Consider the following 115,343-nt stretch of genomic DNA (forward strand, 5'->3'; position numbering starts at 1 on the left):
CCCCACCACCGTGCCGACCGCCGGTGACGGTCAGCTCGTGGTCCGCAACGTGGTCATGTCGGTCGACCCGTACATGCGGGGGCGGATGAACGACGTGAAGTCCTACGTCCCGCCGTTCCGGCTCGACGCTCCGCTCGACGGCGGCGCGGTCGGCGAGGTGGTGCAGAGCAAGGCCGCGGGGTTCGCCCCGGGCGACCTGGTGCTGCACAACCTCGGGTGGCGGGAGTACGCCCTGCTCGACGCCGGCTCGGCCCGCCCGGTCGACCCGACGCTCGCGCCGGTCAACGCGTACCTGAGCGTGCTCGGGATGACCGGGCTGACCGCGTACGCCGGCCTGCTGGAGGTCGCCGGGCTGCGCGAGGGCGAGACGGTCTTCGTCTCCGCCGCCGCCGGTGCCGTGGGCAGCCTGGTGGGCCAGATCGCGAAGCTGCGGGGCGCGGCGCGGGTGGTCGGCAGCGCCGGCTCGCCCGCCAAGGTCGAACGCCTGCGCGCGCTCGGCTTCGACGCCGCCTTCGACTACCACGACGGCCCGGTACGCGAGCAGCTCCGCGCCGCCGCCCCGGACGGGATCGACGTGTACTTCGACAACGTCGGCGGTGACCATCTGGAGGCGGCGATCAGCGCGCTGCGTCCGCACGGCCGGGCGGCGATCTGCGGCATGATCGCCCAGTACAACGCCACCGAACCGCCGGCCGCCCCGCGCAACCTGGCCCTGGTGATCGGCAAGCAGCTCACCCTGCGCGGGTTCCTGGTCAACTCCTACGGCCACCTGCGCGAGCAGTTCGTCCGGGAGGTGTCCGGTTGGCTGCGCGAGGGCCGGCTGCACCAGGACGAGACCGTCGTCGACGGCATCGAGAACGCCCCGGAGGCCTTCCTCGCCCTGCTGCGGGGCGAGAACCTCGGCAAGATGCTCGTGCGGCTGTGACGCCCACCACCCCGCCCTGCTGGTGGCCGGGGTCCCTTGTCGCGGCCTCCCGCCGAGCAGGGGACCCCGCAGGCCGTCCGGCCCGGCCCCGGCGCGCCCACCCGAGGAGGGTGGGCGAGGCGGTGGGAGGGGGCCGGACGGGCGGTAGGCTCGCGGCATGACGGTGGCGGTACGGGTCATTCCCTGTCTGGACGTGGACGCCGGACGGGTGGTCAAGGGCGTCAACTTCGTCGACCTGCGGGACGCCGGGGACCCGGTTGAACTGGCCGCGGCGTACGACCGGGCCGGCGCGGACGAGCTGACCTTCCTCGACGTGACCGCCTCATCCGACGACCGGGGCACCATGCTCGACGTGGTGCGTCGGACCGCCGAGTCGGTGTTCATCCCGCTCACCGTCGGCGGGGGCGTGCGCCGCGTCAGCGACGTCGACGTGCTGCTGCGGGCGGGCGCGGACAAGGTCGGCGTGAACACCGCCGCCATCGCCCGCCCCGACCTGATCGCCGAGATCGCCGAGCGGTTCGGCCGGCAGGTGCTCGTGCTCTCCCTCGACGTGCGGCGGGCGCCCGCCGGCACCACCGGCAGCGGATTCGAGGTGACCACCCACGGCGGCCGGCGGGGCACCGGCCTGGACGCGGTGGAGTGGGCGCACCGGGTGGGTGTGCTCGGTGCGGGCGAGATCCTGCTCAACTCGATGGACGCCGACGGTACGAAGGCCGGCTTCGACCTGGAGCTGATCCGCGCGGTGCGGGCGGTCGTCGACGTACCGGTGATCGCCTCGGGCGGGGCCGGGGCGGTGGCCCACTTCCCGCCGGCCGTGGCGGCGGGCGCCGACGCGGTGCTGGCGGCGAGCGTCTTCCACTTCGGCGAGCTGAGTATCGGCGACGTCAAGGACGCGCTGCACGCCGCCGGGCATCCGGTCCGGCTGCCCGGGGCGGCGCCAGCCGTGCCGCAGCCCACCGGCGCCTGACGCCCGGCGCCGGCACCCGGTCAGGCCCGGCCGCGGTCCGGGCCGCCGCCCTCCGGGGAGCGACGCGGGGTCGGAATGGACCGCTTGACGTACTCGTGCACCGCGGCGGCGTGTTCCTCCTCCGGCAGCACCCAGTCGGCCTGCCCCGGCGCGTGCCGCCGGCTCAGTGCGGTCTGCACCGTGTCGACGGCGGTGGAGAGCCCGGCCGCCGGCCGGGTGCGCCAGAGCTGCTCACCGGCGGGCGTGATCCGGAACCAGCCGTCGGTGACGCTGACCAGACCCGCGCCGGCCAGCCGGCGCACCGCCGTCTCCACCTCGTGCCGCTGCGGAATCGCCTGGTTGAGGTGGTCGGCGGTGGAGAGCACGTCGGTGAGGCGGACCCCCTCCGGCCGTCGGCTCGACGGGGCTCGGCGGTGCCGTCCGGCTCCGCTGGCGATCACCAGTGCCACGAAGATCCAGGCGTCCGACCAACGCCATCCCTCAGCCCCCATGGGGAAATGATGCCGGCTGAGTGGCCCGGAGTAAAACATCCGGTTCGGTGCCGGGGGGACGCCCAGCTCAGACCGGTTCGGCCAGTGGTCGTGTCGGCGAGTCGGCCGGGGCGACGGTGACCAGTGGCAGGAACGCCTGGGTCAGCGGGCCGATGCCCAGCGCGTAGGCGACCGTCCCGATACCGACCGTGCCGCCCAGCAGCCAGCCCAGCCCGAGCGCGCTGACCTCGATGACCGTGCGGACCAGGCGGACCGAGTGACCGGGGTGCCGGGCGACGTACCCGGTCATCAGCCCGTCCCGAGGCCCCGGGCCGAGCCGCGCGCCCAGGTAGAGCGCGGTGGCCAGACCGTTGAGCAGGACGCCGGCGACGAGCAGCGCGCCCCGGGCGGTGACCGCGCGGACGTCGGGCAGCACTGCCAGGCCGGCGTCGATGACCAGGCCGACGACCAGGACGTTGCTCACCGTGCCGAGGCCGGGACGTTGCCGCAGCGGCACCCAGAGCAGCAGCACCAGGATTCCGGCGAGGATGGTGGCGATGCCGAAGGAGAGCCCGGTACGCCGGGACAGGCCGTGGTGGAGGACGTTCCAGGGGTCCAGGCCGAGATGCGACTCGATCATGAACGCCATGCTGGCGCCGTAGAGCGCCAGCCCGGCGTAGAGCTGGACCAGGCGGCGGGGCAGCCGGTCGCGGAGGTTGCCAGTCAGGGCCATGCATGCCAACCTAAGGGCCAATCACGGGGGTGTGAGAGAGCCAATCGGGAGGGAGTGGCCATGACCAGCCAGGTTCGCGGAGGGCAACTGGCCCGTCTGCTCGGCCAGTGGCATGCCCTGCCGGGCCGCCGCCGGTCGCCGGACTACGCCGCTCTCGCCGCTGCCGTCCGGGGTCTGCTCGCCGACGGCCGGCTGCCCCTGGGGGTACGCCTGCCGGCCGAGCGGGAACTCGCCGAGGCGCTGCGGATCAGCCGGACCACGGTCACCGCCGCCTACCGGGAGCTGCGCGAGAGCGGACACCTGACCAGTCGGCGCGGAGCGGGGAGTTGGACCATGCTGCCCGGCGGGCACCGGGTGGCCAGTTCGGGCCTGTGGACCCCGCAGGACGACCTCGACATGATCGACCTGGGCATCGCCGCGCTGGCCGCCCCACCGGAACTCATCCCGGCCACCCGGGCCGCCACCGAGGATCTGCCTCACTACCTGGGCAGCGCCGGCTACCACCCGACCGGGATCATCGAGCTGCGGGAGACGATCGCCCAGTCGTACGCCGAGCGCGGCCTGCCCACCAGCCCCGAGCAGATCATGGTCACCAACGGCACCCAGCACGCGCTGGACCTGGTGCTGAGGCTGGCGCTCGCCCCGGCCGGCAGTGTGCTCGTGGAGTCGCCGACCTATCCCAACGCGCTGGCCGCCCTCGCCGCCCGGCGGGCCCGGATCGCCACTCACGGCCTGGCGGTCGACGCCGGCTGGGACGCGGACCTGCTGTTGGCCAGCATCCGTCAGACCCGCCCCCGGCTGGCCTACCTGATCCCCGACTTCCAGAACCCGACCGGCCACCTGATGCCGGTCGAGCTGCGCGAACGGGTGGTCGGGGCGGCCCACGCGGCCGGCACCGACCTGGTGGTCGACGAGTCCTTCGTCGACCTGCCGCTGGACGGCACCCCGGTGCCCCCGCCCACCGCCACCTTCGACCGGCACTCGCGGGTGATCACGATCGGGGGGATGAGCAAACCGTACTGGGGTGGCCTGCGCATCGGCTGGGTCCGCGCCTCCGCCCCGCAGGTGCAGCGGCTGGCCGCCGCCCGGATCGGGGTGGACATGTCCAGCCCGGTGCTGGAACAGCTCGTCGCGGTGCACCTGCTCGCCGAGGCGTCGACCATCGTGACCGCCCGGCGGGCGCAACTGGCCCGCCAGCGGGACGCGTTGCTGGCCGCGCTGGCCGAGCGGTTGCCGCAGTGGCGGGTCACCGTGCCGCGCGGCGGGGTGACCCTCTGGGCGGAACTGGACGGGCCGGTCTCCAGCGCCCTGGCTCGGGCCGCCGAGGAGGTCGGCGTACGTCTCGCGCCCGGCCCCCGGTTCGGGCTGGACGGCACGCTGGAGCGTTTCCTGCGGCTGCCGTTCACCCTGCCCGCCGCCGACCTGGTCGACGCGGTGCACCGGATCGCCGCGGTCCGGTACGACCTGGACCGGGCCGGCCGCCCGCAGTGGCGGGAGCCGTCCGTCATCGCCTGAGCGCCGCCGCCCCGGGATCCCCGCGAGGGGGGAGCCCGGGGCGGCGGGTGGGTCAGATCTCGGCGAGCGAGCCGTCGTACATCTTCTCGATCTCGGCGGCGAAGTTGCTCTCCACGCCCCGCCGCTTGATCTTCAGCGACGGGGTGATCTCGCCGTCCTCGATGGTCAGGTCGCGCGGCAGGATGAGGACCTTCTTGATGGTCTCCCAGCGGTTGAGCTTGCTGTTCAGCTCCGCGACGTACCCGTCGACCATCGCCTTCGCCTGCGGCGAGGTGACGATCGCGGTGTAGTCGCGGCCCTCCAGCGGACCGCCCGCCGCCCAGCCCTTGATCGCGTCCGGGTCGAGGGTGACCACCATCGTGCAGAAGTTGCGGGCCTGACCGATCACCAGCGCCTGCGAGGTGTACGGGCAGATCGCCTTGAACATGCCCTCGATGTGCGACGGCGCGACGTACTTGCCGCCGGAGGTCTTGAACAGATCCTTCTTCCGGTCGGTGATCTTCAGGTAGCCGTCGGCGTCCAGGGCGCCGATGTCGCCGGTACGGAAGAAACCGTCCTCGGTGAAGGCGGCGGCGGTCTCCTCGGGCAGGTTGTGGTAGCCGCGCATCACCGGACGGCCCCGGAGCAGGATCTCCCCGTCGGTGTCGATCCGGCACTCCAGGTCGCCCATGGCCTGCCCGACGGTGCCGATCCGCAGCCCGTCCGGGCGGTTGACGAAGTTGCCGGCGCTGCTCTCGGTGAGCCCGTACCCCTCGGAGATCGGCAGGTTCGCCGCCGCGAAGAAGGTGGCGATCTCGGGGCTCAGCGGCGCGGAGCCGGAGACCAGCACCCGGATCCGGCCGCCGAGCCGGTCCTGGATCTTGCTGAAGACCAGCTTCTCGGCTAGCCGGTGGCGCAGCCGGAGCCCGCCCGGGACCGGCTTGCCGGCCTGCTCCAGGGCGACCTTCTCCTTGCCGACCCGCACCGCCCAGGCGAAGATCTTCGCCTTCGCGCCACCGGCGTCCCGCGCGGTGGTGACCGACTTGTTGTAGACCTTCTCGAACACCCGGGGCGCGCCGCACATCAGCGTCGGGCGGACCACGGAGAGCAGTTCGACCAGCTTGTCCACCCGGCCGTCGACGTAGGTCGGGAGCCCGACGTGGGTCGCCCCGCAGAGCAGGGTCTTGCCGAACGAGTGGGACAGCGGGAGCCAGAGGTACTGGAGGTCGTCGCTACGCAGCAGCCCGACGTCGGCCTGCGCCACGCCCTCCCAGCACCAGCCGCCGTGCAGCAGCTCGACGCCCTTGGGGCGGCCGGTCGTGCCCGAGGTGTAGATCAGCGTGGCCAGGTGCTCGGGGCCGAGCTGCGCGACGATCCCGTCGACCAGGCCCGGCTCGGCGGCCAGCGCCCGTGCCCCCCGCTCCTCCAGGTCGGCGAGGGTGAGCTGGGGGACGGCCGCGTCCGGATCGGCGGTGCCGTCGAAGAGGACCACGTGGGTCAGCGCCGGCAGCTCCGCCCCGGCCACCTTGGCGGCCTGGGTGGGGTTCTCCGCGAAGAGCACCCGGGAGCCGGAGTCGGCGACGATGTAGCAGGTGTCCTCCGGCTCGGTGGTGGGGTAGACCGTGGTGGTCGCCCCGCCCGCGCACATCACGCCGAGGTCGGCGACGACCCACTCCAGCCGGGTGTTGGCCAGGATCGCCACCCGGTCCTCGAGTCCGATGCCCAGACCGTGCAGGCCGGCGGCGACCGCCCTGGCCCGGTGCCCCACCTGTTCCCAGGTCAGCCAGACCGGTCCCGAGTCGTCGGGGGCGGGGTGGGCGAAGGCGGGTCGGTCCGGGGTGGCCGCCACGCGCTTGAGGAACATGTCCGGGATCGAACGGTACGGTACATCGAGAGCCATCGCTGCGGGCCGCCTTCAGGGGTGGTCGACGTGATCGTGGTCACGCTGGGTCTGCGGTTACCGAAGGGTATTGCGTACACCCGGTCATCGGCTAGCCCCGCCCCTCGGAGCCGCCGTGTTTCTCGGGCGATCAGGTGTATCGGGCGGCGTTGAGCGACCAGTCCCAGGTGGCCCGGATCCAGCCCCGCCGGGCGGCCACGAACCGGTGGGTGGCCGGGTCGGCGGTGCGCAGCAGTACGCTCTCCCGCTCCGTGTACGCCGTCAGGGTCCGGTTGAACAGTTCCGCCGCGGCCAGCAGGGCGGCCTGCTCGGGGCGCTGCTCCTCTCCGGCGATGGCGGCGACCAGGTTGTGTCCGTCTCCGGTCAGCCGGTACTCCTTGCCGTAGGAGAAGACGTCGTTGCACCAGCACACCAGGTCCGCGGCGAGGGTCTCCAGAGCGACCAGGTCGGGGTGGGTCCGCTCGTCCGGCGACGGTCCGTCGCAGGCCAGGTCGGTGAGGGTGAAACTCGGGTGGACCGCACCGGTGTGCCGGCGCATCTGCACGTACTCGGCGACCCCGGGCACCCGCTGGTGCTCCCGGTTGGCCGCCTCCCAGAGCAACGCCAGCAGGTACTCCCGCAGCTGCCCGGTGAAGGCGAGCAGCACCGACGGGCGGGAGTCGGCGCGGACCCGCCGGCAGAGGTCGTGCAGCGCGGCCCCGCGCGGGCCGGTGGTGCCGAGCAGCGCCGGAAGCGCCGGGTCGCCGCAGAGGTCGAGGACGTCGAGCAGACCCGCGACGGTGGGGGCCAGCCGGGTCGGCGTGTCCCCCAGCCCGTCCTCGTCGCAGGCGTCGTCCACCGCGAAGAGCCAGGTGATCAGATCGGTCAGCAGGCGGAGCCGCTCCACCGGTGCCTCCGGGCAGGCCCGTCCGGCCAGGTCGGCGGCGGCGGCCCGGGCCAGCCGGCGGCGGCTCTCGGCGGACCAGGTCAGGCCGAGCCGCTCCGCCCAGTCGGCACTGTCCCGGGCGACCTGGGTGACCGCCGGGTGGCACCGCCCCGGGAACGGTGGTTCCCGTAGCGTAGAAAGCGCGAAATCCCGCATGCCACCCCCTGCCACACCGTCCCGGGCGGGGCGGACCGACAAATCCGTGCGGGGGCAAGATATCGGACTTGTTCTCTCCGTTGGCCTCCGCCCCGGTCGGCGGCCGTCCCGTCCCTGCCCGGCGGCCCTGCCGGCGGTGGCGGTCCGCCGAGAGGTCGGATCAGAGGCCCAGCTTGGCGGTACGCAGCCGCTCCACGGCCGCCGCCGCCCCGTCGAGTTGCACCCGGGCGGCACGCTGCCGGCCGGACAGGAAGAGGGTCAGCTCGCCCGGCGTCCCGACCAGCCGGAGCGCCTCGCCACCACGTCCGCAGCGCACCTCCCCGTGCTCCGGAGCCTGGACGAGCAGGCTCGCCGGGAACCGGCGCAGGGCGAGCCGGGCCATCGGCGCGGCCCGCTTCCAGAGCGCGGCGTGCAGTCCGGCCGGCAGGTTGCGGGGCTGCCAGTCCGGGGCGGCCCGCCGGACGTCCTCGTGGTGGATGAAGAACTCCATGGTGTTGACCAGCTCGTCGGTCAGCGGGTTGCTCAGCGGGCTCCACACCGGCGGCTGACGCACCTGCGCCACCAGTTCGGCCCAGGGCCGCGCCGCGATCCGCAGTCGCACCCGCTCGGCGTACCCGCGCAGCGGCGGCAGCAGGATCCCGCCCGCCGCGTCCGGCCGGCGTTCGCGGACCACCAGGTGAGCGGCGAGGTCCCGGGCCACCCAGCCCTCGTTCAGGGTCGGCGCGTCGGGCCCGAGGGCCAGCATGAGGTCGGCGAGCGCCTGGCGCTCCGATCGGGCGTACCGCGGCATGCCCCGATGGTAGGCCGCGCCCGGCCGGACGGCCCGTCGAGACGCGATACGTCACTCCTGCCACAGCGGACAAAACCGAACCCGGGTCGCCGCGCCGGGCGCCGACCGGTAAGGATGAGGGAGATAATTGCGGCTTACGGCGGGGGAAGTAGAGCGTGTCGAGCAGGACGAGTACGGCCGTGCTCGCCCGGGGCCTCCGGGTCCTCGGGCGGGCCGTCCGGGAACAACCACGGATCTTCACGGTCGCGGTCACCGGCAGCGTGCTCTTCGGCGCGATGGTGATCGGCAGCGCGTACGTGATCGGCGCGGTGGTGGGGGACGTGGTGATGCCCTCGATCGCCCGTGGCGCGGTGGAGGTCGGCGTGCTGGCCCTGACCGCCGCCGCCCTCTTCGGGATCAGCCTGCTGCGGGTGGTCGGCATCTTCGGACGCCGCCTCGGCGCCGGCTACATGCAGTACCGCCTCCAGGCGAGCTACCGCCGCCGGGTGACCCGCCGCTACCTGGAACTACCGCTGTCCTGGCACCAGCGGCACGCCACCGGCACCCTGCTCTCCAACGCCAACTCGGACGTGGAGGCCGCCTGGTACCCGATCGCGCCGCTGCCCTTCGCGGTCGGCACGCTGGTGATGGTGGCGGGGGCGATCATCGCGCTCTTCGCCACCGACTGGACGTTCGCGCTGGTCGGGCTGGCCGTCTTCCCCGCCCTGTTCACGCTCAACGTGGTCTACTCCCGCCGGATGGCTCCCCGCCAGGCCCGCGCCCAGCAGTTGCGGGCCGAGGTCAGCGGCATCGCCCACGAGAGCTTCGACGGCGCGCTGGTGGTCAAGACCATGGGCCGGGAGGCGCAGGAGACCCGCCGGTTCGCCGCCCGCGCGGCGGAACTGCGCGACGCGCTGATCGCCGTCGGCCGGCTGCGCGGCCTGTTCGACCCGCTGCTGGAGACCCTGCCCAGCATCGGCACCCTCGCCGTACTGGTGGTCGGCGCGATCCGGCTGCGCCAGGACGCGATCACGGTCGCCGAACTGGTCAGCGTCGCGTTCCTGTTCACCGTGCTGGCCGTACCGGTACGGGCCATCGGCTGGGTCCTCGCCGAACTGCCGCGCAGCGTGGCCGGCTGGGACCGGGTGCAGCAGGTACTCCGCGCCACCGGCGAGATGGCCTACGGGAACCGGGACCTCGACCCCACCGGCGGCGGCCCGGCCACCCTCGCCTTCGCCGACGTCTCCTTCCGGTACGAGCCGGCCGAGGCGCACCTGCCCGGCGCCGAGGTGATCGGCGCGGTCACCTTCACCGTGCCCGCCGGGCGCACCGTCGCCCTGGTCGGCCCGACCGGGGCCGGCAAGTCCACCATCGCCGCCCTGGCGGCGCGTCTGGTCGACCCGGACGCGGGCACCGTCACCGTCGACGGCGTCGACGTCCGGGAGTTGACCGCCGCGTCGCTGGCCGGCAACGTCGCGCTGGTCGCCCAGGTGCCGTTCGTCTTCGACGACACGGTGCGCGGGAACGTCGCCCTGGACCGCCCCGGCATCAGCGACGACGACGTCTGGGCGGCGCTGCGGCTGGCCGAGGCGGACGGTTTCGTCGCGGCCCTGCCCGAGGGGCTGGACACCCGGGTCGGTGAGCGGGGCACCTCGCTCTCCGGTGGGCAGCGGCAGCGCCTCACCCTGGCCCGCGCGCTCGCCGGCCGCCCCCGGCTGCTGGTGCTCGACGACGCGACCAGCGCGGTCGACCCCCGGGTCGAGGCGGCCATCCTGGCCGGGCTGCGCTCCTCGGCGACCGAGGGAACGGGCGCCGGCACCTCGATCCTGGTGGTGGCGTACCGCCGCGCCACGATCGCCATGGCCGACGAGGTCGTCTACGTCGAGCAGGGCCGGGTGGTGGCCCGGGGCACGCACGCCGAACTGCTCGCCACCGTGCCGGGCTACGTGGACCTGGTCACCGCGTACGAGCAGGCGGAGACCGAACGCGAGCAGGCCCGTACGTACCAGGACCCGGCGGTGGTCCCGGTGGCCACCGGCCTCGAAGTGGAGATGGACCGGTGAGCAGTCGCGAACGAGAGGCTGACCCGGTGAGCGCGAGGAGTGAGCTTGCGAGCCCCGCAGTCGCGAACGGAGGGCGAGTTCGGTGAGCGCGAGGAGTGAGCTTGCGAGCCCCGCAGTCGCGAACGAGAGGCTGACCCGGTGAGCGCCGTGGTGGAGGAGAAGGTGGAGCCGGTGGGCGGGTCGGGGCAGCCGCCGGAGGGAGTCGAGACGGCCTGGCGCACGCTGCGCCGGGGCCTGTCCCTCTCCCCGGAACTGCGGGTCGGGCTGGCCGGCACGCTGGCGCTGGCGCTGGTCTTCATGGTGGGCCGGGCCGCCGTACCGGTGGCGGTACAGCAGGGCATCGACCGGGGTCTGATCGGCGGGGTCGACCTCGGCACCGTCGGGACGGTGGTCGCCCTGACCGCCGCGACCCTGGTGGTGACCACGATCTGCGGCTACCTGATGATGCGCCGGCTGTTCACGGTGAGCGAGACGGCGTTGGCCAACGTCCGGACCCGGGCGTTCCGGCACGTGCACGACCTGTCGATGCTGCACCAGCAGTCCGAGCGGCGCGGTTCGCTGGTGTCCCGGGTGACCAGTGACGTCGACCAGATCACCCAGTTCCTCCAGTGGGGCGGGGTGATCCTCCTCATCAACATCGGTCAGCTCGTGGTCACCACGATCGTCATGCTCTTCTACTCCTGGCAGCTGACCCTGGTGGTCTTCGCCGCCTTCCTGCCGGCCGTCCTGGTGATCCGGGCTCTCCAGCGCCGTCTCGGCGCGGCGTACGGGGTGGTCCGGCAGCGGCTGGGCGCGCTGCTCGGCGCGGTCGCGGAGAGCGTGGTCGGCGCGCCGGTCATCCGGGCGTACGGGATCGCGGGGCGGACCTCCCGGCGGCTGGACGAGGCGATCGACGGCCACCGGGAGGCCCAGCAGCGGGCCATCCGGTTCAGCATCCTGGGCAGCTCGGTCGGGGAACTGGCCGCCGGTCTCGCCCTGGCCGGCGTGGTCGTGGTCGGGGTGAGCCTCGGCGCGGACCGCACGCTCTCGGTCGGTCAGATCACCGCGTTCCTGTTCCTGGTGACCCTGTTCATCCAGCCCGTGCAGATCGCCACCGAGGTGCTCAACGAGGCGCAGAACGCGATCGCCGGCTGGCGGCGGGTGCTGGACGTGCTGGACCTGCGCCCGGACGTGGCCGACCCGGGGGAGCAGGGGCGCCAGCTGCCGCCGGGGCCGCTGGACGTGCGGTTCGCGCAGGTGGGCTTCGCGTACCCCGGGGGGCCGCCGGTGCTGCACGACATCGACCTGGAGATCCCGGCGAAGACCCGGGTGGCGGTGGTCGGCGAGACCGGCAGCGGCAAGACGACCTTCGCCAAGCTGCTCACCCGGCTGATGGATCCGACCAACGGCACCGTGTTGCTCTCCGGCACGCCGCTGGAGCAGGTGCGGTTCGACTCGCTGCGCAGTCGGGTGGTCATGGTGCCGCAGGACGGCTTCCTCTTCGACGCGACGGTGGGGGAGAACGTCCGCTTCGCCCGGCCGGAACTCACCGACGAGCAGCTCGTCGCGGCCTTCACCGAGCTGGGGCTGGTCGACTGGTTGGAGGGGCTGCCGTCCGGGCTGGACACCCCGGTCGGGGAGCGTGGCGAGGCGCTCAGCGTGGGGGAGCGGCAGTTGGTCGCCCTCGCCCGGGCGTACGTCGCCGACCCGGACCTGCTGGTGCTGGACGAGGCGACCAGCGCGGTCGACCCGGCCACCGAGGTGCGTCTACAGAAGACCCTGGACGCGGTGACCCGGGGTCGGACCACCCTCGCCATCGCGCACCGGCTCTCCACCGCCCAGGCCGCCGACGAGGTGATCGTGGTGGACCGGGGCCGGGTCGTGCAGCGCGGTCCGCACGACGAGCTGATCCGGGAACCGGACTCGGTCTACGGGTTGCTCTACGCCTCCTGGTTGGAGCAGACCCGGTGATCCGGCGTTTGGGGGATCTGCTGGACGCCCGTGGTCGGGTGCTCTAATCTCCTGGGTTAGGTTAGCCTAACCTATGGAAAGGGGCGGTCATGCGACCGAGCAGCGCCGAGACGGTCCGGACCCTGGTGGCCGGCCGCCTTCCCGGGCTGGTGCACCTGGCGCACCGCCCGGGGCCGTACCAGGTCCGGCACGTCACGGATCCGGACGGGCGGGTGCTGATGCTCGTACCGGTGGTCAGCGACCTGGCCGCCGCGCTGCGCCCCACCGGGGCGGTCCGGGACGACGTCGCGGTGGTGCTCGACGTGCTGGACCTGCCCCCGGCGGCGGGTGCGCCGTCACTCGGCCGCGCCTGGGTCTCCGGCTGGGCGGCCCCGCTGGACGGGGCGGACGCCCGCGCCGCCGCGGTCGACTTCGCCACCATGGAGCCGACCGGCGATCTGCTCGACGTCGGCACCCGGTTCCGGCTGTACCGCTTCGAGGTGGCCGAGGCCCGGCTGGACGTCGCCGGAGAGGTGCGGCGCGTCCCGCGCGACGAGTACGCCGCAGCCGACCCGGATCCGCTGCATCCGGTCGAGGGCGCCCTCCTGACCGACCTCGCCGAGCACCACGGCGACCAGGTCGCCGCCTACCTACGCCGGCAGCTCGGCCGGCTCGGCGAGCGGGCCGGCGCGCCGCCCCGGATCGTCCGCGTCGACCGGTACGGCCTGGTGGTGTCCCTGGGTGGGCCCGGTGCCCGGCAACGGGCCCGGCTGTCCTTCCCTCGGCCGGTCGCCGACCACGCCGACCTGGCCCGGCTGCTGCACCCGGTGCTCTGCCGGCATCGGGCGTCGGCCCGTCCCGCCTGACCCGGACCGTCGGCGCGGTCCGGCCCGATCCGGACCCGTCGACCCGGACCCGCCGACCCGTCCCGCCTGCTCGGGGCCCCTCGGCGCGGTCCCGGCGTCGTCGCGCGTCCGCGTCACCGGGGGTCGGTGAACGCGGATCCCCGCAGACCGGTCGGTCAGCGGGGGACGACCCCGTCCAGCGGCCCGGTCAGCCGGGGACGACCCCGTCCAGCGGCCCGGTCAGGTAGCGCTGCACGACGGGGCCGACCGCGGCGACCAGGGTCTCCGGCGGCGCGGAGGCCAGCGGCTCCAGCCGGACGACGTACCGCATCAGCACCAGCCCACCCATCTGGGCGGCGGCCAGGGAGCCGCGCAGCGGCAGCTCGGCCGGGTCGGCGTCGAGGTGCTGGAGCACCCGGCGCAGCACCTGGGTGACCAGGAACTCCCGCAGCAGCCGGGCGGTCCACTCGGTGCTCACCGCCGAGCGCAGCAGCGCCACCCCGGCCGTCCCGGCCGGTGAGTCCCAGATCGCGAGCAGGCCCCGGACCAGCCGTTCGCCGATGCCCGCCGGATCGCCGTCGAGCACCCCGGGCAGCAGCCGTCCCGGGTCGACCGGCGCGTTCATGGCGGCCAGGAAGAGCTTGTCCTTGCTGCCGAAGTAGTGGTGGACCAGGGCCGGATCCACCCCGGCCGCCCCGGCGATCGCCCGGATCGAGGCCGCGTCGAAACCCCGTGCGGCGAACGCCGTCCGGGCCGCCACGAGGATCGCCTCCCGGGTGTCCGGGTTGCCCGGTCGTCGTCCGGTCCGTCTGTTCATCGCCGCCCCTCGCTCGCCCGGTCTGCCCGCTCGCCCGGTCTGCCCGCTCGCCCGGTCTGCCCGCTCGCCCGGTCTGCCCGCTCGCCCGGTCTGCCCGTCCACCCGGTCTGCCGGCCGCCGGTCGGTGTTGGACCGAAACCGTCAGCCGCTGCGCCGACGCAGCGTGGCCGCGGCGAGCACCAGGGCGAGCAGCGTCGACCCGGCCACCACCGTCAGGCCCCGCCACATCGTGACGGTGGGCTCGGCGTGCGCGCCGACCTCCCGCAACGCCTCGACCGCGTACGACAGGGGTAGCGCGTCGCTGACCGCCCGGAGCCAGCCGGCCATCTGCTCCCGCGCGACGAAGAGTCCGCAGAGCAGGAGTTGCGGGGCCACCACGACCGGCATGAACTGTACGGCCTGGAACTCGGTGCGGGCGAAGGCGCTGCACAGCAGTCCCAGCGCCATGCCGAGCAGGGCGGTGACCACGGCGATGACGACGACCAGCCAGCCGCTGCCGGCGGTGTCCAGGTCGAGCAGCGCGTAGGCCACCGCGCCACTGACCACCGCCTGCACCGTGGCGGCCAGCCCGAAGGCCAGGGCGTACCCGAGGAGCAGGTCCAGCTTGCCCAGCGGGGTGGTGAGCAGCCGTTCCAGCGTGCCGGTGGTGCGTTCGCGCAGCATCGCGATGCTGGTCACCAGGAACATGACCGTGAAGGGGAAGAACCCGAGCATGACCAGGGCGACCCGGTCGAACGTGGCCGGTTGCCCGGGTGGGGTGGGTTGCCCGGCGTACATGAAGTGAACCAGGGTGAGCAGCGCGCCGGGCACCACGATCAGCAGGGCGATGGTCCGTGGGTCGTGCCGGAGCTGGCGCAGCACCCGACCGGCGGTGGCCGCCACGATGCGGGGGTTCACGACTCCTCCTCTCCGGCGTGCCGCGCCTCGGCGGCCCGGATCAGGCGCAGGAAGGCCTCGTCCAGGTCGGTCACGCCGGCTGCGGCGCGCACCCCGTCCGGGGTGTCGTCGGCGAGCAGCCGCCCCTGCCGGATCAGCAGCAGCCGGTCGCAGCGGGCGGCCTCGTCCATCACGTGACTGGAGACCAGCAGGGTGGTCCCGGTGGCGGCCAGCTCGTGGAAGCGGGCCCAGAGGTCGGCCCGGAGCACCGGGTCCTGGCCGACGGTGGGTTCGTCGAGCACGACCAGCTCCGGTCGGGCGACCAGCACGCAGGCCAGGGAGACCCGGCTGCGCTGCCCGCCGGAGAGGGTCCGGACCAGTTGCCCGACCGCCCCGGTGAGCCCGACCTCGGCCACCGCGCGGTCGGCGTCGGCCCGCTCGCGCCCGTGGATAGCGGCGAAGTACCGCACGTTCTCCCGGACCGTCAGGTCGGCGTAGACGCTCGGCGCCTGGGTGAGGTACCCGACCCGTCGGCGCAGGGCCGGCGTCCCGGCCGGTCGGCCGAGCACGGTCACCGCCCCGGAGCTGACCGTCTGCACTCCGACCACGGCGCGCATCAGGGTGGTCTTGCCGCTGCCGCTCGGGCCGAGCAGCCCGGTCACCGTGCCGCGCGGCACGGCGCAGCTCACGCCGTCCAGTATCCGGCGTCCGCCCCGGTCGACCACCAGGTCGGCCAGGGTGATCGCACTGTCCATGCCACCCCTCCTCGAATTCAGCATCCGTTGAACTCAACGATAGATGAGTTTCTGTCCGGGCACAACGGTGCCCCGTCCTCCGCCGCCGTGGGGGACCGTTTCCGATCAGCCATCGCCCGACCGTCGGGCGGGCTGCGGGCCGGTGGCGTCCCCGAACCGGGACGGGGCTGGGAGGTCCCCGCCGCGTACGGGACAATGGGTGACTGTGCCCGTACCTGACGCGCCGCCGACCGGCGCTCCCGCCAGCCCGACCCACCCGGCCCTCCCGGGGCCGGTCCGTCCGTCCCGGCTCGATCCGGCCATCGCGGCCCGCCTGCGTCGGGGCGTCGACGGTCTGGTCGCCGCCGTGGTCCGCCAGCACGACACCGGCGAGGTGCTGATGGTCGCCTGGATGGACGACGAGGCGTTGCACCGCACGCTGACCACCGGCCGGGCCACCTACTGGTCGCGCAGCCGGCAGGAGTACTGGGTCAAGGGCGCCACCTCCGGCCACCACCAGTACGTCCGCTCGGTCGCCCTGGACTGCGACGGCGACGCGCTGCTGGTCAGCGTCGACCAGGTGGGCCCGGCCTGCCACACCGGCCGGCGCAGCTGCTTCTCCGAGGAGCTGCCGGTCGGGACCGCCGGTCCCGGGGAGCCGTCGGTCGCCGACGGCGGGGCGGGTGCGGCATGACCGACGGCGTGGTGAGCCCCGACCTGGCCGCCTTCACCGAGCTGGCGGCCCGCTGGCGGGTCGTCCCGGTCACCCGGCGGCTGCTGGCCGACGGCGAGACCCCGGTCGGGGTCTACCGCAAACTCGCCGGGGGCCCGGGGACCTTCCTGCTCGAATCCGCCGAGCAGGGGGTCGGCTCGGCCGGGCTGGCCTGGTCCCGGTACAGCTTCATCGGCGTCCGCAGCAGCGCCACCCTGGTCGAACGCGGCGGCGCGGCGACCTGGCTCGGGCGGCCCCCCGCCGGCCTGCCCACCGAAGGCGACCCGGCGCGGGTGCTGCGCGACACGGTGGCCGCGCTGGCCGGGCCGTCGTTCGACCCGACCAGCGGCATGCCCCCGCTGACCGGCGGCATGGTCGGCTACCTCGGGTACGACCTGGTCCGCCGGATCGAGCGGCTGCCCAGCCTCAGCGAGGACGACCTCGGCGTACCCGAACTGGGCATGATGCTCGCCACCGACCTGGTGGTCCTGGACCACTACGAGGGTTCGGCGATCCTCATCGCCAACGCGGTCCTGCCGCCGCCGGACGAGCCCGGCCGCGCCGCCGAGGTGACCGCCGCCTACCACCACGCGATCGGCCGGCTCGACGCGATGACCTCGGCGCTCTCCCGGCCGAACCCGCCGATGATCTCCACGGTCGACCGCCCGCCGGTCGGTGCGGTGACCTCGCGGACGGCCGAGGGGAACTACCCGAAGGCGGTGGAGGCGGCGAAGGAGGCGATCCGGGCCGGGGAGTGCTTCCAGATCGTGTTGGCGCAGCGCTTCGAGCGGCGTACCGACGCCGACCCGCTGGACGTCTACCGGGTGCTGCGCACCACCAACCCCAGCCCGTACATGTACCTGCTCCGCTTCGACGACTTCGACATCGTCGGCTCCTCGCCGGAGGCGCACCTGAAGGTCACCGGCGCCGACGACGGGCAGCGCCGGGCGTTGTTGCACCCGATCGCCGGCACCCGGCCCCGGGGCGCCGATCCCGAGCACGACGCCCGGCTCGCCACCGAGCTGCTGGCCGACCCGAAGGAACGCGCCGAGCACGTCATGCTCGTCGACCTGGGCCGCAACGACCTGGGCCGGGTGTGTCGACCGGGCACTGTCGAGGTGCCCGAGTTCGCCACCATCGAGCGGTACAGCCACGTCATGCACATCGTCTCCACCGTGGTCGGCACGCTCCGCTCCGACGCCACCGCGTTCGACGCGCTCGCCGCCACCTTCCCCGCCGGGACCCTCTCCGGTGCGCCGAAGGTCCGGGCGATGGAGATCATCGAGGAGTTGGAGCCGGTCCGCCGGGGCCTCTACGGCGGCACGGTCGGCTACTTCGGCTTCGGCGGCGACCTGGACATGGCGATCGCGATCCGCACCGCCCTGATCCGGGACGGCTGGGCGTACGTGCAGGCCGGCGCGGGGGTGGTGGCCGATTCCGATCCCGCCGCCGAGGACCGGGAAACCCGGGCCAAGGCCGCTGCGGTGCTCGCCGCCATCGCCGCCGCCGAAACCCTCCGGCCGGCCCGGTGAGCGCGAGGAGTGCAGCGCAGCGGAGCCCCGCAGTCGCAATCGGAGGGTGGGCGTGGTGAGCGCGAGGAGTGCAGCGCAGCGGAGCCCCGCAGTCGCGATCGGAGGGTGGGCGTGGTGAGCGCGAGGAGTGCGGCGCAGCGGAGCCCCGCAGTCGCGATCGGAGGGTGGACCCGATGAGCGCGGCGGGGGAAGGGAGCGCGTCGCGGGCCGGGCGGCGTGAACTGACGTTCGCGGTGCTGCTCTGCCTGGCCGGAGCGGGCCTGGCGGTCTGGGCGGCGACCCGGCCCTGGGCGGTCGAGGTGACCCCCCGACCGGTGCCGCTGCCGGCCCTACGGGAGGAGCGGTCCGGGGCCACCCTGCTGCCCTGGCTGCCGGCGCTGGCAGTGGTCGCGCTGGCCGGCGCGGGAGCCGTGCTCGCCACCCGGGGCGGGCTTCGGCGTGCGGTCGGGCTGGTGATCCTGGTGCTCGGGGCGGCCGTGGCGGTGGGCGGCGGGTACGCCCTGACCGCCGGGTTCGGCGGTGCCGTCAGTCGGCAGTGGCCGGCGCTCTGCCTGCTCGGGGGCCTGCTGGCGGCGGCCGGTGGGGCGTGGACGGCCCTGCGGGGGGCGGCCTGGCCGGCGATGGGCGCCCGCTACGAGCGTCCGGACCACGGCGGCGGCGCGACCAGCCCGGACGCCCCGGAGGCCACCGGAGCGGCGGCGCCGACGCGGGGTACCGCCGCCGCGTGGGACGCGCTGGACCGGGGTGAGGACCCGACGGTCAGCTGACCGGTTGCCGCTCGTCGGCGCGGGCGGCGGCGAGTTCCGTCACCAGACGGTGCAGTTCGGCGCGACGGTCGGCACGGGCCCGGTCCGCGCAGACCGCCTCCCAGGCGTTGCCCCGGGCGGTGCGCACCCGCTCCTCGCCGACGACCGCCCGTTCCAGGGTGTGCACCATGCCGACGGCGAGCGAGGCGACCGTCCGGGAGATGGTGGTGAGTCCGATGGTCGATGCCGGCTGGTCAGTACTCATGATCACTCCGCAACGAATCCGTTCGGTCGGTGGGGCGGACCCGTTTCCGAGTCTGCACGATGCTGATGCTGCCGGCTTCACGTTTCGACGTGATGACCGCCGCATCAACACTGGCGTGGGCATGAACGCCGTGGTCAGGGCCGTTCGTCCTTGACCTTCGTCACACCGGACGCCGCGGGGCCGACAGCCACCGGGGCGGGACGCCTCGCGCGGACAACGGACGGCGGGAGTGTCATGATGATGAGGATGATCGATGACCCGGTGGCGGTGGGCGGTGGGGACGATCGCGGTGGTCGACCCGACCGGTTGCGCTGTGTCGCTTTCCGCTCACCGGAAGTCGGTCATTATGCCCCAGCCCATCTCGTGAGGCGCGCCATACCCCCCCACCTGGGGTTCAGCGCCGCCACCTAGCATCGGCCCATGACACCCGGAGAGGGGAGTCCGTTGGTGACTGCTGAGTATGCGCACGCGGAGGGGGACGAGGCCGGTTCGTCGGCGCCCGCCAGCGTGCTCGACGAGATCCTGGCCGGCGTACGCGAGGACGTCGCCCGTCGGCAGGAGCAGATCCCGCTGGAGCGGATCCGTGAACTCGCCGCCGCCGCCCCACCACCGCTGGACGCGTACGCGGCCCTGCGGCGGCCGGGCGTGGCGGTGATCGCCGAGGTGAAGCGTTCGTCGCCGTCGCGCGGACAACTCGCCGAGATCGCCAATCCCGCCGACCTGGCCGGTGAGTACGCCGCCGGCGGTGCCCGGGCGATCAGCGTGCTGACCGAGGGCCGCTGGTTCGGCGGGTCGCTGGACGACCTGGCCGCCGTCCGGGCTGCCGTGAAGGTCCCGGTGCTGCGGAAGGACTTCGTGGTCTCCAGCTACCAGGTGCACGAGGCGCGGGCGCACGGGGCCGACCTGGTCCTGCTGATCGTCGCGGCACTGGAGCAGAACGCCCTGGTCGGGCTCCTGGAGCGGATCGAGTCGCTCGGGATGACCGCGCTGGTCGAGGTGCACGACGAGGAGGAGGCCGACCGGGCCCTGGAGGCCGGTGCCCAGGTGATCGGCGTCAACGCCCGTGACCTGCGTACCCTCCAGGTCGACCGGTCGGTGTTCGAGCGGATCGCGCCCGGCCTGCCGAGCAGCGTGGTCAAGATCGCCGAATCCGGTGTGCGCGGCCCGCACGACCTCATCCGGTACGCCTCGGCCGGGGCGGACGCCGTCCTGGTCGGCGAGGGCCTGGTTACCCAGAAGAGCCCCCGCGAGGCGGTGTCGGAGCTGGTCAACGCCGGCAACCACCCGGCCACCCCGCGTCCGGTGCGCTGAGGCCCACCGGATCCGCCCGCTCAAGTCAGCACCGAGAGGACCACGATGAGCGCCAACGCGCGGGCCGGCGCGGCCGGTCTGCTCCCCGACCCGGCCGGCCACTTCGGCCGGTACGGTGGCCGGTTCGTCCCCGAGGCGCTCGTCGCCGCGCTGGACGAGCTGGAGGCGGCGTACCGGTACGCGATGACCGACGAGAGCTTTCTCGCCGAGTTCGACGCGTTGCTGCGCGACTACGCCGGTGCGCCGTCCCGGCTCTACGCGGCGAACCGCTTCTCCACCCGGATCGGCGCGCGGGTGCTGCTCAAGCGGGAGGACCTGAACCACACCGGCGCGCACAAGGTGCGCAACGTGCTCGGTCAGGCCCTGCTCACCCGGCGGATGGGCAAGACCCGGGTGATCGCCGAGACGGGGGCCGGGCAGCACGGCGTGGCCACCGCCACCGCCGCCGCCCTGTTCGACCTGGAGTGCGTCGTCTACATGGGCGAGGTCGACACCGAGCGGCAGGCGCTGAACGTGGCCCGGATGCGGATGCTCGGCGCCACCGTCGTCCCGGTCACCAACGGCTCGCGCACCCTCAAGGACGCGATGAACGAGGCGATGCGTGACTGGGTCGCCCACGTCGACGACACGCACTACCTGATCGGGACGGCCGCCGGGCCGCACCCGTTCCCGGCGATGGTCCGGGACTTCGTCAAGGGCATCGGCGAGGAGGCCCGGCAGCAGTGCCTGGACCTCACCGGCGCGCTGCCCGACGCGGTCGCCGCCTGTGTCGGCGGTGGTTCCAACGCCATCGGCGTCTTCCACGCCTTCGTCGGTGACGCCGACGTCCGGCTCTACGGCTTCGAGGCCGGCGGGGCGGGCGTCGAGACCGGCCGGCACGCGGCCAGCATCACCGGCGGGTCGTCCGGCGTGCTGCACGGCACCCGCACCTACGTCCTCCAGGACGACGACGGGCAGACCATCGAGTCCCACTCGATCTCCGCCGGCCTGGACTATCCGGGCGTCGGGCCGGAGCACGCCTGGCTGCACGACAGCGGCCGGGCGACGTACGAGCCGGTCACCGACGACGAGGCGATGGCCGCGTTCGAGCTGCTCTGCCGTACCGAGGGGATCATCCCGGCGATCGAGAGCGCGCACGCCCTGGCCGGCGCGATCAAGATCGCCCCCCGCCTCGCCGACGAGCTGGGCCGGGAACCGCTCATCGTGGTCAACCTCTCCGGTCGGGGCGACAAGGACGTCCACACCGCCGGCGGGTACTTCGGCATCCTCGACAGGGAGTGACATGAGCCGGATCGGGGTCGCCTTCGACAAGGCCCGCGCCGAGGGCAGGGCGCTGCTGGTCGGCTGCATGCCGGCCGGCTTCCCCACCGTCGAGGGGAGCATCGCCGCGATGACCGCCATGGTCGAGGCGGGCGTCGACGTCATCGAGGTGGAGATTCCGTACTCCGATCCGGTGATGGACGGGCCGGTGATCCAGAAGGCCAGCGACATCGCTCTCGCCGGTGGTGTCCGCACCCGGGACACGCTGCGCATCATCGAGGCGGTCGCGGCCACCGGCGCGCCGGTGGTGACGATGACCTACTGGAACCCGATCGAGCAGTACGGCGTCGACGCCTTCGCCCGGGACCTCGCCGCCGCCGGCGGCACCGGCCTGGTCACGCCGGACCTGATCCCGGACGAGGCCGACGAGTGGCTCGCCGCCTCGGACGCGCACGACCTGGACCGCACGTTCCTGGTCTCGCCCTCCTCCACCGACGCGCGGCTGGCGATGACCGTGGCCCACTGCCGGGGCTTCGTCTACGCCACCGCCGTCATGGGGGTCACCGGCGCGCGGGCCCAGACCTCCGACGCCGCCCCGACCCTGGTCGCCCGGGTCCGCGCGGTCACCGACCTGCCGGTCGGGGTGGGGCTCGGCGTGGGCAACGGGGCGCAGGCCGGCACCGTGGGCGGGTACGCCGACGGTGTGATCGTCGGCAGCGCACTGATCCGGTGCCTGCTCGACGCCCCCGACCAGGCCACCGGCCTGACCGCGCTGCGGGCCCTCTCCGCCGAACTGGCCGAGGGCGTCCGGACCCGTTGACCGGCCGGGCGGCGTCTCGCACCCCGTTGACCGGCCGGCCGGCCTTCTGGACCCGTGCCCGCCGGCTTTCCGGACCCGTCCCCGGGCGGCCCCGTGGAGCCGTGCCCGCCGGCTTTTCGGACCCGTGTCCGGTCGGGCGGCCTTCTGGATCCGCTGACCGTTCTCCCGGGCCCGTTGCCCGGCCGGGCGTGGCCGACCAAGGCCGTGGGCCGCTGCTCTGCGGGACCGAGGTGTTACCCCGAGGACGCTGTGGAGCTGCCCCGTCTGTGCGCCCACCCACCCGCGCCGTTCGGTCCGGTTCCGTCAGTGGCCCCCGAACGCGCCGGTAGGCGGCTCCCGCAATGACGACCGGCCGGCGACCTGGAGCTGGCTTTTGCTCCGAGCGACCGGGCCGGCAATCCGGGCCGGCAATCCGGGCCGGCCGTTCCGGCAGGGAGAGTCGCCGGCCAGAACATGCACCAGCCCCCGCTGCCCCGTCTGTGCGGGCAGCTCTACAGCGTGCGTCCGGCGATACCCCCACACCGCCAGCCTGACGGAGCGTGACGGTGGCCACCAGCCACCCAACCGGCGGCCGGCGGCAACCGGCGGCCACCGGGCGAACCGTAGAACGAAGGGCGAACCGGAGCACGGAGCAGGCAGGGTGAACCGTAGCGGGGAGGACGCCTCGAACCTGGCCGCTCCTGCCGTTGGCGATACGCGGGTGCGGAAGTCCGGAGGTGTCAGACCGCGAGCAGCGGAGTCTCAGACGGCATCGGCTGGGCCTGCGGTGTCACCGGGCATCGGGGCCGTTGCGGCCGGCCGGGCTGGCCGGACTCCGTGGGCGGTCCGCGGTATCCCTGGGGCGGTCCGCGGATTTTCCGGGGCGGGCGGCAGGCAGTCCGGGGTGCGCCGTGGGTGGCCCGGTCCCGGCGTGTGCTCGTACCTCGCGCAGCACGCCGGAGCGGCCGGCCGTCGCGTCGGCCACGGCCCACCGGGTGACCGGGGTGAGCGGCTCCGGCAACCGGCAGGGGTCGTGCCAGGACAACCGGCAACCTCCACCCGGTACGCCGGCCGGGGAGCTGCCCCGGACCCGGGCCCGGAGCACGTGTACCAGGACGTCCGGCGGTGGGCCGGCCCGTCCGGCCGGTGGCGCGTCCGGTGCCGCCGGCAGGTGGTAGATCCCGACGAGGTCCACGACCTCGACGGTCAGGCCGGTCTCGGCGTGCACGTCACGTACCACCGCCTGGTCGGGGCTCTCGCCCGGCCGGGACCGACCGCCCGGCAGCGCCCACCGTGCCGTCCGCCGGCCCTGCCGGCAGAGCAGCACCCGTCCGGTGTCGTCGACGACGACCGCGGCGACCGCCCCGGTGAGCGACCTCATGGACAAACAGCCTACGGCCCCCCAAACCAGAAGTCAGTACGTGGCGACCGGCACCGACCGGGATGTCACCGACCCGGGTCACAGCGGTAGCGTGTGCACCCGTGACTCTCGCCTCGCTGACGCCCCTGGCGGCTCTGCCCAGCCCCAGCACCGCCGTCTGGCAGCTCGGCCCGGTCCCGATCCGGGCGTACGCGCTGTGCATCGTCGCCGGGATCGTGGTGGCCTGCCTGGTCACCGAGTACCGGCTGCGCCGCCGGGGGGTCGCCCCGGGGGCGGTGCTGGACATCGCGGTGTGGGCCGTGCCGGCCGGCATCATCGGCGCGCGGATCTACCACGTGATCACCTCCCCCCAGAAGTACTTCGGCACCGGCGGTGACCCGCTGGCGGCCTTCGCCATCTGGGAGGGCGGCCTCGGCATCTGGGGCGCCGTCGCCGGTGGCGCGGTCGGCGCGTGGCTCGCCGCCCGTCAGCTCGGCATCCCGTTCGCCGTGGTGGCCGACGCCCTCGCCCCCGGGCTGCCGCTGGCCCAGGCCGTGGGTCGGCTCGGCAACTGGTTCAACAACGAGCTCTACGGCGGCCGGACCACCCTGCCCTGGGGGCTGGAGATTCACCGGATGGACCCGGACAACCCCGGCCAGGCGCTCAGCGACGAGGCCGGCCAGCCGATCCTCGAACCGGGCCTCTACCACCCCACCTTCGCCTACGAGGCGCTCTGGAACGTCGGTGTCGCCCTGCTGGTCCTCGCCGTCGACCGGCGGTTCCGACTGGGCCGGGGCCGGGCCTTCGCGCTGTACGTGATGGGCTACACCGTCGGCCGGTTCTGGATCGAGCTGATGCGGACCGACGACGCCACCGAGATCCTCGGCCTCCGGCTCAACGTCTGGACGTCGGCGCTGGTCTTCCTGGGTGCCCTGGTCTACTTCCTCCGGGTCCGGGGGCCCCGCGAGTACGTGGTGCCGATCCCGGCCGACGCGCCGGTGGCCGCCACCGGCGGCGGGAACGTCTCCCAGCTCGACCTGTCCCGCACCGACACCAGCCCCGACCTGGCCGCCCCGCGCGGTTACCGGACGGTCGACGAGGAGCAGTTCCGGGCGTACCGGGAGACCGGCGAGGTGCCCGACGCCCCCGCCGGCAAGGACGGTCCCGCGCCGGAGCGGGCCGCCGATCGTGCGAATTCCGACGGCTCCCGGGACACCGACGACCCCGGCGACGCGGACGGCTCCCGGGGTGCGGACGCCGACGCCGGTCCGCGCCCCACCGACCGCGACAGCTGAGGCGACCATGGCAGTGCGGACCGCCGTGGTGGTGGGCGCCGGGATCGGCGGCCTGGCGTGCGCCGGTGCGCTGGCCCGCTCCGGCTGGCAGGTCACCCTCCTGGAGCAGGCCGACCGGGTACGTCCCGAGCCGACCGCGGTGGTGCTCTGGCCCAACGGGGTCCGGGCGCTGCGTGCCCTCGGCCTCGGTGCCGGTCTCGACGTCGTCGCCACCCCGCTACCCGACGGGGGCATCCGCCGGCCGGACGGTCACTGGCTGGTGCAACCCCGCCCCACCGCGCCGGAGCGGGCGCCGGTCGTGGTGCACCAGGAGGACCTGCACGACGCCCTCGTCGCCGGGCTCGGTGACCGGGTGGACCTGCGGACCGGAGTGACCGTCCGTACCGTGCGGACCGGTGGCAACGGCCGTCCCTCGGTCGGCGACGGTCACCACCAGCACGAGGCGGACCTGATCGTCGCGGCGGACGGCGTGGAGAGCGTGATCCGCCGCCAGCTCGCTCCCGAGGCCGGGGTGGTCGCCTCGGGCAGCGCCACCTGGCGGGCGGTGATCCCCTGGTACCGCGCGCCCCGGCTCCCCGCCGACCAACCCCTGGGAGGGGAGATCCTCGGGGCGGGCTACCGGTTCGTCTCGGCGTCCCTGGGCGACCGGGACTCGGCCGGGGGGACCGCCCGGGGCGGCGTGTACTGGATGGCCACCGCGGCCGGCGCACCCCGCCCGGAGTCGGCGGAGACCCAGCTCGCCCTGCTCCGCCGCTGGTTCGCCGGCTGGCCGGCCCCGGTGGACGCGCTGCTCGCCGCGACCGAGCCCGCCGACCTGGTGCAGCAGGAGGTCCGGGAACTGCGCCCGCTGCCGCGTCAGTACGCCTTCCGGTCGGGCCCCGGCGGGGTGGTGCTGCTCGGCGACGCCGCGCACGCCATGCCGCCACACCTCGGGCAGGGCGCCTGCCTGGCCTTCGAGGACGCGGCGACCCTCCAGTCGCTGCTCCGCGAGACCCGGCTGCCGGACGCCGTCACCGGGTACGACCGCACCCGTCGGCCGCGCGTGGCCGGCGTGGTCCGGCAGACCCGCCGGATGTCGGCGGTGCTACAGACCCGGGGGCGGCTCGCCCTGCGCGCGCGGGACGCCGCGCTCGGCCCGATCACCACCCGCCTGCTGGGCCGGGCCGCCTCGTCGGCCGCCCAGTGGCGTCCCCCGCCCTCCTCGTCGGGCTGACCGCCCGACACCTACGGCGGGGCGGGTCCGCGCCCACCCCGTAAGGGCGTGCCGCACCGGGCTCAGGGCAGTACGGCCGTGGGCTCGGCGATGCAGGCGGTGCCGATCCGGCGGAAGCCGACCCGGACGTAGACCCGGGCGATCTCCTCGCTGCCGGCGGAGAGGAAGACCAGGTCGGTGCCGGCGTCCCGCAGTGCGCGGGCCAGGGCGGCGGTCACCGCCGCGCCGAGGCCCCGGCCCCGGGCCGCCGGCAGGGTGGCCACCCCGGCGATCTCGGCCACGTCGTCGACGCGCATCGCCATCCCGGAGGCCAGCGCTCCCTCGACGGGGGTGCCGGCCAGCGCCGAGACGCGCCGACCGGCCGCGGTCCGGGACGCCTCCTCCTCCACCGCGGCGAGGTCCAGTTCGCCCACGGCGGCGTTCCGCTCGGCCGGGCCGGCGGCACCCGGGGCGGTGCCGGGTGCGCTGAAGCCGACCGCGGCCACCGCCCGACGCGTGGCGACCTGCGTGGCGAAGTCCGGCGCCGCCGGATCCAGCAGCCAGACCGGTACGTCGGTGAACCCGGCCGGGTCGGGGGTCGCCGCCGGGTCGAGGACCAGCAGCGGGGCCTCCAGCACGGCCAGTCCCGCCGAGCGGGCCACCGCCAGCAGTTCCGGGGTCGTCTCGTGGACCCACTCGAAGGCCTCCGGCAGGCCCAGTTCCCGCTGCCGGGCCCGGACGGCGTCGATGTCGGCGACCGACGGGGGCCGGGAGGCGTCCAACCGGGGACGTGCGTAGAACGGCCAACCGGCGCCTTCCCGGACGAACAGCACCAGTGAGCCGAACTCCTCCGGACGGGCTCCGTCCCGGGGGACCGCATCGTAGAAGCGTTCCAACCGGTCGAACAACTCAGCGGGTACGTGATCCACCGCGCGAGACTACACGTCCCAGATGTTGGAAGTGTGATCAATCCTTACTGGTCTTGCGTGTCGCGCCCTAACGTAGACTCAATAGACCCTTGAGGGCCGACGTCGTCCCGACCTGATCCACACCTGAGCGACGACAGGAGGCCCGGTGGCCTTTCCGTACCCTCCCCACCCCCAGTCCCCCCCGTCCGCCGGCCCGCGCCCGAGCGCCGGCCTGGCTCCCGCCCAGGGCCTCTACGACCCGGCGAACGAGCACGACGCCTGCGGTGTGGCCTTCGTGGCGGACCTGTACGGGCGACGCTCCCACGAGGTCGTCGCGAACGGCCTCGGCGCGCTGTGCCGGCTCGACCACCGGGGCGCCCGGGGCGCGGAACCGAACACCGGCGACGGCGCGGGCATCATGATCCAGGTGCCGGACGCGTTCCTCCGCGCCGTGGTGGACTTCCCGCTCCCGCCCGCCGGCCAGTACGCCACCGGTCTGGTCTTCCTTCCGGACGACGACGCCGGTGAGGCCCGCGCCCGTCGGGTGCTGGAGAAGTACGCCCTGGTCGAGGGGGCCGACGTACTCGGCTGGCGGGAGGTGCCGGTCGACCCGGGCGACCTCGGCGAGACCGCCCTGGCGGCGATGCCCCGGGTCCGGCAGCTCTTCCTCGCCGCGAACCGGCTCACCGGCTCGCCGGACGGTCCGGCCGGCACCCCGCTGACCGGTCTCGACCTGGACCGGGTGGCGTTCTGCGTGCGCAAGCAGACCGAGCGGGAGAGCGCCGAGCGGGGCGTACCGGCGTACTTCCCGTCGCTGTCCGGCCGGACCATGGTGTACAAGGGGATGCTCACCCCCGACCAGCTCCCGGCGTACTTCCCGGACCTGCGGGACACCCGGGTGACCAGCGCGATCGCCCTGGTGCACTCCCGGTTCTCCACGAACACCTTCCCGTCCTGGCCGCTGGCGCACCCGTACCGGTTCATCGCCCACAACGGCGAGATCAACACGATCCGGGGGAACCGGAACTGGATGCAGGCCCGCGAGGCGTTGCTGCGGACGGCGAACCTGCCGGGCAACATCCGCCGACTCTTCCCGGTCTGCACCCCGGCCGCCTCCGACTCGGCCAACTTCGACGAGGTGCTGGAGCTGCTGCACCTGGCCGGGCGGAGCCTGCCGCACGCGGTGCTGATGATGATCCCGGAGGCCTGGGAGAACGACCCGGACATGGCCGCCGACAAGCGCGCCTTCTACCGGTTCCACGCCAGTCTGATGGAACCCTGGGACGGTCCGGCCTCGGTCGCCTTCACCGACGGCGCGGTCGTCGGCGCGGTCCTGGACCGCAACGGGCTGCGCCCGGGGCGCTGGTGGCGTACCGCCGACGGCCTCGTGGTGCTGGGCAGCGAGGCGGGCGTGCTCGACCTCGACCCGGCCCGGGTGGTCGCCAAGGGGCGGCTCCAGCCGGGCCGGATGTTCCTGGTCGACACCGTCGCCGGCCGGATCGTGCACGACGACGAGATCAAGACCGAGCTGGCCGCCGCCCAGCCGTACGGCGACTGGCTGCACGCCGGGCTGATCGAGCTGAACGAGCTGCCCGCCCGCGAGCACACCGTCTACACCCACGACTCGGTGCGCCGCCGGCAGCAGACCTTCGGCTACACCGAGGAGGAGTTGAAGATCCTCCTCGCGCCGATGGCACGGCTCGGCGCCGAGCCGATCGGCTCGATGGGCACCGACACCCCGATCTCCCCGCTCTCCACCCGGCCACGGCTGCTCTACGACTACTTCCACCAGCTCTTCGCGCAGGTCACCAATCCGCCGCTGGACGCCATCCGGGAGGAACTGGTCACCAGCCTCCAGATGACCATCGGCCCGGAGGGGAACCTGCTCGACCCGGGGCCGGCGAGCTGCCGGCAGATCGTCCTGCCGTACCCGGTGATCGACAACGACGAGCTGGCCAAGCTCCTCTCCGTCGACGACGACGGCGACCTGCCCGGCTTCAAGGCGGTCCGGGTCTCCGGGCTGTACCGGCTCCGCGACGGCGGCGCGGGCATCAAGGCCCGGTTGACCGAGATCTGTCGGCACGTCTCCGAGGCGATCGAGGACGGCGTCCGGATCCTGGTCCTCTCCGACCGGGACTCCAACGCCGACCTGGCCCCGATCCCGTCGCTGCTGCTCACCGCCGCCGTGCACCAGCACCTCGTCCGGGAGCAGACCCGTACCCAGGTGGCGCTGGTGGTGGAGTCCGGCGACTGCCGGGAGGTGCACCACGCGGCCGTGCTGATCGGGTACGGCGCGGCGGCGGTCAACCCGTACCTCGCCTTCGAGTCCGTCGAGGACATGATCGCCACCGGGACGCTGCCCGGCGTCACTCCAGCCAAGGCGGTCCGGAACTACGTCAAGGCGCTCGGCAAGGGCGTCCTGAAGATCATGTCGAAGATGGGCATCTCCACCGTCTCGTCGTACTGCGGGGCCCAGGTCTTCGAGGCGGTCGGGCTGCACACCCAGCTCGTCCAGCGCTACTTCCGGGGCACCCCGAGCACGATCAGCGGCATCGGGCTGGACGGCATCCACGCCGAGGTCGCCGCCCGGCACGCCCTGGCCTGGCCCGCCCCGGGTGCCCCCGCCTCGCCCCGGCTGGAGGTCGGCGGCGAGTACCAGTGGCGGCGCGAGGGCGAGCTGCACCTGTTCAACCCGGAGACGGTCTTCCTGCTCCAGCACGCCACCCGCAGCCGGCAGTACGACATCTTCCGCGAGTACACCGGCAAGGTCGACGCGCTCGCCGCGCGGGCCGGCTCGCTGCGCGGCCTGTTCACCCTCCGTACCGGCGTACGGCCCCCGGTGCCGATCGACGAGGTCGAGCCGGCCAGCGAGATCGTCAAGCGCTTCGCCACCGGCGCGATGTCGTACGGGTCGATCTCGGCGGAGGCGCACGAAACCCTCGCGGTGGCGATGAACCGCCTCGGCGGCAAGTCCAACACCGGCGAGGGCGGCGAGGACGCCGACCGGCTCCACGACCCGGCGCGCCGCTCGGCGGTCAAGCAGATCGCCAGCGGGCGGTTCGGCGTGACCAGCGAGTACCTCGTCAACGCCGACGACCTCCAGATCAAGATGGCGCAGGGCGCCAAGCCCGGCGAGGGCGGCCAACTCCCCGGCAACAAGGTGTGGCCGTGGATCGCCCGGACCCGGCACGCCACCCCGGGCGTCGGCCTGATCTCCCCGCCGCCGCACCACGACATCTACTCGATCGAGGACCTCGCCCAGCTCGTGCACGACCTGAAGTGCGTCAACCCGGCCGCCCGGGTGCACGTCAAGCTGGTCAGCGAGGTCGGCGTCGGCACCGTGGCGGCCGGCGTCGCCAAGCTCAAGGCCGACGTCATCCTGATCTCCGGCCACGACGGCGGCACCGGGGCGTCCCCGCTGAACTCGCTCAAGCACGCCGGCACCCCCTGGGAGCTGGGCCTGGCCGAGGCGCAGCAGACGCTGCTGATCAACAAGCTCCGCGACCGGGTCACCGTGCAGGTCGACGGCCAGCTCAAGACCGGCCGGGACGTGCTGGTCGCGGCGCTGCTCGGCGCGGAGGAGTTCGGCTTCGCCACCGCCCCGCTGATCGTCGCCGGCTGCGTGATGATGCGCGTCTGTCACCTGGACACCTGTCCGGTCGGTATCGCCACCCAGAACCCGGTGCTGCGCGAGCGCTTCACCGGCAGCCCGGAGTTCGTGGAGAACTTCTTCCTCTTCCTCGCCGAGGAGGTCCGGGGCTACCTCGCCGAGCTGGGCCTGCGCAGCATCGAGGAGGCGATCGGGCAGGTCGAGCTGCTCGACGTCGCCCCGGCGGTGCAGCACTGGAAGGCCAAGGGGCTCGACCTCAGCCGCGTCCTGCACCTGCCGGAGCTGCCCGCCGGCGCGGCGCGGCGCGGCGTCCGGGCCCAGGATCACGGCCTGGAGCTGGCCCTGGACAACGAGTTGATCCGGCTGGCCGGGCCGGCGCTGCGCGACGGCACCCCGGTCCGGGTCGAGGTGGCGGTGCGCAACGAGCACCGCAGCGTCGGCGCGATGCTCGGCGGCGAGGTGACCCGCCGGCACGGGGGTGCCGGGCTGCCCGACGACACGATCGAGTTCGTGCTGCGCGGCACCGCCGGCCAGTCGTTCGGCGCGTTCCTGCCGTCCGGGGTGACCCTGCGGCTGCACGGCGACGCCAACGACTACGTCGGCAAGGGGCTCTCCGGTGGGCGGATCGCCGTCGCCCCGGACCAGTCCGCCCCGTTCGTCGCCGCTGGCGTCGCGCCCGGCGCGCGCGCCGAGGACCAGATCATCGCCGGCAACACCATCCTCTACGGCGCGACCGCCGGTGAGGTGTTCCTGCGCGGCCGGGTGGGGGAGCGGTTCGCGGTCCGCAACTCCGGCGCGACCGCCGTCGTCGAGGGCGTCGGCGACCACGGCTGCGAGTACATGACCGGCGGTACGGTTGTCGTCCTCGGCCCGACCGGCCGCAACTTCGCCGCCGGCATGTCCGGTGGTCTCGCCTTCGTGCACGACCTGGACCGCCGTCGGGTCAACACCGAACTGGTGGACCTCGCCCCGCTGCGCGACGAGGAACGGGAACTGCTGCACGACCTGGTCCGCCGGCACGTCGCGGAGACCGGCTCGACGGTCGCCGAGGAGCTGCTCAAGCGCTGGCCGGAGGCGGTGGAGGAGTTCACCGCGGTGGTTCCCCGGGACTACCGGCGGGTGCTGGACATCATGCGGGCCGCCGAAGCCGCCGGCCGCGACGTCGACGATGCGGTGATGACCGCACTGTCCGCGCCGGCCGTGCCGGTGGTCCGGACGGTGGCGGCCCAGGAGGTGGCTCGTGCCTGACCCGAACGGTTTCCTGCGCTACCCGCGGCGGTTGCCGGAGCGCCGCCCGGTGCCGGTGCGGATCAGCGACTGGCGGGAGGTGTACCCGCCCGCCGCCGACGACCTGGTGCGCGAGCAGGCCACCCGCTGCATGGACTGCGGCGTCCCGTTCTGCCACGACGGCTGCCCGCTGGGCAACCGCATCCCGGACTGGAACGACCTGGTCCGCACCGGGGACTGGGCGGCGGCGGTGGAGTCGCTGCACGCCACGAACAACTTTCCCGAGTTCACCGGCCGGCTCTGCCCGGCGCCCTGCGAGGCGGCCTGCGTGCTCGGCATCGGCGACGACCCGGTGACCATCAAGCAGGTCGAGGTGGAGATCGCCAACGCGGCCTTCGACCGGGGTCTGGTCACCCCGGCGGCACCGGCCGCGCCGACCGGCCGCCGGGTCGCCGTGGTCGGCTCCGGCCCGGCCGGGCTGGCCGCCGCCCAGCAGCTGGTCCGCGCCGGTCACGCGGTCACCGTGTACGAGCGCGACGACGCCGTGGGTGGCCTGCTCCGGTACGGCATCCCCGACTTCAAGCTGGAGAAGGAGCACGTCGACCGGCGGCTGGCCCAGCTCACCGCCGAGGGCGTGGAGTTCCGTACCGGTGTGGACGTCGGCGTGGACGTCACCGCCGCGCAGCTCCGCGCCGAGTACGACGCCGTCCTGCTGGCCTGCGGCGCGCTCGCCGGCCGGGACACCCCGCAGACCCCCGGTCGCGGTCTGCGCGGCGTCCACCAGGCGATGGAGCACCTGGTCGCGGCGAACCGGGTGGTCGCCGGCCGGGACGCCGCGACACCGATCGACGCGGCCGGGAGGCACGTGGTGATCATCGGTGGTGGCGACACCGCCGCCGACTGTCTCGGCGTGGCGCACCGGCAGGGCGCGCTCGGCGTCCACCAGCTCGACCTGTACCCGGAACCGCCGCACACCCGCGACGCCGCGCGCGACCCGTGGCCGACCTGGCCGTGGCTGCTGCGCGACTACCCGGCGCACGAGGAGGGCGGCGAGCGGGTCTTCGCGGTCGCCGTGCAGGAGTTCGTCGACGACGGCACCGGGCAGGTGCGGGCGGTCCGGATCGCCGAGGTGACCGTGACCAAGCGCGACGGCCAGCGGATCGTCACGCCGGTGCCCGGTTCGGAGCGGGAACTCCCGGCCGACCTGGTGCTGCTGGCGATCGGTTTCGAGGGCACCGAGGAACAGCCGCTGCTCGCCCAGTTCGGGGTGGAGCGCACCGCCCGGGGCGCGGTCGACGCCCGCCCCGACTGGCAGACCGACGTGGACGGGGTCTTCGTCGCCGGTGACATGCACCGGGGCGCGTCGCTCATCGTCTGGGCGATCGCCGAGGGCCGGGCCGCCGCCGCCGCGATCCACACCTACCTGGGCGGCACGGGCAGCCTGCCCGCGCCGGTGACCTCCGCCACCCGGCCGCTCGCCGCACGCTGAACCACCCACGGGAACGGCCGGCCGCACCACCCGGTGCCGCCGGCCGTTCCCGTTCCTGCCGGTCACCGGAAGCACACTTGCCACGCTGGGCGACACTGGGTGCCCTGGTGTTCACGCACGGCCACGTCGGAGGTGTCGGGTGCGGGAGTCGGCGACTCACGAACAGCAGCCCGCCCCGGGCCGGGACCGGCTCCCCGTCGGCGGCCTCGACGTCCTCGCGCTGCTCGCCCGGCTGCTGCGCCGACCGCGTCGCGGCGACCGGCGACTGCCGGTGTTCTGGCTGGTCAGGGCGCCCGACGCCGCCGACCTGATGGCCGTCCTGCGGCGCTTCCTCGGCCAGAGCCCGCAGCGGCGGGTGCCGCACGCCGTGCTCGACGCCGAGGCGCTGCCCGAGGGCGCGACCCTGCCGGGCGTGCCGGCCGTGCTGCGGGAGCTGCACCGGCAGCTCTGCGTCGAGGCGTTCGGGGGCGAGCGGATCCGGTTCCGTCACTACCCGCTCGCCGACTGGCTGATGCAGCAGAGCCTGACCTTCGGCGTCGAGGCCGAGGACAGTCGCGCGGCCCTGGTGCGCCGGCTGCGCGACCGGCGCGGTCAGGGCACCACGGGCGAGCCGGTGGCCGCTGGCGGGGACACCGCCACGATCGTCTCGCAGGTGCTGTTCTGGCTGGTCCGGCGGGCCGTGCCCAGCGTGGTGTTCCGGGCGGCCGTCTCCGGCCGGATCCCGGTGCTCGGCCGGCCCTACTCGTGGTTCATGCGCCAGCAGTACCTCGCCCCCCAGCAGTCGGTCACCTTTCTCGGCTTCGCCGAGCGGCTCACCACCGGCTGGCGGGACGGGGAACAGCCGGACCAGGTGGACAAGCTCCTCCTGCACGCCTTCCTGGAAGACCTGCGGCAGGCGTACCGGCGGCGGTGGTGGCGGCCGTCCGACTGGCGGCGGACCACCTCGGTGGCCCTGCTGCTCGACCACGTGGCCCCGGGCAACCAGGGCCACACGCTGATCCGCCTGCTCAACGACGTCCGCAACGAGACCGGGCGCAACGACCCGCTGCTGGTGCTCGCGGCCGGGGCGGAGCCGCCGCCGGAGCTGCCCACCGCGCAGCCGCTCGCCGACGCCGAGGAGGCGTACGACGACTGGGTCGAGGCGGTGCCGGAGGCCCGGCGGCTGCGTCGTCCGGCGGCCTGGCTGGTCCCGCTGGAGGTCGGCGCGCCGGTCGTCGGCGGCCAGACGCGCGGTGCCCCGCGCGGCTTCGCCGCACCGGATCCGCCCTGGTGGTCACGACGGTTCCTGCCCGCCGCACTCTGCCTGGTGCTGCTCGTCGGCGTCGGCGCGTGGGTCGGTACCCGATGGGGGCCGGGCTGCCTGCCGTCGATCTCCGGGCAGGTGAAGGTCGAGCTGGTCGGGTCGGAGTGCATCGGCTACAGCGACCGCGAGGCCCAGGTCTTCAACGACGACCCGGGGCAGGAGCGGCTGCGCGTCATCCAGCGCAGGATCTTCGCCCAGAACCGGGCCGCCGAGCGGGCCTGGGAACGCAGCGGCAAGCGCCGGCCCTTCCTCACCCTGGTCTACCTCGGCACCCTGACCGGCAACCCGACCCGCGAGGACGAGGAGTCGTACGTCTCCGAGCGGGAGGAACTGGAGGGGATGGCGACCGCCCAGTACGCGCTGTTGCAGATCTCCGCCGGAGCGCACGGTGCCGCCCTGCTGCGGATCGTGGTCGCCAACGGCGGCCGGCAGATGCGGCATGCCGGCCGGGCCGTGCGGATGCTCGCCGAGCTGGCCCGCGAGGACCGGACACTGCTCGGCGTGGTCGGTCTGGTGGAGAGCCGGCAGAACACCGCCGAGGCGATCGGCGAGCTGAACCGGGTCGGCCTGCCGGTGATCGCGCCGAACATCTCCGGCGACGGGATCGGCAGCCGCTCCCGGCTCTACATCCAGGTCTCGGCGCCGAACACCGAACAGGCCCACCTGTTCCACGAGTACGCCCGCCAGCGCCGGCTGACCGACGCCCACGTCTACTACACGACGGGGGAGGGCAGCTCGTTGCCCGAGGACATCTACGTCAGCACCCTGGTGGCGGGCCTCGAACAGCGGTTCGGCGACCGGCTCGCCCGGCCGGTGCCGTGGCAGCCCGGCACCTCGATGACCCGGGAGTGCGGTTACGCCGGCATGCTGGTCTTCGCCGGCCGGTGGTCGGAGTTCGACGGGTTCCTGCGGGCGTTGCAACGGGACTGCGCCAACAACCCGCCGCGCAACCTGGTCGGCAACGACTCGGTCAACCGGTACATGGCCAACCCGCAGCTGCGCCGCAGCGCGCCGGGCAACCTGCCGGTGACGTACGTGTCGAAGGCCTCGCTGGCCACCTGCACGGTGCTGCGGGCCGCCGCGACGAGCGGCCGGGACGAACCCCGGGCCACCTTCCTGCGCTGGATCTCCAGCGACGACCTGCTCGACCGGCCGCGCTGCACCCCCGGTGGCGACCAGGTCGGCGAGCGCGTCAGCCTCGCCTACGACGCGACGACGATGGTGGTCCGCGCGGTGGAGAGCCTCGCCACCCGCCTGCACCACGGGGACGACAGTCCACGGTGGCGGCCCGAGGCGATCAACCCGGTCGGCGTGCACGCCGAGGTGCTCCGACAGATCGACGGGAACGGCTACCGGGGGATCTCGGGGCTGATCCGGGTGGACGTCGACACGGGTGTGCCCGTGCAGAAGCGGCTGGCGATGATGCGGGTGGAGCGGGTGCCCGACGTCGCGGACGAGCCGGTGGAGGTCTTCCACTGCGGGGTGGCCGACTCGTGGCAGCCGGACCCGCCCTGCGCGGCGTCCCGCCCGGCCGCCCGCTGAACCACCCACGGAGACGGCCGGCCGCACCGGATGGGGCCGCCTGCCGTTTCCGTTCGCGGGCCCCGGCCCCTCTTCTGGCGCGGCAGGTCGCGGCGTCTCCGGCCGTGACGGCTTCGAGGCCGGCGGTTCAGGAGCCGCCGGGTGGCCGTGCGCGTCGACAATGGACCGGTGAGGCTACGTGGGAAGCGGTGGCTGGCGGGTGCGGTGGTCGGGCTGGCGGTCTGTGCCCTGGGTGCGGTGTTGCTGGTGCGGGCGGGGTTGGAGAACGCCGACCGCTGGGCCAGCGTGGTCGGGGTGTTCCTGAACCTTGCCGGGGTGGTCGTGGCTGCCTACAGCACGGTGCAGGCCCGCCGCCTCGCCAGCACACCCACTACGCCCACCACACCCGCCACGTCTCCTGCTGTCGGCGGGAACGTGGACAACCGGATCGGCGGGGGGCAGTTCACCGGTCCGGTGGTGATGTGCCGGGACATGCAGGGCATCGTCCTGTCGCCGCCCGGCGGCACCCGGCCCGACGACACGGATGGACCGGCCCGGTGAACGGGGTGCCGGCCGACGAGGCGGACGTGTCGAACCGGATCACCGGTGGGGTGTTCTTCCACGCGGTGGTCATGGGCCGCGATATCCAGGTGACCCTGCCGGCGGAGATCCGTCCCGCGTTGACCGGGCTGCCCCGCCCGGCTGCGGTGTTCACCGGCCGGGACGAGCAGGTCGAGGTCCTGCTGGCGGGCCTGTCTCCGGACGGTGCGGACGGCCCGCTGCTGGTGTCGGCGGTGGCCGGGATGGCCGGGGTCGGCAAGACCGAACTCGTGGTCCAGACCGCGTACCGGGCACTACGCGAGCCGGGCTGGTTCCCGGGTGGAGTGCTGTTCGTGGACATGTTCGGCTACGACCAGGACCGGCGGTTGCCCGCCGCCGACGCGCTGCTGAGCTGGTTGCAGGCCATCGGGATCCCCGGCGAACACATCCCCGCCGGTGTGCAGGACCGGGCCCGGCTGTGGCGCAGCGTCCTGGACGCCTACACCAGCCAGGACAGCCGGCTGCTGCTGATCATTGACAACGCCGCCAGCGAGGACCAGGTCACCCCGCTGCTGCCCGCCGACCCGGCGATCGCGGTGCTGGTCACCTCCCGGCACACCCTGGACATCGACGCCCGCCTGCACGACCTCCACGTCCTCGACCCGGACGCGGCCGTCACCCTGATCCGCGAGGTCGTCGCCCAGCGGCGCGGGCATGAGGATCCGCGCCTGCACGCACCGGACCAGCACCGGGCGATGACCGACCTGGCCGACCTGTGCGCGGGTCTGCCCCTGGCGTTGCGGGTCGTCGCCGCTCTGCTGGCCGACCGTGACCACCTGCAACCCGCTGCCCTGGCCGACCGGCTCCGCGACGGTCAGGCCCGCCTCGACGGGCTGTCCCGGCAACAGGTCGCCGTGCGGGCGGCGTTCGACCTGTCCTACCGGCACCTCACCGACGACCAGGCCCTGCTGTACCGGCTGCTGCCGGTCAACCCCGGCCCCGACATCGCCACCGACGGCACCGCCGCCCTGACCGACCTACCCACCGACCGGGTCGCGGTGCTGCTGGAAGACCTGCACCGCGCACACCTGGTCGACGAACCCGCCGCCGACCGGTGGCGCATGCACGACCTCATCCGGCTGCACGCCGCCGATCAACCCCCCGCCAGCCCCGACGAGATCCCCACCGCCCGACACCGACTGTTCTCTCAGTACCTGCACACCACCCAAGCCGCAGACACCCACCTCGTACCGACCGGCCCGACCGCCACCACCCGGTTCGCCAGCCGCCAGGACGCCCTGCGCTGGCTCGACGCCGAACACGACAACCTCGTCAGCGTCTGCACCAGCGCGCCCAGCTACGGCCTGCCACACATCACCATCGACCTCGCATTCGCGCTCGGCAACTTCCTGCACTTCCGCCGCCACTTCACCGACTGGATCACCATCGGCACCGTCACCCGGGACATCTGCCGGCAGAGCGGCGACCGGCACGGTGAAGGCGCGGCGTGGAACAACCTCGGCTCCGCTCTGCGGCAGGTGCGTCGGTTCGACGAGGCCCTAGCCGCCTACACCACGGCCCGCGACATCTTCCGTGAGCTCGGCGACCGGCACGGCGAAGGTACGGCGTGGAACAACCTCGGTAACGCCCTGCAGCAGGTGCGCCGGTTCGACGGTGCCATCGATGCCCACGCCACGGCCCGCGACGTCTTCCGTGAGCTCGGTGACCGTTGCGGCGAAGGTACGGCGTGGAACAACCTCGGCAACGTCCTCCGGCAGGTGCGCCGGTTCGACGAGGCCATCACCGCCCACACCAACGACCTGGAGATCTGTCACCAGCTCGGTAACCGCCACGGCGAAGGCCAAGCGTGGAACAACCTCGGCCTCGCCTTGGCCGAGGTGCGCCGGTTCGACGGGGCCGTCGTCGCCCACACCACGGCCCTCGACATCTTCCGTCAGCTCGGTGACCGTTACGGCGAAGGGCAGGCGTGGGGGAATCTCGGTATCGCCCTCTTCCACGTGCGCCGGTTCGGTGAGGCCATCACTGCCCACACCAACTGCCTGGAGATCTGTCACCATCTCGGTGACCGGGACGGCGAAGGTACGGCGTGGAACAACCTCGGTAACGCCCTGCAGCAGGTGCGCCGGTTCGACGAGGCCATCGATGCCCACAACACGGCCCGCGACGTCCACCGCCAGCTCGGTGACCGGCACGGCGAAGCCCGGGCGTGGAACAACCTCGGCACTACCCTCGTTCGAGTGCGCCGGTTCGGTGAGGCCATCACCGCCCACGCCACGGCCCGCGACATCTACCGTCAGCTCGGTGACCGGCACGGCGAAGCCCAGGCGTGGAACAACCTCGGTAACGCCCTGCAGCAGGTGCGCCGGTTCGACGAGGCCATCGATGCCCATACCGCGGCCCGCGACATCTGCCGCGAGATCGGTGACCGGCACGGCGAAGCCCAGGCGTGGAACAACCTCGGCAACGCCCTGCAGCAGGTGCGCCGGTTCGACGAAGCCGCCATTGCCCACACCACGGCCCGCGACGTCTACCGTCAGTTCGGTGACCGGCACGGTGAAGCCGGGGCGTGGAACAACCTCGGCAATGCCCTGCAGCAGGTGCGCCGGTTCGATGGTGCCATCGATGCCTACACCACGGCCCGCGACATCTGCCGTGAGATCGGTGACCGCCACGGCGAAGGCCAGGCGTGGTACAACCTCGGAATCGTCCTGGCCGAGGTGCGCCGGATCGATGAGACACGTACCTGCTGGGAGCAGGCGGTCGATGCCTTCACCGAGACCGGCGACGCTGAAACCGCCACACTGGCCCGCGCGTTCCTCGACCAACTGAGATCGTGAGGTCCGAGTGCCTGGATGTGGTCGGTCAGCGGCTCAGATCTGACGGCACGCCTGCCACCGACCCGGACAACTCAACACACTTCCATGTGTCTATATGTTTCGGTAACATTACCGCCTGGTAACTCCCCTGGACCCAGGCCACGCGCGCGGCTGAAGGTTCCACCACCTCGCCATGTGGAGGACCGTCCATGCCCCACCGCCCGTTGGCCCGTGCCGTCACCGCGTTGGCCGCGCTGGTCGCCACCACCCTCGCCGTCCTGCTCGTCCCCGGTGCCGCCCAGGCCGCCGCGATCCACTACGTCGCCCTCGGCGACTCCTACTCCTCCGGGGTCGGTGCCGGGTCGTACGACCCGAACACCTGCCTGCGCAGCTCCAAGTCGTACACGTCGCTCTGGGCCCAGCAGCACGCCGTGGCCAGCTACACGTTCCCCGCCTGCGGCGGCGCGAAGACCGACGACGTGCTGAACGAGCAGATCGGATCGTTGGACGCCGGCACCACCCTGGTCACCATCACCATCGGCGGCAACGACGCCGGCTTCTCCAGCATCCTGGAGAACTGCCGGTTCGGCAGCGAGTCGGACTGCACCAACCGGGTGAACGAGGCGAAGACCTTCGCCACCACCGTGCTGCCCGGCCGGCTCGACACCACCTACGCGGCGATCCGCGACCGGGCCCCGAACGCCCGGCTGATCGTGCTCGGCTACCCGCGCCTGTTCGAGACCGGCTCGTGCGGCCTGCTCGGGATGAGCAAGTCCAAGCGGATCATCCTCAACGAGGCCGCCGACCTGCTCGCCCAGGTCACCGCAGGCCGGGCGGCGGCGGCCGGAGCGACCTTCGCCGACACCCGCTCCTACTTCGCCGGCCACGGCGTCTGCGCCAGCACCCCCTGGCTGAAGGACGTCACCGGCCTGATCGAGGCGTACCACCCGAACGCCGACGGCTACCGCCTCGGCTACCTGCCCGCCCTCAACGCTGTCACCGGCTGACCCCGAGACTTTCCACCACCACCAATCCGACAGCCGGCAGTCCACAGCGGACTGTCGGCTGTCGGGCGTCTCCGCTACCGTTGCGCGATACGACGGACGGTGATCAGGGGGTGACGGATGGCGGGGATCACGTCGGCGTACCGGCAGGCGGTCACGGCCCACCGGGCAGCCCGGGAGCGGCTCGGCCGGCTCACCCGGGCCCTCGCCGAGCGTTCCGCCCCGGCCGGCGGGGAGACCGCCGACCTGGTTGCCCGGCTCGCCCGGGTGGGCGCCACCCTGTCCACCCCGACCCCCGGCGCGACCCCGCTCACCGCCGGGCCGGTCCCGGTCCGGGTCGGCCAGGCCTCCACCGTGGACGGCGGCTTCCCCGTGGTCGTACCGCTCGGCAGTGGCCGGCACCTGGCGGTCGAAGCCGACGCCCGCGACCCCCGGGTCGCCGCCCTGCTGCGCGCCCTGGTGCTCCGGCTGATCGCCACCGCACCGCCGGGCGCCGTCCGGGTCGCCGCCCTCGACCCTGCCACGTTCGGGGCGGCCTTCCTGCCGCTGCGACCACTGGTCGACGCCGGGGTGCTCGACCCGCCCGCCACCACCGAACCCGAGATCGCCGCCCTCCTCGACACGGTCGAACGGCACGCCCGCCTCGCCCAGCAGGCCGGCCCGGACGCCGACCTGCCCACCCTGGTCGTGGTCGGCGCGGCACCACCCCCGTCCCGGGAACTCGCCCGGCTCACTGCCCTCACCCACGCCGGCCCGACCGCCGGGGTCTGTGTGCTGCTCGCCGGGCATCCACCCCGGGACGCCGGGCCGCCACCACCACCGCTGGCCGCCGCCACCCGGATCACCCTCACCGACCGGTACGCCCACGTCGGCGACCCGCCGGGCCTGCCGTACAGCCCGGACGGGACCGGGCTGGCCGCCCCGGTGCTGCTCGACGGCGACCCGGCACCGGCCACCGTCGCGGCGCTCGCCGAACACCTCGGCACCGCCACCCGTCAGGACGCCGAACTCCGCTTCGCCGACCTGCTCCCCACGCAACACTGGGCCGAGTCGGCCCGCGCCGGCCTACGTACCGTGATCGGTCGGGCCGGGCGTACCCCGGCCACCGTGGCCTTCGACGACGCCACCCCGCACTGGCTGGTCGGCGGACGTACCGGGGCCGGCAAGACGGTCTTCCTCCTCGACGTGCTCTACGGCCTTGCCACCCGCTACTCCCCGGCGGAACTGCACCTGTACCTCCTCGACTTCAAGGAGGGGGTCAGCTTCACCGAGTTCGTCCCCACCGGGCGGGACCCGTCCTGGCTGCCGCACGCCCGCGCGGTCGGCATCGAGTCCGACCGCGAGTACGGCGTCGCCGTACTCCGGGAACTCCGCCGGGAGTTGGGGCGCCGGGCCGGTGCACTGAAACGGTACGGCGTCACCAAACTCGCCGACCTGCCCCGGGACACGCCGGCACCCCGGGTCGTGGCGGTGGTCGACGAGTTCCACGTCCTGCTGGCCGGCAACGACAGCCTCGCCCGGGAGGCGGTCACCCTGCTGGAGGAGTTGGCCCGCAAGGGCCGCTCGTACGGGGTGCACCTGGTGCTGGCCAGCCAGAGCACCGCCGGCATCGAGGCCCTCTACGGCAAGGCCGACGCGATCTTCGGGCAGTTCCCGCTCCGGGTTGCCCTGCCCGGTGGCGCCGGGGTGCTCGACCCGCTCAACCCGGCCGCCGACGCGCTGACCATCGGCACGGCGGTGTTGAACACCGCCGCCGGGGCAGCCGGCCCGGACACCGTCGTCCGCTTCCCTGACGCGCACGCCGACGCCGCCGACCTGGCCCGACTGCGCCACCAGCTCTGGCAGGCCCGGCCTGCCGGGAACGATTCGCCGGCCGTGTTCCGCGGCTACGAGGCCGCGTACGTCGAGGACGATCCGGTCTTCGCCGGGCTACGCCCCGGCGGTCGGCGCCCGGCCGCCCTGGTTGGTCGCGCGGTCGACGTGACCGGCAGCACTGCCGCTGTCCCCCTGGACGCCACCCCCGGCCGGCACCTGGCCGTGGTGGGCACCTCGGCTGCCGGCGCCCACGTCCTCCGGGCCGCCGCGTGGAGCCTCGCCCGTCAGCACGCGCCGGGCACCGCCCGGTTCCTGCTCGCGCCGCTGGTCGCCGCCGCCGACCCGGTCGCCGACGACCTCGCCGCCGCGCTGACCGACGCCGGGCACCCGGTCGACCAGCTTGACGCCACCGGGCTGCGGGGGCACGTCGGCCAGCTCGCCACCGCACCGGCCGCCTCGCCGACCGGGCGGACGTACCTGGTGGTGTTCGGGGTGGACGCGGCCGGCGCGGTGCTCGGCCTGTCCGACCCGGCCACCTTCCGCACCGGGTACGACGACCTGCGCGCCCTGCTGCGACACGCCCCCGGGTACGGGGTGCACCTGCTCGGCTGGTGGCGTGGGCTGCGCCGGCTCGCCGACGACCTCGGCGGTACGCAGAACCGGGACGACGTGGCCTGTCTGGTGGCGCTGAACGTGCCTGGAGCGGAGCTGGGGCTGCACCTCGGGGTGACCGACCTGGCGTACACCCCCCGGGCAAACCGGGCCCTGCTGGTCGACCGGCACGAACACCGCACCCAGTTGATCGTGCCGTTCGTCGGGGCGGGACACGAACCCGAGGAGGAGGGGCTGAGATGAGCAGCCTGGAGGATTACGCGGCCCTGGCCCGGCACCTCGCCGAGCAGCGCCGGGCCGCCGACCGGCGTGCCGACGCCGAGACCGGACGGCGACGGCGCTGGCAGGCCGACGTGGACCAGCTCGACCAGCGGCTCACCGCCCAGCAGGAGTGGCTGGCCGGGCTCGGCGCGGCAATCGGTGCACCGTTTCCCACCGTCGACCACCCGGACGGACAGCCGGACCGCGCGCCGACGACGTACCGGGAACTGCCGGTCGGTCCGCCCCGCCCGGCCCTGCCGACCAGCGATCCCGCTCGGGTCGACGGTCCGACGTCCGGGGCCCTCCGTACCGTCGACCCGGATTCGCCACCTCCGCCCGGTCCGGCCGCCCCGTCGCCCCCGCTCGACCCGGCCGAGGAACTGGCCCAGATCCGATCCCGCGCCGACGAGGCCGACGGGTACGGCCGGCAGGTCGAGGCGCGGGCCGGGCAGCCCCGACTCCTGCCCGGCTGGTCACCGCTGTCCCGGGCGATCGTCGTCTACCTCGGTAGCGCCGTGGTCGGAGCGCTCGCGGTGGCTGTCCTGGTGCTCGTCGCCAACGCCGGCTGGATCGACTCGGCCACCCTCGCCATCTGGACCGTCGCCGGCATCCCCGCGCTCGCCTTCTTCGCCGGGTTCCTGCTGCTCGGCCGGTACGGTCGACCGGCTGTTGGCGGCGCATCCCCGCCCCGGCACCTCAACACCGGTTTCGTGATCTGCTTCCTGCTGCTGCCCGCCGTCTCCTGCGGCTACCTGCTCCTCGCCCGGGGCGACTGACCGCATCGGGCGACCCGTGGCGTCCGGCGCGCCGCCGGTCGTCGGCTCGGCGGTGGCGGCCGGCTCGCCTTCGGCGCATGTCCAGGCGGCGGTGAGTAGGTCGTCCAGGTCGGCCGGGGCCATTCCCTCGTCCTCCAGGAGCCCGAGCAGCAGCAGCGTACGGGCGGTCAGGGTGGCCGCGTCGTCCGGCGGGGCCGGGCACTCGCCGAGCGCCGCCCGGATCAGCGCCTCGGCCACCGTCGGGTCCACGTCCAGGCCGGTCACGTCGTACCGCTCCCGGGCCGAGGCGACGAACCGGATCACCGCCGCCCGGTCCGCACCGGGCGCGAACCGCCGCCGGGCGGCCACCAGCAACGCCCCGGCCAGCAGGTCCGCGTACCGCCGCCACTCCGTCTCGGCGAAACCGCGTACCCGCCGGTCGTGTCGGTCCACCCGTCCGTGGACCAGACTCCGCAGGGCCGTCCGCACGTTCTCCGTCACCGTCGCCACTCCCTGATCACCTCGTTGCGTAACGTCGTCCAGCGGCCGGGGCGCTCCCGGCGACGCCGGTTCCGTATCAGGTGGATTGCTGCGTGGACCCCGGCGGCGATCTCCGCCGGGTCGGCGCCCGTGCTGTTCCTTGTCGGTGGGGCCGGCTCCGGTACGCCGGCCAGGCGTGCGGTGTACCGGTCGATGGTCCGTGCGCCCACCGCCAGCCGCGCGGTGACCAGGTCGAGCCGCGCGGACGCCGCCGCGAACCGCCGGGCCGCGACCAGGCCGTCCGCCCGCCCGGTACGCCGCAACCGGGCCTCGGCCGCGCCGAGCCGGTGCCGCACCCGGGCGGCGAGCGCGGCGGCCCGGTCCGCGTCGGCGCGGGCCAACCGCAGCCCGGCCAGCAGACTGGTGGAACCGGCCGGCGTGTCCGGATCGGCCCGTGCCTCGGCCAGTCCCGCGTAGACCAGCCCGAGCGCCCGCCAGCACTCGGTCACGGCCTCCCGCCACGGCTGCCGCTGGGTGGGCGATCCGGCCCCGTGCAAGTGCGCGCCGGCCCGGTCGTTCGCCGCGATCAGCGCCAGCCAGGCGGTCCGCAGGTCGTCGACCAGGTCGTCGGTGAGCCGCACGCTGGCATAGTGGGCGAGCCGGCCCTGCGCGGCCCGCCACTCGTCGCACGGGCCGGGCCGCCCGCACGCCCGACACACCCCGGTGTACGCGACGGTTCGATGCGCGGCGAGCACCCGGCGCGCGTCGGTGACCCGCTCGTGCGCGTACGTGGTGAAGTGACCCCGGTTCACCGGGTGCCGCCGCTCGTCGTGTCCCTGCCCGGGCCCTTGATCATCAGGGCGAAGCGGACCTCCGGGCAGGGGTGGTCTGCGCCGCAGGCACAGACCAGGCGGGGCACGGTCCGGGTGGGATGGGCGAAGAGGATGTCGTCGGCGTCCTCGACGTCCTGCGCGGACGCGAAGTCGGACAGGTGCTTCACGGGTACGTCTCCCGTCTGCTCCTTGCGCGATGGGTTGGATCGGTCTTGGTGTTGGTCTCGATGGCCGGGGCCGCGTGCGGGCAGGCTCCGGCACGCCCAGCCGGCCAGGGGGAGTGGCCGACCGGGCGCTTACTGCGGTGGGGAAGGACCAACTCCACGGGTGCTGACCAGGGAGCCGGTCGATTGGGACCCTACGATAGCAAGCTATCGCAGTCAAGCTATCACTTGCGATAACAAGGTGAGAGGTGGTCGAATAGCGATGCTGACCAGGGAGTATCGCTATGCCACCGAGCCCCAAATGGGCTGAGCTTGCCGAGCACATCCGCAAGCAGATCGCCTCGGGCGAGTTGTCGCCCGGTGAGAAGCTGCCGTCGACCGCGCAGCTCTGTCAGATCCACGGCATCTCGTCGATCGTGGTTCGTAACGCCATGCTGACCTTGAAGGCCGAAGGTCTCGTCGTCGGCGTGCCCGGGGTGGGCGTATACGTCGCGGAGGGCGCAGCCAGCGGGGCTGACTGACTTCGCGGAGCCTGCTGACCCTCGTGATCATGGTGGCTTCCGGTCCCTATGTGGGCCGTTTCCCGCCACCATTCACCACGCCCCTCCGCAGGGCAGTCGCCCCTCACCTTTCTTGGTCCACTCCATATCGCCGATGCCGCGGTATCGGCGACTGGGGGATGCCGCCTGACCGGCGAAACGGAGTGGATCAGTGGGGCTGGTGCGTCGTGGATCTGTCTCGGGGTGGCTCTGTCCGTGGTTGATCTCATACGCTGCGTGTTGGTTCGCGCCGGTGCGGTGGCGTGGCCGCTGAACTCCAGGTGACCCAAAGGGAGGGCGTGTGAGTAGCGCTGCGGAGATGATCGCGAAGCTGAGCGCGGCGTCTCAGAAGTTGGAGGAGGCGCGTGCCAAGACGGCCGGTGCCGCCCAGGATGTCGCCGAGGCGCGGACTCTCGTGGCCAGTGCGTTGGAGGGCGTGGGTGCCGGTCCGTTGGTTGGTGTTATCGATGCCTACCGGCAGGCGTTGATGCAGGCCGCGCAGGGTGGCGAGCCGGCCCGGCAGCAGGTCCAGGAGACGATCGCGAAGATCCACGCGCTGGGAAACTGACCGGGGGTGGTGGCAGCCCAACCCGCCAACCACCCCAGCGTGTCTCTGTCCGACAGCGCACTCGACCCGGCAGGCTTCGGCGGCGGCGGGAGGACGTCGGCGATGAATCACCGCCACAGCCACGGGAGCGGATCAGCGCCGAATCGGTGAGCTTCTGGGCAGCCACAGGTGCCGCCAGTTGGGCGACGGTTTCCGAGTTCATGCCGACGGTGGTCAAGGCGGTGGCGGGTTCCATCCTTGCGGGCGCAGCAGCAGTCGGAGCAGGTAAAAGCTGGTTGAAGAAACGACGAGAGGACCGGGCCGATGAGAATCGATGACCGTGCTGAGCCGCTGGTCAGGGCGGCCATCCACGCGGCAGTCAAGCAAGACTTTGGCAAGCTCGACCAGAGCATGAGGGCCTTTACGGACGACGAGCTTGCCCGCAACGGCGTGGAGCTGACGCTTGCAGTGATCCTTTTTGTGCTCCAGGACATCCACGGAGGTAGGCCGGACAACGCCGCGATTCGTGAGGTCGCGAACGAGATCGCCGAGGACGAGTCCTGGTCGAAGGCCTCCGCTGGGGAGGCGACTGCTTTCCTCTCTCGCCTAGTCGCCGGTGAGCCAATGGTCGACGTCTTTTCCGCTGAGGAGACCGTCGTGCTGGCGTACGTGTGTGCTGGGCACCTGTTGTCCTCGAATCGTCAGGACGGCGAGAAGTGGTGGAACTACCTGGATCGTGCCGAGGCTGCGATCGAGGCTGCGGGGTAGCCCGGCTTTCTCCACGGACCCGGCTTGGCGGTAGGGCGTTGACCCCCGAAAGGGGGACAGCGAATCCGAAGTTGACTCTCTATTCTGGAGCGTTCATCGTTCACAGTGGACGTGGAGAGTCGTGGATCCTCGGAAGGTACGGCGTCTGGCGGAGCAGTCCGCCAACTTCGGGTTCTTGAAGGCGCACCCCCTGCTGGTCTGGTACGGCACAGGTGCTGAGCTGCTGGTCTACGTCGACGCTCAGTCGTCGATGTTCAAGGCACGGGCGTTCGGCGACGTGCTCGCCAGCGATCTGGTCCGGCGAACATCCGCCAAGCCGCAGAGCCAGTCCTTCTTCCACCGGGTGGAGGCGCTCTACGCGGAGGGCACCCTCACACCGGACGTCTACGCCGCCTTCGACCGCCTCCGCGACACCGGCAACCAGGCCGTACACGATCACCTTGGCGAGGTGCGGCACGCGCTGGAGCTGCTGCGTACCTGCTTCGAGCTGGGGGAGTGGTTCCACCGGGCGCTGACCGGAGACCGTACCCCGAACGGTTTCGTGCCGCCCACGCCACCAGCCCGGCAGGTGCCGGCGAGCGTGGCCGCCGCTCTTCAGGAGGAGATCGACCGCTACCAGCAGGAGCTTGCCGAGACCAAGTTGCTGCTCGCCGGCAAGGCTTCCCTCGATGAGGCGCGGGCGGACGCGACAGTGGCCGCTGAGCGGGCCGTCCAGGACTCGGAGGCGCGGCGGGACGAGACGGTGGCGCTGGTCGCGAGCCTCAAGCCGGACGCCGAGGCCGCGCGGGAGGCGTTCGACGCCCAGCCGGCGACGAAGGTCTCTGCCGCCAAGCGCGAGGAGTTCATCGCCAACGCCCGTCGGGCGTCCCGCGCCCCGCTGAACGAAGCGCAGACCCGCGAGGAGATCGACCGCCAGCTCGGTGCCGCCGGTTGGGTCGTCCAGGACGAGCGGGACATCAACCTGTATGCGGGGAGCGGCGTCGCGGTCCGCGAGGTCCGATTGGCCACCGGCCGCGCCGACTACCTGCTCTACGTCAACCAGCGCCTCGTGGGCGTGATCGAGGCGAAGCGGGAGGGCACCGCGCCGCGCGGGGCGGAGGCGCAGCTCGACCGGTACCGCAGTGGGCTCACCGCCGCGCAGAAGCTCAACGCCTGGCCGCGGGAGAAGCCCCTGCCGTTCGGCTACGTGGCCACCGGCACCGAGACGACGTTCGTCAACGGGCTCGACCCGTTCCCGCGTACCCGGGAGGTCTTTGCCTTCCACCAGCCGGAGACGCTGGCCCGCTGGATGCGGGAGGCGGAGAGCGAGCCGGCCGCGCCGACGCTGCGGGCCCGGCTGCGGCAGCTTCCGGAGCTGGACCGGCTCGGCCTGCGCCCGGCCCAGATCGAGGCGGTCCAGGGCTTGGAGAAGTCGCTCGCGGAGGACCGGCCGCGCGCTCTCGTCCAGATGGCCACCGGCGCGGGAAAGACCTTCACCGCCGTCACCGCCAGCTATCGGCTGCTCAAGTACGCGCGAACCGGCCGGGTCCTCTTCCTGGTCGACCGGAACAACCTCGGCAAGCAGACGCTCCGGGAGTACGCCGGCTACCAGACCCCGGACGACGGGCGGAAGTTCACCGACCTGTTCAACGTCGACCGGCTCACCGAGGCCGGCATGCTCGACTCCTCCAAGGTGGTGATCTCCACGATCCAGCGTCTGTATGCGGCGCTGCGCGGGGACGAGCTGCCCGACGCCGACGTGGAGGACCAGGATCTCGACAGTTACGACCGGGACGAGCCGGCCGAGGTCAGCTACAGCCGGCGCATTCCGCCGGAGGCGTTCGACCTGATCGTGGTGGACGAGTGCCATCGGTCGATCTACGGCAAGTGGCGGGCGGTGATCGAGTACTTCGACGCCTTCGTGGTCGGGCTGACCGCCACGCCGGTCAAGCAGACCCTCGGCTTCTTCCAGCAGAACCTCGTCTCGGAGTACACCTACGAGCAGGCGGTCGCGGACGGGGTGAACGTCAGCTTCGACGTCTACCGGATCAAGACCGCCATCACCGAGGCGGGCGAGAAGATCGACGCCGGCACGGTCGTGCCGTTGCGTGACCGGCGCACCCGGGCCGAGCGCTACGAGGAACTGGAGGACGACTTCACCTACGGCGGCGGACAGGTCGGCCGGTCGGTCATCTCCAAGGGGCAACTCAAGCTGGTGCTGGAGACCTTCCGGGACCGGCTGTTCACCGAGATCTTCCCGGGCCGGACGACGGTGCCCAAGACGCTGATCTTCGCCTGCGACGACAACCACGCGGAAGAGATCGTCAAGATGGTCCGGCTGATCTTCGGCCGGGGCAACGACTTCGCCCGGAAGATTACCTACTCGTCGCGCCGGGAGGGAGCCGACCCGGAGACGCTCATCCAGGCGTTCCGCAACAGCCCCGAGCTGCGGATCGCGGTCACCGTCGACATGATCGCCACCGGCACTGACGTCCGGCCCCTGGAGTGCCTGCTCTTCCTCCGTCCGGTGCGCAGCGCCACCTACTTCGAGCAGATGAAGGGGCGCGGGGCCCGCACCATCGACCCGGCGGACTTCCAGGCGGTCACGCCGGACGCGAAGATCAAGGACCGGTTCGTCATCGTCGACGCGGTCGGCGTCACCGAAGCCGACCTGGACGAGGCCGTCCCGCTCAACCGGCACACCGACAAGCAGATCTCCCTGCGGGACCTGCTCCGCAAGGCCGGCACGCTGACCGCCTCGGCCGACGAGGTGGCGACCCTCGCGGCCCGGCTCGCCCGGCTCAACCAGCAGCTCACCCCCGCCGAACGGCAGGAGCTGGCCGAGCTGGGCGGGCAGCCGCTCACCGGCATCGTGGGCGGCCTGGTCGACGCGGTCGCGCCGGAGCAGTTGAACCCGGCGAAGGCCGCCGGCCGGGATGCCGTCCGGGACCTGCTGGCGGGCGCGCTGCGTCCGCTCGCAGCGAATCCGGACCTACGGGAACGCATCCTGGAGATCCGGCGCTCCTACGACATCACGTACGACGAAGGAAACGTCGACACCCTGCTGTCGGCGACCGGGGTGTCTCCTGCGGAACGGGCGACGGCGACCTGCCGCAGTTGGCGCGATTACCTGGAGGAGCACCGGGACGAGATCGCCGTGTTCCAGGTCTTCTTCGAGGGCAAGGGCCGGATCAGCTACGACCAGCTCCGCGAGCTGGCCACCCGCATCGCCCGGCCCCCACAGGCATGGACGCCGGACACGCTGTGGGACGCTTACGTCCAGCTTGGACGAGCGTCGGCGCAGCCCGGTACGCGGAGCGTGGCCGACCTGGTTTCCCTTGTGCGGTACGAGTTGGGCCTTGACCAGGAACTTCGTCCATATCGGAGCCAGGTCGAGGAGCGCTTTCGTGCTTGGCTGCACCGGCAGGAGCAGTCAGGGGCCACCTTCACCGCCGACCAGGTGTGGTGGCTGGAGAGGATCAGGAACGTGATAGCGGTCAGCGTGGAGATCACGCCGGACGACCTGGACGGCGCACCGTTCACCGAACGCGGCGGCATCGACGGCTACGCCAACACCTTCGGCGACCGCGCCGAACCCCTCTTGAACGAACTCAACCAGGAGCTTTCCGCGTGAGCGACTTGCCAGACGGCTGGGAATGGGCACGCCTTGACGAGTTGGTTGGTGGCAACGGAGTCTTCACAGACGGCGACTGGGTTGAAAGTAAGGACCAAGACCCCAATGGCGAAGTGCGGCTAACGCAGCTAGCGGACGTTGGTGAGGGTGAATTTCGAGATCGAAGCAGTCGATCGCTCACCCTTTCCAAGGCGCGTGAGCTGAGGTGTACATTCCTGGAAGCAGGCGATGTCCTCGTGGCGCGTATGCCCGAACCTTTAGGGCGGGCATGTATTTATCCGGAGGCCGATCGACTGGCCGTGACTGTCGTTGATGTATGCATAATCCGGTGTCGGCATGTTGACGCACGATGGTTGATGTGGTGGCTCAACTCGCCCTTGGTGCGTCGACAGGTGTACGGTTATCAGGCTGGAACTACTCGCAAGCGAATCTCTCGAAATAATCTTGCGAAGGTTGTCGTTCCTGTTCCTCCTTTCAACGAGCAGAACCGAATTGTTGCCGTCCTCGAAGGATATCTGTCGCGGCTCGATGTAGCTGCTCGACAGTTGCGCCAGACAACCGCGCGTGCTGATCGCCTGCGCGAGGCGTGGCGGCAGCGTGTGGAGAACGACTGCCAGGGCGATGAGGTAGTACGTCTAGGGGATCTGCTGGCCGCTCCACTGAGAAACGGTCATTCGGCCCCAGCTGCACCGGACGGAGTCGTGCGCACTCTGACCTTGACCGCAGTCACCCGCTCCGAGTTCGTGGATGACTTCACCAAGATGACATCCGCTGATCCTCGGCGGGTTAGCGGCCTCTGGTTGGAGCCAGGAGACATCCTGATACAACGTTCGAATACCCCAGACTTGGTGGGTACCGCCGCGCTTTACAAGGGGCCTGAGAACTGGGCGATTTTCCCGGACCTGTTAATCAGAGTCAGGCTACGGAACGACGTTCTCCCCGAGTTCGTTACCCTTTTGCTGCAAGCCCCTAGCGCCCGCAGATACTTCCGTTCACGTGCCAAAGGTTTGGCGGGGTCCATGCCGAAGATCGACCAGCAGGCCATTCATGATTTTGAGGTAAGGTTGCCGACTCTCGACCGTCAAGCTGAGCTGGTGCGTCGGTTCGATGAAGTTGCCACCCTTAGTGGAAAGGTTTGGAAGATCTGTCAGCGCTCTGTCGACCGGGTTGGTCAGTTGCGTGCCTCCCTCTTTAACGAGGCGCTCTCGGGGCGGTTGGTGCCGCAGGATCCGAACGATGAGCCGGCCTCCGAGTTGTTGGCGCGGATCAGGGCTGAGCGGGCGGTCAGCGTGCCGAAGCAGCGGACGCGCGCTCGGCGTACCCCGAAAGAGCTGCCGGCACCACCGACCAGGGTGACCGGCGACGACTACCAGCAGGAGGCACTGCCGCTGTGAGCACTGTGGATTCGCGCCGGCTGGTGCAGAAGCTCTGGAACTACTGCGACGTGCTCCGCGACGACGGGGTCTCGACGATCGACTACGTCGAGCAGTTGACCTTCCTGCTCTTCCTGAAGATGGCCGATGAGCGGGCCAACCGGAGTTTCCGGCCGGAGCAGATCGTGCCCGACGAGCTGAGCTGGCAGACCCTGCTCGACGCCGAGGGACCGGCCCTGGAGGTGCAGTACAAGCACATCCTCACCGAGTTGGGCAAGCAGGGCGGGACGCTCGGCACGATCTTCCGCAAGGCGCAGAACAAGATCCAGGATCCGGCGAAGCTCAAGCGGCTGATCGTGGACCTGATTGGCAAGGAGAACTGGTCCCAGGCCGGGGTCGACGTCAAGGGCGACGCCTACGAGGAGTTGTTGGCCAAGGGCGCGGAGGATGCCAAGTCGGGTGCGGGGCAGTACTTCACGCCGCGTGCGTTGACCGCCGCGATGGTCGATTGCATGCTGCCCACCCCCGACGACACGATCACCGATCCGGCGTGCGGCACGGGCGGTTTCCTGCTGGCCGCGTTTGAGTACATCCAGCAGCATCACGGCAGCACGCTCACCCCGGACCAGCGCCGCAAGCTGGCGAACGGGGCGATCACCGGCACCGAGCTGGTCGACGGCACGGCCCGGCTGGCGGCGATGAACATGCTGCTACACGGCATCGGCACCCCCGGCGGTGCGTCGCTGATCGCGATCGAGAACGCGCTCGGCCGGGAGCCCAGCCGCCGCTACAGCCTGGTCCTGGCGAACCCGCCGTTCGGGCGTAGTTCCTCGATCAAGATGGTGGGCCAGGACGGGCGGGCCGCCGACCGGGGCGACGGTGCGATCGAGCGCCCCGACTTCTGGACGACCACCGCGAACAAGCAGCTCAACTTCGTCCAGCACATCGCCTCGATGCTGGAGATCGACGGCCGCGCGGCGGTCGTCCTGCCGGACAACGTGCTCTTCGAGGGCGGCGCGGGGGAGACCATCCGCCGCCGGCTGCTCAAGCAGTACGACCTGCACACCATGCTGCGCCTGCCCACCGGGATCTTCTACGCCGGTGGGGTCAAGGCGAACGTGCTGTTCTTCGAGCGGCGGCGTGCCCGCGAGGAGCCGTGGACCACCAAGCTCTGGGTGTACGACTTCCGCACCAACGAGCACTTCACCCTCAAGCAGAACCCGCTGCGCCGGGATCACCTGGACGACTTCGTGAAGTGCTACCGGCCGGGGGAGGACCGCGCCAACCGGCAGGAGACCGAGCGCTTCAAGGCGTTCACCTACGACGAGCTGGTCGCCCGGGACAAGGTGAACCTCGACATCACCTGGCTCAAGGACGCCTCCCTGGAGGACGCCGACGCGCTACTCCCGCCCGAGGTGATCGCCCAGGAGATCGTGGAGGACCTCCAGGCCGCGCTGCGCGAGTTCGCCGCCATCGCCGACGCCCTGGCGTCCACTGGTCCATCGCTTCATGACAACGTTCGCTCTGACGATTGAGTAAGCAGAGGTAGACGCGTGCCGGATTCCCCTATTCGAGGCGACGGATTTACCATTCATTCTCTCTTCGGTCAGTTCCAGTTTCGGCTGGATCCATACCAGCGGGAGTACAGTTGGGGTCGGAAGGACGTCAAGGCGCTCATCGACGATCTGGCTCGGCACTTCACTGAAGATTGGTCTCCTCGTCACGAGCGAAGGGATGTGGCTGACTACCGGCCGTACTTCCTTGGTCCCTTCGTTTACTACCGGGACAAGGAGTACGCGGCCCTTGTTGACGGCCAGCAGCGCATCACGACGCTGCATCTGCTGCTCATGCACCTTCGCCGGCTGGCGCTGAGTGCTGACCGTCCGGAGTACCGCAACGACATTGCCGCTCTCGAACGGCTGATAGCCGGAGTGACATTCGGGGACCGTGCTTACGCCATCCAGGACGACAAACGAACTGTCGTCCTGGACATGATATACGAGGATAAGCCGTTCGCCCTGCCGGCCGACGCCGGGCCTTCCGTGGCCAATCTGTACGAACGAAGCCAGGAGATCGACAGCCTGTTGCCGGAGGCGATTCGTGACGAGGCGCTTCCACTGTTCATCCACTGGCTCCTCAATCGGGTCTGTCTGGTCGGGATCAACGCCAACGACCGGCGGCAGGGTTGGGAGATATTCGAGACGATGAACGACCGGGGCATGCAGCTCGGCCCCGCAGATCTCCTCAAGAGTTTCCTGCTCCGCAAGGCCGGCAATCGGGACAACCTGCCGAGGCTCGGTGACGCCTGGAGCACGATGCTCACCACCCTGGGAACCCGGATACCGCAGGTAGCCACGCGCTTCTTCCAAGCGCTACTCATCGGCCAGTACGCCGAGAATGTCGATGAGGCTGACGATATCATCGTGTCATTCCACGGTTGGGTGCAGGAGCATCACCAACGACGCCTCGGGCTGGCAAACCCGCCTGACTTCGCTCGGTTCATCGAGCGGAATCTCGTACGGCTATCGAGTCGATTCGTCACTCTGCACCATGCGACCCAGGTGCTTGAGCCGGGCTTGGAGGCGATTTTCTACAACTCTCGTAACGAGATCGACCAGATGCCGTTCTTGTTGGCGGTGCTGCGCCCGGATGACAGCGACGCCCAGTTCCGGGACAAAGCGCGCTTGGTCGCGAACTACCTGGACCTGGTTTTCGTCCGGCGGGCAGTCAACAATAAGATGCGTAAGTCGGAAGAACTTTATCTCGATACTTTCCCGCTCATCCCTGAGCTTCGGCGTGCGGCAGACCTCGACGAAATCTCCAAGTCGCTGGGGCGTCGCAGCTTTGAGACCGACGTCGACTTCACCGGCGTGAAGCAATACGGGTTACGGCCGGACAACCACTCACAGGTGCGATACCTGCTGGCCCGGCTGACGTCCTTTGTCGAGGTCGAGAGCGGCCGACCCAATGAGATCTTCCGGTACCTGGACATGAAGGAACCGTTCGAGGTTGAACACGTGTGGGCGGACAAGTTCGACCGTCACCAGCCAGAGGTGAAGACGGAGGCCGTTTTCCGCGTGCAGCGGAACCGGCTCGGTGCTCTGTTGCTGCTGCGCAAGTCGCACAACGCCAGTTATCAGGACGCGCCATTCGAGCAGAAGGTCGAGTGGTACCGGGGCCAGAACCACTTGGCGGCATCCCTGCACGAGGCGACCCATCAGCGCAACAAGCCCTTTACGGATGGCGTGGTCAAGCGGTACCAGCTTGGCAAACTCTTCCATCCGGTACGTCGGTTCGACATGGCCGCGATCGAGCTACGGCAGCAGCTTTATGAGCGCCTGTGCGAGATCATCTGGGACCCCAAGCGGTTGGGCTTCACGCCACCATCGACTACCACCGTTCCAGCACCGCCCGTTCCAGTGGCCACTGCTAGACGGACTCGGGCGCACTACGGTGGGGTGACAGTGGCCAGGCTCCTGAAAATCGGCGCGTTCGGAGTCGCAGAGGAGCTGATCCTGACCTACAAGGGCAACCAGTATCGCGCCTCCATCAACAATGATGGTCAGATCGAGCTCGAAAGCGGTGAAATATTCGATTCGCCGTCTCCGGCAGCTATCACCGTCACGGGTAAGTCGACGATGAACGGCTGGAGTGCCTGGAAGGTGAACAGGGAGGGCAAAGCGGTCCCACTCTTTGACGTGCGCGCAGATGCCCTCGCTCGAGGGCTGTTGGAGGGTACGGCGTAGTCGGTGCGCTGTAGATTCGCACCCCGCCTGCTCGGGTGTTTGCAGGCGGGGTAAGCGGCTGAGCCCGGCGAGGGCCGCCGAGGAGAGCGCGGGTGCTGAATGCCAGATCCCCCGCAGTGGCGGAGGTTCCCGAATCGAACGGAATAGAAGGAAGCGCCCGCATGGCCTCGGCCCCCGCCGATCCTACCCAGGGATCAACTCGCTGAGTCGGTCGAGAGTGTACGTCTCCGACCCGGCCGGCAGGCCCTCCGGTGCCTCGATGCCGACGTAGGTGACCGGCTCGTCCGGCAGCCGTCCGTCGCACACGGTCACCTCCGCCTTCGTGCGCCACCGGTCGACTAGGTAGGCCATCGTGAGGTACCGCCGCTCCACCAGTGCCCGTACCCGGTCGGCCGTGGTGAAGGTGTTGCCCTCCACCCGGTTGAACGACGGCATACCCCGCAGGTAGAGGTGCAGCCAGACGGCCTGCCATCCGTGCGCGTTCCGGGCGAACACCATCGGCAGCGCGACCCGGCCCTGGCCGCGTAGCTGCGAACGCGCCCGCACGGTCCGGGCGTCGAACGGTGCGCCGCGCTGGTCCCGGGTACGCGTCTGGTACCCGAACATCGACTCGGCGACCTCGTCGAACGACTCGCCCGCGTAGATGTTGACCTGCGGAACCACGTACCGCCCACGGACGGTCAGCGGCACGTCGATGAATTCGGTCGCGCCGTTCTTCGCATCGGTGATGTCACCGGAGTGCACCACGCCGTCGTGGCGGTAGTTCGTCCAGGACACCTGGCCCGCACTGTGGAACCCGTCGTCGAGCAGCAGCACCGACAGGTCGTAGTCGGTGCGCCGGCTGCTCTGCCGCCAATATGTGAAGAAGCGCAGCAGCTCGCCCGACACCGACGCCCGCGAACCCCTCGGCAGCACCGCGAAACCGCCCTCGGCCGCCTTGCCGGTCAGCGGCAGGGCGACGTCGAGCACCTCCGGGTCCACCAGCAGCGGTCGCTCCGGTTCCGGCAGCCGGGCGGCGATCTCGGCGTCGAGCAGTGCCGACAGCTCGGCCACCAGCTCGGCCGGCAGCGGCGGCCGTTCGTCGGGCCCGACCCACGAGCTGCGCGACCGGCTGGCGTACATCCGGGCGGACGCGGGCGTCAGCCGGTTGTCGACATGTTCGCGCAGGGAGAGGAGCACCCGGCCCGACGCCGAGCCGAGCGCGCCCGTGACGGCGTCGACCACGGTGGTGCGCTCCGCCGCCGACGCCAGCCGCAGCAGCCGGTCGGCGGACCGCAGGAGCAGGCCCGGGGCGGCCGACAACACCGCCGCGGCCGGGGCGACGGCCCCGGAGCGGATCGCGGCCTCCGCGCGACCGGCGAGGTTGGGTACCCGCCGCTCGCCACGGGCGACCGCGAACACCTGCTGCGCGTGCGGCCACTGGGCGTACTCGTGCGGGTGCAGCCGTTCCCCGAGCCGCTTCCACCGCTCCGCGTAGCGCGCGACGTCACCGAGCTTGGCCGGGCTGGCCGCGACGACCTGGTCCAGCGCGGCCAGCAGCATCCGCCGCTCCGGGCGCCGAAAGGCACGGAACCGGGTGGGAGTCCGGAGCGAGGGGTCCCCGTCGGAGACCTGGCAGGCCAGACGCAGCACGTCGGTCGTGGTGTCCACGGCGACCAGCGGCCGGCCGAGGACGAGCCGGATCCCGTTGAGCACGGCCCGGTTCTCCCGTACCGGGATCTCGGCCGGCTGGGGACCGTCCGCGCAGGCGACCGCGAGTTCGCCGAGGATCGCCAGGTCCGCCTCGCCGTGCGGCGTGACGCTGCCGGCCAGCGCCAGGTAGAGCCGGGTTGCCTCCACCTCGGCGGTGTCGCCGAGCCGCAGCAGGGTCATCCGGTCGCCGGCGGCGGCGACCAGGTCGTCGTGCGCGGCCAGCAGCTCGGCGTAGGTGTGCTGGTAGGTGCCGTAACCCGGCAGGTCGAGCGGGTTCACCCCGCCCGAGGTCACGGCCTCCCGCAGCTGCACCTCGGTCGCCGTGCCCCCACCGGTGAGTACGGCCGCCCGGAGCCGGTCGGTCCAGAACTCGACGGTGTCCGGCACGTCGTCCGGGAACCCGATGAAGTAGGCGTTGTGCTGGACGTGGTCACCCACCAGCTCGCGTACCGCCGCCACGACCGTGGCGGCGAGGTCCATCGCCGGGCCGGGAGCCAGCGCGCCGACGTGCTCCAGCAGGGCCCGCGACGCCGAGAACCCGACATCGAGCAGTGCCGCGTCCAGTTGCCGGGCCACCGGCGTGCCGTCACCGGCCGCGCCGGTGCTGACCGGTACGCGCAGCGTCCTCTGGATGATCAGCTTCTCGAGCACGAGGCCCTCCCCTCACAACGACTCCGGCCGTTGCCCCCGCAGCGGCAGAGTGGGTCGCCGGGGACTCGAACCCCGAACCTTCCGATCCAACAAGGAGAAGGAAGCGCCTCCATGACCGCAGGAGCGGAGAACGGACGCGCTACTCAGTCGGATGCTCTATCCAGTTGAGCTAACGACCCGGGTGTGATCATCACACCGGTCGGGTCTGCCTGGCTATCGGGTAATCGCCGTCCGAGGACATCCGTCGTCCGGGGGCCCCTGGCCCGCCCCGTCCACCATGGCCCGACTGCTGGTCGACCTGCTGGCCGTACGGGGGCGGGCGGACAAGCTGCCAGCCGAGGTGGAGGCCGGCGGCGCCGCTGACCGGTGGCTCGGCCTGCTGGTCCAGCAGGGGCAGCGCGAACGCGGGACCAGGATCCGCCGGTATGGGTGGGATGGCGCCGAGCGCTGAGCGAGCGTCGAGGTCGAAGACAGCCGAGGGCGGTGGCAAGGCACAACTCACGTCGAGCTCGGACAGTCGAGAAGTTAGATCCACTCCATCGATGTAGTGGCATCACCGAGCTTGGGTTCAAGTGGTTGTTGCAACGGAGTGGATCAGGGCGGCGGTCCGGTCGAGAGCAGGCCGGGCGGTGGGGTCACCTGACCGGGGAGCCGCCGTCCACCGGGATGGTGTGGCCGTGGATGAAGGACGCGTCGTCGCTCGCGAGGAAGCAGACCGTCCGGGCCACCTCGTCGGGTTCGCCGTATCGGCCTGCGGGGGCCTGCATCGTCAGGTCGTAGAACGGGAAGTCGCTGGTGATCTCCGCGCCCTCGAACGCGGCGGTCTTGATGACGCCGGGTCCGATCCCCACGGCGCGGATGCCCCGGTGGCCGTAGTCGTAGGCGATCTGTTTCGTCAGCCCGATGACGCCGTGCTTGGCCGTGGTGTACTCCGCCCCGACCTCGCTGGCCACCAGCCCGGATGCCGAGGAAACGTTGATCACGACGCCGCTGCCGCGCTCCAGCATGTGCGGAAGCGTGGCCCTGGTCGCGAGGAACACGCCCTTGAGGTCGACCTCCATGACGCGCTCCCACTGGCTGGTCTCGATGTCGAGCAGCGGAACGTAGGCTCCGAACACCCCGGCGTTGTTCACCAGCACGTCGATGCGGTCGTACGCGTCGAGAGCGGCGCTCACCATGGCGGTGACCGACTCCTCGTCGGTCACGTCGGCCGCCACTCCGATCGCGTCTCCTCCGGCGTCGCGGATCAGTGTGACCGTGGCGTCGGCGCGTTCCAGGGAGAGGTCGGAGACGACGACCTTCGCTCCTTCCCCGGCCAGCTCCACGCACATGGACCGGCCGAGACCGGAGCCAACCTGGTCGGGGCTGTACCCGCCGCCCGTGACGAGAACGACCCTGTCTCTCAGTCCGCGCACGCCCGTGTCCTCCTGTCCCGTCGGGAAACCGTTCCCAGTCGACCGGAACGAACCGTCTCGGCTGGTCAGGGGTCGTTCTGCCGAGGCTGTCGATGCACCGTAACCGTTCCCGCGGTGCCGGCTGGCCGGGACCGTGCGTCGGTACGCCCTTCGGGTGCCATGCGGATCTCCGGCGCGGGGCCGGGTAGTGGGGCGCCCCCGACTCTCGTCAATCTTGGACAATTGCCGATCTCATGGGACGGTAATTGTCCACGATTGGCAGACGCGCGGAGGCGGGCGTGAGCGGATCCAGCGGCGGTGGGCGGTTCGGTGGTGAGTTGGACGGGTTCCGGATCGGTCACGTGCCGGCCGGGGTCGGCGACCTGGTGTCGGACTTCGCCACCGAGTCTGACGACGTACGGTTCACCTCCCGGATGTGGGAGCGGGAGACCGCCGAGGGTGCCCGGGTCGACCTGCGGGTGCACGTCCTGCGCGGGGAACGGCTCGCCACCCTCGACGACCTGCGGGACTTCCTCGCCGAATACCACGAGCGCGCCCCCGCCGGGTGGGGCCTGACCGAGTTCCGCCCCGGCGGCCTGCCCGGCCTGGCCGGCGAGACGGAAGCATTCTGGCTGGTGACCCCCGGTGTCGGGGTCGACGTCCTGATCGACCCGGCCGTCGGCGGCCAGCCGGAGCTGGTGGCTGTCGCCAACGCGGTCACGCCGGCCGGGGCAGACTGACGCCGGAGCGGGGACGCGGCTCGGCTGGAGGGACACCCGCGATGGCCGCCCGGGGCGTGGCCGGTTGAGGATGATCCACTCGGGGTAAGGGGGGCCGGCGCGGTGTCGCCCCTCCGCCGACGGGGACGGGTCGACGCCGCGTGACAGGATCCGCCCTGGACCGGGCGGACGACCCGGCGGTGTTCAGGAAGTCGAGGGTGAGATGGAGTTACTGGCCAGCCCCGAGCTGTGGATCGCGTTCGCGACCCTGCTCCTGCTGGAGATCGTGCTCGGTATCGACAACGTGGTGTTCATTTCGATCCTGTCCGGCCGGCTGCCCGAGCACCAGCAGGCGAAGGCCCGGACGATCGGCCTCTCCCTGGCGCTGATCACCCGGCTGCTCCTACTGGCCTCGCTGTCCTGGGTGATCGGGCTGACCGCCCCGTTGTTCACCGTGCTCGGGCAGGAGATATCCGGACGGGACCTGATCCTGCTGGTCGGTGGTCTGTTCCTGCTCGGCAAGGCGACGTACGAGATCCACGAGCACCTGGAGGGCGCCGACCACGCCCGGTCGGGCAAGGCCGCCTCGTTCGCCTCGGTCATCGCGCAGATCCTCGTCCTGGACATCGTCTTCTCGCTCGACTCGGTGATCACCGCGGTCGGCATGGTCGACGAGCTGGTCGTCATGGTGGCGGCGGTGATCATCGCGATGATCATCATGCTGCTCTCGGCCGGCGCGGTCAGCGGCTTCGTGAACCGGCACCCGACGGTCAAGATGCTGGCCCTGTCGTTCCTGCTGCTGATCGGGGCCAGCCTGATCGCGGAGGGCTTCGACCAGCACATCCCGAAGGGCTACGTGTACGGGCCGATCGCCTTCTCGATCTTCGTCGAGTTCCTCAACCTGCGGGTCCGGTCCAAGCAGAAGCGCGAGGACGGCAAGCCGGTGCACCTGCACCCGACGTACGTCAAGAACGGGCAGGCCGCTGCCGCCCCGGCGGCGGTCCCGCAGGCCCCTGAGGCGACCGACCCGGCCCCGAAGGGCTGACGTGGCCAAGCTGCTCTACTCGGCATCGATGTCGACGGACGGGTTCATCGCCGGGGTGGGCGGTGACATGTCCTGGCTGACCCCGTACCTCGGGCCGAACCCGACGCTGGACGACGTGGCCGCGCGGACCGGCGCGCTGCTCGTCGGCCGGCGCACCTTCGGCGGCGACGACCCGTACCGCGACCAGCCGGGGGAGGGGGAGGCGTTCGGCGGCGGCTGGGACGGGCCGCAGTTCGTGCTCACCCACCGCCCGCCGGCCGACCCCGTGCCCGGCGTCACCTTCGTCACCGACCTGCCGACGGCCGTCGCGCGGGCGCGGACGGCGGCCGGCGACGGGTACGTCAACGTCCTCGGCGCGGACGTCGCCCGGCAGTGCCTCGCCGCCGGCCTGCTGGACGAGGTCCTGGTCTGTGTCGCGCCCGTGCTGCTCGGTGACGGGGTGCGGCTCTTCGACCACCCGGGCGGGTCGACCGTCCGGCTCGAACCGGTCGAGGTCACCCAGGCTCCGCCGGTCACCAACCTCTGGCTGCGGGTGGTGCGCTGAGCGGTTGGCGCCACGGCGAAGGGGCCGCCCCGGATCGGGGCGGCCCCTTCGTGCTGTCCAGAGGAGCCTGCCATTACCCGCCCGTAACTCTTCATTGACGTCCGCGAATTGATGCGGGCAAGATGTGTCCACGATCGATCGGACGTCCCCCGCCAGCCTCCCGTCACCGCCGGGTCCACCCCCACGGAGGGCGCAGCCATGCTGCTCCGAAAGATCCTCGTCACCGCCACGGCCGCCGCCGCGATCCTGGTGCCGGCCACCGCCGCCACCGCCGCCCCCACACCCGCCCCCGACCGTGCCGCCACCACGAGCACAACCGCGACCAGTGGGGTCGGCGCGTCCGCCGCCAACCCCGTGATCGTCGTCGGCGGCCTCTCCGGGGTCGCCATCGCGTACGAGCCGCTCGCCGCCCGGCTGCGCGGCGACGGGCACCGGGTATCGATCTACCAGCTACCCGGCCTCGGCCTCGGCGACATCGCCGCCTCCGCCCGTTCCTTCAGCGGGTACGTCACCCAGGTGCGCGCCGCCACCGGCGCGGCCCGGGTCGACCTCGTCGCCCACTCGGAGGGCGGCCTGGTCTCCCGCTACTACCTGAAGAACCTGGGCGGCACCGGCTCGGTCGGCCGGCTGATCACCCTGGGCAGCCCGCACTACGGCACCTACGTCGCCGACATCGCCACGTTCCTCGGCCTCGGCGACTGCATCGGGATCGTCGCCTGCCAGCAGATGACCATCGGGTCGGCGTTCCTCGACGACCTCAACGCCGGGGACGACACGCCGGGCGCGGTCCGCTACACCACCATCCGTACCCTCCAGGACGAGCTGGTCCGGCCCACCCAGCACGCGACCCTCGCCGACGGCGCGGTCAACGCCCTCGTCCAGACCTGGTGTCCGGTGCGGATCGTCGGGCACCTCGGCCTGGTGCTCGACGGCACCACGTACACGATGGTCCAGGACGCCCTCGCCGACCGGGCGATCACGCCGAACTGCTTCGCGGTCTGAGCCGGTCGTCCTCCCGGCCGCTCACCCGGGACCGTGGTCGCCCCGGGTCGCCGCGGGATCCATAATCATCGACGACAGTCGCCCTCCAGAGAGGACACCCGTGAAGAACAGGATTCTGCGCGCGTCGATGGTGATGGGTCTGGTGCTCGCCGGCTCGGCCGTGGTCGCCGCGCCGGCATCGGCCAGCGAGGTTCCCAGCGACCCCATCTGCACCCTCAACCAGAACACCTGGTTGCGGGACGCGGAGCACGGCAACGTGCTGCTCACGCTGACGGCGGGGCGCGGGTTCCGGTGGCACCGCATCGGCTCCGACACCGGTACGGGCGTGTTGTGGTACTACGGGCACGGGGCGGAGGCGCCGTGGCAGGACGGTTGGGTCCCGAGGGACAACCTCTCCGGCTGCTACTGGCCGTAGGACGCCGGGACGCCGCACGTGGCGTCCCGACCAGGGTGGCCGTGCCGGTCCAGGCCGCACGGCCACCCGTCCTCAGCCGTCCTCACCCGTCGCGGTCAGGCGGCACGGCTGAGCATGTCGAACTCGTCGTCGGTCAGGGTCACCTCGGCGGCGGCCACGTTCTCCTCCAGGTGCGCCACCGAGGACGTACCGGGAATGGGGAGCATGACCGGCGACCGGCGCAGCAGCCAGGCGAGCGCGAGCTGCGCGGGGGTCGCGCGGTGCCCGGCGGCGATCGCGTCCAGCGGACCGCCCGGCTTCGCCAGCTCGCCGGTGGCGATCGGGAACCACGGGATGAACGCCAGGTCGTGCCGCTCGCAGTACTCCAGCACCGGCTCGGCCCGCCGGTCCGCCACGTTGAACAGGTTCTGCACCGAGACGATCGGGGCGATCTCCCGGGCCTGCTCGATCTCCTGCACGGACACCTCGGAGAGCCCGATGTGCCGGATCTTGCCCTCCTGCTTCAGCAGCGCCAGCTCACCGAGCTGGTCGGCGAGCGGCACCGTCGCGTCGATGCGGTGCAGCTGGTAGAGGTCGATCGTCTCCAGACCCAGGTGGCGCAGGCTCAGCTCGCACTGCTGGCGCAGGTACTCCGGCCGCCCCACCGGCCGCCAGTCGTCCGGCCCGGAGCGGGTCAGCCCGGCCTTCGTCGCGATCACCAGGTCGTCGCGGTACGGGTGCAGCGCCTCGCGGATCAGCAGCTCACTGACGAACGGCCCGTACGAGTCGGCGGTGTCGACGAAGGTGACGCCCAGCTCGACCGCCCGGCGCAGCACCCGTACCGCCTCGGCCGGGTCCTTCGGGTCACCCCACACGCCCGGACCGGTGAGCTGCATCGCCCCGTACCCGAGCCGGTCGACGGGCAGGTCCCCGCCGATCCGGTACTGCCCCGACGCCTTCGCCGGCTGACCGCTCGCCCCGACTGCCATGATCCGGATCCTCCCGTACCTCGTCGTCGGCCCGGCGGTCGCCCCGCCACGCCTGCTCGTCGACTATACCCCGCAGGTCGTCCCCGACGCCCGCTCCCGACGGTGTTGCCCGCTCCCGGCGGTGTTGCCCGTTCCCGGCGGTGTGCGCGCCCCGACGGTGTGCCCGGCGCCGTTCCCCGAGGCGGGGTTCAGACGCGGGCGCCCAGGATCACGTCGGCGGCGCGCCAGGCCAGCGCGGCCACCGGGCCGTTGGTGAACCCCGACACCAGGATCGGCAGCACCGAGGCGTCCACCACCCGCAGCCCGTCCACCCCGCGTACCCGCAGGTCCGCGTCGACCACGTCGGCGTCGTCCGGCCCCATCGCGCAGGTGCCAACGGCGTGGTAGCCGCAGTAGCCTCGCGCCAACGCCGCGTCGAGGATCTCCCGCTCGCCCCGGACCGCCGGGCCGGGCACCGTCTCGGTCACGATCCGCCGGGCGATCGGCCCGGTCGCGAAGAGCTCCCGCATCCGGCGGAACGTCGCCACCGCCACCGACCGGTCGTACGGGTCGGTGAGGTAGCGCACCATGATCCGGGGCGGGGTCGACGGGGTCGAGCCGGTGATCTCCAGGCTGCCCTCGCTCTCCGGTCGGGTCACCCCGCCCAGGCACATCAGCCCGGCCTCCCGTTCCAGCTCCAGCGCCCGGCCCGGACGGGCCGGGGCGGCGGAGAACGGGGCCATCAGCAGGTGCGCGTCCGGCCGGTTCCGGTCCGGCGTCGAGTGCAGGTAGGCGGCCACGTCGTGCACCGGCAGGGCGAGCGGCCCCCGCTTGGCGACCAGCCAGCGCATCGCCGCCAGGGACTGCCCGAGGACGTTGTTGAGCAGGGGGTTGTAACCGATCTGACCGGCCAGCCGGTACTGGAGGGCCATCATCCGGTGCTCCCGCATGCCCAGACCCACCCGGGGCCGGTCGGCCAGCACCGCCACCCCGGCGGCCCGCAGCGTGTCGGCCGGTCCGATCCCGGAGAGCTGGAGCAGTTGCGGGCTGGCGATCGCGCCGGCCGCGAGGATCACCTCGGCGCGGGCGTACAGGTCGACACTGCGCCCGGCCCGGTGCACCCGCACCCCGACCGCCCGGCCCGCCGTCACCAGCACCCGCTGGGTCGTGGTGCGCACCAGCACGGTCAGGTTCGGCCGGTCGCGCACCGGATGCAGGAAGGCGTCGGCGGCGCTGACCCGTCGGCCGTCCCGGATGGTCGCCGTGGTGTAGCCGATCCGCTCGTCGTCGCCGTCGTCGAGGTCGTCGGTGCGGCGCAGCCCTTGCCGGACCCCGGCGTCGATCATCTCCTCGCAGAGTTCGTTCGTGCCGACCGCCGTGGACAGGCGCAGCGGCCCGTCGGTGCCCGCCCCCGCCGTGCGGTGGGGGTTGTCCTCGATCCGCTCGAACACCGGGCGCATCGTGTCCCAGCCCCAGCCGGGGTTGCCCCGGTCGGCCAGCGCGTCCCAGTCGGCCGGGGCGCCCCGGGCGTAGATCATGCCGTTGATCGAGCTGGAGCCGCCGACCAGCCGCCCGCGCTGCCACACCTCCCGCTGCCCGGTCGGGGTGGTGGCGGAGTAGTGCCAGGCGGTGCCCTGGTCGTCCATCAGCTTGGAGAAGCCCTTCGGCATCCGGACGAAGAGGCTGCTGTCCCAACCGCCGGCCTCGACCACCAGCACCCGGGTCGCCGGGTCCGCGCTGAGCCGGTGCGCCAGGACGCAGCCCGCCGTGCCCGCGCCGACCACGATGTAGTCGAACTCTTCCACACTGGACCCCCGGTCCTGATCGATGGACCAGACGGTAGTCGGTCGGTCGCTCACCCGGCAGCGGGGGGTTGGTCACCCTCCGTCGCCGGTCCGGCCGGAGGCGCCCCGGCGCGCGGCCACCCCCGGTCGTCCGGCCGGTCACCACGGTCCATCCGCCCGTCGGCGTACGCCGTCAGCAGGTCGGAGCCGTGCGGCCGGCGCGGGGCCCGGCCCGGTCGGGGTGCTGCTCCGGGCTCCGGGCCCGCCGAACCGAGGGACGAGCCAGCGGAGGAGGACGGCGAGGAGTACGATTCCGGCGCGCGGTCGCCGTTGCCCGCCACCTCAACGTCCCGGTGTGGCCTCGCCCACCGGCCGTACGCGCGCCGCGCGTCGTTGGAGAACTGTTCCGCATTCTGCAAGAGGGTCGGCCCCCAGCCCGGCCCGGGGGAGAGACTAGCCTGATGGGCGTGACACGCCGCGCGAAGATCGTCTGTACTCTCGGTCCCGCCACCTCCTCGCCGGAACGCATCCGCGGGCTGGTCGAGGCGGGCATGAACGTGGCGAGGCTGAACTTCAGCCACGGCAGCCACGCCGACCACGAGGCCGTCTACCGGCTGGTCCGCGAGGCCGCCGAGGCCGCCGGTCGCCCGGTCGCCGTCCTGGCCGACCTCCAGGGCCCGAAGATCCGCCTCGGCCGGTTCGCCGACGGGCCGCACGAGTGGCGTACCGGCGACTCGGTGGTGATCACCGGCGACGAGGTGCTCGGCACCAAGGAGCGCGTCTCCTGCACCTACCGGAAGCTGCCGCACGAGGTGAAGCCGGGCGACCGGCTGCTGATCGACGACGGCCGGGTGGCCATCGAGGTCACCGACGTCACCGGCAACGACATTCGCTGCCTGGTCACCGAGGGCGGTCCGGTCTCCAACAACAAGGGCGTCTCGCTGCCGAACGTGGCGGTCAGCGTGCCGGCCCTGTCGGACAAGGACGCCGAGGACCTCCGCTTCGCCCTCGGCCTCGGGGTCGACATGATCGCGCTGTCCTTCGTCCGCTCGGCCGAGGACATCAAGCTCGTCCACGCGATCATGGGCGAGGTCGGCGTGCAACGGCCGGTGCTCGCCAAGGTCGAGAAGCCCGAGGCGGTCGACCACCTCGAGGCGATCGTGCTGGCCTTCGACGGTGTCATGGTCGCCCGGGGCGACCTCGGCGTGGAGCTGCCGCTGGACCAGGTTCCGCTGGTCCAGAAGCGCGCGGTGCAGCTCTGCCGGGAGAACGCCAAGCCGGTCATCGTGGCCACCCAGATGCTCGACTCGATGATCGAGAACTCCCGGCCCACCCGGGCGGAGGCCTCCGACGTGGCCAACGCCGTGCTCGACGGTGCGGACGCGGTGATGCTCTCCGGCGAGACCAGCGTCGGCAAGTACCCGGTGCTGACCGTCAGCACCATGGCGAAGATCGTCACCACCACCGAGGCCGGCTCGTTCGCGGTACCCCGGCTCCAGCACGACCCGCGGACCCACGGCGGCGCGCTGACCTCGGCGGCGTCGTCGATCGCCCGAGCCATCGGGGCGAAGGCGCTGGTCGCCTTCTCGCAGACCGGTGACACCGTGCGGCGGCTCTCCCGGCTGCACTGCGACCTGCCGCTGCTGGCGTTCACCCCGGTCCCCGAGGTCTACCGGCAGCTCGCCCTCTCCTGGGGTGTGCAGACCTTCCTCATGCCGTTCGTGCAGCACACCGACGACATGTTCCGCCAGGTCGACCAGGCGCTGCTCGGCCTCAACCGGGCCAACCCGGGCGACTACGTGGTGATCGTGGCCGGCAGCCCGCCCGGCACGCCCGGTTCCACCAACACGCTGCGGGTGCACCAGCTCGGATCACTCGTGGACGCGGCCTCGGCGCGGGCCCTGCAGTGACCGACGTCCTGACCGGCCAGGCCGCCGTGGACCAGCTGCTGGAGGTCCTCGACCTCGCGCCGACCGGCGCGACGACCTTCCGGGGGATCAGCCCCCCGGTCGGTCCGCAGCGGGTGTACGGCGGCCAGGTCGCCGGTCAGGCCCTGGTGGCCGCCGGCCGCACGGTCGCCCCGGACCGGTTCGTGCACTCGCTGCACGGCTACTTCGTCCGTCCCGGCGACCCGAACGAGCCGATCGACTACCAGGTGGAGAACGTCCGGGACGGCCGCTCCTTCTCGGTCCGCCGGTCGGTGGCCTACCAGCACGAGAAGCCGATCTTCTTCATGTCGGCCTCGTTCCAGCACCGGCAGGAGGGGCTGGACCACCAGGCCCCCACCCCGCCGGACGTGCCCCGCCCCGACGACGTGCCCACGATGAGCGACCGGCTCGCCCGCTATCCCGAGCGGCTCGGTATCTGGGCGATGATCCCCCGCCCGATCGACGTCCGCTACGTCGGCGAACCCGGCTGGGTACGCCCCGGCGACCGGCCCCCGGACCCGCACCAGCGGGTCTGGATGCGCATCGACGGCACGCTCCCCGACGACCCGCTGCTGCACGCCTGCGCGCTGACGTACGCCTCCGACCTGACCCTGCTCGACTCGGTGCTGTCGGTGCACGGTGAGGTCTGGGGGCCCGGCGGTCTGGTCGGGGCCAGCCTCGACCACGCGCTCTGGTTCCACCGCCCGTTCCGCGCCGACGAGTGGTTCCTCTACGACTGCTGGAGCCCCTCGGCCGCCGGTGGCCGGGGGCTGGCCACCGGTCGGATGTTCACCACCGACGGCGGGCACATCGCCAGCGCCGTGCAGGAAGGGCTCCTGCGCCGGGTCGAGGGGTGACCAGCCGGGGCGATCGGCGAGCCGGTCCGACTGGCCGGTAACCTCTCCGACATGCGCCTCTCCGCCCGGGTCGACTACGCCTTGCGCGCGACCGCCGAACTCGCGGCGGTCGCCGGGGACGGCACCGGACGGACCCGCCCGGTCACCGCCGAGCAGATCGCCCGGGCGCAGGACATCCCGCCGAAGTTCCTGGAGAGCATCCTGCTGCAACTGCGCCGGGGCGGCGTCGTGCACGCCCAGCGCGGCCCGGAGGGCGGCTACTGGCTGGCCCGGCCGGCGGCCGAGATCTCCCTCGCCGAGGTGATCCGGGTGATCGACGGGCCGCTGGCGCACGTGCGGGGGCAGCGCCCGGAGCAGGTCGGCTACCACGGCGCGGCACGGTCGTTGCAGGAGGTCTGGATCGCGCTGCGCGCCAGCGAGCGGGAGATCCTCGAACTGGTCACCATCGCCGACGTGGCCACCGGGGCCCTGCCCGACCGGATCAACCAGCTCGCCGCCGACCCCAGCGCCTGGAGCTGATCCGCGCCGAGCCCCGCCGTCCCTGGTCCGCGCCGGTCGCCCGCCGCGCGCGTCGGTCGCGCTGCCGGTCGTCGACCGCGCGCTACCGCCGGCCCCGACCGTCGCCGGGGGAGGGCGCGCTCACCGCGCCGACGGGTCCCCGGCGAGCAGGCTGTCCGCCGTGGCGCGGAGCAACTCCCACGCCTCGTCGACGTGCTCCTCGCGGGTCTGCGGCGAACCGACCGCCAGGCGCAGCGTGTACCGGCCCCGGACCCGGGTGTGTGTCAGGTACACCCGGCCGGTCGCGTTGACCCGCTCCAGCAGCGCGGCGCTCGGCCCGTCCCCGGCGCGCAGCCGGAAACAGACCAGTGAGAACGGGTGCGGTGCGGTCAGCTCGAACCGGTCGTCGGCGCGGATCCGGTCGGCGAAGCGGGCGGCCAGCGCCACCCCGGAACGGACGTGTGCCCGCAGGCCCTCGACGCCGTACCAGCGGAGCACGAACCAGAGCTTCAACGCCCGGAACCGGCGGCCGAGCGGCACCTGCCAGTCCCGGTAGTCGATCACCGCCCCGGACTCGGTGGCCGCGTTGCGCAGGTACTCCGGCAGCACGGTCAGCGCCTCGACCAGCTCCGCCGCGTCGGCCACCCAGAACGCGTCGCAGTCGAAGCCGGTCAGCAGCCACTTGTGCGGGTCGAAACAGTACGAGTCGGCGTACTCCAGCCCGGCGTGCGACCAGCGCAGCTCGGGGCAGACCGCCGCCGCCCCCGCGTACGCGGCGTCGACGTGCAGCCAGACGCCGTACTCGGCGCAGATCGCGCCGATCTCCGGCAGCGGGTCCACGGCGCTGGTGGAGGTGGTCCCGATCGTCGCCACCACGATCGCGGGCACCTCCCCGGCGGCCAGGTCGGCCTCGATCGCGGCGCGCAGCGCCGCCGGGCACAGGGCCTGCGTCTCCGGGTCCACCTCGACCGGGCGCACCCCCTCGTCGCCCAGGCCGGCGATCCGGGCCGCCTTCTCGATGGAGGAGTGGCCCTGGGTGGAGGTGTACGCGCGGTAGCGACGGTCGACGCCGACCGTACGCCACCGGCCCCCGCCGGCCCGGTGCAGCGCGGCCAGGGTGGCGACCAGCGCCGCCGAGGACGCCGAGTCCTGGATCACCCCGCCGCCCCGCCCCGAGGAGTGGAACCGCTCCGGCAGGTCGAGCAGCCCGGCCAGCCAGTCGAGCATCCGGGTCTCCAGCTCGGTGCAGGCCGGCCCGGTCGCCCAGAGCATGCCCTGCACGCCGAGCCCCGAGCTGACCAGGTCACCCAGGACACTCGGACCGCTGGTGTTGGCGGGGAAGTACGCGAAGAACCCGGGATGCTGCCAGTGGGTGAGCCCCGGGGTGACCACCGTGTCGAGGTCGGCGAGCACCGCCTCGATCGGCTCGCCGACGGTGGGCGGTGTGGCGGGCAGCGCGGCGGCGACCGTCCCCGGCGGATCCTGCGAGGTCACCGGTCGGGCGTCGAGGGTCGACCAGTAGTCGGCGATCCAGTCCACCACCGCGTGACCGGCGCGGCGGAACTCCTCGGGGTCCATGTGAGCTGCCACCCGACGAGTCGACCAACAATCCGCACCCGAGGCAAGGGGGTGTGACGTGCCCCCCCGGGCCGCAGGTGTGACGTGCCCCGACGGCAGGCACCGGGCCGCAGCCGCGGAATCCGCACAGCTCCGGCCCGGTGCACCACACCGCAGCACCCCCGACCCGTCCCGACCGGGGATGCCCTACCACCACCGGAACCAACGTTAGGCGACCCCGGCCACCCGTGGGTGAAGGCGGTGTGAAGATCGTGTTTCGGGCAGCTTGCCCCGCCCGGCGGGCGGGTGTTGTGCCGTACGGCGAGTTCTTCTATCGTCCATCATGCGTGGAGCCTTCCCTCCCGGCCGGATTCGTCTCGGGCCGGGACCGCAGGCGCGGCAGGCCCCCGTCGACCGGGCAAGGCGACGGCGAGGCCACCGTGCGCCCCGACCTCCCCTGAGAGGCCCCCGCATGAACCCTTCCCGGACGACCCGCACCGCCCTGCTCGCGGCCACCGCCGCCGGTGCCCTCGCCGCCGGCACCCTGACCACCGTTGTCGCCTCGGCCGCCGCCGTCGGCTGCCGGGTCGACTACCGCGTCACCAACCAGTGGGGCGGCGGATTCGGCGCCGACCTCACCGTCACCAACCTCGGCGACCCGCTCACCGGCTGGACCCTCACCTGGTCCTTCACCGCAGGTCAGCAGGTCAACCAGGCGTGGAACGCCACCGTCACCCAGTCCGCCGACCAGGTCACCGCCCGCGACGCGGGCCACAACGCCACGATCGGCACCGGCGGCACCGCGAACTTCGGCTTCAACGCCTCGTGGAACGACGCCAGCAATCCGGCCCCGGCCGGCTTCGCGCTCAACGGCACGACCTGTACCGGCGCCGCCCCCACCACCCCACCCGGCACCACGCCCCCGCCCACCACGCCGCCACCGACCACGCCCCCACCGACCACTCCGCCACCGACCACGCCGCCCGCCGGGGCCAAGCAGGTGGAGGACCTCGACCGCGGGCTGATCAGCGTCCGCTCCGGCAACGGGAACCTCGTCTCCTGGCGGCTGCTCGGCACCGAGACCTCCGGAGTGTCGTTCAACCTCTACCGGGGCACCACCAAGGTGAACGGCACGCCGATCACGGGCGCGACCAACCACCTCGACAGCGGAGCCGCCGCCGGGGCGACGTACACCGTGCGGGCCGTGGTGGACGGCGTCGAGCAGCCCGCGTCCGCCCCCGCCCTCTCGTTCGCCAACGGTCACCTCGACGTGCCGATCCAGCCCCCGGCCGGCGGCAGCACCCCCAGCGGGGAGGGTTACACGTACGTCGCGAACGACGCCTCCGTCGGTGACCTCGACGGCGACGGCCGCTACGAGATCGTGCTCAAGTGGGACCCCACCAACGCCAAGGACAACGCGCAGAGCGGGTACACCGGCCCGGTCTTCGTCGACGCGTACACCCTCACCGGCACCCGGCTGTGGCGGATCGACCTCGGCCGCAACATCCGCGCCGGCGCCCACTACACCCAGTTCCAGGTGTACGACTACGACGGCGACGGCCGCGCCGAGGTCGCCATGAAGACCGCCGACGGCACCCGCTCCGGCACCGGCCAGACCATCGGGACCGCCTCCGCCGACCACCGCAACTCCAGCGGCTACGTCCTCGCCGGCCCGGAGTACCTGACCATGTTCGACGGCCGCACCGGCGCGGTCCTCTCCACGGTCGCCTACGACCCGCCGCGCGGGAACGTCTCCTCCTGGGGCGACAACTACGGCAACCGGGTCGACCGGTTCCTCGCCGGCACCGCCTACCTCGACGGCCAGCGTCCCTCGCTGATCATGGCCCGGGGCTACTACACCCGCGCGGTCATCGCCGCCTGGGACTTCCGCAACGGCACCCTCACCAAGCGGTGGACGTTCGACTCCAACACCAGTGGCAACGGTGCCGCCCACGGCCAGGGCAACCACAACCTCTCCGTCGCCGACGTCGACGCCGACGGCCGCCAGGAGATCGTCTACGGCGCGGCCACCATCGACGACAACGGCCGCCTGCTCCACTCCACCGGCCACGGCCACGGCGACGCCCTGCACGTCGGTGACCTCGACCCGGCCCGCGCCGGCCTGGAGGTCTTCAAGGTCGACGAGGACGGCAGCAAGCCCAGCTCGTACTTTGCCGACGCCCGTACCGGCCAGATCATCTGGTCCACCCCGGCGTCCGGCGACAACGGCCGGGGCGTCTCCGGCGACATCTGGGCCGGCAGCCCCGGCGCCGAGTCCTGGTCGTCCGCCGCGAGCGGGATCGCCAACACCCGGGGGCAGAACGTCGGCCGCAAGCCCTCCTCGGCGAACTTCCTCGCCTGGTGGGACGGCGACCCGGTCCGCGAACTCCTCGACGGCACCCGGATCGACAAGTACGGCACCGGCGGCGACACCCGACTGCTCACCGGCAGCGGCGTCGCCTCCAACAACGGCACCAAGTCCACCCCGGCGCTCTCCGGCGACATCCTCGGCGACTGGCGCGAGGAGGTCATCTGGCGCACCAGCGACAACACCGCGCTGCGCATCTACAGCACCCCGACGCCGACCGGCACGCGGATCCACACCCTGATGCACGACCCGCAGTACCGCACCGCCGTCGCCTGGCAGAACACCGCCTACAACCAGCCGCCGCACCCGAGCTTCTTCATCGGCGACGGCATGCCCAACCCGCCCGCCCCGAACATCTACCCGCGCTGACCCGCCGGACCACCCTTCCGGTCGTCCCGCCCGCCGCCCGCTGACGCGGGGGACGCCCGGACTGCCCGGTACCGATCAGCACCAGTGGTCTCCCGGTGTCGCGCCCTCCCCGAGGTGGGGAGGGCGGGGCACCGGGGGAGCGGCCGGGTCAGTCCGCGCGGCGCAACCCGCCGGCCACCCGTTCGGCGACCAGCTCGTACGAGCGCACCCGGTCGGCGACGTCGTACACCAGCGTGGTCAGCATCAGCTCGTCGGCCCGGGTCCGCTCCAGCAGCGCGTCGAGCTGCCGGCGTACCGTCTCCGGTGACCCCTGCGCCTGCCCCTCCGCGCGCTGCGCCACGAACTCCCGCTCCATCGGGGTGTACGGGTAGGCCGCCGCCTCCTCCGGGCTGACCAGCGGCTCCGGCCTCCCGGAACGCAGCTTCAGGAACGACAGCGCGGCCGGAGCGGCCAGCCACCGGGCCCGCTCGTCGGTTTCCGCGCAGACCGCGTTCACCGCCACCATCGCGTACGGCTGGTCCAGCCACTGCGACGGCCGGAAGCTGCGCCGGTACAGGGCCAGCGCCGGCTCGGTGTTCGCCGCGCTGAAGTGGTGCGCGAACGAGAACGGCAGGCCGAGCGCCCCGGCCAGCTGCGCGCTGAACCCGCTCGACCCCAGCAGCCAGATCGCCGGCTGCTCGCCCCGACCCGGCGTCGCCACGATCGGCCCCGGCCGCTCCCCGCTGAAGTAGTTCATCAGGTCGGCCAGCTCCCGGGGGAACCCCTCCGCGGACAACCCCTCCATGGTCCGTCGCAAGGCCAGCGCGGTCACCTGGTCGGTGCCCGGCGCCCGGCCGATCCCCAGGTCGATGCGGCCCGGATGCAGCGCCTCCAGGGTGCCGAACTGCTCGGCCACCACCAGCGGCGCGTGGTTGGGCAGCATCACCCCACCCGAGCCCAACCGGATCGTCGAGGTGTGCGCCGCCAGGTGCGCGATCAGCACCGCCGGGGCGGAACTCGCGATCGCCGGCATGTTGTGGTGCTCGGCCACCCAGAACCGGTGGTAGCCCAGCTCCTCGGTCCGCCGGGCCAGCTCGGTGGTGTGTCGCAGCGCCGCCCCGGCGGACGTCCCCGCCGCGACCGGAGCAAGATCAAGAACAGACAACGGTACGTCGATCACACGCCTGACCAACCCGGCCCACCCCCGTCTTGTTCCTGCCCGGACCCCCTGTTACCGCATCTTGACCAGCAGAGGCCCTGCTGTCAGCCGGGCCCGTCGCACCCGGTTCCGGTGCGGTTCGGGCTCAGCCCAGTCCGCGTACCTGTTCGAAGATCAGGCTCGTGTGGGTGTGCTGCACCACCGGATCCACCGCCAGGTGGTCCAGGACGAAGTCCCGCAACGCGTCCCCGGACGCCGCCCGTACGTGCAGGACGTAGTCGTCCGCCCCCGCCACGTGGAACACCGACACCACCCCCGGCAGCCGCACCGACCGGGCCCGGAACGCGTCCACCGCGGCCCGCTCGTGCGCGGTCAACCGGACCGACACCAGCGCCTGCAACGGCAACCCCACCGCCGCCGGATCCACGTCCGCGTGGAATCCCCGGATCGCCCCGCACTCCCGTAGCGTCCGGACCCGGCTCAGGCAGGTCGACGGCGCCACCCCGACCTGCTCGGCGAGCGCGTTGTTCGGGATCCGCCCGTCCCCGGCCAGCACGGCGAGGATCGCCCGGTCGGTGTCGTCGAGGGCGGCGAACCGCCGTACATCATTCGGTGCGACTGGCATCCACCCATGATCCACCGAACATCCGCCGAAAGGCGTGCAGCGACACAGAATCTTCTTCGGACCTATTGCCCCGCAACACCGTGATGTTCGAGGCTTCCGCCATGGCAGCCCTGGACACCCGGGCCGTGCACGCCGGCCGCGACGACCTCGCCGGCCTCGGCGTCCACGTCCCACCCATCGACCTCTCCACCACCAACCCGCTGCCCTCGGTCGACAGCGGCGGCGACGCCTACCAGGGGCTCGCCACCGGCGAACCCCTGCCACCCGGCGGCAACGCCGTCTACCAGCGTCTCTGGAACCCCACCGTCGCCCGCTTCGAGACCGCCCTCGCCGAACTCGAGGGCACCACCGACGCCGTCGCCTTCGCCAGCGGCATGGCCGCCCTCACCGCCGCCCTGCTCGCCGCCACCCGGGACGGGAAACGCCACCTCGTCGCCGTCCGGCCCCTCTACGGCGGCACCGACCACGTGCTCGCCAGTGGCCTGCTCGGTACCGAGGTCACCTGGGCCCGGCCCGACCAGGTCGCCGCCGCCGTCCGCCCGGACACCGCCCTGGTCGTCGTCGAGACCCCCGCCAACCCCACCCTCGACCTCGTCGACATCGCCGCCCTCGCCACCGCCGCCGGCCCCGTCCCGCTGCTGGTGGACAACACCGTCGCCACCCCCGTGCTCCAGCAGCCTGTCCGGCACGGGGCGACCCTCGTCCTGCACAGCGCCACCAAGAGCATCGGCGGACACGGCGACGTCCTGGCCGGCGTCGTCGCCTGCGACGGCGGCTGGGCGCCCCGGCTGCGCCAGGTCCGTGCCCTCACCGGGGCGGTCCTGCACCCGCTCGGCGCGTACCTGCTGCACCGCGGCCTCCAGACCCTCCCGTTGCGGGTCCGCGCCCAGCAGGCCGGCGCGGAGAAGCTCGCGGCCTGGCTCGACGGCCACCCGGACGTCGCCCGGGTGTACCACCCCAGCCTCGCCGACCCCGCCGGGCTCGTCGGCCGGCAACTGCGCGGCACCGGAAGCCTGCTCGCCTTCGAGGTGCGTGGCGACGCGCCCGCCGCGTCCGCCGTCGCCGCGGCCTGCCGGCTGATCACCCACGCCGTCTCCCTCGGCGGCGTGGACACCCTGATCCAGCACCCGGCGTCGCTCACCCACCGCCCGGTCGACGGCCCGGCCAAGCCGCCCGCCGGGCTGCTCCGCCTCTCCGTCGGCCTCGAGGACCCGGAGGACCTGCGCGCCGACCTCGCCCAGGCGCTCGACTCGGTCGACGGCCGAAAATACTGAAGCGGCGGTGGTAGTGGAACGCCCCTCCCGTTCGTCAACCACCTGACGAAGCCTTCGTCGTCCCGGACCGACGAACCCCGTTCGCGGACTCCGCGCCGACGACCACGAGAGGAGCGCGACCATGGAACCGGTCACCACGAGCGCCACCGACACCGCGAGGAGAGCCGCCCGATGAGGTACCTGATGCTGGTCTGCACGGACCCGGACCACCAGCCCGGCCCGGACGACGCTGGTCCGGACGTCGAGGACTGGGTCGCCGAGATGGACGGCAAGGGCGTCCGGCTGATGGGTAGCCGGACCCGGCCGGCCAGCGACGCCACCACCGTCCGGGTCCGCGACCGCAGGGTGCTGCTGACCGACGGCCCGTACGCCGAGACCAAGGACCAGATCGCCGGCTTCGACATCATCGAGTGCGCCGATCTCGACCAGGCCGTCGAGGTGGCGTCCCGGCACCCGATGGCATGGGCAGGGAAGATCGAGCTCCGCCCGTTCTGGGCCGACGACGAGGACTGACCACGGAAACGGACACGCCGGTGCCGGCCGAGGTGACCGAACGCATCGCCGGGATCTACGCCGAGGCGTGGAGCCGGATCGTGGCCACCATGATCCGGCTCACCGGCGGCGACTGGCACCTGGCCGAGGAGTGCGCGCAGGACGCGTTCACCCGGGCCCTGCGGGCATGGCCGGAGTCCGGCGTACCCGACCAGCCACTGGCCTGGCTGACCACCACCGCCCGGCATCGCGCGATCGACCGGATGCGCCGCGCGTCGACCGAGGCCGCGAAACTGCGGGAGATGGCCGCGGCCGGCCCGGAGCCGGCGCACTACCGCAGCGACAGCGACATCCCGGACGACCGCCTGGAACTCGTCTTCACCTGCTGCCACCCGGCGCTGAACCTCGACGCCCAGGTGGCGCTGACCCTGCGCAGCCTGACCGGCATGAGCACCGCCGAGATAGCCCGGGCGTTCCTGGTGCCGGAACGCACCATGGGCCAGCGCCTCTTCCGTGCCAAACAGAAGATCGCCCACGCCCGCGTCCCGTTCCGGGTGCCACCGGCGCACCTGCTGCCGGACCGGCTGCCGGCCGTCCTCCACGTGCTCTACCTGCTGTTCAACGCCGGCTACGGCGACCCGGGGAGGGCCCGGCTGAGTCGGGAGGCCATCCGGCTCGCCCGGGTGCTGACCGCCGCGCTGCCCGACGAACCCGAGGCGCTCGGCGTGCTCGCCCTGATGCTGCTGCACGACGCCCGGCGGGATTCCCGTACCGACCCCGCCGGTGACCTGGTCACCCTGGCCGACCAGGACCGCTCGCGCTGGGACCGGGAACGGATCGCCGAGGGCGCCGCCCTCTGCGAACGCGCGCTGCGCCACCGGCGCGCCGGACCGTTCCAGCTCCAGGCGGCCATCGCGGCGTGCCACGCCACCGCGCCGGTCGCGGCCGACACCGACTGGCCGCAGATCGTCGGGCTGTACGACCACCTCGCCCGCGTCGCCCCGAGCGTGATCGTGGACCTGAACCGGGCTGTCGCGGTCGGTATGGCCGACGGCCCGGAGGTCGCGCTGCCCCTGGTCGACGCGATCGCCGCCACCGGCCAGCTCGACGGTTACCACCTGCTGCACGCCACCCGCGCCGACCTGCTGCGCCGCGCCGGCCGGAGCGGGGAGGCGGCGGACAGTTACCGGGCGGCGCTCGACCTGGCCCCCACCGACGCCGAGCGCCGGTTCCTGCGCGGCCGGCTGGGCCTCCGCTGACAGCTGCGGCTCCGCCGACAGCGACGCGACCAGTCAGGACGTCGAACCAGAGAGCGGGCTACCGCCGGGATGGAGCTACCACGGTCCCGCAGCTCACGGCCCCGTGCTCGCGTGGTCGGTGGATGCACACCCACGTCATCGAACGTGCGTATGACAGAAGTGCCGGGAGCGGGATTCGAACCCGCAAGCCCTTTCGGGCAGAAGTGTTTGAGACTTCCGTGTATGCCGTTCCACCATCCCGGCGGGTGGGCCTAACTGTACCGGACTAGGCTTCTGCGGGAACATGGGTGGTAGCGGTTTGATGATCGACGGTGGGAGTTGGGCTGGTGGCCGAGACGCAGACGGATGCCGAGCGCGGGCGCGTGCTGATCGCCGAGGACGAGGCGCTGATCCGGCTCGATCTGGCCGAGATGCTCGTCGAGGAGGGCTACGAGGTGGTGGGGGAGGCCGGCGACGGCGAGACCGCCGTTCGCCTCGCTGAGGAACTCAAGCCCGACCTGGTCATCCTCGACATCAAGATGCCGATCATGGACGGCCTGGCCGCGGCCGAGCGGATCGCCGGGGCGCGGATCGCACCGGTGATCATCCTGACCGCGTTCAGCCAGCGGGACCTGGTCGAGCGGGCGCGGGCGGCCGGCGCGATGGCGTACCTGGTGAAGCCCTTCCAGAAGAGCGACCTGGTGCCGGCGGTCGAGATCGCCCTCTCCCGCTACTCGGAGATCGCCGCGCTGGAGGCCGAGGTCGCCGGCCTGACCGACCGGCTGGAGATCCGCAAGACGGTGGAGCGTGCCAAGGGCGCGCTGATGACCACGTACAACATGACCGAGCCGCAGGCCTTCAAGTGGATCCAGCGGACGGCGATGGACCACCGGTTGACCATGAAAGAGGTCGCCGAGCGGATCCTCACCGAGACCTCGGGCGGGGAGGCGGCGCCGACGCCGTCGTGACCGCGGCGGTGTCAGGGCGGCCCCGGCGGGGCCCGGACCGATAGCATCTCGTCCATGTCTCACCGGCGCGCGGTGGCGCTGCTCGCTCTGGTCACCGTGCTGCTGTCCGGCTGTGGACGGTCGCCGGGCCGGGACGCCGATCCGACGGTCCGGCCGCTGACCCTGAGCTGGGAGCCGTTGACCCTGCCCGCGCCGCCGGGGCCGCCCGGTCGTCTGCTGGTCCGCGACGCGGTGGCGTGCGCCGGCCGGTGGTACGTGGTGGGTGCGGTCGCCGACGCGGCCGGCGACACCCGACCGGCGGCCTGGTCCAGCATGGACGGTGTCACCTGGGCGGCGATGCGGTTGCTGCCGACGTCGCACTACGGCCGGCAGCACGTGCTGTACTCGGTGGCCTGCCGGGACGGCCGGATCGCGTTGGTGGGATCGAAGAACGGCGGCGCGCACGGCAATCCGCGCACGGCCACCTGGCGGCAGTCGCCGGACGGGGCGCTGACCGAGGTGACCGCCCCGTTCGAGTTGTTCGGTGGGCCCCGGGCGGTGAACGTGGCCCGGATCGTGGCGGGCCCACCGGGCTGGTTGATCGCCGGCAGCCGCCGGGACGGTGCGGCGGTCTGGTCGTCGGCGGACGCCGACCGGTTCGCGCTGCGCGAGGGGGCGGCCGGGTTGGCCGGCGACGGTCGTGGTCGTACCGCCGCCCACGACGCGGTGGCCGGGCCGTCCGCCGGGTGGTTCGTCGCCGGTTCCCTCCTGCCCACCGGTGGGACCGCCCTGCTGCCGGTCGCCTGGACCTCCGGTGACGGTGTGACGTGGCGCCGGTGGATGCTGCCCGCCCCGGCCGGCGGGGGCCAGGCGCAGCGGGTGGCGCGGCTGGGATCGACCGTGGTGGTGGTCGGTTCGCGGGGTGACGGGTTCGGCGCATGGCGGTGGGACGGGGCGGACTGGCGCGCGGCGGGCGCGTTCGGTGCGGCGGAGGGGCCCGGGGTGGCCTGGGTGGACGGGCTGGCCGTGGTCGGGGAACAGATGATCGCGGTGGCCGGGGACGGCGGCGGCCACGGGATGTGGATCTCGCCGGACGCAGGCGGCTCGTGGCGCCCGGTGGGAATGCCGGTGCCGGTGCCCGACGGCGGGGACTCGGCGGTGGCCGTGGCGGGGGCCGGCGACCGACTGGTCCTGGTGGCCGACGACGGTGCGTCGTCCCGACTCTGGTCGGTGCGGATCCGCGCCGCCGGCCGGTAGCGGCAGGTCGGCAGGTTGCCCCGGAACGGGGGCGGACGGCGGCGCGATAGGTGAAACGGCCACTCTTACAGTTATCGTCTTTGATTTACCACAGTCTGTAACGGTTCGGTCAACGACAACTGCCGGGTCTTACGCCACAGCTCAGCGTTGGGATAACGTCCCGCCCCAGACCGGCGACGACGGTCTGGTTCGTCCGCCCCCGCAAGAGCCAGTTTGAAGCGGGTGGTTCGGGCCATGGGACTGAGGAGGGTTCGGGCCTTGAGGCAGAAGCTCGCACGCGTGATCGGCGGCGTGGCCATGATGGCGCTCGTCGCGGGTGGTGCCGCGTGTTCCAGCGGTAGCGACGACACCGCGTCCGGTGGGGACGCGTGCGGTAACAAGATCGCGTTCTTCGGCGCGTTGACCGGTAGCTCCGCCGCACTCGGTATCAACGAGAACAACGGCGTGAAGCTCGCCGTCGAGCAGTACAACAAGGCGAACGCCGACTGCAAGGTCGAGCTGGTTCCGCTCGACTCCCAGGGCAGCCCGGACCAGGCGCCCGGTCTGGCGCAGAAGGCCATCGACGACGAGAAGCTCCTGGGCATCGTCGGCCCCGCCTACTCGGGTGAGTCCGAGGCGGCCGGCCCGCTGTTCAACGAGGCCGGGCTGGTGACCATCACCCCGTCCGCCACCAACCCGACTCTCGCGAAGCAGAACTGGAAGACGTTCTTCCGCGCCGTCGGCAACGACCTGAGCCAGGGTCCGGCGGCCGGCAACTACATCAAGAACGTGATGAAGGCCCAGAAGGTCTACGTCATCGACGACCAGTCCGCCTACGGCGCGGGTCTGGCCGACGAGGTCAAGAAGATCCTCGGCCCGGTTGTCGTCGGCTCGGACAAGGTCCAGGGCGACGGCAAGCAGACCGACTTCTCGGCCGTGGTCACCAAGGTCAAGGCCGCCGGCGTGCAGGCGGTCTTCTACGGTGGCTACTACCAGGAGGCGGGCCTGATCCGTAAGCAGCTCACCGGCGCCGGGGTCACCGCGCCGCTGATCGCCGGTGACGGCGTGAACGACGCCGCCTACATCACCTCGGCCGGTCAGGCCGCCGCCGAGGGCACCATCCTCACCTGCCCGTGCCAGCCGGCCACCGAGGCGCGGGGCAACTTCACCGCGGACTACAAGGCGCTCAACGGCACCGACCCGGGCACCTACAGCGACACCGCGTACGACGCGGCGAACATCCTGCTCGCCGGGATCAAGGCGGGCAAGACCACCCGTCCGGCGCTGCTCGAGTTCGTGAAGGGCTACAGCGGCGAGGGCGTCGCGGCGACCTACAAGTTCGTCGAGGGCGGCGAGCTGGACCCGGCGCAGGTCAAGGTCTGGGCGTTCAAGGTCACCGGCGGCAAGGTCGTTCCGGACCAGGAGATCCCGAAGTCCTGACGGCCGGTCGCTGCTACAGCGGTTGATTCGTGATCGCGGGTGCGGCCGGGAGCTCGCTCCCGGCCGCACCCGAACTGTTTCCAGACCTGATGGAGCGTCCCTCCCTTGGACTTCGACGGCCTGTTCTCCAACTTCGGGGAACTCACCACGACCGGCCTGACGCAGGGCGCGATCTACGCCCTGGTCGCGCTGGGATACACGCTGGTCTACGGCGTGCTCAGACTCATCAACTTCGCCCACTCCGAGGTGTTCATCGCCGGGGCCTTCGCGGCGCTCTGGACGTGGGGCGCGCTCGGCCTCAACCAGGACTCGGTGGTGACCGGGTTCGGTTCGATCGTGTTCTACCTGCTGGTGGCGCTGGTCGCGGCGGCGGCGGCCTCGGCGCTGACCGCGACGGTGATCGAGCGGGTCGCCTACCGGCCGCTACGTCAGCGTAACGCTCCGCCGCTGGCTTTCCTCATCACCGCCATCGGCGCGTCGATCGCGATCGCCGAGGCGTTCGGCGTCTACACCCGCCGACTTCCGCAGGGCATCCCGATCATCGTCAAGAACGACACCGTGTTCTCGATCGCCGGCGTGCCGATCACCAAGGTGCAGATCCTGACCGTCGTCGCCGCGCTGGTGATGATGGTCGCGCTCGACTTCTTCATCAACCGCAGCCGGGTCGGCCGGGGCATCCGGGCGGTGGCCCAGGACCCGAACACGGCCGCCCTGATGGGCGTGAACAAGGACCGGATCATCCTGATGGTCTTCATCGTCGGCGGTGCGATGGCCGGTGTCGCCGGCCTCCTCTACGACGTGCGGATCGGCAACCTGACCTACAGTGTCGGCTTCCTCCTCGGGCTCAAGGCGTTCACCGCCGCGGTGCTCGGCGGAATCGGCAACCTGCGCGGTGCGCTCATCGGTGGCTTGCTGCTGGGAGTGGTGGAGAACTACGCCTCGGGCCTGTTCGGCTCGGAGTGGAAGGACTTCGCGGCCTTCGCCATCCTGGTGGTGCTGCTGATGTTCCGGCCGACCGGCCTGTTGGGTGAATCGCTGGGGAGGGCACGGGCATGACGACCGTACTGGAGCGGGTGCGCTCCGGCCGTCAGGCGGCCGGGGAACGTTGGCGGGACATGCCGCGCTGGGTGCGCTGGATGCTCCTGGCCGCGGTGATCGTGTTCTTCTACGCGCTGCCGAACAAGGAGTTCTACCAGTACCTCGGACCGATCCCCACCACCGGATCGAACTTCACCCAGGTGCTCTTCACCGTCTCGATCTACGTGCTGCTCGCCGTCGGTCTGAACATCGTGGTCGGCTTCGCCGGCCTGCTGGACCTCGGCTACTTCGGCTTCTTCGCCGTCGGGGCGTACACGGTGGCGGTGCTGACCTCGCCGGGCAGCGACCTGAAGACGCTCTGGCCGTGGCTGCTGGCGGTGCCGTTCGCGATCGGCCTGACCATGATCTCCGGGGTCATGCTCGGTACCCCCACCCTGCGGTTGCGGGGCGACTACCTGGCCATCGTGACCCTCGGCTTCGCCGAGATGATCCGGATCTCCGCGGTGAGCTCGGAGTTCCTCAAGGGGCAGCGGGGCTTCAACCAGATCCCGCACCCGCCGGGACAGTACGCCGACGGCCGGCCGTTCTTCGGCGTGCTGGACGCCCGACCGTACTACTGGCTGGTGCTGACCCTGATCATCCTGGTGGTGTTCGGGGTGCGGAACCTGGAGCGCAGCCGGGTCGGCCGGGCCTGGGTGTCGATCCGGGAGGACGAGGACGCCGCCCAGCTGATGGGCGTGCCGACCTTCAAGTTCAAGCTGTGGGCGTTCGCCGCGGGTGCGGCCATCGCGGGGCTTGCCGGGGCGCTCTTCGCCGGTAAGCAGAACTTCGTCAACTCGCAGAACTTCGAACTGCTCAACTCGATCATCATCCTGGCGGCGGTGATCTTCGGCGGCTCGGGGAACATCTTCGGCGCGATCGTCGGTGGTGGCCTGGTCGCGTACATGATCGAGCGGTTCCGTGGCATCGAGCTGCTCGGTGTCGAGCTGTACGAGTACCGGTTCCTCTTCTTCGGCCTGGTCCTCGTCATCATGATGATCTTCCGGCCGGAGGGTCTGATCCCGAACCGACGACGAGCGGCGGAGTTCAAGGATCGCCGCAAGGAGGTGACCGTCGGTGAGTGAGACCGAGCAGAAGCCGGTCGTGCCGGCGCAGGCGACCGCACCGGGCGCCGAGACGCTGCCGAACCGCGAGCCGTTGCTGGAGGTCGACAACGTCACCCTCCGCTTCGGCGGGGTGGTGGCGCTGGACAAGGTGGACTTCACCCTCTACAAGGGCGAGATCCTCGGTCTGATCGGCCCCAACGGCGCCGGCAAGACCACCTGCTTCAACGCGATGACCGGCATCTACCAGCCCAGCGAGGGCCAGATCCGGTTCCGGGGCCAGAAGATCAGCGGCAAGAAGCGGCACCAGATCACCCAGATGGGCATGGCGCGGACGTTCCAGAACATCCGCCTGTTCCCGGAGATGACCGCCCTGGAGAACGTGCAGGTCGGCGCGGACGCGCACCACAAGACCAGCGTGATCTCGGCGCTGTTCCGGCTGCCCCGGCACCGCCGCGAGGAGCGCGAGGGGCGGGAGAAGGCCGAGCGGCTGCTGGAGTTCGTCGGCATCCCGCACCGGCTGCACGAGTACGCCCGCAACCTCTCCTACGGCGAGCAGCGGCGGTTGGAGATCGCCCGCGCACTGGCCACCGACCCGGTGCTGCTCTGCCTGGACGAGCCGGCCGCCGGCTTCAACCCGGCGGAGAAGGAGGAACTGCTCCAGCTCATCCGGCAGGTCCGGGACCGGGGCGTGACCGTGCTGCTGATCGAGCACGACATGCGCCTGGTCATGGGGGTCACCGACCGGATCGTGGTGCTGGAGTTCGGGAAGAAGATCGCCGAGGGGCTCCCCGCCGAGGTGCGGGACAACCCGAAGGTGATCGCGGCGTACCTGGGGGTACCGGACGATGCTGCTTGAGATCGAGGACATGAGCCTGCTCTACGGGCGGATCAAGGCGCTGCACGGCATCAGCCTGACCGTCGACGAGGGCGAGGTCGTCGCGCTGATCGGGGCCAACGGCGCCGGCAAGACGACGACCATGCGGGCCATCTCGGGCATCCGGCCGATCGCCTCCGGGAGCATCCGGTTCAACGGCGAGGACATCTCCAAGCTCCGCGCCGACCTGCGGGTACGACGCGGCCTCTGCCAGGCGCCGGAGGGCCGGGGCATCTTCCCGGGCATGACGGTGCTGGACAACCTGGACATGGGGGCGTACACCCGGCGGGACCGGGCCGGCATCGCGCAGGACCTCAAGCGGGTGCTGGACCTCTTCCCGCGCCTGGCCGAGCGGCGCAAGCAGGCCGGCGGCACGCTCTCCGGCGGTGAGCAGCAGATGCTGGCCGTGGGCCGGGCGCTGATGAGCCGGCCGAAGCTGCTGCTGCTGGACGAGCCGTCGATGGGTCTGGCCCCGATGCTGATCCAGCAGATCTTCACGATCATCACGGAGATCAACGAGCAGGGCACCACCGTCCTCCTCGTGGAGCAGAACGCGCAGCAGGCCCTGGCCCGGGCGCACCGCGCGTACGTGCTGGAAACCGGCCGGATCGTCAAGAGCGGTACCGGCGCCGAACTCCTGCACGACCCGGCCGTCAAAGAGGCCTACCTCGGCGTGGCCTGACCGGCCTGTCACCCCTCATTCCAAGGAGCTACCCATGTTCAGGACCAACGGAGGTCGCCGCGCGCTGCTCGGCGCCGCCGGCGCGGTGCTGCTCACCCTCCCGCTCGCCGCGTGCGGCGAGAAGGAGGAGACCGGGAACGAGCCCGGTTCCGGCCCCTCGGTCAGCGCGTCGGTCGACGCGGCGCTGGCCGCCAAGGTGCCGGACGCGATCAAGGCCGACGGTGTGATCAAGGTCGGCACCGACTCCACCTACGCCCCGGCGGAGTACCTCGACACCGACGGCAAGACGGTGATCGGCTTCGACATCGACCTGTTCAACGCGGTGGCCCAGAAGCTCGGCCTGAAGGCCGAGTACGAGTCCGCCCCGTTCGACGCGATCCTGCCCGCCGTCTCCTCGGGCAAGTACGAGATCGGTGTCTCGTCCTTCACCATCAACGCCGAGCGGGTGAAGAGCGTGCACATGATCAGCTACTACTCAGCGGGTACGCAGTGGCTGGCCAAGGCGGGCGCCACGATCGACATCGAGAACGCCTGCGGCAAGAAGGTCGCCGTGCAGACCGGCGCGGTGCAGGTGGACGACCTCAACGCCCGGTCGAAGAAGTGCACCGACGCGGGCAAGCCGGCGATCACCATCGACCAGTACCAGGGGCAGAGCGACGCGACCGCCGCCGTGGTCAGCGGCAAGAACGACGCGATGCTCGCCGACTCGCCCGCCGTGGCGTACGCGGTGAAGCAGAGCAACGGCCAGCTCCAGCTCGTCGGGGACATCTACGAGTCGGCCCCCTACGGCTACGCGGTGAACAAGACGCAGCAGGCCTTCGCCGAGGTGCTGAAGGAGGCCGTGCAGGCGGTCATCGCCGACGGCACGTACGAGGCGGCCCTGAAGAAGTGGGGCGTCGAGGGCGGCGGTATCACCACCTCCGCGCTGAACCCGACCAGCTGACCATGTCGGTCGGAACGGAACCAACCGAGCGGGCACGGCCGGAACCCATCCGCGCCGTGCCCGTGCGGCGCCCCGGGCGATGGATCGCGGTCTTCGTCATCGGGGTGCTGGTGGCCATGTTCGTCCACCTGCTGGTGACGAACAAGGCGTTCAACTGGTCGTTCATGGTCGACGAGATGTTCCGCCCGCCGATCATGGAGGGGCTGCGGGGGACCATCGCGCTGACCGTGCTGGCCATGCTGATCGGCGTGGGGCTCGGCATCGTCGTCGCGATCATGCGGCTGTCGGAGAACCCGATCCTGCGCGGGGTCTCCTGGGTGTACACCTGGTTCTTCCGGGCGGTGCCCCGGCTGGTGCTGGCGATCCTCTTCGGCAACCTGGGCATCCTCTGGTCGCGGATCGAGGTGGGGCTCCCCTTCGACCGGCAGCTCGGTGCGCTCTTCGGCGTGGACGACTTCGAGGCGCGGCTCTTCGGCTTCTCCGCCGTCGACATCCTCACCGGTTTCGTCGCCGGCATGCTCGCGCTCGGTCTCTCCGAGGCGGCGTACATGGCGGAGATCGTCCGGGCCGGTATCCAGTCCGTCGACGAGGGACAGACCGAGGCCGCCCAGGCGCTCGGCCTGCGCCGGTCGCAGATCCTGCGCCGGATCGTGCTGCCCCAGGCGATGCGGGTGATCATCCCGCCGACCGGCAACGAGACCATCGCGATGCTCAAGGACACCTCCCTGGTGGCCTTCGTGCCGGTCTCCACCGAGCTGTTCTTCCAGCTCAAGGGCGTCGGCACCCGGACCTTCCAGGTCTTCCCGATGTACGTGGCGGCGTGCCTGTGGTACCTGCTGCTCACCAGCGTGCTGCTGGTCGGGCAGTACTACCTGGAGCGGCACTTCTCCCGGGGCGTCGGCCGCAGTGCGCGGGCGAAGACCCGGCTGCGGGGTCTGACCGCTGAGAGCGGAGGGGTGAAGGCGGATGGCTGAGGCGACCGGGACGGCGCCGGCCGGAACGCGGACCGACCCGGGGGCCGGTCCGATGCTCCGCGCCGAGCAGGTGCACAAGTCCTTTGGTTCGGTCGAGGTGCTCAAGGGCATCGACCTGGAGGTGCGGTCGGGCGAGGTGTGCTGCCTGCTCGGGCCGTCCGGCTCCGGGAAGTCGACCTTCCTGCGCTGTATCAACCACCTGGAGAAGATCAACGCCGGACGGATCTGGGTGGACGGCGAGCTGATCGGCTACCGGGAGCGCGGCGGCAAGCTGCACGAGATGCGGGAGAAGGAGGTCGCCGCCCAGCGCCGTGCGATCGGCATGGTGTTCCAGCGGTTCAACCTCTTTCCGCACATGACCGTCCTGGAGAACGTCGTCGAGGCACCGGTGCTGCTCGGCCGGGAGAAGAAGGCGGCGGCCCGGGACCGCGCCGCCGCCCTGCTGGACCGGGTCGGGTTGAGCGACAAGCTCGGCAACTACCCCGGCCAGCTCTCCGGCGGCCAGCAGCAGCGGGTCGCCATCGCCCGGGCGCTGGCCATGCGGCCGAAGCTGATGCTCTTCGACGAGCCGACCAGCGCACTCGACCCGGAGTTGGTCGGTGAGGTGCTGGACGTGATGAAGGACCTGGCCCGGGACGGTATGACGATGATCGTGGTGACCCACGAGATCGGGTTCGCCCGGGAGGTCGGCGACTCGCTGGTCTTCATGGACGACGGTGTGGTGGTCGAGTCCGGCCACCCGCGCGACGTGATCGCGAACCCTCGGCACGACCGCACCCGGGACTTCCTGGCCCGGGTGCTGTGACCCGGGTGCCGCGGCGGAGCCGACCGCCGCGGCACCCCGGGCGTCCGGATCCGGTACGGGCCGGTCGCGCCGGGGGCTGTCGGGGGTACGGGCTAGAGTCGCCTCCGTGACAGCTACGACCCCGCGCCTGCTCCTCGTCGACGGCCACTCGCTGGCCTACCGGGCCTTCTTCGCCCTCCCGGTGGAGAACTTCTCCACCACGACCGGGCAGCCGACAAACGCGGTCTACGGCTTCACGTCGATGCTGATCAACGTGCTCCGCGACGAGCGGCCGACCCACCTCGTGGTCGCCTTCGACGTCTCCCGCCGGTCCTTCCGCACCGACAAGTACGCCGAGTACAAGGCCGGCCGCAGCGAGACCCCGGCCGACTTCGTCGGCCAGGTCAGCCTGGTCAAGGAGGTCCTCGCCGCGCTGCGGGTCCCGGTGGTGGAGAAGGAGGGGTACGAGGCCGACGACGTCATCGCCACCCTCGCCTGCCAGGCCCGCGACCAGGGCATGTCGGTGCTGATCTCCACCGGCGACCGGGACGCCTTCCAGCTCGTCGACGACAAGATCACCGTGCTCTACCCCCGCAAGGGCGTCTCCGACCTGGCCCGGATGGACGGCGACGCGGTCGAGGCGAAGTACGGTGTCCGTCCGGAGCGCTACCGCGACCTCGCCGCGCTGGTCGGTGAGACCAGCGACAACCTCCCCGGTGTGCCCGGGGTCGGGCCGAAGACGGCCGCCAAGTGGATCAACCTGTACGGCGGGGTGGAGGGGGTCGTCGCCCAGGCCGACCAGATCAAGGGCAAGGCCGGCGACAGCCTGCGGGAACGGCTCGCCGACGTGCTCCGCAACTACGACCTGAACCGCCTGGTCGCCGACCTCGACCTGCCGCTGCGCCCGGAGGACGCCCGCTGGACCGGCTGGGACCGGGAGGCCGTGCACCAGGTCTTCGACACGCTCCAGTTCCGGATCCTGCGGGACCGGCTCTACCAGTACCTGGAGGCGGTCGAGCCGGAGGCCGAGGCCGGCTTCGAGCTGACCGGCGAGCTGCTCACCGAGCCGGGCGCCCTGGCGGCGTGGCTGGCCGGCCACGCGGCGGCCGACGTGCCGGTCGGGCTGGCGGTCAAGCTCGACACCGGCCCGAACCGCCGGCACACCGCCTCGGTCGTCGGGCTGGCCCTGGCCACCGGGGCCGGCGCGGCGGCCTGGTGCGACCCGGCCGGCCTGACGCCGGCCGACGAGTCGGCGTTGGCCGCCTGGCTCGGCGCCGCGGAGCGGCCCAAGGTGCTGCACGACAGCAAGCCGGCGGTGCTGGCGCTGGCTGCGCACGGCTGGGACCTCGCCGGCATCCACCGGGACACCCAGATCGCCGCCTACCTGGCCCGTCCCGACCAGCGCTCCTACGACCTCACCGACCTGGCGCTGCGTTACCTGCACCGGGAGCTGCGGGTGGACGTGCCGGAGACCGGCCAGCTGACCCTGGACGGCCTGGGTGACGAGGGCGTCGCCGAGCAGAACCTCATGCTCCAGGCGCGGGCCACCCTGGACCTGGCCGACGCGATCGACGCGGAACTGTCCCGCGACGGCGAGCAGTCCGCCCGGCTGATGGCCGGGGTGGAGCTGCCGCTGATGCGGGTGCTGGCGGCGATGGAGCGGGTCGGCATCGCCGCCGACACCGACTACCTGCACGAGCTGGAGGCGCACTTCGCCGGTGAGGTGAAGGGCGCCGCGCAGGCCGCCTACGCCGAGATCGGCCGGGAGTTCAACCTCGGCTCGCCGAAACAGCTCCAGGAGATCCTCTTCGGGGAGCTGGGCCTGCCCAAGACCAAGAAGATCAAGACCGGGTACACCACCGACGCGGACGCCCTCCAGTGGCTCTACGCGCAGACCCAGCACCCGGTCCTGGCGCACCTGCTGCGGCACCGGGACGTCGCCAAGCTCAAGTCGACCGTCGACGGGTTGCTCAAGTCGGTCTCCGACGACGACCGCATCCACACCACCTTCAACCAGACGGTGGCCGCGACCGGCCGGCTCTCCTCCACCGAGCCGAATCTGCAGAACATCCCGATCCGCACCGAGGAGGGACGGCGGATCCGCCGGGCGTTCGTGGTCGGCGAGGGGTACGACTGCCTGCTCACCGCCGACTACAGCCAGATCGAGATGCGGATCATGGCGCACCTCTCGGGTGACGAGGCGTTGATCGACGCGTTCAACTCCGGGGCCGACTTCCACGCGGTGACCGCCTCGTCGGTGTTCGGGGTGCCGGTCGAGGAGGTCACCGCCGACCAGCGGCGCAAGATCAAGGCGATGAACTACGGCCTGGCGTACGGGCTCAGCGCCTTCGGTCTGTCCCAGCAGCTCGGCATCACCGCCGAGGAGGCCCGGAGCCTGATGGAGGACTACTTCGCCGGGTTCGGCGGGGTCCGCGACTACCTGCGCACGGTGGTCGACCGGGCCCGTCAGGACGGCTACACCTCCACCGTCCTGGGCCGCCGCCGCTACCTGCCCGATCTGGTCAGCGACAACCGTCAGCGCCGGGAGATGGCCGAGCGGATGGCGCTCAACGCCCCGATCCAGGGCTCCGCCGCCGACATCATCAAGCTCGCCATGCTGCACGTCGACACGGCGCTGCGCGACGCCGGACTGCGGTCACGGATGCTGTTGCAGGTGCACGACGAACTGGTCTTCGAGGTGGCCCCCGGGGAGCGGGAGGCGCTGGAGGCGCTGGTGCGGCGGGAGATGGGCGGGGCGTACCCGATCTCGGTGCCGCTGGAGGTGTCCGTGGGCGAGGGGCGGGACTGGAACAGCGCCGGCCACTGACGGCCCCCACGCCCACGCCGCCCTCCCAGCCCCGGCCCCACCCCCAACCCCGGCCCCAGTCGCCCTGTCGATCATGGACTTCCGGCACTGCCCGAACCTCGCAATCGTCACCGATCACGTGCCTCGGCTCCATGATCGACGGAGTGCGGAGTTCCGGGGTCGTGGCTAGCGGGCCGGGCCGCGGCGGGACGCGGGCGGGGTGCCGTGCCGCTCCAGGGCGCGGCGGGAGGGGCCGCCGGGCGGCGGCAGCGGCGCCTTGAGCGGGTCGTGACCCCAGTTCATCAGGGAGTACCGCCACCTTGTGTCGCGGACGTCCCCGGAGGGGCGTTGGGCCATGTGCCGGCGGACGTACCCGATGACCTTGCGCATGTGTCGGAAGTCGGCCTCCGACAGTTCGGCGCGCTTGCGGCGCAGCAGGTTGACGATTCGTCGGCCCGACTCGTGCCCGACCGTCTCGCCGCTCTGCTTACCCTTCCGGCGCCAGCCGACGTGCTGGGACTCCTCGGTCTCCAGCCACCTCGACAGCTCGCCGGGCTTCATGTTCACCGCGTCGGTGAACTCGCGGTAGGTGTCCCGGTCCTGCTCATCGCTCTTCATGGCGCAACGCCTCCGGCTTGTGCGCGACGTCCCGACCCGAGTCGTCGTTGCGGATGCGGTACTGCGGGTGCTCCGGGGACGCGTTCACCGTGTGCCCCCGCACGTGCGTCCGGTCGGTCAGCTTCTCCTTGACCACGCCGTGAGCCCGGCCGCTGTGGCTGGCCCAGGAGACGTGGTCGCCCTCGCGGAACTCCCTGTCGGCCATGCCCGCCGGTTACCCGGCGCCGGTGCGCGGAAACCGGGCCGCCGGCGTCGAGGAGTGGACTCGGCGAGCGGCGGCAGCGGGTGCGACGGGGTCAGCTCGCCGGTTTCTCGGTGACGAAGATGGCGGTGCCGGGGAAGAGCCGGCCGCGCAGCGGGCTCCACTGGCCCCAGATCCCCTGGTGTCCCTCCGGCCACTCCGGTTCGACCAGGTCGAGCAGGCGGAACCCGGCCCCGACCAGCTCCCGGATCCGGTCCCCGAGGGTCCGGTGCTGCTCGACGTAGCTGGCGACGCCGTGCTCGTCCTGCTCCACGTAGGGGGACCGGTCGAAGTAGGAGTGCACGGCGGTCAGCCCGCCCTCCCCGGGGTCGTCATAGAAGATCCAGCGCATCGGGTGGGTGACCGAGAAGACCCACCGCCCGCCGGGCCGCAGCACCCGGGCCACCTCGCGCATCACCGCCGCCGAGTCGGCCACGAACGGGATCGCGCCGAACGCCGTGCAGACCGTGTCGAAGGCGGCATCGGCGAAGGGGAGGGCGAGCGCGTCGGCCTGCACCAGCGGGACACGTACCCCGGTGCGGTCGGCGGCCCGGGCGGCGTGCCGCAGCATGCCGGCGGAAAGGTCCAGGGCGACCGGCACGGCCCCCTGGGCGGCCAGCCACCGGGCGGCGGCCGCGGCCCCGCAGCCGAGTTCCAGGATCCGCCGGCCGGCGAGGTCGCCGAGCAGCCGGGCGTCGGCCTCGCGCAGTCCCTCCGGGCACCAGACGAAGTCCACCTCGCCGAGGAAGTGGCCGTGTTCGGCCTGGTAGTCGTCGGCGTCGGCGTCCCACCAGCGGCGGTTGGCCCGGCGCGCCTCGGCGTCACCGACCCGGCGGCGCAGCACCCGGTTGTCGTCGTCCACGCGACCACGCTAGGCCCCGCCCACCTCACTGCCGTCGGCGGTGCCGGTCGAGGCTGTGACGCCTGTTACAGAAGTGGGGGATTGGGGGCGATTCTTCGGCTTTCGCAGCTGACGCGCCTCGCTGCGGGTGGGAGGGCTTGCACGCTGTGGTAATGCACCCGGTAGGCTAGAGGATGCGCTCGCGGATCGTGTGTCTCGGCAGGGAGCAGGCGCGCGGTCAACGGAGCCACATCATGATCTCATTTGGCGATCGTTCGGTGTGCCCGGAGGCGGATCCGCTGGCGCGAACAGGTCACTGCGACACAAGCCTGCTGTGACACACCATCCGACCGGAGCAACCGCCCACATGACGAGCAGCATCGAGGCCCCCTCGAGCGCCACCCGGGTCACCCACGACGATCTCGGTTCCGAGGAAGCTTTCCTCGCCGCGATCGACGAGACCATCAAGTACTTCAACGACGGCGACATTGTCGAAGGCACCGTCGTCAAGGTCGATCGGGACGAGGTCCTGCTCGACATCGGCTACAAGACCGAGGGTGTCATCCCCTCTCGGGAGTTGTCGATCAAGCACGACGTGGACCCGGCCGAGGTGGTGTCTGTCGGCGACCACATCGAGGCCCTCGTCCTCCAGAAGGAGGACAAGGAGGGGCGTCTGATCCTCTCGAAGAAGCGGGCGCAGTACGAGCGGGCCTGGGGCACCATCGAGAAGATCAAGGACGAGGACGGTGTCGTCCGCGGCTCGGTCATCGAGGTGGTCAAGGGCGGCCTCATCCTCGACATCGGGCTGCGGGGCTTCCTGCCCGCCTCCCTGGTCGAGATGCGTCGGGTGCGCGACCTCCAGCCGTACGTCGGCCGGGAGCTCGAAGCCAAGATCATCGAGCTGGACAAGAACCGCAACAACGTGGTCCTGTCCCGCCGGGCCTGGCTCGAGCAGACCCAGTCCGAGGTGCGGACCGAGTTCCTCAACAAGCTCCAGAAGGGGCAGGTCCGCAAGGGCGTCGTCTCCTCGATCGTCAACTTCGGTGCGTTCGTCGACCTCGGCGGCGTGGACGGTCTGGTGCACGTCTCCGAGCTGTCCTGGAAGCACATCGACCACCCGTCCGAGGTCGTCGAGGTGGGCCAGGAGGTCGAGGTCGAGGTTCTCGACGTCGACCTGGACCGCGAGCGGGTCTCGCTGTCGCTGAAGGCGACCCAGGAGGACCCGTGGCGTCAGTTCGCCCGTACCCACGCGATCCAGCAGATCGTGCCGGGTAAGGTCACCAAGCTGGTGCCGTTCGGTGCGTTCGTCCGGGTGGACGACGGCATCGAGGGTCTGGTCCACATCTCCGAGCTGGCCGAGCGCCACGTCGAGATCCCGGAGCAGGTCGTCCAGGTCGGCTCCGAGGTCATGGTCAAGGTCATCGACATCGACCTCGAGCGGCGGCGGATCTCGCTCTCGCTCAAGCAGGCCAACGAGGGCTTCGTCGAGGGCGAGGAGCACTTCGACCCGACCCTCTACGGCATGGCCGCGACCTACGACAACGAGGGCAACTACATCTACCCGGAGGGCTTCGACCCGGAGACGGGCGAGTGGCTCGAGGGGTACGACAAGCAGCGCGAGACCTGGGAGAACCAGTACGCCGAGGCCCGTCAGCGCTGGGAGGCGCACACCAAGCAGGTGCAGAACTCCCGCGCCGCCGACGCCGAGGCCGCTGCCAACCCGGCCCCCCCGGTCACCAGCGGCACCACCTCCTCGTCCAGCCCGGCCCCGAGCCGGCAGAACGAGGAGCCGTCGGGCACCCTCGCCACCGACGAGGCGCTCGCCGCGCTGCGGGAGAAGCTCGCCGGCGGCAAGTAGTCCACAGGCACCACCCGAAGGCCCCGTCCCCGGCTCCCCCCGGCGGACGGGGCCTTCCCCTTTTCGTCCCCTCGGTTTGGCCGGGCGGGACGGATCGGGTTCACTGGTGCGGTGTTGAAGGTGGGCCTGACCGGCGGCATCGGTTCCGGTAAGAGCGCGGTGGCGGCGCGTTTCGCGCAACTCGGCGCGGTGGTCGTGGATTCGGACCGGATCGCCCGGGAGGTGGTCGCCCCGGGCAGCGCGGGGCTCGCCGAGATCGTCGCCACCTTCGGCGCGCAGGTGCTCGCCCCCGACGGTTCCCTCGACCGGCCGGGCCTCGGGGCGCTGGTCTTCGGCGACGAGACGGCGCGCCGTCGACTGGAGGCGATCACCCACCCCCGGGTGCGGGCCCGCTCCGCCGAGCTGGTCGCGGCCGCGCCGCCGGACGCGGTCGTGGTCAACGACGTACCGCTGCTGGTCGAGGTGGGGCTCGCTCCGACGTACCACCTGGTGGTGGTGGTGCAGACGGCGCCGGAGATCCGGCTGGCCCGGCTGGGCCGGGACCGGGGGATGAGCCGGGCGGAGGCCGAACGGCGGATCGCCGCGCAGGCCGACGACGCCCGCCGCCGGACCGTGGCCGACGTGGTGCTCGCCAACGACGGCACCCTCGACGAGCTGCACGCCGTGGTCGACGCGCTCTGGCACGAGCGGCTCCGGCCCTACGAGCGGAACGTGCGCGAGCAGCGGGCGGTGCACGTCCGGCAGGTCCGGTTCGTCGATCCGGACCCGACCTGGCCGCAGCAGTACGAACGGCTCGCCGCCCGGATCCGGCACGCGGCGGCTCCGGTCGAGGTGCGGATCGACCACATCGGGTCGACCGCCGTCCCCGGTCTGCCCGCGAAGGACGTCATCGACATCCAACTCGCCGTGCCCTCGCTGGCCGAGGCGGACGGCGACCTCGCCGAACGGCTCACCGCCGCCGGGTTCCCGCGCTTCCCGGGCCGCTGGTGGGACACCCCGCGTCCGGCCGGTGGTCCGCCCTGGGACAAGCGGCTGCACGGCAGCGCCGATCCGGGCCGGCGGGTCCACCTGCACGTCCGTGAGGTCGGCTCGCCGGGCTGGCGGTACGCCCTGCTGATGCGCGACCATCTGCGCGCCGACCCGGAGCAGCGGGCCGCCTACCTCGCGGCGAAGCGGGCGGCGGCGGCAGCGACCACGGACAGCGCCGGCTACGGGACGGCCAAGGAACCCTGGTTCGACGAGGAACAGGTGCGCGCCGAGGAGTGGGCCGCCCGCACCGGCTGGCGCCCCTGACCCGACCGGCCGGCGCCGTGCCGGCGGATCAGCGGGCCGACGGCCGGGGGACCGGAACCGCGGGCAGCCGGGGCACCGGTGCCTGCACCAGGTCGATCTGGGCCCACGCGCCGGCCCCGGTGCGCAGTTCCAGCCGGCGCAGCACGCCGGTCCGGTCGAGCCAGTAGCGCAGCGGCGCTCCTTCGCCGGGTACCTCGACGACGTCCACCGGACGCTTGTCGGCGCTGTCCCGGCGCAGCCAGGTGGCCCGGTGCGGGTCCGGCGCCTCCAGAGCGGCCCGCAGCGCCGCCCCGACCAGCAGGTCCAGCTCGCCCGATCCGGTCCGGACCCGCTCCCAGCGCGGTTCGCGGGGCGGTGGCAGCGGTGGCCGGGCGTCCGGGGCCTCGTCCCCGGCCGGGATCTTCGTCCGGGTCACGCCCGACCGGTCGTGGCGGGCCAGGGTCCGCTGCCGCGGGGCGTCGAGGTCGGTCGTGGCGAGGTAGGCGACCTGGCCCCGCCAGTCCAGCCAGCCGCCACCGCGCAGGTTCGCGCCGGTGCCGGTGGGGACGGCCAGCACGAGCGCGGTACCGCCCAGGGCCCGGTTCCGGCCGGGCATCCGGACCAGCCGCTCCGCCTCCGCCCGGGTCAGGTCCCGGGGTAACCCGGGGGCGCCGCCGAGGGCGGCCACCGGGTGCAGCGGTGGGCGGTGCGACCGGTCCAGGTCCAGCGTCACCGGGACGGCGTCGGGGAGCCGGGCCGTCAGCCGGTGCAGCCGGGCGTCCCGGTCCACCCAGTAGCGCCACCCGTCGGCCGAGGGCGGGCGGACGGGCGTGCCGTCGACCGGGAAGCCCGGTGGTCCCGGCGTCGTGCCGGTCGTGCGGAAGACGTCGACCGGGGTGCGGTCGACGGTGTCCCGGGCCACCCAGCGGGCGGCGTCGAACCGGGCGACCGGGTCGGGCCGGTCGGCCGACAGCGCGAAGAGCAGGTCGAGGAGGGCGGCCACCGCTGGCTGGTCCGGCAGGTCACGGATCCGCCAGTTGTCGGCCGGGGGCACCATCGGCGGAACGGCCGGGGTGAGCACGGCTGCCGGGTCGGGCCGGACCGCCACCAGGTCGGGGGTCGCCTGTACCAGGCCCCGGAGCGGCCCGGCCCCCGGGCCACCGACGTCGAGGTAGATCACCGACCGGGTCCAGTCGACCCAGCCGACCGTCTCGACGCGGTCGCCGTCCCGGCCGACGGTGGCCCGCAGCCGGGCCCGTCCGTCCCGGTAGTTGGTGACCCGGACGGCGGCCAGCCGTTCGGCCTCGGCGACGGTGAGCGCACGGGCCGGTTCCGGCGGGTCGGGCCGCCAGCTGAGCAGCCCGGCGACCAGCGCCGTGGCGGCGACGGCGGCCACCGCGCCGAGCCCGACCAGGAGGGTACGACGCCGGCGGGCCCGGCTGCCGGGGTCCGGTCCGCGGCGGGCCGCCGCGCCGCCGTCCTGGTCGCCGTGGCCGTCCGGAGCGGCGTCGCCCGGTGCGGGTGCGGGTCCGGATCCCGGGTCGGGCGATGTCTCCACGAGTGGTTGAACGGCCCCGGCCGGGCTGGGGTGACGTGCAGGGGCGCTCGCGGCGGCCGGTCGGCGCGCGTCGCGCGACCACGTCGGGGGCGCACGCCGGTCGAGCCGGGTGCCGCGACCCCTTGCGCCGTTCCGGGTCGGCCGACGAGGGCCGGGCCCCGGCCCGGTCGGCCGCCGCGAGCGGCCTACGGTGCACACCTTAGCGTGGTGAGATGTAGCCCACAATGCGAATATCGAAGCTGGTCAGGACCGCTGCCGTGGTTCGGCTCGGGGTGTCACACCGGCGGCGTACCGTGGGTGTCATGGCGCTCGACATCCCCCGTCTCGACAAGCGTTTCCAGGTCGTCAGCGACTTCCAGCCGGCCGGCGACCAGCCCGCCGCCATCGACGACCTGGAGCGGCGCGTCCGCCGGGGCGACCGGAACACGGTCCTGCTCGGCGCGACCGGCACCGGCAAGAGCGCCACCACCGCCTGGCTGGTCGAGCGGCTGCAACGACCGACCCTGGTTCTCGCCCCCAACAAGACGCTCTGCGCCCAGCTGGCCAAGGAGTTCAGCGAGCTGCTCCCGCACAACGCGGTGGAGTACTTCGTCTCCTACTACGACTACTACCAGCCCGAGGCGTACATCCCGCAGACCGACACCTACATCGAGAAGGACTCGTCGGTCAACGAGGAGGTCGAGCGGCTGCGGCACTCGGCCACCATGTCCCTGCTCACCCGGCGGGACGTGATCGTGGTGGCCACGGTCTCGGCGATCTACGGTCTGGGCACCCCGGAGGAGTACCTCGACCAGGCCGTCCGGATCACCGTGGGGCAGGAGGTCGACCGCGACCAGCTCCTGCGGCGTCTGGTCGAGATCCAGTACACCCGCAACGACATGGCCTTCCAGCGCGGCACGTTCCGGGTCCGGGGCGACACCCTGGAGATCATCCCGGCGTACGAGGAGATGGCGCTGCGGATCGAACTCTTCGGCGACGAGGTGGAGAAGCTCTACTACCTCAACCCGGTCACCGGTGACGTGGTGCGCGAGGTGCCGCACTTCCTGATCTTCCCGGCCTCGCACTACGCGGCCGGTGCGGAGCGGATGGAGCGGGCCATCGGCGACATCGAGGCGGAGCTGGCCGAGCGCCTCGCCGAGCTGGACCGGCAGGGCAAGCTGCTGGAGGCGCAGCGGCTGCGGATGCGCACCACCTACGACATCGAGATGATGCGGCAGGTGGGCTTCTGCTCCGGCATCGAGAACTACTCCATGCACATCGACGGTCGGCTGCCCGGGAGCCCGCCGCACTGCCTGCTCGACTACTTCCCCGACGACTTCCTCACCGTGGTCGACGAGTCGCACGTGACGATCCCGCAGATCGGCGGCATGTTCGAGGGCGACGCCTCCCGCAAGCGGATGCTGATCGACCACGGCTTCCGGCTGCCCAGCGCGGCCGACAACCGGCCGCTGCGGTTCGACGAGTTCCTGGAGCGGGTGGGCCAGCTGGTCTTCCTCTCCGCCACGCCCGGCCCGTGGGAGATGGAGCAGGCCCAGGGCGAGTACGTCGAGCAGGTGATCCGCCCGACCGGCCTGGTCGACCCGGAGGTCGTGGTCAAGCCCACCAAGGGGCAGATCGACGACCTGATGCACGAGATCCGGCTGCGTACCGAACGCGACGAGCGGGTGCTGGTCACCACGCTGACCAAGAAGATGGCCGAGGACCTCTCCGACTACCTGCTGGAGAACGGCATCCGGGTGCGCTACCTGCACTCCGAGGTCGACACGCTGCGCCGGGTGGAGCTGTTGCGCGAGTTGCGCAAGGGCGAGTACGACGTGCTGGTCGGCATCAACCTGCTCCGGGAGGGCCTCGACCTGCCCGAGGTGTCCCTGGTGGCGATCCTCGACGCCGACAAGGAGGGCTTCCTGCGCAGCGGCCGGTCGTTGATCCAGACCATCGGCCGGGCGGCCCGGAACGTCTCCGGGCAGGTGCACATGTACGCCGACAAGGTCACCCGTTCGATGGCGGAGGCGATCGACGAGACCAACCGGCGGCGGGCCAAGCAGATCGCGCACAACGAGGCCCTGGGGATCAGCCCTGAGCCGCTGCGCAAGAAGATCCACGACATCCTGGACGACATCTACCGCGAGGCGGAGGACACCGAGACCGACAACCGCGTCGGTGGCGCGGTGCGGCAGCTCTCCCGGGGCAAGGCCCCGGTCAAGGAGACCCGCAGCCGGATCCGGCCGACCGCCGGCCCGTCCCGCGAGGGGATGGCCCGCGCCGACCTCGCCCAGCTCATCCAGGAGCTCAACGACCAGATGCTCGCCGCCGCCCGGGAGTTGCAGTTCGAGCTGGCCGCCCGGATCCGGGACGAGGTGGCCGAGCTCAAGAAGGAGCTGCGGGGCATGAACGCGGCGGGGGTGAAGTGAGGCCCCGGTGACGGGCACGCCGGCCGCTCCCGGCGCCGGGTTCGACCGGGCCGGCTGGGCCACCCCCGCCGCCCGGTGCGGGTACTACGACCAGTCCCACCTGATCCGCGACTTCCACGAGTCCGCCGGGGCGAGGCCGACCGACCTGCTCGGCGCGGGATCACATCCGTCCGAGCCCGGCTGACCGTGGTCGGCGCAGACTGTCACTCATGCGAAACGTCTACCCGATCCTCACCTACTCCGACGTCCGGGCCGCGATCGACTGGCTCGGCCTGGCGTTCGGCACCACCGTCCACCAGGTGCACGACGCGCCCGACGGTACGGTCGCGCACGCCGAACTGCTGGTCGGTACGGGCCTGGTCATGGTCGGCCCGCAACGGCACCCCCGACCCCGACCGGCGGACGACGAGTGGTCCCTGTACGTCGCGGTCGACGACGTCGACACGCACTGCCTCCGGGCCCGCTCAGCCGGTGCGGAGATCGTCCGGGAACCGTCCGACACCGACTACGGCTCGCGGGAGTACACCGCGCGGGATCTCGCCGGCACGGTGTGGTCCTTCGGCACCTACCGGCCCTGACCGGCCGGGCCCCACCACCCGTTGTTGCTCTCTGTGAGCAAGGTATTGCCTCGGGTGGTAACGCCCCGTAGTCTCCGACGGTGGGAGGCCGGATGCCGCTGCCAACGAGTCCCGTTATCCGCCGGGCGCGCCTGGGCGCGGAGCTGCGCCAGCTCCGCCGCCGGGCGACGCTCACCCTGGAGCAGGTCTGCGAACGGCTGGGCTGGGCCTCCACCTCCAAACTGTCCCGCATCGAGCTGGGGCAGAGTCGTCCCGACCTGGCCGACGTCTTCGACCTGCTCGACGTCTACGAGGTCCCGGTGGCGCAGCGGGAGGCGCTGATCGTCATCGCCCGGGACGCCGCGACCAACCGGAGCTGGTGGAAGGCCCTCGGCGAGATGGGGGACCGGCAACGCACCTACGCCGAACTGGAGGCGGGCGCGGCCACCATCTTCGAGTACCAGCCCGCGGTGGTGCCGGGACTGCTCCAGACCCGGGCGTACGCGCGCCTACGGGTGGCCGCCGGCCGGCTCCTCGATCCGCAGATCGACGTGGAGGCGGACACCCGGGCCCGGTCGGCCCGCCAGGACGTGCTGCACCGGGCGGACGCCCCCCGGTACACCGCCGTCCTCGACGAGGCCGTGCTCAGCGGGGCGGGTGTTCCCGGTCCGGTGTGGCGGGAGCAGGTGCGGCACCTGGTGGCGACGGCCCGGCGGGCGAACGTGACGATCCGGGTCCTGCCCCCGGGTGTCCCGGTCGCCGGGAGCGTGGTGCACCCGCTGACGCCGTTCTCCTGCTACGCCTTCCCGGATCCGGCCGATCCCCGCACGGTGGTGCTGGAGGCGCTCACCACCGATCTGCGACTGACCACCGAGCCGGACGTCCGCCGCTACGAGCAGCTCGCCGGGTGGCTGCTCGACGCGGCCCGGTCCGCCGCCGACACGATCGAGCTGCTCACCCGGCACGCCGCCGAGGAGTGAGCCGGTGGCCCGGCCGGGAGCGGTCAGGCGTACCGGTGAAAACCGCCCTCCGAGTCGATGACCTGGCCGGTGAGCCAGCGAGCCTCGGGTGAGCAGAGGAAGGTGACCAGGCGCGCGGCGTCCTCCGGGGTGCCCCAGCGCCCGCCGGGGAAGCGACCGGCCACGGCGGCGTGCACCTCGGGCGGGGCGTAGCCGGTGTCGGTGGGGCCCGGGTTGACGCAGTTGACGGTGATCCCGCGAGGCATCAGCAGTGGCGCGAGCTGGACGGTCAGGTTCTCCACCGCGGCCTTGCTCACCGCGTACGCCAGTTCGCCCGGCATCGGACCGAGCCGCTGCCCGCTGGAGAAGAACAGCAACCGACCGCCGTCGCCCCCGGTGAAGGCGGCGGCGAAGGCCTCGGCCAGCAGCAGGGTGGCCCGGACGTTGACCAGCAGGTGCCGGTCGATCTCGTCCGCGTCCAGCGCCCCGAGCGGGGTGTGGGTGGAGTAGGCGTGCACCGCCACCACCGTGTCCAGCCGGCCGTACCGCCGGACCGCCTCGGCCACCAGCCCGGCCGGTGCGGCCGGGTCCAGCAGGTCGGCGGTGACGTGCCGGGCGAGCCCGCCCAGTTCGGTGAGGAGGGTCGGTACGCCCTGTGGGTCGCCGCCGTACGGTTGGGCGTCGTCGTAGCGGGGCAGGCCGGTGAGCAGGAGCCGGTGACCGGTCGCCGCGAGGGCCCGGGCGACCGCCGCGCCGATACCGATGCCCCGGCTCACCCCGGTCACCAGGGCCACCCGATCGGTCATGCCCGCCAGCCAACCACGGGCCCCGGCCGGACGCGACCCGGTTTCCCGCCGTCCCCGGTCCGCGCCGCACGTCCGGTGCCGGGACGGACCTCCCGGCGCCGGACGGCGTCGTCAGGCCGGTACGTCGACGAAGTGCTCCACCCGGGGCGGACCGGCGAAGTGCGGCCCGATCAGGGCCCGCCACCGCGCGAACCGCTCGGTGCCCCGGAACTCGCGTTCGTGGGCCTCGACGGAGTCCCACTCGACGAGCAGCACGAACCGGGACGGCGACTCGACCCCCCGGGTCATCCGCACCGAACGGCAGCCGGGGGTGCCGGCGAGAACCGGGTGACCCTGGGCGTACGCGGCGGCGAACGCGTCCTCGTGTCCGGGCAGTACGTCGATGAGAGCGACCTCAAGCACCATGTCCCGCAGCCTGCCATGCCGGTCGTCGCCGCCGGGTGGGGGTGGTACCCGGAGGGCATTCAGATAACTAGCCTCCTAGGACACCCTGCGCGACGTGCCGGCCCGCACCGTGCGCATCCCGTCGGGAGTACCCCTGGTGGGCAGCAGGAACGCGGACATCGAGGGCCGAGGGTGACGAACCGGGGACAGGCAAGGGAACGTGACGTGGTCGGCATTCGCCGTCTCGGGTGTGCGCCGGGAGGCGTGGATGGTGAACAATGACCGCCGAGGAGGGGAGTATCCCCCGCGACGCTGTCGTCAGCACGGTCGAACGTCTCCGACGGTCGACCCGGCACCGTCGGTCACCGATCCGTTCGCGGAGCGGTGGCGGGAGAGACCTCCGACAGTCACCATGGTCAGCGTCACCGGCACACCGAGCCCTGTTCTGCCCCTGTTGCACGGGGTTGCTGTGTGCCTGTCGCTGTGTGCCTGCCGGAGGATAAGCTGTGAACGTGTCCGGACTGGTCTGGGCGGTGACCCTGATCGCGCTGACCGCGATCCTGGTCTTCGACCTGTTGGTTATCGGCCGTCGCCCCCATGAGCCCAGCGTCCGCGAGTCCAGCCTCTGGGTGGGATTCTACGTCGGCCTGGCCCTGCTCTTCGGCGTCGGTCTGTGGTTCTTCGGCGGCGGCAAGGTCGCGGGCGAGTTCTACACCGGGTGGCTCACCGAGTACAGCCTCTCGGTGGACAACCTCTTCGTCTTCGTGATCATCATGGCCCGGTTCGCGGTGCCCCGGCAGTACCAGCAGAAGGTGCTGTTGATCGGCATCGTGCTGGCGCTGCTCATGCGCGGTGCCTTCATCGCGGCCGGTGCGGCGCTGATCTCGCAGTTCACCTGGGTCTTCTACATCTTCGGCGCGTTCCTCATCTACACCGCGATCAACCTGGCCCGCCAGGGTGAGCCGGACGAGGACGAGTTCACCGAGAACGTGCTGATCCGGTGGAGCCGGCGGGCGCTGCCGATCTCCCAGGGCTACGACGGCGCGAAGATGACCACGCGGATGCACGGTCGGCGACTCTTCACCCCGATGCTGATCGTCATGATCGCGATCGGCACCACCGACCTGATCTTCGCGTTGGACTCGATCCCGGCCATCTTCGGGATCACCCAGGAGCCGTACCTGGTCTTCACCGCGAACGTCTTCGCGCTGATGGGGCTCCGGCAGCTCTACTTCCTTCTCGGTGGCCTGCTCAGCCGCCTGATCTACCTGAGCACCGGCCTGGCCGTGGTGCTCGGCTTCATCGGCGTCAAGCTGGTGCTCGAGGCGCTCGCCGAGAACAAGGTGCCGTTCATCAACGGTGGCGAGCACGTCGGCTGGGCTCCGCACATCCCGATCTGGCTCTCGCTGACGGTCATCCTCGGCACCCTCGCCGTGGCGACGGTCGCCAGCCTGGTCAAGTCCTCCCGGGACCGCCGCCGCGAACTGCTCGCCGTCAAGCACTGACCGTTCCGCGCCGCTCGGGTCGTCCGCCGTCTCCGGTGGTCGCCCCGAGCGGCGCCGTCCGTGGCGCCGCGCGGTGGGAGGCGGTGGGGCGCGGTGTGGGGGCAGCCCCAGGGCGCGGGCTCAGACGCGGTGGACGCCGACCAGGGTTGCGGTGCGGTCGTCGGGGAGGCGTTCCTCCAGCACCCGGCGGCGCTGGTAGCAGGCGTGCACCATCCGGCGGTCGTCGCCGGGCCCGGGTACGGCGCTGACGATGCCGACGTGGTGGATGCCCCGGCCGGGCCGGGCGAAGAAGTACAGGTCGCCGGGGCGTTCGGTGCCGAGTTCCACCGGGGTGGTCGCACCGGCCTGCTCCCCGGCGTCGCGGGGCAGCCACGTCCCGAACCGTCGCCAGGCCAGGTGGACCAGGCCGGAGCAGTCGATCCCGGCGGGGGACGTGCCGCCCCAGACGTAGACGACGTCGCGGAGCCGCTCGGCGACCGCGAGCGCCTCGTCCGGGGCACAGGGACGGGTCGGCAGGGCGACGGTGTGCCGGTCGGGGAGCCAGAGCGGCTCGGGGTGGCCGGGGGCGTGCACCGGTCGCCAGCCGTCGACGGCGGGCCCGGTGGGGACGAGCCGGGTGCCGAGGACGACCCCGGGGATCCGGACGTCACCGTGCGGGGTGGCGTGCAGGGCGGTGGCGGTGGCGTCGACGACCAGCGGGCCGGTGGGGGCCGCCGCGGCGGCGGGGGCGGCGGTGAGCTGAGCGGCGGGCAGCCAGCCGGGGTAGCCGCGCGGGTCGAGGTCGGCGGCGGCCTGTTCGACGGCGACGACCCGTACCCAGCCGGGTGGGCCGACCTCGGTGACCAGCACCTCCTCGCCGAGCAGGAGCTGGCTCAGGACGCAGTCGCCGACCTGCTGGTCGGTGTCCATCCCGGTGATCCAGGCGACGGTGTCGACCGGGGTCCCGAGGACGGGGGTGTCGATCGGGCGGACCGCTTCGGGGCAGCTCCAGAGGGTCGCCACGGCGACCCGGACGACGGCCCGGTGGCCGGCTCGCAGTTCCACGTGCACTCCCAGGCGTCGGGGGGCGTCTGCGGTGACCCTATGAAAGATTCCAACGGTCATCAACCATGCTGCTGAATCTTTGCTTCATCGATGGCCTTCACGCCGAGGCCGGGAGCGTCCGGGAGCACCACGGTGGGGCCGTCGTACCGGATCCCACCGCGTACCGGCGACCAGGCCAGCCACCACGCGGCGTCGAGGTCGGACACGACGGTGGTGCCGTGGGCGGCGACCAGGCTGGCGGCGGCGCCGACGCCGATCTGGCTCTCCATCATCGACCCGACGAGCGTGCCCATGCCGTGCGCGGCGGCCAGGTCGAGCAGGGTACGGGCCGGACGCAGCCCGCCGGCCTTGGCGAGCTTGACGTTGACCAGGTCGGCGGCGCGTCGGCGGATCACCTCGACCAGGTCGCGCGGCCCGAAGACCGACTCGTCGGCGAGGATCGGCACGTCCACCCGGTCGCTGACCCAGGCCAGCCCGTCCAGGTCCCAGTGGGCGACGGGCTGCTCGACCAGTTCGACGTCGAGGCCGGCGTCCTCGATGCCGCGGATGATCCGGACCGCCTCACGGGGGGTCCAGCCCTGGTTGGCGTCGAGGCGGATCCGTACCCCGGGACCCACCGCCGCGCGGACCGCGCGGACCCGGTCCAGGTCGCCGGCGGCGTCGGTGCCCACCTTGAGCTTCAGCACGGTGAAGCCGTCGGCCGCGCGGTGCCGGGCGGTGGCGGCCAGGTCGACCGCGTCCCCGGCGGAGACGGTGACGTCGGTGGGCACGTGCCGGCTGGTACCGCCGAGCAGCCGCACCAGGGGTACGCCGAGCCGGCGGGCGGCGAGGTCGTGCAGGGCGGTGTCGACGGCGGCCTTGGCCGCCTCGTTGCCGGCGACGGCGCGTTGGACCTCCGCGCAGCGGGCGTTGAGGTCGTCGGCGTCGCGTCCGGCGACCAGCGGGCCGAGCATCTCGTGGACGCAGGCGCGGGAGCCGTCGATGGAGGCGCCGGTGACCTGCCAGACCTGCGGGGCCTCGCCGAACCCGGAGCGACCCTCGTCGTCGACGATCTCCACCACGAGGGTCTCGACGGTGGTGGTGCGGCGCAGCGCGGTGACGAAGGGGGTGTGTAAGGGGGCGGAAAGCCGGTGGGTGCGTACCGCGGCGATCGTCATTCCGGCACCCTATACAGACCGACGCGGGCAGGGGAGGCCGGATGAGGGTGCGGGACTGGGAACTGGTGGGCGCGCCGAACGCGCGTGACCTGGGTGGTCTGGTCGGCGCGGACGGGCGGCGGGTGCGGGCGGGGCTGCTGCTCCGTACCCCGGCGCTGGGGCGGCTGGCCGACGAGGACCTGCCGGTGCTGACGAAGCTCGCCCCGGCGTGCGTGGTCGACCTGCGGTACGCCGCCGAGATCGCGGAGGCTCCGCCGGACCGGTTGCCCGGTGAGCCGAGGGTGGTGCACCTGCCGGTGCACGACCCGGCACACCCGGTCTTCACCTACGTCTCGGCATTGCTGCTCGGGCACGACCTCCGGGCGTACGGGGGACTGGCGGAGCAGGGCACTCCGGCGGCGATGGCGGCGATCTACCGGTGGTTCGTGACGGGGGAGTCGGCGCGGCGCGGGTTCGCCACGGCGCTGCGGCTGGCCGCCGACCCGGCGAACCTGCCCCTGGTGTTCCACTGTTCGGCGGGCAAGGACCGGACGGGCTGGTTGGCGGCGGTGCTGTTGACCGTGCTGGGGGTGGACGAGGCGACGATCCGCGCCGACTACCTGTGGCACAACGAGTTGACGGTGAGCCTGCGGGAGGTGCTGCTGGAGGCGATGCGGCGGCGCCGGCCGGAGCTAGACGCGGACGCGGTGCGGCCGGTGTTGGAGGTGCGGGCGGAGTACCTGGACGCCGCCTACGACGAGGTGGCGCGGGTGCACGGGTCCTTCACGGCGTACCTGCGCGACGGCCTGGGGGTGACCGACGAGCTGGTCAGCGCTCTGCGGGCGAACCTGCTGGAGTGAGCCGGGCGACGAGGCCGGTGACGATGAGCGCCTGACCGAGGCAGTAGGTGCCCATCACCCACACCCCGTGGCCGGGCAGCTGGCCGACGTCGGCCAGGCCGGTGGCGATGATCAGGTCGGACAGGAGGAAGAGCCCGCCGCCGAGGGCGACGCGGGGGCCGTGCCCGGCGGCGGTGGTGGCCATGGTGGCCAGCGCGACGGCGTAGCCGGCGATGGGCAGGGCCAGTCCGGCGTCGGTGAGGCCGGGCCACATCCAGGCCAGCGCGGCGGTGGTGGCGACGGCGTACCCGATGGCGACGGCGACCAGCGGCGGGCGGAGCAGTTTCCGGGCGGCGCCGTGGCGGGTGAACACGGTGATGTAGCACAGGTGGGCGCCGAGGAAGAGCGCCATGCCGACGAGGAACGCGGGGGTGCTGTCGATCAGGAGGGCGATGTCCCCGCCGGTGGAGAGGGCGAGGGCGGCGAGGACCAGCCGGTCCGGTCGCCGGCCGTGGGCGGCGGCGACCCGCGAGAGGTACGCGGCGAGTGCCGGGATCAGCAGCGGTTTGGTGAGCAGCACGCCGATGCGGTGGTCGGCGGCGACGGCGACGAGGTTCGCCGCCGTCAGGACGGCGAAGACGAGCAGCGGCAGACGGTGGTGGCGCATCAGGGCTCCTGGTGGGGGTGGGGGAGCGGGGGGTGGGGCGGATCCGTCGCCGGCCTCCGGTCAGGGGGCGGGGCGCAGGTCGTGGCGGGCGGCCCAGACCCGGGCGGAGATGTCGGCGAGCAGCAGGCACGCGTCGGCGTCGGTGAGGTCGGTGGTGGCGCAGACGGCGAGCACGTACGGGGGCGCGTCCCGGGGGAGGACCACGCCGACGCCGTGCCGGACACCGGTGACCCAGCCGTTCTTGTGGGCGATCGGCACCCCGGCGGGGAGTCCGGCGGGGAGGTCCTCGCGGAACTGCTGGGCGCGGAGCACGTCGAGCATGGCGGCACAGCTGGCCGGGCCGGCGAGCGGGCCGGGGCGGGTGGCCCCGACGGCGAGCGCGCCGAACAGGGCGGCGAGGTCGGCGGCGGTGACCAGGTTGGTGATGCCGGCGTCGCGGGCGGCGGCGTCCTCGATGCCCCGCCCGGTGACGCTGTGCCGGGCCCCGACCAGGGCCCAGACCTCGGCGACGGCGGGGAAACCGACGTGGCCGAGGAGGATGTTGGTGGCGAGGTTGCTGGACCGGACGATCATGCGTTCGGCGAGCCAGCGTGGCGTGGCGGTCCGGTCGAGGCGGTCCCAGACGACGTCGTCGTTGTCGTAGTGGGGGGTGAGGGAGAACCGCGGCCGGTCGGGGTGGGTGGACGGGAAGTCGTTGTGCACCGGCACCGGCGCGTCCGGGTCGAGGGTGCCGGCCTCGGCGGCCCGGTGGAGGGCGGCGAGGACGGCGACCTTCATGGTGCTGGCCGCGTAGTGGGGGGTGTGTTCGGCGCGGGTCCAGGTGGGGGCGGCGTCGAGGCGGCCGGCGTGCACCGAGACGGTGCCGGGTACGTCGGCCAGGCGGGCGTCGAGGTCGTCCCAGGTCATGGCGGTGACCGTAGCTGATCGCCGATGGGCGCGGGGGCCGGTGCGGCCCCCGCGCCCGGTGGTTCAGCCGGCGTGCTTGCGGCGTGCGGTGGCGCGGGCACGCTGGGTCTGGTCGAGGACGACCTTGCGGATGCGTACGGCCACCGGGGTCACCTCGACGCACTCGTCCTCGCGGCAGAACTCGAGGGCCTGTTCGAGGGAGAGCTTGCGCGGCGGGATGAGCTTCTCGGTCTCGTCGGCGGTCGACGAGCGCATGTTGGTGAGCTTCTTCTCCTTGGTGATGTTGACGTCCATGTCGTCGGAGCGGGAGTTCTCTCCGACGATCATGCCCTCGTACACCTCGGTGCCCGGCTCGACGAAGAGCTGGCCGCGCTCCTGGAGGTTGGTCATCGCGAACGCGGTGACCGAGCCGGAGCGGTCGGCGACGAGGGAGCCGTTGTTGCGGGTGCGCAGCTCGCCGAACCAGGGCTCGTAGGACTCGAAGACGTGGTGCAGGATGCCGGTGCCGCGGGTCTCGGTGAGGAACTCGGTGCGGAAGCCGATCAGGCCCCGGGCGGGGACGAGCCACTCCATCCGGATCCAGCCGGTGCCGTGGTTGACCAGTTGTTCCATCCGGCCCTTGCGGGTGGCCAGGAGCTGGGTGATCGCGCCGAGGTAGTCGTCGGGCGCGTCGATGGTGAGCCGTTCGACCGGCTCGCAGGTCTTCCCGTCGATCTCCCGGGTGACCACCTGCGGCTTGCCGACGGTAAGTTCGTGGTTCTCCCGGCGCATCTGCTCGACCAGGATGGCCAGGGCGAGTTCGCCACGGCCCTGCACCTCCCACGCGTCGGGGCGCTCGGTGGGCAGCACCCGCAGCGACACGTTGCCGACGAGTTCCTTGTCGAGGCGGTCCTTGACCATCCGGGCGGTGACCTTGGCACCCTTGACCCGGCCGACCAGCGGAGAGGTGTTGGTGCCGATGGTCATGGAGATCGCCGGCTCGTCCACGGTGATCAGCGGCAGCGGGCGGGGGTCCTCGGCGTCGGCGAGGGTCTCGCCGATCATGATCTCGGGGATGCCGGCGACCGCGATGATGTCGCCCGGCCCGGCGCTGTCGGCGGACTTGCGCTCCAGGCCCTCGGTCATCAGCAGCTCGGAGATGCGGACCTTGGCGATGGTGCCGTCGGTGCGGCACCAGGAGACGGTCTGGCCCTTGCCGATGGTGCCCTGCCGGACCCGGCAGAGCGCGAGACGGCCGAGGAACGGGGAGGCGTCGAGGTTGGTGACGTGCGCCTGCAGCGGGGCGCCCTCGTCGAAGGTGGGCGGCGGGATGGTGTCGAGCAGGGTACGGAACAGCGGTTCGAGGCTGTTGCTGTCGTCGGGGACGGCACCGTCGGCCGGCTGGGTCAGCGAGGCGATGCCGTCGCGGGCGCAGGCGTAGATGATCGGGAAGTCGATCTGCTCCTCGTCGGCGTCGAGGTCGAGGAAGAGTTCGTAGGTGTCGTCCACGACGTCCTTGATCCGGGCGTCCGGACGGTCCACCTTGTTGATCACCAGGATGATGGGCAGCCGGGCCTTCAGTGCCTTGCGCAGCACGAAGCGGGTCTGCGGCAGCGGGCCCTCGCTGGCGTCGACGAGCAGGATCACCCCGTCGACCATGGTGAGTCCGCGTTCCACCTCGCCGCCGAAGTCGGCGTGGCCGGGGGTGTCGATGATGTTGATGGTGACCGGGTCGGAGCCGTCCGCCGGGAGATACCGCACGCCGGTGTTCTTGGCGAGGATGGTGATGCCCTTCTCCCGTTCCAGGTCCATCGAGTCCATCACCCGCTCGGTCGTCTCGCCGCGGGCGCCGTAGGCGCCGGCCTGCCGCAACATGGCGTCGACCAGCGTGGTCTTGCCGTGGTCGACGTGGGCGATGATGGCGACGTTGCGGAGGTCGGTGCGAAGCTGCATCCCTGCATCCTCCCGTCCGCCGGGATCGCCGGTGGCGTCGGGGTCACCCTGAGCGGCCCCGGATCTCCGGTGAAACTCCTGTCACACAGGGTGCCGGTGCTGGCATGCTGACCGACGTGTGTCGGGGGCTTGTGTGCACGATCTGGTGAACCAGCTGGAACACCTGCCGGTCGAGCTGATCTACCTGGTCGCGGCGTCGATCGTCGCGGCGGAGACGGCGCTGCTCGTCGGTCTGGTCGCGCCGGGCGAGGCGACGCTGCTGCTGGTGGGGTTCCTCTCCTTCACCGGCACCCTGCGTCTGGGCCCGGCGATGCTGATCATGATCGCTGCGGCGGTGCTCGGGGACACCCTCGCCTACCGCTCGGGCCGCCGGTACGGTCCCCGGCTGCGCGCATCCCGGTGGGGGGCCCGGGTGGGGCCGCAGCGGTGGGGGCGCGCCGACGCGATGCTGGCACGGCTGGGCGGTCGGGGGGTGTTCGCGGCGCGGTGGGTGGCGTTCGCCCGCACCCTGGTGCCCCGGTTGGCCGGGGCGGCGGGGCTGCCGTACCGCCGGTTCCTGCCGTGGAACGTCGGTGGTGTGGTCACCTGGGTGGGTGCCTCGGTGCTGGTCGGCTACCTGGCCGGCGAGTCGTACGAGACGGTCTCGGCGTACCTGGGGCGGGCCACCGGGGCGGTGCTGGTGCTGGCCGCCTGCGTGCTGGCGATCGTGCTGGCCGGGCGGTGGCTGGGTCGTAACCCGGACCCGGCGCGGGCGCTGTTCGACCGGGCGTTGGCGGTGCCGCCGCTGAGCTGGGTGACCCGCCGCTACGGCATCCTGCTGTTCCTGCTCGGCACCCGGATCGGCGCCACCTGGGCGCTGCTGCTGAACGTGACGGCGGGGTTGGCGCTGCTGTTCGGCGCCGGGCTGGCGATCGCCTGGCTGCTCGGCGCGGTGGTCCGGCACAGCGGTCTGGCCTCGGTGGACACGGCGATCGCGCAGTGGTTCGCGTCCCGTCGCACCCCGGGGGCGGTGGACGTCACCCTCACCGTGGTGTCGGCGTTCCGGGGGCCGGTGCTGATCGTGGTGGTGGCCCTGGTCGCCGGGGTGCTGGCCTGGCGGCGGCGGACCTACCGGGCCGACCTGCTCGGTCTGCTCGGGACGGTGGGGGCGTTCGTGCCGCCGGTGGTGGTGGCGGTGGTGGCCGATCTCACCGCACCGGCGGAGGCGTTGCTGTTCCCGACCCAGATCGCGGTGGTCTCGGCGGGGTTCTGCACCCTGGCCTGGCTGCTCGCGCGGGGCGCCCGCTGGCCGGTGGCGGTGGCCTGGTGGACGGGGGCGGCGGTCGGTATCGCCGGCATCGCTCTGGCCCGGCTCTACCTGGGGTTGAGTTCGGCCAGCGGGGCGGTCAGCTCGGCGCTGCTGGGGGTGCTCTGGACGGTGGTGTTCGTGGTCGCCTGGGCCACCCACGACCGCGCCCAGCGCGCCGAGGCGCTGCCCGGCCCCCGTCCACCCGAACCGGCCGAGGTGGACGGCGCCGCAGAAGCGCCATCCGGTGACGAGCACGGCGCCGTGGACGCGCCACCCGGTGACGAGCACGCCGTCGCACCGCCACCGGCCGGCGGGGACGACCCCGGGCCGCTGGCGTACGGGGCCTCCGGGCGACCTGATCCTTGCTAGGGTGCGGCCTCGACACGGGGGAGGGGTGGGGCATGCGCGTGCTCACAGGTCGGATCGGTGCGGCGGTGCTCGCCGGGGTGCTCCTGACCGCCCCGCTGGTTGGCTGCGGTGGCCAGCGGGACGCGGGCGCCGATCCGGCCGCCGGTGCCGTCGGTGCGCCGGTGGACCTGCCCCTCATGGAGTCGGCCACGCCGGCGGCGTCGCCCTCGGTGGTCGAGTCGATGGGGCGGGGCCCGTCGGCCACCCCGAGCCGCTCCGGCGCCCCGTCACCGACTCCGAAACCCACCGCGAGGCGCACCGCCGGGCCACGGGCCACGCCGAAGCCGCCGACCGAGACGAAGGTGCCGCCACCGCCGCCGAAGCCGGCCCCGAGCGGATGCCAACCGTCCTACTCGGGCACCCAGGCCAGCCGTGCCCAGGTGCGGTCGGCGCTGGCCGACGCGGCGGCGCGTACGTACTGGCCGACGTCGGCGCCGGACATCCGGATCCCGCTGAACCTGGTGAAGGCGACCGCCTGGCAGGAGAGCGGCTGGCAGTCGAACATCGTCGCGTGTGACGGCGGGATCGGGCTGATGCAGGTCATGCCGGGCACCGCGGACTGGATGAACCAGCGCTTCGGCCAGTCGTACGACGTGCGCGACCACCGGGACAACGCCTACCTGGGCGGCACGTACCTGGCCTGGCTGACCAAGTACATCGGTGACATGTACTTCGACGCCGACTACCGCCTCGACGCCGGCCTGTGCACCGCCGAGCTGACCTCCTGCCTGCTCAACGCCGTGATCGCGGCGTACAACTACGGGCACCACGCGGTCGCCCGGGAGGGTGAGCCGCTGGCCGTGCCCAACCCGGGGTACGTGCGCAACGTGCGGGCGCTGATGACCGAGTGCGTCTGCCTGGACTACTGAGATCCGGGTGAACATCCGGTGAACCCCGGGTGTCCGGAAGGTTGCCAACATCGATCGGCATGACGAGGATCACGGTGGCGGTCACGTCCGTGGCCGGCCCGGCGACGAAGGAGTCCCCTCATGTCCGACGTGAACCGGCGTGGCCTGCTGCGTGGCGCGGCCGCGGTGGCCGGCGGCGCGGTCCTCGGTGGTCCGTTCCTCGGTTTCGCGGCCCGTGACGCCGCCGGGGCGGCCGGCCGCCGTCCCCGCCCCCGGCCGACCCTCGGGGCGGTGCCCGACCTGCGCGACGGCAAGGTGCGTCTCTGGCTGCCCGACGGGTTCCGGTACCGCTCCTTCCACGACACCGAGTTCCCGGTGACCCTCGACGACGGCACCGTCCTGCCCGGTCGGCACGACGGCATGGGTGCCTTCCCGGGGCCGGGTGGCACCGTGCGGCTGGTCCGCAACCACGAGATCGCCGGCCCCGTCCCGGCCTTCGGTGACCCCGCCGAGGCGTACGACCCGATGGCACCGGGCGGCACCACCACCGTCGAGGTGACCCGGTTCGGGGAGGTCCGCCGCTCCTGGACCAGCCTGAACGGCACCATGACGAACTGCTCCGGTGGGCAGATGCCGTGGGGCAGCTGGATCACCTGCGAGGAGACGGTCAACGGCCCGGACGTCGGCCCCGACTTCACGGGCGCGCCGAACGTGTCGCTGACCAAGCGGCACGGGTTCGTCTTCGAGGTCCCCGCCGGCGGGCGCGGCGACCGGCGGCCGGTGACCGCCGCCGGCCGGTTCTGCCACGAGTCGGTGGCGTACGACCCGCGCGGTGGGCACCTCTACCTGACCGAGGACAACTTCGGCTACGCCTCCGGCTTCTACCGGTACACCCCGCCGAAGGACCCGATGCGGATCGGCCGGCTGGCCGACGGGGGCCGGTTGCAGATGCTGGCGGTGCGCGGGCGACCCAACCGGAACCTGGCCGCCGCGCAGCGGCGGCACGCGACCTACCGGGTGGAGTGGGTCGACATCGACGATCCGGCGCCGTCGTTCCCGTACACGCCGGGGCAGCCCGCGCCGACCAGCAACGACACCGCGCTGACCCACGTGGCGCGGCAGGGCTGGGCGCAGGGCGCGGCGTACTTCTCCCGGCTGGAGGGGGCGGTGTACGACGACGGGATCGTCTACTTCACCGCGACCCAGGGCGGTGGCCCGGCGGAGACCTCGGTCGGACCGGTCGGCGACGGCTACGGCAACGGGCACGGCCAGGTGTGGGCGTACGACTGCCGGACGCAGCTGCTGCGCCTGGTGTACGAGTCGCCGGGCCCGGACGTGCTGGACTTCCCGGACAACGTCACCACCAGTCCGCGCGGCACGCTGGTGGTCTGCGAGGACAACACGTCGGACAACTTCATCCGGGGGCTGACCCCGCGCGGGGAGCTGTTCGACATCGCGCTAAACCGGCTGACCAGCAGCACCGGGGCGGACCGGTCGAACGACGAGTTCGCCGGGACGACGTTCAGCCCGGACGGGCACACCCTGTTCGTCAACATCCAGGCCAGCCGGGGGATGACCTTCGCCATCTGGGGGGACTGGGCCCGGATCGGCGTCTGACACGCCACGGCGGGTGGCCGGTTCGCCGGCCACCCGCCGTGGTGGTGGCACCGGGTCAGTCCCGGGTGGTCACCGCCTCCCGCGTCGCGGGAGCGTCGGCGGGGTCGGGGCGGACCCGACCCGGCCACCAGAACCGGTCGCCGAGCAGGAAGGCCAGCGCCGGCACCAGCACCGTGCGGACCAGCAGGGTGTCGAGCAGGACACCGATGCAGACGATGATGCCGATCTGGGTGAGCAGGATCAGCGGCAGGACGCCGAGGA

Annotated in this window: 95 protein-coding genes, 2 tRNA genes and 1 pseudogene (2 of these 98 only partly in view); 64 read left to right on the forward strand and 34 right to left on the reverse strand. The window is 72.3% G+C overall.

Features of this window, described 5'->3' with window-relative positions; all coding sequences use genetic code 11:
• Together AB0F58_RS11580 and hisF are read left to right on the forward strand one after the other, a co-directional pair.
• Positions 1–925: the 3' portion of an NADP-dependent oxidoreductase gene (locus AB0F58_RS11580; RefSeq protein WP_357141481.1), read on the forward strand. It extends 74 nt beyond the left edge of the window; the window shows 925 of its 999 coding nt (coding positions 75–999); its start codon lies beyond the left edge, outside the window; it ends in the stop codon at positions 923–925.
• A 157-nt stretch (positions 926–1,082) separates the two neighbouring features.
• Positions 1,083–1,892 carry an imidazole glycerol phosphate synthase subunit HisF gene (gene hisF / locus AB0F58_RS11585; protein ID WP_357141485.1) on the forward strand — a complete coding sequence of 270 codons (810 nt, stop codon included), beginning with the start codon at positions 1,083–1,085 and terminating at the stop codon, positions 1,890–1,892.
• Positions 1,893–1,912: 20 nt separating this feature from the next.
• On the opposite strand, the gene AB0F58_RS11590 is transcribed toward hisF, so the two are convergent.
• Positions 1,913–2,383 (reverse strand): hypothetical protein, encoded by a 471-nt coding sequence (locus AB0F58_RS11590; RefSeq protein WP_357141488.1) that lies wholly within the window; start codon positions 2,381–2,383, stop codon positions 1,913–1,915.
• Positions 2,384–2,450: 67 nt separating this feature from the next.
• A complete protein-coding gene (locus AB0F58_RS11595) occupies positions 2,451–3,095 on the reverse strand; it encodes a hypothetical protein (RefSeq protein ID WP_357141490.1) in 645 nt (214 codons plus the stop codon).
• 60 nt (positions 3,096–3,155) lie between these two features.
• Between AB0F58_RS11595 and AB0F58_RS11600 the strand changes: the two genes are divergently transcribed.
• Positions 3,156–4,610 carry a PLP-dependent aminotransferase family protein gene (locus tag AB0F58_RS11600; RefSeq protein WP_357141493.1) on the forward strand — a complete coding sequence of 485 codons (1,455 nt, stop codon included), beginning with the start codon at positions 3,156–3,158 and terminating at the stop codon, positions 4,608–4,610.
• Between the two features lie 52 nt (positions 4,611–4,662).
• Here the strand turns inward: AB0F58_RS11600 and AB0F58_RS11605 are convergent, their stop codons facing one another.
• The 3 genes from AB0F58_RS11605 to AB0F58_RS11615 all read right to left on the reverse strand — a co-directional run bounded on the left by AB0F58_RS11605 (position 4,663) and on the right by AB0F58_RS11615 (position 8,360).
• Positions 4,663–6,489, reverse strand: a complete 1,827-nt coding sequence (locus AB0F58_RS11605; protein WP_357141496.1) for a long-chain fatty acid--CoA ligase — start codon at positions 6,487–6,489, stop codon at positions 4,663–4,665.
• A gap of 130 nt (positions 6,490–6,619) precedes the next feature.
• Positions 6,620–7,570: a terpene synthase gene (locus AB0F58_RS11610; protein WP_357141498.1), complete on the reverse strand. Its 951-nt coding sequence runs from the start codon at positions 7,568–7,570 to the stop codon at positions 6,620–6,622.
• A gap of 160 nt (positions 7,571–7,730) precedes the next feature.
• Positions 7,731–8,360 (reverse strand): TIGR03085 family metal-binding protein, encoded by a 630-nt coding sequence (locus AB0F58_RS11615; RefSeq protein ID WP_357141501.1) that lies wholly within the window; start codon positions 8,358–8,360, stop codon positions 7,731–7,733.
• A gap of 155 nt (positions 8,361–8,515) precedes the next feature.
• On the opposite strand from AB0F58_RS11615, the gene AB0F58_RS11620 reads away from it, so the two are divergent.
• The 3 genes from AB0F58_RS11620 to AB0F58_RS11630 all read left to right on the forward strand — a co-directional run bounded on the left by AB0F58_RS11620 (position 8,516) and on the right by AB0F58_RS11630 (position 13,197).
• Positions 8,516–10,402, forward strand: coding sequence for an ABC transporter ATP-binding protein (locus AB0F58_RS11620; protein WP_357141503.1), 1,887 nt, complete (start codon positions 8,516–8,518; stop codon positions 10,400–10,402).
• A 171-nt stretch (positions 10,403–10,573) separates the two neighbouring features.
• Positions 10,574–12,352 (forward strand): ABC transporter ATP-binding protein, encoded by a 1,779-nt coding sequence (locus AB0F58_RS11625; RefSeq protein WP_357141857.1) that lies wholly within the window; start codon positions 10,574–10,576, stop codon positions 12,350–12,352.
• A gap of 89 nt (positions 12,353–12,441) precedes the next feature.
• Positions 12,442–13,197, forward strand: a complete 756-nt coding sequence (locus AB0F58_RS11630) for a DUF2470 domain-containing protein (RefSeq protein ID WP_357141506.1) — start codon at positions 12,442–12,444, stop codon at positions 13,195–13,197.
• Positions 13,198–13,384: 187 nt separating this feature from the next.
• Here AB0F58_RS11630 and AB0F58_RS11635 read toward each other — a convergent pair whose 3' ends face one another.
• The 3 genes from AB0F58_RS11635 to AB0F58_RS11645 all read right to left on the reverse strand — a co-directional run bounded on the left by AB0F58_RS11635 (position 13,385) and on the right by AB0F58_RS11645 (position 15,624).
• Positions 13,385–13,993 (reverse strand): TetR family transcriptional regulator, encoded by a 609-nt coding sequence (locus AB0F58_RS11635; protein ID WP_357141510.1) that lies wholly within the window; start codon positions 13,991–13,993, stop codon positions 13,385–13,387.
• Between the two features lie 141 nt (positions 13,994–14,134).
• Positions 14,135–14,890 carry an ABC transporter permease gene (locus tag AB0F58_RS11640; RefSeq protein ID WP_357141512.1) on the reverse strand — a complete coding sequence of 252 codons (756 nt, stop codon included), beginning with the start codon at positions 14,888–14,890 and terminating at the stop codon, positions 14,135–14,137.
• Complete coding sequence (locus AB0F58_RS11645; RefSeq protein WP_357141515.1) at positions 14,887–15,624, reverse strand: ABC transporter ATP-binding protein; 738 nt, start codon at positions 15,622–15,624, stop codon at positions 14,887–14,889. Before AB0F58_RS11645 ends, AB0F58_RS11640 begins: the two co-directional genes overlap by 4 nt.
• A gap of 205 nt (positions 15,625–15,829) precedes the next feature.
• Between AB0F58_RS11645 and hisI the strand changes: the two genes are divergently transcribed.
• The 3 genes from hisI (at position 15,830) to AB0F58_RS11660 (ending at position 18,614) form a co-directional block, all read left to right on the forward strand.
• On the forward strand, positions 15,830–16,297 hold the full coding sequence (gene hisI / locus AB0F58_RS11650) for a phosphoribosyl-AMP cyclohydrolase (protein WP_357141518.1): 468 nt from the start codon (positions 15,830–15,832) through the stop codon (positions 16,295–16,297).
• Positions 16,294–17,847, forward strand: a complete 1,554-nt coding sequence (locus tag AB0F58_RS11655; protein ID WP_357141521.1) for an anthranilate synthase component I — start codon at positions 16,294–16,296, stop codon at positions 17,845–17,847. Before hisI ends, AB0F58_RS11655 begins: the two co-directional genes overlap by 4 nt.
• A gap of 173 nt (positions 17,848–18,020) precedes the next feature.
• The gene (locus AB0F58_RS11660; RefSeq protein WP_357141524.1) at positions 18,021–18,614 is read left to right on the forward strand and encodes a Trp biosynthesis-associated membrane protein; all 594 of its coding nucleotides are present in this window, start codon (positions 18,021–18,023) and stop codon (positions 18,612–18,614) included.
• Here AB0F58_RS11660 and AB0F58_RS11665 read toward each other — a convergent pair.
• Entirely contained in the window at positions 18,607–18,858 is a 252-nt protein-coding gene (locus AB0F58_RS11665; RefSeq protein WP_357141527.1) for a hypothetical protein, read from the reverse strand. The genes AB0F58_RS11660 and AB0F58_RS11665 overlap by 8 nt on opposite strands.
• A 507-nt stretch (positions 18,859–19,365) precedes the next feature.
• Between AB0F58_RS11665 and trpC the strand changes: the two genes are divergently transcribed.
• From trpC to trpA, 3 genes are read left to right on the forward strand one after another with little or no spacing between them, the layout of a single operon-like run.
• The gene (trpC, locus tag AB0F58_RS11670; protein WP_357141860.1) at positions 19,366–20,169 is read left to right on the forward strand and encodes an indole-3-glycerol phosphate synthase TrpC; all 804 of its coding nucleotides are present in this window, start codon (positions 19,366–19,368) and stop codon (positions 20,167–20,169) included.
• A gap of 45 nt (positions 20,170–20,214) precedes the next feature.
• Entirely contained in the window at positions 20,215–21,450 is a 1,236-nt protein-coding gene (gene trpB, locus AB0F58_RS11675; protein ID WP_357141530.1) for a tryptophan synthase subunit beta, read from the forward strand.
• Position 21,451: 1 nt separating this feature from the next.
• Positions 21,452–22,249, forward strand: coding sequence for a tryptophan synthase subunit alpha (trpA, locus tag AB0F58_RS11680; protein ID WP_357141533.1), 798 nt, complete (start codon positions 21,452–21,454; stop codon positions 22,247–22,249).
• Positions 22,250–23,018: 769 nt separating this feature from the next.
• Here the strand turns inward: trpA and AB0F58_RS11685 are convergent.
• A complete protein-coding gene (locus AB0F58_RS11685) occupies positions 23,019–23,609 on the reverse strand; it encodes an NUDIX domain-containing protein (RefSeq protein WP_357141536.1) in 591 nt (196 codons plus the stop codon).
• A 101-nt stretch (positions 23,610–23,710) separates the two neighbouring features.
• Between AB0F58_RS11685 and lgt the strand changes: the two genes are divergently transcribed.
• Entirely contained in the window at positions 23,711–24,883 is a 1,173-nt protein-coding gene (gene lgt / locus AB0F58_RS11690; RefSeq protein ID WP_357141538.1) for a prolipoprotein diacylglyceryl transferase, read from the forward strand.
• Between the two features lie 13 nt (positions 24,884–24,896).
• Complete coding sequence (locus AB0F58_RS11695; RefSeq protein WP_357141863.1) at positions 24,897–26,096, forward strand: NAD(P)/FAD-dependent oxidoreductase; 1,200 nt, start codon at positions 24,897–24,899, stop codon at positions 26,094–26,096.
• 62 nt (positions 26,097–26,158) lie between these two features.
• On the opposite strand, the gene AB0F58_RS11700 is transcribed toward AB0F58_RS11695, so the two are convergent.
• Positions 26,159–27,004, reverse strand: coding sequence for a GNAT family N-acetyltransferase (locus AB0F58_RS11700; protein WP_357141541.1), 846 nt, complete (start codon positions 27,002–27,004; stop codon positions 26,159–26,161).
• 211 nt (positions 27,005–27,215) lie between these two features.
• Between AB0F58_RS11700 and gltB the strand changes: the two genes are divergently transcribed.
• The 8 genes from gltB (at position 27,216) to AB0F58_RS11740 (ending at position 43,978) form a co-directional block, all read left to right on the forward strand.
• Entirely contained in the window at positions 27,216–31,841 is a 4,626-nt protein-coding gene (gene gltB / locus AB0F58_RS11705; protein WP_357141866.1) for a glutamate synthase large subunit, read from the forward strand.
• Positions 31,834–33,309, forward strand: a complete 1,476-nt coding sequence (locus AB0F58_RS11710) for a glutamate synthase subunit beta (RefSeq protein WP_357141544.1) — start codon at positions 31,834–31,836, stop codon at positions 33,307–33,309. The genes gltB and AB0F58_RS11710 overlap by 8 nt, the downstream gene beginning before the upstream one ends.
• Before the next feature lie 139 nt (positions 33,310–33,448).
• On the forward strand, positions 33,449–36,154 hold the full coding sequence (locus AB0F58_RS11715) for a hypothetical protein (RefSeq protein WP_357141547.1): 2,706 nt from the start codon (positions 33,449–33,451) through the stop codon (positions 36,152–36,154).
• 168 nt (positions 36,155–36,322) lie between these two features.
• The gene (locus AB0F58_RS11720; protein WP_357141550.1) at positions 36,323–36,694 is read left to right on the forward strand and encodes a hypothetical protein; all 372 of its coding nucleotides are present in this window, start codon (positions 36,323–36,325) and stop codon (positions 36,692–36,694) included.
• A complete protein-coding gene (locus AB0F58_RS11725; protein ID WP_357141553.1) occupies positions 36,691–39,531 on the forward strand; it encodes a tetratricopeptide repeat protein in 2,841 nt (946 codons plus the stop codon). Before AB0F58_RS11720 ends, AB0F58_RS11725 begins: the two co-directional genes overlap by 4 nt.
• 188 nt (positions 39,532–39,719) lie before the next feature.
• Positions 39,720–40,517, forward strand: a complete 798-nt coding sequence (locus tag AB0F58_RS11730) for an SGNH/GDSL hydrolase family protein (RefSeq protein WP_357141556.1) — start codon at positions 39,720–39,722, stop codon at positions 40,515–40,517.
• 117 nt (positions 40,518–40,634) lie between these two features.
• The gene (locus AB0F58_RS11735; protein ID WP_357141559.1) at positions 40,635–43,184 is read left to right on the forward strand and encodes an FtsK/SpoIIIE domain-containing protein; all 2,550 of its coding nucleotides are present in this window, start codon (positions 40,635–40,637) and stop codon (positions 43,182–43,184) included.
• Positions 43,181–43,978: a hypothetical protein gene (locus tag AB0F58_RS11740; protein WP_357141562.1), complete on the forward strand. Its 798-nt coding sequence runs from the start codon at positions 43,181–43,183 to the stop codon at positions 43,976–43,978. The genes AB0F58_RS11735 and AB0F58_RS11740 overlap by 4 nt, the downstream gene beginning before the upstream one ends.
• Positions 43,979–44,454: 476 nt before the next feature.
• Here the strand turns inward: AB0F58_RS11740 and AB0F58_RS11745 are convergent, their stop codons facing one another.
• Together AB0F58_RS11745 and AB0F58_RS11750 are read right to left on the reverse strand one after the other, a co-directional pair.
• Entirely contained in the window at positions 44,455–45,249 is a 795-nt protein-coding gene (locus AB0F58_RS11745) for a hypothetical protein (RefSeq protein WP_357141565.1), read from the reverse strand.
• Positions 45,246–45,437: a hypothetical protein gene (locus AB0F58_RS11750; protein WP_357141568.1), complete on the reverse strand. Its 192-nt coding sequence runs from the start codon at positions 45,435–45,437 to the stop codon at positions 45,246–45,248. Before AB0F58_RS11750 ends, AB0F58_RS11745 begins: the two co-directional genes overlap by 4 nt.
• A 281-nt stretch (positions 45,438–45,718) precedes the next feature.
• On the opposite strand from AB0F58_RS11750, the gene AB0F58_RS11755 reads away from it, so the two are divergent.
• From AB0F58_RS11755 to AB0F58_RS11785, 7 genes are all read left to right on the forward strand, one after another.
• Complete coding sequence (locus tag AB0F58_RS11755; protein ID WP_357141571.1) at positions 45,719–45,955, forward strand: winged helix-turn-helix domain-containing protein; 237 nt, start codon at positions 45,719–45,721, stop codon at positions 45,953–45,955.
• A 337-nt stretch (positions 45,956–46,292) separates the two neighbouring features.
• Positions 46,293–46,541 carry a DUF6244 family protein gene (locus AB0F58_RS11760; RefSeq protein ID WP_357141574.1) on the forward strand — a complete coding sequence of 83 codons (249 nt, stop codon included), beginning with the start codon at positions 46,293–46,295 and terminating at the stop codon, positions 46,539–46,541.
• A gap of 303 nt (positions 46,542–46,844) precedes the next feature.
• Positions 46,845–47,288 (forward strand): hypothetical protein, encoded by a 444-nt coding sequence (locus tag AB0F58_RS11765; RefSeq protein ID WP_357141577.1) that lies wholly within the window; start codon positions 46,845–46,847, stop codon positions 47,286–47,288.
• A 121-nt stretch (positions 47,289–47,409) separates the two neighbouring features.
• Positions 47,410–50,901, forward strand: a complete 3,492-nt coding sequence (locus AB0F58_RS11770) for a DEAD/DEAH box helicase family protein (protein ID WP_357141580.1) — start codon at positions 47,410–47,412, stop codon at positions 50,899–50,901.
• Positions 50,898–52,295, forward strand: coding sequence for a hypothetical protein (locus tag AB0F58_RS11775; RefSeq protein ID WP_357141582.1), 1,398 nt, complete (start codon positions 50,898–50,900; stop codon positions 52,293–52,295). Before AB0F58_RS11770 ends, AB0F58_RS11775 begins: the two co-directional genes overlap by 4 nt.
• Positions 52,292–53,809, forward strand: coding sequence for a class I SAM-dependent DNA methyltransferase (locus AB0F58_RS11780; RefSeq protein ID WP_357141584.1), 1,518 nt, complete (start codon positions 52,292–52,294; stop codon positions 53,807–53,809). The genes AB0F58_RS11775 and AB0F58_RS11780 overlap by 4 nt, the downstream gene beginning before the upstream one ends.
• A gap of 18 nt (positions 53,810–53,827) precedes the next feature.
• Positions 53,828–56,020: a DUF262 domain-containing protein gene (locus AB0F58_RS11785; protein WP_357141586.1), complete on the forward strand. Its 2,193-nt coding sequence runs from the start codon at positions 53,828–53,830 to the stop codon at positions 56,018–56,020.
• Between the two features lie 183 nt (positions 56,021–56,203).
• On the opposite strand, the gene AB0F58_RS11790 is transcribed toward AB0F58_RS11785, so the two are convergent.
• Both AB0F58_RS11790 and AB0F58_RS11795 read right to left on the reverse strand, forming a co-directional pair.
• Complete coding sequence (locus tag AB0F58_RS11790) at positions 56,204–58,363, reverse strand: hypothetical protein (protein ID WP_357141588.1); 2,160 nt, start codon at positions 58,361–58,363, stop codon at positions 56,204–56,206.
• 50 nt (positions 58,364–58,413) lie between these two features.
• A tRNA-OTHER gene (locus AB0F58_RS11795) sits at positions 58,414–58,542 on the reverse strand.
• 98 nt (positions 58,543–58,640) lie between these two features.
• On the opposite strand from AB0F58_RS11795, the gene AB0F58_RS11800 reads away from it, so the two are divergent.
• Entirely contained in the window at positions 58,641–58,814 is a 174-nt protein-coding gene (locus AB0F58_RS11800) for a hypothetical protein (RefSeq protein ID WP_357141590.1), read from the forward strand.
• A 184-nt stretch (positions 58,815–58,998) separates the two neighbouring features.
• Here the strand turns inward: AB0F58_RS11800 and AB0F58_RS11805 are convergent, their stop codons facing one another.
• Positions 58,999–59,778: a glucose 1-dehydrogenase gene (locus AB0F58_RS11805; RefSeq protein ID WP_357141593.1), complete on the reverse strand. Its 780-nt coding sequence runs from the start codon at positions 59,776–59,778 to the stop codon at positions 58,999–59,001.
• A gap of 278 nt (positions 59,779–60,056) precedes the next feature.
• Between AB0F58_RS11805 and AB0F58_RS11810 the strand changes: the two genes are divergently transcribed.
• The 5 genes from AB0F58_RS11810 to AB0F58_RS11830 all read left to right on the forward strand — a co-directional run bounded on the left by AB0F58_RS11810 (position 60,057) and on the right by AB0F58_RS11830 (position 63,482).
• Positions 60,057–60,497, forward strand: coding sequence for a hypothetical protein (locus tag AB0F58_RS11810; protein ID WP_357141595.1), 441 nt, complete (start codon positions 60,057–60,059; stop codon positions 60,495–60,497).
• A 202-nt stretch (positions 60,498–60,699) separates the two neighbouring features.
• Positions 60,700–61,521: a TerC family protein gene (locus tag AB0F58_RS11815; RefSeq protein WP_357141598.1), complete on the forward strand. Its 822-nt coding sequence runs from the start codon at positions 60,700–60,702 to the stop codon at positions 61,519–61,521.
• A 1-nt stretch (position 61,522) separates the two neighbouring features.
• Positions 61,523–62,065: a dihydrofolate reductase family protein gene (locus tag AB0F58_RS11820; RefSeq protein ID WP_357141601.1), complete on the forward strand. Its 543-nt coding sequence runs from the start codon at positions 61,523–61,525 to the stop codon at positions 62,063–62,065.
• 198 nt (positions 62,066–62,263) lie between these two features.
• Entirely contained in the window at positions 62,264–63,067 is an 804-nt protein-coding gene (locus tag AB0F58_RS11825; RefSeq protein WP_357141604.1) for an alpha/beta fold hydrolase, read from the forward strand.
• A gap of 100 nt (positions 63,068–63,167) precedes the next feature.
• On the forward strand, positions 63,168–63,482 hold the full coding sequence (locus AB0F58_RS11830; protein WP_357141606.1) for a hypothetical protein: 315 nt from the start codon (positions 63,168–63,170) through the stop codon (positions 63,480–63,482).
• A gap of 95 nt (positions 63,483–63,577) precedes the next feature.
• Here AB0F58_RS11830 and AB0F58_RS11835 read toward each other — a convergent pair whose 3' ends face one another.
• Positions 63,578–64,450, reverse strand: coding sequence for an aldo/keto reductase (locus AB0F58_RS11835; RefSeq protein WP_357141609.1), 873 nt, complete (start codon positions 64,448–64,450; stop codon positions 63,578–63,580).
• 188 nt (positions 64,451–64,638) lie between these two features.
• A complete protein-coding gene (locus AB0F58_RS11840) occupies positions 64,639–66,234 on the reverse strand; it encodes a GMC family oxidoreductase N-terminal domain-containing protein (RefSeq protein ID WP_357141611.1) in 1,596 nt (531 codons plus the stop codon).
• 440 nt (positions 66,235–66,674) lie between these two features.
• Between AB0F58_RS11840 and pyk the strand changes: the two genes are divergently transcribed.
• The 3 genes from pyk to AB0F58_RS11855 are packed head-to-tail and all read left to right on the forward strand — an operon-like array spanning position 66,675 to position 69,517.
• On the forward strand, positions 66,675–68,123 hold the full coding sequence (gene pyk, locus AB0F58_RS11845; RefSeq protein ID WP_357141613.1) for a pyruvate kinase: 1,449 nt from the start codon (positions 66,675–66,677) through the stop codon (positions 68,121–68,123).
• Complete coding sequence (locus tag AB0F58_RS11850; protein ID WP_357141614.1) at positions 68,120–68,998, forward strand: acyl-CoA thioesterase II; 879 nt, start codon at positions 68,120–68,122, stop codon at positions 68,996–68,998. Before pyk ends, AB0F58_RS11850 begins: the two co-directional genes overlap by 4 nt.
• Before the next feature lie 51 nt (positions 68,999–69,049).
• Positions 69,050–69,517, forward strand: coding sequence for an Rrf2 family transcriptional regulator (locus AB0F58_RS11855; protein ID WP_357141617.1), 468 nt, complete (start codon positions 69,050–69,052; stop codon positions 69,515–69,517).
• A 120-nt stretch (positions 69,518–69,637) separates the two neighbouring features.
• Here the strand turns inward: AB0F58_RS11855 and AB0F58_RS11860 are convergent, their stop codons facing one another.
• Positions 69,638–71,086, reverse strand: coding sequence for a pyridoxal-dependent decarboxylase (locus AB0F58_RS11860; protein ID WP_357141619.1), 1,449 nt, complete (start codon positions 71,084–71,086; stop codon positions 69,638–69,640).
• 439 nt (positions 71,087–71,525) lie between these two features.
• Between AB0F58_RS11860 and AB0F58_RS11865 the strand changes: the two genes are divergently transcribed.
• Positions 71,526–73,790: a cellulose binding domain-containing protein gene (locus tag AB0F58_RS11865; RefSeq protein ID WP_357141622.1), complete on the forward strand. Its 2,265-nt coding sequence runs from the start codon at positions 71,526–71,528 to the stop codon at positions 73,788–73,790.
• Positions 73,791–73,938: 148 nt separating this feature from the next.
• Here AB0F58_RS11865 and AB0F58_RS11870 read toward each other — a convergent pair whose 3' ends face one another.
• Both AB0F58_RS11870 and AB0F58_RS11875 read right to left on the reverse strand, forming a co-directional pair.
• Positions 73,939–74,949 carry an LLM class flavin-dependent oxidoreductase gene (locus tag AB0F58_RS11870; protein WP_357141624.1) on the reverse strand — a complete coding sequence of 337 codons (1,011 nt, stop codon included), beginning with the start codon at positions 74,947–74,949 and terminating at the stop codon, positions 73,939–73,941.
• Positions 74,950–75,073: 124 nt separating this feature from the next.
• Entirely contained in the window at positions 75,074–75,553 is a 480-nt protein-coding gene (locus AB0F58_RS11875; protein WP_357141627.1) for an Lrp/AsnC family transcriptional regulator, read from the reverse strand.
• Positions 75,554–75,636: 83 nt separating this feature from the next.
• On the opposite strand from AB0F58_RS11875, the gene AB0F58_RS11880 reads away from it, so the two are divergent.
• From AB0F58_RS11880 to AB0F58_RS11890, 3 genes are all read left to right on the forward strand, one after another.
• The gene (locus tag AB0F58_RS11880; protein WP_357141630.1) at positions 75,637–76,827 is read left to right on the forward strand and encodes a PLP-dependent aspartate aminotransferase family protein; all 1,191 of its coding nucleotides are present in this window, start codon (positions 75,637–75,639) and stop codon (positions 76,825–76,827) included.
• Between the two features lie 183 nt (positions 76,828–77,010).
• The gene (locus AB0F58_RS11885; RefSeq protein WP_357141870.1) at positions 77,011–77,340 is read left to right on the forward strand and encodes a YciI family protein; all 330 of its coding nucleotides are present in this window, start codon (positions 77,011–77,013) and stop codon (positions 77,338–77,340) included.
• A gap of 20 nt (positions 77,341–77,360) precedes the next feature.
• Positions 77,361–78,578 (forward strand): sigma-70 family RNA polymerase sigma factor, encoded by a 1,218-nt coding sequence (locus AB0F58_RS11890; protein WP_357141632.1) that lies wholly within the window; start codon positions 77,361–77,363, stop codon positions 78,576–78,578.
• 160 nt (positions 78,579–78,738) lie between these two features.
• On the opposite strand, the gene AB0F58_RS11895 is transcribed toward AB0F58_RS11890, so the two are convergent.
• A tRNA-Leu gene (locus tag AB0F58_RS11895) sits at positions 78,739–78,821 on the reverse strand.
• A gap of 83 nt (positions 78,822–78,904) precedes the next feature.
• Between AB0F58_RS11895 and AB0F58_RS11900 the strand changes: the two genes are divergently transcribed.
• The 11 genes from AB0F58_RS11900 (at position 78,905) to polA (ending at position 91,408) form a co-directional block, all read left to right on the forward strand.
• A complete protein-coding gene (locus AB0F58_RS11900) occupies positions 78,905–79,525 on the forward strand; it encodes a response regulator (protein WP_357141634.1) in 621 nt (206 codons plus the stop codon).
• 54 nt (positions 79,526–79,579) lie between these two features.
• Entirely contained in the window at positions 79,580–80,761 is a 1,182-nt protein-coding gene (locus AB0F58_RS11905) for a hypothetical protein (protein ID WP_357141637.1), read from the forward strand.
• A gap of 258 nt (positions 80,762–81,019) precedes the next feature.
• A complete protein-coding gene (locus AB0F58_RS11910) occupies positions 81,020–82,180 on the forward strand; it encodes a branched-chain amino acid ABC transporter substrate-binding protein (protein WP_357141639.1) in 1,161 nt (386 codons plus the stop codon).
• 105 nt (positions 82,181–82,285) lie between these two features.
• Positions 82,286–83,236 carry a branched-chain amino acid ABC transporter permease gene (locus AB0F58_RS11915; RefSeq protein ID WP_357141641.1) on the forward strand — a complete coding sequence of 317 codons (951 nt, stop codon included), beginning with the start codon at positions 82,286–82,288 and terminating at the stop codon, positions 83,234–83,236.
• A complete protein-coding gene (locus tag AB0F58_RS11920) occupies positions 83,233–84,342 on the forward strand; it encodes a branched-chain amino acid ABC transporter permease (RefSeq protein ID WP_357141643.1) in 1,110 nt (369 codons plus the stop codon). The genes AB0F58_RS11915 and AB0F58_RS11920 overlap by 4 nt, the downstream gene beginning before the upstream one ends.
• A gap of 19 nt (positions 84,343–84,361) precedes the next feature.
• Positions 84,362–85,180 carry an ABC transporter ATP-binding protein gene (locus AB0F58_RS11925; protein ID WP_357141873.1) on the forward strand — a complete coding sequence of 273 codons (819 nt, stop codon included), beginning with the start codon at positions 84,362–84,364 and terminating at the stop codon, positions 85,178–85,180.
• On the forward strand, positions 85,170–85,880 hold the full coding sequence (locus AB0F58_RS11930) for an ABC transporter ATP-binding protein (RefSeq protein ID WP_357141645.1): 711 nt from the start codon (positions 85,170–85,172) through the stop codon (positions 85,878–85,880). The genes AB0F58_RS11925 and AB0F58_RS11930 overlap by 11 nt, the downstream gene beginning before the upstream one ends.
• A 34-nt stretch (positions 85,881–85,914) precedes the next feature.
• Positions 85,915–86,823, forward strand: coding sequence for an ABC transporter substrate-binding protein (locus tag AB0F58_RS11935; RefSeq protein WP_357141647.1), 909 nt, complete (start codon positions 85,915–85,917; stop codon positions 86,821–86,823).
• A gap of 2 nt (positions 86,824–86,825) precedes the next feature.
• Positions 86,826–87,797 (forward strand): amino acid ABC transporter permease, encoded by a 972-nt coding sequence (locus tag AB0F58_RS11940; protein WP_357141650.1) that lies wholly within the window; start codon positions 86,826–86,828, stop codon positions 87,795–87,797.
• The gene (locus AB0F58_RS11945) at positions 87,790–88,602 is read left to right on the forward strand and encodes an amino acid ABC transporter ATP-binding protein (protein WP_357141653.1); all 813 of its coding nucleotides are present in this window, start codon (positions 87,790–87,792) and stop codon (positions 88,600–88,602) included. The genes AB0F58_RS11940 and AB0F58_RS11945 overlap by 8 nt, the downstream gene beginning before the upstream one ends.
• Positions 88,603–88,708: 106 nt before the next feature.
• Complete coding sequence (gene polA, locus AB0F58_RS11950) at positions 88,709–91,408, forward strand: DNA polymerase I (protein ID WP_357141655.1); 2,700 nt, start codon at positions 88,709–88,711, stop codon at positions 91,406–91,408.
• A gap of 165 nt (positions 91,409–91,573) precedes the next feature.
• On the opposite strand, the gene AB0F58_RS11955 is transcribed toward polA, so the two are convergent.
• The 3 genes from AB0F58_RS11955 to AB0F58_RS11965 all read right to left on the reverse strand — a co-directional run bounded on the left by AB0F58_RS11955 (position 91,574) and on the right by AB0F58_RS11965 (position 93,108).
• Positions 91,574–92,005, reverse strand: coding sequence for a DUF3140 domain-containing protein (locus AB0F58_RS11955; protein ID WP_357141658.1), 432 nt, complete (start codon positions 92,003–92,005; stop codon positions 91,574–91,576).
• Positions 91,992–92,210: a DUF2945 domain-containing protein gene (locus AB0F58_RS11960; protein WP_357141660.1), complete on the reverse strand. Its 219-nt coding sequence runs from the start codon at positions 92,208–92,210 to the stop codon at positions 91,992–91,994. The genes AB0F58_RS11955 and AB0F58_RS11960 overlap by 14 nt, the downstream gene beginning before the upstream one ends.
• A gap of 91 nt (positions 92,211–92,301) precedes the next feature.
• The gene (locus AB0F58_RS11965; RefSeq protein WP_357141663.1) at positions 92,302–93,108 is read right to left on the reverse strand and encodes a class I SAM-dependent methyltransferase; all 807 of its coding nucleotides are present in this window, start codon (positions 93,106–93,108) and stop codon (positions 92,302–92,304) included.
• Positions 93,109–93,454: 346 nt separating this feature from the next.
• On the opposite strand from AB0F58_RS11965, the gene rpsA reads away from it, so the two are divergent.
• Positions 93,455–94,945, forward strand: coding sequence for a 30S ribosomal protein S1 (gene rpsA, locus AB0F58_RS11970; RefSeq protein WP_357141664.1), 1,491 nt, complete (start codon positions 93,455–93,457; stop codon positions 94,943–94,945).
• Between the two features lie 111 nt (positions 94,946–95,056).
• The gene (gene coaE, locus AB0F58_RS11975) at positions 95,057–96,238 is read left to right on the forward strand and encodes a dephospho-CoA kinase (protein WP_357141665.1); all 1,182 of its coding nucleotides are present in this window, start codon (positions 95,057–95,059) and stop codon (positions 96,236–96,238) included.
• Positions 96,239–96,266: 28 nt separating this feature from the next.
• On the opposite strand, the gene AB0F58_RS11980 is transcribed toward coaE, so the two are convergent.
• A complete protein-coding gene (locus AB0F58_RS11980) occupies positions 96,267–97,775 on the reverse strand; it encodes a hypothetical protein (RefSeq protein WP_357141668.1) in 1,509 nt (502 codons plus the stop codon).
• Between the two features lie 302 nt (positions 97,776–98,077).
• On the opposite strand from AB0F58_RS11980, the gene uvrB reads away from it, so the two are divergent.
• The 4 genes from uvrB to AB0F58_RS12000 all read left to right on the forward strand — a co-directional run bounded on the left by uvrB (position 98,078) and on the right by AB0F58_RS12000 (position 101,723).
• Positions 98,078–100,186, forward strand: a complete 2,109-nt coding sequence (uvrB, locus tag AB0F58_RS11985; protein ID WP_357141670.1) for an excinuclease ABC subunit UvrB — start codon at positions 98,078–98,080, stop codon at positions 100,184–100,186.
• A 7-nt stretch (positions 100,187–100,193) separates the two neighbouring features.
• Positions 100,194–100,370 (forward strand): hypothetical protein, encoded by a 177-nt coding sequence (locus AB0F58_RS11990; RefSeq protein ID WP_357141673.1) that lies wholly within the window; start codon positions 100,194–100,196, stop codon positions 100,368–100,370.
• A 25-nt stretch (positions 100,371–100,395) separates the two neighbouring features.
• Entirely contained in the window at positions 100,396–100,764 is a 369-nt protein-coding gene (locus AB0F58_RS11995) for a VOC family protein (protein WP_357141675.1), read from the forward strand.
• A gap of 92 nt (positions 100,765–100,856) precedes the next feature.
• On the forward strand, positions 100,857–101,723 hold the full coding sequence (locus AB0F58_RS12000; protein WP_357141678.1) for a helix-turn-helix transcriptional regulator: 867 nt from the start codon (positions 100,857–100,859) through the stop codon (positions 101,721–101,723).
• 23 nt (positions 101,724–101,746) lie between these two features.
• Here the strand turns inward: AB0F58_RS12000 and AB0F58_RS12005 are convergent, their stop codons facing one another.
• The gene (locus AB0F58_RS12005; protein WP_357141681.1) at positions 101,747–102,508 is read right to left on the reverse strand and encodes an SDR family oxidoreductase; all 762 of its coding nucleotides are present in this window, start codon (positions 102,506–102,508) and stop codon (positions 101,747–101,749) included.
• Between the two features lie 111 nt (positions 102,509–102,619).
• Positions 102,620–102,913 (reverse strand): antibiotic biosynthesis monooxygenase family protein, encoded by a 294-nt coding sequence (locus AB0F58_RS12010; protein ID WP_357141683.1) that lies wholly within the window; start codon positions 102,911–102,913, stop codon positions 102,620–102,622.
• Positions 102,914–103,398: 485 nt separating this feature from the next.
• On the opposite strand from AB0F58_RS12010, the gene AB0F58_RS12015 reads away from it, so the two are divergent.
• Positions 103,399–104,397, forward strand: a complete 999-nt coding sequence (locus tag AB0F58_RS12015; protein ID WP_357141686.1) for a TerC family protein — start codon at positions 103,399–103,401, stop codon at positions 104,395–104,397.
• Between the two features lie 120 nt (positions 104,398–104,517).
• On the opposite strand, the gene AB0F58_RS12020 is transcribed toward AB0F58_RS12015, so the two are convergent.
• Positions 104,518–105,441 (reverse strand): C40 family peptidase, encoded by a 924-nt coding sequence (locus AB0F58_RS12020; RefSeq protein ID WP_357141689.1) that lies wholly within the window; start codon positions 105,439–105,441, stop codon positions 104,518–104,520.
• Between the two features lie 59 nt (positions 105,442–105,500).
• On the reverse strand, positions 105,501–106,598 hold the full coding sequence (locus tag AB0F58_RS12025; RefSeq protein WP_357141691.1) for a dipeptide epimerase: 1,098 nt from the start codon (positions 106,596–106,598) through the stop codon (positions 105,501–105,503).
• A 41-nt stretch (positions 106,599–106,639) separates the two neighbouring features.
• On the opposite strand from AB0F58_RS12025, the gene AB0F58_RS12030 reads away from it, so the two are divergent.
• Positions 106,640–107,437, forward strand: a complete 798-nt coding sequence (locus AB0F58_RS12030; RefSeq protein WP_357141694.1) for a tyrosine-protein phosphatase — start codon at positions 106,640–106,642, stop codon at positions 107,435–107,437.
• Here AB0F58_RS12030 and AB0F58_RS12035 read toward each other — a convergent pair.
• The 3 genes from AB0F58_RS12035 to typA form a co-directional block, all read right to left on the reverse strand.
• Positions 107,406–108,083: a lysoplasmalogenase gene (locus tag AB0F58_RS12035; protein ID WP_357141697.1), complete on the reverse strand. Its 678-nt coding sequence runs from the start codon at positions 108,081–108,083 to the stop codon at positions 107,406–107,408. The genes AB0F58_RS12030 and AB0F58_RS12035 overlap by 32 nt on opposite strands.
• A 60-nt stretch (positions 108,084–108,143) precedes the next feature.
• Positions 108,144–108,989, reverse strand: coding sequence for a serine hydrolase (locus tag AB0F58_RS12040; protein WP_357141700.1), 846 nt, complete (start codon positions 108,987–108,989; stop codon positions 108,144–108,146).
• A gap of 63 nt (positions 108,990–109,052) precedes the next feature.
• A complete protein-coding gene (gene typA, locus AB0F58_RS12045; RefSeq protein WP_357141702.1) occupies positions 109,053–110,921 on the reverse strand; it encodes a translational GTPase TypA in 1,869 nt (622 codons plus the stop codon).
• 133 nt (positions 110,922–111,054) lie between these two features.
• Here typA and AB0F58_RS12050 point away from each other — a divergent pair.
• The 3 genes and pseudogenes from AB0F58_RS12050 to AB0F58_RS12060 all read left to right on the forward strand — a co-directional run.
• Positions 111,055–112,395, forward strand: a pseudogene (locus AB0F58_RS12050) (DedA family protein); the annotation flags it as partial.
• Between the two features lie 215 nt (positions 112,396–112,610).
• Positions 112,611–113,486: a transglycosylase SLT domain-containing protein gene (locus tag AB0F58_RS12055; RefSeq protein WP_357141705.1), complete on the forward strand. Its 876-nt coding sequence runs from the start codon at positions 112,611–112,613 to the stop codon at positions 113,484–113,486.
• Between the two features lie 120 nt (positions 113,487–113,606).
• Entirely contained in the window at positions 113,607–115,082 is a 1,476-nt protein-coding gene (locus AB0F58_RS12060) for an alkaline phosphatase PhoX (RefSeq protein WP_357141708.1), read from the forward strand.
• 55 nt (positions 115,083–115,137) lie between these two features.
• Here the strand turns inward: AB0F58_RS12060 and AB0F58_RS12065 are convergent, their stop codons facing one another.
• A protein-coding gene (locus tag AB0F58_RS12065; protein ID WP_357141711.1) for an efflux RND transporter permease subunit crosses the window boundary here: on the reverse strand, positions 115,138–115,343 show its 3' portion. The gene runs 1,918 nt beyond the window's last position; 206 of the gene's 2,124 nt are visible here — the last part of the coding sequence; its start codon lies beyond the right edge, outside the window; its stop codon occupies positions 115,138–115,140.

This window comes from Micromonospora sp. NPDC023956 (assembly GCF_040639195.1).
GTDB lineage: Bacteria > Actinomycetota > Actinomycetes > Mycobacteriales > Micromonosporaceae > Micromonospora.

Bases quoted from the DNA above. Each gene is read 5' to 3' on its own strand.
- AB0F58_RS11815 (WP_357141598.1), top strand. From the start codon at position 60,700: ATGGAGTTACTGGCCAGCCCCGAGCTGTGGATCGCGTTCGCGACCCTG.
- trpA (WP_357141533.1), top strand. From the start codon at position 21,452: ATGAGCCGGATCGGGGTCGCCTTCGACAAGGCCCGCGCCGAGGGCAGG.
- AB0F58_RS11955 (WP_357141658.1), bottom strand. From the start codon at position 92,005: ATGAAGAGCGATGAGCAGGACCGGGACACCTACCGCGAGTTCACCGAC.
- AB0F58_RS11945 (WP_357141653.1), top strand. From the start codon at position 87,790: ATGGCTGAGGCGACCGGGACGGCGCCGGCCGGAACGCGGACCGACCCG.
- AB0F58_RS11665 (WP_357141527.1), bottom strand. From the start codon at position 18,858: ATGAGTACTGACCAGCCGGCATCGACCATCGGACTCACCACCATCTCC.
- AB0F58_RS12055 (WP_357141705.1), top strand. From the start codon at position 112,611: ATGCGCGTGCTCACAGGTCGGATCGGTGCGGCGGTGCTCGCCGGGGTG.
- AB0F58_RS11660 (WP_357141524.1), top strand. From the start codon at position 18,021: ATGAGCGCGGCGGGGGAAGGGAGCGCGTCGCGGGCCGGGCGGCGTGAA.
- uvrB (WP_357141670.1), top strand. From the start codon at position 98,078: ATGGCGCTCGACATCCCCCGTCTCGACAAGCGTTTCCAGGTCGTCAGC.
- AB0F58_RS11905 (WP_357141637.1), top strand. From the start codon at position 79,580: ATGTCTCACCGGCGCGCGGTGGCGCTGCTCGCTCTGGTCACCGTGCTG.
- AB0F58_RS12010 (WP_357141683.1), bottom strand. From the start codon at position 102,913: ATGGTGCTTGAGGTCGCTCTCATCGACGTACTGCCCGGACACGAGGAC.
- AB0F58_RS11615 (WP_357141501.1), bottom strand. From the start codon at position 8,360: ATGCCGCGGTACGCCCGATCGGAGCGCCAGGCGCTCGCCGACCTCATG.
- AB0F58_RS11935 (WP_357141647.1), top strand. From the start codon at position 85,915: ATGTTCAGGACCAACGGAGGTCGCCGCGCGCTGCTCGGCGCCGCCGGC.
- AB0F58_RS11735 (WP_357141559.1), top strand. From the start codon at position 40,635: ATGGCGGGGATCACGTCGGCGTACCGGCAGGCGGTCACGGCCCACCGG.
- AB0F58_RS11880 (WP_357141630.1), top strand. From the start codon at position 75,637: ATGTTCGAGGCTTCCGCCATGGCAGCCCTGGACACCCGGGCCGTGCAC.
- AB0F58_RS11920 (WP_357141643.1), top strand. From the start codon at position 83,233: ATGACGACCGTACTGGAGCGGGTGCGCTCCGGCCGTCAGGCGGCCGGG.
- AB0F58_RS11855 (WP_357141617.1), top strand. From the start codon at position 69,050: ATGCGCCTCTCCGCCCGGGTCGACTACGCCTTGCGCGCGACCGCCGAA.
- AB0F58_RS11765 (WP_357141577.1), top strand. From the start codon at position 46,845: ATGAGAATCGATGACCGTGCTGAGCCGCTGGTCAGGGCGGCCATCCAC.
- AB0F58_RS11755 (WP_357141571.1), top strand. From the start codon at position 45,719: ATGCCACCGAGCCCCAAATGGGCTGAGCTTGCCGAGCACATCCGCAAG.
- AB0F58_RS11740 (WP_357141562.1), top strand. From the start codon at position 43,181: ATGAGCAGCCTGGAGGATTACGCGGCCCTGGCCCGGCACCTCGCCGAG.
- AB0F58_RS11960 (WP_357141660.1), bottom strand. From the start codon at position 92,210: ATGGCCGACAGGGAGTTCCGCGAGGGCGACCACGTCTCCTGGGCCAGC.
- AB0F58_RS11760 (WP_357141574.1), top strand. From the start codon at position 46,293: ATGATCGCGAAGCTGAGCGCGGCGTCTCAGAAGTTGGAGGAGGCGCGT.
- rpsA (WP_357141664.1), top strand. From the start codon at position 93,455: ATGACGAGCAGCATCGAGGCCCCCTCGAGCGCCACCCGGGTCACCCAC.
- AB0F58_RS12040 (WP_357141700.1), bottom strand. From the start codon at position 108,989: ATGACCTGGGACGACCTCGACGCCCGCCTGGCCGACGTACCCGGCACC.
- AB0F58_RS12035 (WP_357141697.1), bottom strand. From the start codon at position 108,083: ATGCGCCACCACCGTCTGCCGCTGCTCGTCTTCGCCGTCCTGACGGCG.
- AB0F58_RS12000 (WP_357141678.1), top strand. From the start codon at position 100,857: ATGCCGCTGCCAACGAGTCCCGTTATCCGCCGGGCGCGCCTGGGCGCG.
- typA (WP_357141702.1), bottom strand. From the start codon at position 110,921: ATGCAGCTTCGCACCGACCTCCGCAACGTCGCCATCATCGCCCACGTC.
- AB0F58_RS12025 (WP_357141691.1), bottom strand. From the start codon at position 106,598: ATGACGATCGCCGCGGTACGCACCCACCGGCTTTCCGCCCCCTTACAC.
- AB0F58_RS11800 (WP_357141590.1), top strand. From the start codon at position 58,641: ATGGCCCGACTGCTGGTCGACCTGCTGGCCGTACGGGGGCGGGCGGAC.
- AB0F58_RS11605 (WP_357141496.1), bottom strand. From the start codon at position 6,489: ATGGCTCTCGATGTACCGTACCGTTCGATCCCGGACATGTTCCTCAAG.
- AB0F58_RS11610 (WP_357141498.1), bottom strand. From the start codon at position 7,570: ATGCGGGATTTCGCGCTTTCTACGCTACGGGAACCACCGTTCCCGGGG.
- AB0F58_RS11645 (WP_357141515.1), bottom strand. From the start codon at position 15,624: ATGGACAGTGCGATCACCCTGGCCGACCTGGTGGTCGACCGGGGCGGA.
- AB0F58_RS12060 (WP_357141708.1), top strand. From the start codon at position 113,607: ATGTCCGACGTGAACCGGCGTGGCCTGCTGCGTGGCGCGGCCGCGGTG.
- AB0F58_RS11875 (WP_357141627.1), bottom strand. From the start codon at position 75,553: ATGCCAGTCGCACCGAATGATGTACGGCGGTTCGCCGCCCTCGACGAC.
- AB0F58_RS11630 (WP_357141506.1), top strand. From the start codon at position 12,442: ATGCGACCGAGCAGCGCCGAGACGGTCCGGACCCTGGTGGCCGGCCGC.
- AB0F58_RS11590 (WP_357141488.1), bottom strand. From the start codon at position 2,383: ATGGGGGCTGAGGGATGGCGTTGGTCGGACGCCTGGATCTTCGTGGCA.
- AB0F58_RS11655 (WP_357141521.1), top strand. From the start codon at position 16,294: ATGACCGACGGCGTGGTGAGCCCCGACCTGGCCGCCTTCACCGAGCTG.
- AB0F58_RS11685 (WP_357141536.1), bottom strand. From the start codon at position 23,609: ATGAGGTCGCTCACCGGGGCGGTCGCCGCGGTCGTCGTCGACGACACC.
- AB0F58_RS12030 (WP_357141694.1), top strand. From the start codon at position 106,640: ATGAGGGTGCGGGACTGGGAACTGGTGGGCGCGCCGAACGCGCGTGAC.
- trpB (WP_357141530.1), top strand. From the start codon at position 20,215: ATGAGCGCCAACGCGCGGGCCGGCGCGGCCGGTCTGCTCCCCGACCCG.
- AB0F58_RS11865 (WP_357141622.1), top strand. From the start codon at position 71,526: ATGAACCCTTCCCGGACGACCCGCACCGCCCTGCTCGCGGCCACCGCC.
- AB0F58_RS12005 (WP_357141681.1), bottom strand. From the start codon at position 102,508: ATGACCGATCGGGTGGCCCTGGTGACCGGGGTGAGCCGGGGCATCGGT.
- AB0F58_RS11885 (WP_357141870.1), top strand. From the start codon at position 77,011: ATGCTGGTCTGCACGGACCCGGACCACCAGCCCGGCCCGGACGACGCT.
- hisF (WP_357141485.1), top strand. From the start codon at position 1,083: ATGACGGTGGCGGTACGGGTCATTCCCTGTCTGGACGTGGACGCCGGA.
- AB0F58_RS11825 (WP_357141604.1), top strand. From the start codon at position 62,264: ATGCTGCTCCGAAAGATCCTCGTCACCGCCACGGCCGCCGCCGCGATC.
- AB0F58_RS11930 (WP_357141645.1), top strand. From the start codon at position 85,170: ATGCTGCTTGAGATCGAGGACATGAGCCTGCTCTACGGGCGGATCAAG.
- AB0F58_RS11595 (WP_357141490.1), bottom strand. From the start codon at position 3,095: ATGGCCCTGACTGGCAACCTCCGCGACCGGCTGCCCCGCCGCCTGGTC.
- AB0F58_RS11995 (WP_357141675.1), top strand. From the start codon at position 100,396: ATGCGAAACGTCTACCCGATCCTCACCTACTCCGACGTCCGGGCCGCG.
- AB0F58_RS11835 (WP_357141609.1), bottom strand. From the start codon at position 64,450: ATGGCAGTCGGGGCGAGCGGTCAGCCGGCGAAGGCGTCGGGGCAGTAC.
- AB0F58_RS11940 (WP_357141650.1), top strand. From the start codon at position 86,826: ATGTCGGTCGGAACGGAACCAACCGAGCGGGCACGGCCGGAACCCATC.
- AB0F58_RS11635 (WP_357141510.1), bottom strand. From the start codon at position 13,993: ATGAACAGACGGACCGGACGACGACCGGGCAACCCGGACACCCGGGAG.
- AB0F58_RS11730 (WP_357141556.1), top strand. From the start codon at position 39,720: ATGCCCCACCGCCCGTTGGCCCGTGCCGTCACCGCGTTGGCCGCGCTG.
- AB0F58_RS11600 (WP_357141493.1), top strand. From the start codon at position 3,156: ATGACCAGCCAGGTTCGCGGAGGGCAACTGGCCCGTCTGCTCGGCCAG.
- pyk (WP_357141613.1), top strand. From the start codon at position 66,675: ATGGGCGTGACACGCCGCGCGAAGATCGTCTGTACTCTCGGTCCCGCC.